Origin of the sequence: Nafulsella turpanensis ZLM-10, from assembly GCF_000346615.1 — a bacterium.
Lineage (GTDB): Bacteria > Bacteroidota > Bacteroidia > Cytophagales > Cyclobacteriaceae > Nafulsella > Nafulsella turpanensis.
This window is the reverse complement of record NZ_ANNU01000010.1, coordinates 1-115,343: the sequence shown is the minus strand read 5'-3', so window position 1 is coordinate 115,343 and position 115,343 is coordinate 1. Positions and strand designations below refer to the sequence as shown.

Genomic DNA, 115,343 nt, shown 5'->3' with positions numbered 1-115,343 from the left:
CCGGAAGTCCCGGTCAAATGCCAGAATACCGTCGATGCTGCTGTTTACAATGGAAGCGGCAAACTCTTTTTCTCTATTCAGCGCTTCATGTTGTATTTATACATAAGTCTGAAAAGCATATTCCTGCACGATGGAGTAAAACTCTTCCAGCTCATTTACAATTTGCTGAAATAAATGAACATCTTCTGTGTAGCGGTGCAGTACGGAAAGCATCACCTTTTTCCGGATGCTGTAGAGTTTGGTGAGATCGTTAATCTGGATATTCTCCCGTGGAATGCCCAGCAGGTTCCCCTTTTTCCATTCCTCAATTTGCCCGGTAATATCTTCCATGGCATTATCCTGCAGCGACTGCTCCAGAAAGTTCCTGATGCTCTGCTCTGCTACTCCCTGCAGTTCTTTTTCGGAAAGGTGCTGTAACAGCCTGAGCAGAGGAACATCGGCTGCCCTTGCCTCAGAGAGGTACTGTGCACATACATGGCTGAATATGCTGTTGTTTTCCAGTATAAAACGGGCGAAAGGTTTGAATGCTGAAAAACGGTAAGCTTGTACTGTCATTAATCAATTATATTCTTTGAATACAGCTTTATAAGAGTGGCCGTGGCTGCAAATTACTTACTTACGAAAAAAAAGGAGTTAAGTTGCCATTCCGGAAAATGAGCACAGGAATTTTTATACTTCTTTCAGGTATCGTCGTTTTTAATGCCATAACTGCCAGCCAGCTTATTTTTAAACCTGGCAGGGAGCAATAATCTAAAGCTGTTTGTGCTCTGCATACTTACGGAACAGGGAAGATTGTTTTACCTGGTGTTGCCATAGTGCCCAGCCATGCTTTCTTCCTTTTCAGTGGCGGTGTCCCTGTTCAGAAAGAAGGTACGGGTTGGGAAGGCAAACTCTATTCCTCTTCTGCTGAATTCCTCAAATATCCGCAGGTTAACCGTCTGGTGAACATCCCGGTAGAGCAGAAAGTCCGAATTATGAATATAGTAAACGACTTCAAACTCAAGGCTCAACTCTGCATAGTTTACAAAATGGGCCCTGTCGAACTGCGCCATTTCCTGCTCCTCAACTATCGGTTTAAAAATTTCGGATAGCTCTTTCAGGTGTTCGTAAGCGATCTGGTATACCACACCTAATTTTAAAGAACCCTCCGCTTCTCCATTCTCTTGTAGTTGTGGATGCGGAAGTTGGTAAGGCCGCTGCTGGAGAAGACGAGCGGATCGCCGGAGAGGGCTTTAACGCGGGTCGTTTTTACCCCAATCTTCTCTACAACGCCGCTTTTATCATCAATAATTAAAAAATCGCCTAACTCGAAGGGCCTGTCATAAATCGTACGCTAGCCGGAGTGCTGGACCTTTTATGGGGGGAGGAATGGAGTTAGCTGTATCCTCTCTCCGGCACTCCTTTTTATGTTCCTTATCCTTTCAAACTGAAGCGGGGGCATTTCTGCATTTCTTTCAGCTCCTCCATCAGGGCAAACACTCCCTAAGGTTATGGGCAGGAAGTTCCTTTGCTGGTGGCTTATCCCCTCGGAAAGTCAGGAATAAAGAGAGCGCCTGAGTGAGGATACTGCCTATCCTTCAGGTATGCCTCTTCTTCTTCATCACCAATCCCTACTTCTTCAGGGGTAACATCATCCAGTCCCTCTTCCGGCTCGTCAATAGAGGCGGAGGCCCACCACCAGATGAGACCCAGGACAATAAGGGTTCCGATTACCCAGTACCAAAAATTGTTGTTTCTTTTTCCTTCTGCCATTATTATTAAAGTTTAAATGAAAAAGTAACAGCTGTGCAGGGCCTGATGTTTACCGGCAACAGGTTTTGGACGTATATCTTTACTATTTCACGTATTTATTCCAAAGTCCGTAGCTTTCTGTAATCGGGCCACGCGGAATGGAAAGTGCCGCAACCGCCACACCTGCCAGGGCACTGCTAATGTTCAGGGCCAGCGTACTGTCCTCTGCGAACCATGGCCAGATGGCAACGGTTAAGCCAGTCAACACATTGAGGTAGCGACCTGCTCTTACCACCTCGCCCATACAAATGACCGCTACCACCACAATGAGGGCCCCGCCCATATGGTTAATATCGGCTGCCATGGCCTTAATGGGTATTCCAAAAACGCCGGGGGCAAACATGAGCCAGATGCCCAGGAGGGTAGAAACTGTGAGGGTCCAGGGGAAGCTCATGCCCCATATGGAAGCCTTGTACACCTCCATTGGTTTTTGAGGAAAATCCATGAGGGCAGGAGAGCGCTCATCTTTATTCTGTTCAAAAGGTTTGCCGCCTTTCCAGAACACCTTCCAGAGTGAATCGCCCCTCTTTTTTGCCTGCACCATGTGCTGACCCATGGCAATTACCTCATCCAGTTCAACAGGTATCATGGGCAGCATAATAATGGCGGTAAGGAGACATATAGTACACCAGGCGCCTACCGATAAGGGTTGGGAAATAACCAGGAAAATACTGACCAGCCCCAGGGGTACCACCAGTATTCCAAAGAAAAATACCATCCAGGGCATGGTGCGCCAGCGCGAAGGGCTTCCCATAAAGCCCATTAAAAATTCGAAGGTATAGGCCAGGGAGCCAAGGGCAGCATCGGATACGGGCCATGCATGCGACATTTTAGAGTTGAGCACCTGGCGGGTACTGTCTCCAAAGAAAGGATCCCATGCATGCTCGATATAGCCCAGCTGAAAAGCACCCAGGTAGCGGGAGGCCATCCAGCCTACAAAGCCCAGCACAATCATAATCCAGCGTTGCGGCCAGCTGGAAGGGTTGTAGCTCCAGCCCGGAGGCACTTCTGAGCCCATCTTCATATACATAATCATGTTGGGCATGCCCGGAACAAGAATGCTAAGCGCAATAACCAGTGCTCCTACCAGGGTGTCGTTCAGGTAAATAAGAGGCGTGGGTGCCCAGAAAAGGAGTGGAGCCATACTTAGCCAGATGCCAATAAAACAGCAAATCCAGCCACTGACTGGCCTGTTGGGTGTTAAGGAGCGCCAGCCGAAAAAGATAAGAGCCAGGCCACTGATAATGTCGCTCCACCTCATAAAGCTGATGCGCTCACTGAGACTTAGCCATACTTCACGGCCACCGCTTGGCTGAACGGTACCTATGCTATAGCTAAAGGTAAGCGGCGTCATCACCATCCAGAAGCCTAAAATAATCAGGGCCCAATAGATCCAGAGTGTTTGTTTATGGTGCATGTGCAGCATATTCATCCGCTGCTCACCGCTCATCATCATATGCCCGTCCTTATGTTTACTGTTGTCTTTCGTAGAATGGGAGTGCTGCTCCTTCTTTGCAGAGGTATCTTTTTTGTCCTCCATCATCTGCTGATGATGCTTTTTTACCTGCTTTTCGGCCATCGGCCTGCTTACGCCGCGCATTCCCATGCCTCCGCCCTGCATTTTCTTTTTATCCTGGTTATTGCCCTTTTGTTCCATATCTAAAGCGTTTAAAAAATGGTAAGGGGAAACTTCCTGTGATTGCCTCCCGCTAAAAACTTTTAAGTGCTGGAAGGTGAAAAAGCGCCTCAGGAAAGAGCCCCTTTAACTGCAATTTGTGCCGGGTACATTTATGGTATTGAGAGAAAGGTAAAAAGGACAGGATAAAACCTGTCCTTACTTCTATAACTTCTGCTTATTCTTTAGGCCAGGAAAGCTTTACAGGCATCTTCACATTCTTTGCAGGCTCTTGCGCACTCCTTACAGTGGTCGGCTTCCATTTTACTACACTCTTCACCACAGAGACGGCAGATTTCCAGGCATTCTTTTGCCACATGCTTGGCATGCGGAGAGTTGGAAGCCACAAAGCTGTGGGTGAGCATACATATTTTGGCGCAATCGCGGTCGAGCCGAATGCACTTCACCATCATTTTAATGTTGTCCTCATCTAAACAGGCATCGGCACAGTTTTCACAGGCAGCGGCACAATGGGCCAGCTTTTCTAAAAGTTGTTTGTTATTCATACTAAATAATGTTTTACGATTAAAAAAATACTGTACTCTTAGAACGGGCGGCAATGATAACTGTTTCGCCTGAACAGCCTCTCAGGGCAATGCAGATGTATGTAATTATGGCTTTCCTGTATGTTATTTTGCCATTGGCGCAGGAATGGAAGGGAGGACGCACAGTCATGCGCAGGAATCAGGAGAAGCGACAGAGGAGGCCGGGGTAATAGTCGGCCAGTCATTACAAAACTAAAGTGCTTTAATCCGGATGTTCCGGAACCAGACTTTATTGCCATGGTCCTGCAGGGCAATTCTGCCTTTTTTGAAGGTGCCAAAGCCCGGAAATTCACTGAACTTGCTGTTGGCAATCAGTTCGCGCCAGCTTTCATCCCAGAGACTGGTAGAAACAATTTTTTTTCCATTCAGGAAGAACTCCAGCTGTTCGTTTTGGCTGATAATTTCCACTTCGTTCCACTCTCCAACCGGTTTGGCCGCTTCTTCGGAGGCAGCGATGAGATCGTAGAGATCGCCGGCGCGGTGCTTGTGAATTTGCCCGTCGGGGTGACCTTCATTGTCTAAAATCTGCATTTCGGGACCCGATTGCCATGTTGCATCATAGCGGCTGCTGTCTTCCTGCGCATAAAACAAAATACCGCTATTCCCGCCCTCCGATATCTTCCAGTCCAGCTTCAGGTGGAAAGCACCAAAGCTTCGGTTGCTAACTAAATCACCGCCTTCATAACCGTCTTCCGAAGCATCCAGGAAGAGTACTCCCTCTTCGACTTTCCAGGCACTTCCGGCGCTGTCTTTACCCCAGGAATGCCAGCCTTCGAGGGAGTTGCCATTAAAAAGTGGGGTCCAGCCAGTAGGTACATTATCAGTTTCTTCCATTTCTATTGTATCTGTTTCGGAATTAGCCGCATCAGGCGCACTGCAGGCCATCAGCAGAAAGAGGAATAGGGGGAGAGAGTTAATTGTTTTCACTTGCTTTTTACTTTTACCTGGAGGTAATTTAACAAAAAAAGACAATTTTTGAGCAAAAAGGCCTTCTTAAGGTAGCTTGAGGAACAGTTGTTCAAATGTTTAGGTACAGACGTTATAATTTCATACAATTCTTTCATGATTGTGAAAAGAAAATTAATTTATGCTCCCTATCTTTGTGGAGTAATCATTTAGTTTGAAGCAGGTCCGTTCCATATCATCCTTATGTCTTGCGCTTTTAATGTTGTTTACAGCAGCAGGCTTTAGTGTGCAGGCACATTTATGTGCAGGCGAGTGGCAGGATTTTGCTTTTTACAGCCAGGCCGAAGAGTGCCCGATGAAGGCTCAGTTGCTTCCATCCTGCCATAGCAGTGAGCAGGCAGCAGAGGAGCCGGCCATGCCCTGCTGCGAAAACCATAGTTACCAGCTTGAACAGCACGATGAAACGGTGGGACAGGCAGCCGTAAAAATTGCCAAACCAGAGCTGAAGTTGATCGCACTGGCTTATACATTTATCCTTCCTCTTTTAGAGGAAGCGCCCCCTGCTGAGGTAATTCCGGAGGTCTATCAGCAACCTCCTATTGCGCGCGATATCCCCGTTTTCGTGCAATCTTTCCTTTTATAGCATTTCTTTTTCTTTGTCTGAACAGCTCCCGCAGAGCTGCACAGGTATTCTTTGTCTGGCCTGAGCAAAAATAAGCTTCTTAAGCTAAGCAGCTGCTCCGCCATACTTTCTATCCATTTTACTTTCATCAGATGATTGAGAAACTCATATCCTATTCCCTCCGGAACCGGGTAATGGTACTGATAATAGCCGCCGGCTTATTTGGCTGGGGCGTGTATTCCGTGCAAACCAATAAAATTGATGCCATTCCGGATTTGTCCGAAAACCAGGTCATCATCTTTACCGAGTGGATGGGGCGTAGCCCGCAAATTATCGAAGACCAGGTTACCTATCCACTGGTCACTAATTTGCAGGGCCTCCCCGAGGTAAAGTATGTACGGGCCTCCTCCATGTTCGGGATGAGCTTTATTTATGTCATTTTTGAAGATGATACCGACATCTACTGGGCTCGCCAGCGGGTGCTGGAGCGCCTGAGCTCGGTCGATGAGCTGCTGCCGGAAGGCGTCAGCCCTACGCTGGGCCCCGACGGAACCGGTGTGGGGCATATCCTGTGGTATACACTCGATGCTCCGGGGCTTGACCTGGGCGAGCAGCGGGCCATACAGGACTGGTATGTAAAATTCGCACTCCAGAATGTGCCTGGCGTGAGCGAGATAGCCTCTTTTGGTGGACAGGTGAAGCAGTATGAGATTTCGCTCGACCCTAATAAGCTCAGCTATTACCAGCTTTCCGTGCCGGAGGTAATTGCCGCCGTACGGGCCAATAATAATGAAGCAGGTGGCCGTAAGTTCGAAATGAGCGACATCGGCTATATCATTAAAACATCGGGTTATATCGAGAGTATGGAAGATATTGCCCTTATACCCGTAGCCATCCAGGGCGCTGTGCCTGTAAGGGTGCAGGATGTAGGGAGCGTGCAGCTATCGGGCGAGAGCCGCTTGGGTATATTCGACCTCAATGGCGAAGGCGAAGTGGTAGGCGGTATTGTGGTAATGCGCTACGGAGAAAATGCCGATGAGGTGATAGAGAATGTAAAGGAAAAAATGGAAGAGGTAGCTCTGGGACTGCCAAAAGGAGTAGAGTTCAATATCGTATACGACCGCAGCGGTCTTATCAATGAATCCATTGACTCTGTTAAGAAAACACTGATAGAGGAAATGATTGTCGCTTCGATTATTGTCATCATCTTCCTTTTCCACTGGCGCAGTGCCTTCATCATTCTTATTCAGCTGCCGCTATCCATTGCCATTGGTTTTATCCTGCTCAATGCCTTCGACATCTCTTCCAACATCATGTCCCTCACCGGCATCGCCCTCTCCATAGGCGTAATTGTCGACGATGCCATCGTAATGGTGGAGAATGCCTACAGGCGGTTAGCTGAAGTGTCACCAAATGAAGAATTAAGAATTAAAAATGAAGAATGATGGGCGAGGGAAAGGAAAATGTTATTGCAGAAAAATCTTTTGCTTTTGCAGTTCGGGTGGTTCAGCTATATAAATGGCTTAAAAAAGAAAAGCAGGAGTACGAACTGTCGAAACAGTTGCTCAGGAGCGGTACTTCTGTGGGAGCCAATATTGAAGAAGCCATAGGAGGGTTTTCAAAAAAAGACTTTACTGCCAAAATGGGCATTGCTTACAAAGAAATTAGAGAAACACTTTACTGGCTTCGCCTCCTGAAGGCCACCGGTATTCTGGATGAAAAGCAATTTCAATCTTTATACGCCGATGCGGAAGAACTAAAGAAGATTCTGATAGCCATTCTAAAGTCGGCAAGGGCCAACTAATTCTTCATTTTTCATTCTACATTCTTAATTGAGAGCTAATAAAATGGACAAAAATAAAAGGTTAAAAATCATAGAAAGTGCAGCACGACAAGTTGGCCCCTCGGTGTTTTGGAGCACGGTTATTATTATCGCCTCCTTTTTGCCGGTGTTTTTGCTCACAGGGCAGGAAGGAAAGCTGTTCAGCCCACTGGCCTGGACTAAAACCTTTATTATGATTGTCGATGCCATCGTGGCGGTTACCCTTACCCCGGTGCTGATCTCCTACCTGCTGAAGGGGAAGTTTAAGGGCGATACCAAAAACCCGGTGAATCGCTGGATGGAGCGGGTGTATGGGCCGGTGCTGCGCTGGTGTCTGAAATGGCGTAAAACTACTATCGGCCTGAATATTCTGGCGTTGGCCATCGCCATTCCCATGATGCTGAACCTGGGTACTGAATTTATGCCGCCGCTCGATGAAGGCTCTATCCTGTTTATGCCGGTAACGCTGCCCAGTGTATCTAATTCAGAGGTAAAGCGCATTTTACAGGTGCAGGACAAGATTATTGCCTCTGTGCCGGAAGTGGATCAGGTGCTTGGGAAGGCCGGCCGGGCCAGTACCGCTACCGATAATTCGCCCCTGAGCATGATCGAAACGATTATTATGCTCAAGCCAAAATCGGAGTGGCGGGAAGGCATGACCAAGGAAAGGATTATTCAGGAGCTGGATGCAAAGCTGCAGATTCCGGGTGTGGTCAATGGCTGGACGCAACCCATCATTAACCGCATCAATATGCTGGCCACCGGCATCCGTACTGATGTAGGGGTGAAGGTTTTTGGTCAGAACCTGGATACCATTGCGGCGGTTTCGGAGCAGGTAAAAGAGCAGCTCGAAGGGATTAGCGGTGTAAAAGATCTCTATGTAGAGCCAATTACCGGCGGTAAATACCTGGAGGTGGATATACGCCGGGACCAGATTGGTCGCTACGGGCTTAGCGTGGATGAAGTGAATATGGTGGTGGAAGCTGCGCTCGGAGGTGTACAGGCAACTCAAACCATCGAGGGGCGCGAGCGATTTGCCGTGAGCGTTCGACTTGCGCAGGATTACAGAAGCAGCATTGAGCGTATTAAGCGGATTCCCATTCAGACGCCGACCATGCAAACCATTCCGCTGTCGGAGGTGGCCGACATCTATTTTACCGATGGCCCGCCCATGATTACCTCCGACAATGCCATGCTTCGGGGAGCCGTGCTTTTTAACGTGCGCGACCGCGACCTGGGCAGCACGGTAGAGGAGGCCATTGAAAAGATGAATGCACTGGACGGGGAGCTGCCCGAAGGTTACTACCTGGAATGGAGCGGGCAATGGGAGAACCAGATACGGGCCACCCAAACCCTGCAGCTGATTATCCCGCTGGTGCTGCTGATTATTTTTGCCATTCTATACTTCACCTTCAATTCCCTGAAGGAGGCTTTTGTTAACCTGGTAACCATTCCCTTCGCCCTGGTGGGTGGGGTGTACCTGGTGTACTTCTGGGGTATTAACCTTTCGGTGGCGGTAGCAGTCGGTTTTATTGCCCTCTTTGGTCTGGCAATAGAAACGGCCATGGTAATGGTGGTATACCTGAATGAGGCGATGGAGCAGATGGTGAAGGAAAAAGGTAATTCAAAAGAAAGTATTACTCCTCAGGACCTGCGCGAGTGGGTGTTCAGAGGGGCAGCGAAGCGCCTGCGCCCGAAAATTATGACGGTTTCCGTAGCGCTCTTCGGTCTAATTCCGGTGCTGTGGGCAACGGGAGTGGGCACCGATGTAATGGTGCCCATTGTACTGCCTATGATTGGCGGTGTATTTACCTCTTCCATCCATATTCTGCTGGTAACCCCGGTGGTGTTTGAGATGGTAAAAGAGTGGGAACTAAAGAGAAAAGGAAAAATCGATATCTATGAAGTTAAGCATTAAAATACTGCCGGCAGTCCTTTTGCTTTTTGTCGGCTTGCCTGTCTTTGCACAGCAAAGGCTTTCGCTCGATAGCGTACTTCAGGTAATTCGTCGTCAGCATCCTCTCCTGCAGCAATTCGAGCGGCGGGTATCGGCCCTCGATGCTTATGCCGAAGGAGCGGATGCCTGGATGCCTCCTATGGCGGGAGCAGGTACTTTTATGACTCCCTATCCATTTCAGGAAGATATTATGCCCGATAATAAAGGCTCCTTAATGCTGGCAGTGGAACAGCAGATTCCGAATCCGGCTAAAACAGGAGCCAAAGAGAAGTGGCTGGGCTCTAAAGCTGCCGTGGAGGAGGCAAGAGCCCTGGCTGCTTATAATGAACTGCGGGCAGCGGCCAAAAAAGCCTACTATCAGTGGGCGGTACTGGAGAAGAAGCAGGCGGTGCTGCTGGAAATGCAGCGCATTATGATTACCATGAAAAAGCTGGCAAAGATTCGCTACCCTTACGGACAGGGAACACTCGGCAATATATACGAAGCCGAAGGGAGGCTTTATGAAGTGGAAAATATGCTATTGATGATAGCCGGCGAAAAGGAGCAGAAAAATATCCTGCTAAACAAGCTCATGGATATTCCGCCTACCGTCGACTACCTCATCGACACAGGTGTTATTACTACTTTGCCTGCCCGTTTAGTGCCTGTAGTGGATACCCTGGAGCTGGCAGAAGTGCGTAGCGATATTCTGGCGCTTGAAACCGGCATTGAAAGCATGCGGCTGAACCAGGAGCTGGCACGTACCGAAGCTAAGCCGGATTTTGGTCTGCGCTTCGAGCATATGTCGTCCTATAGTGGCATGATGCCGCAGCAGTTTACCCTTATGGGCATGGTGAGCATTCCTGTTGCGCCCTGGTCTTCCCGTGGGTATAAGGCAGAGGTAAAAGGGATGGGCTTTGAAATACAGGCCATGGAAAAGGAGCGGGAAGTAATGCTGAATGAAGCAGTGGCAGAGCTGGCCGCCATGCATATCGAGCTGGAAGTACTGGCGCAACAGCTGCAGAATTATCAGCAAAAGATTATTCCGGCCCTCGAAAAGAATTTTGAGGTGGTAATGCTGGCCTACGAAGAAAATAACGGAGAGCTGCCCATGGTAATTGATGCCTGGGAAGATTTGAGCAGCACCCGTTTGGATTACCTGGACCGGCTTGAAAGCTATTATGTTACCCTGGCTGCCTATGAAAAGGAGCTTGAGCGCTAGAGGCAGCAGTAGCCGTAGTATATCATTGTAAATTTGAAGAAGATGATTCAGCATAAAACAATAAAGAGGAGAAATAGCCTGCCGGAAGCGGGAAGATGTATTTCTTTCTTTGGATGGCTCCTTATCCTGTTGCTCTCCTTTACTGCCTGCAGTAGAGCGGGGGAGCACGAGCAGGCCGAAATAGCAGAGGAGGTGACCTATACCTGCCCGATGCACCCCCAGGTGGTAGCGCCCGAGCCGGGTGCCTGTCCTATCTGCGGAATGGACCTGGTACCGCAGCAGAGTACCGCAGAAGCTCCCCTTGAGCTGACAGAAGAACTGGATTTCCTGCTGAAGCCGGTTACCGGCACTATCGTATCCAGGATTGAAACCGTTCAGCCTGTATGGGAGCGGAAATCTGTTACCACCACCATTCCAGGAAAGATTAGCTACGATACCCGGAATGAGTACACCATTCCGGCCCGCTTTGGTGGCCGAATAGAAGAGCTGTATGTGGAGTACAATTTCCAGCCTGTCCGGAAAGGGCAGAAGCTAATGGAGATATACAGCCCGGAGCTGCTTACCAGCCAGCGGGAGCTGCTTTTTCTGCTGCGCGAAGACCCCGATAATGAACAACTTATTGCCGCTGCCATACGGCAACTGCGCCTCCTGGGCCTGAGTGATGGGCAGATAGAGCAGCTGGTACAAAACAGGGAGGTACAGAATTCAGTGGCTGTTTACAGCCCTTACGATGGTTACGTGCTGGAGTCTACCGCTCCTCCGGGAAGGCCATCGGCCAATAAAAGAGCTGCTGCCGGTGGTGGTATGGGTGGAATGCAGGCATCGGCCGGGGCCGCTCCTTCCGTTCAGGATGTTCCGCAGGAACTCACCATTCGCGAAGGAATGTATGTAGAAAAAGGCCAGCCGCTCTTTCGGGTGGTTGATCCCTCCCGGCTGTGGGCGGAGTTTAATGTGTATGCAGATGGAGCCTCGCAAATTGAGGCGGGTGCACCTGTCGAAATATCCTGGGGGCCGCAGGAAAGCCAGCAGCTAGCCGCAAGAGTCGATTTTGTGCAGCCCTTCTTCAATGAAGGAGAGCGCTTTGTGAAAGTACGAGCCTATGTGGCCGGAGCTGAGCTTCCGGTCCGGGTAGGGCAGCTGGTAGAAGGGGAGATTACTGCCACCACTGAACGCAGCCTCTGGGTGCCGGAACTTGCTGTGCTCGACCTGGGTAACCACCGGCTGGTGTTTGTGGAGGTAGCGGAGAATGTATTCAGGCCAAAAGAAGTGGAGGCTGGTATTCAAACAGAAGGAATGGTTCAGGTACTGGAAGGGCTTTCGGCCGATGAAGCCATTGCCTATAACGCCCAGTTTATGGTCGACAGCGAAAGTTTTGTAAAGGTGGAGGATTAGGAAAGGTGCCCTGCCTGCTATTTACTTTTGAACCTCTTGAAAATAAGATACAGATGAATTGGAATAGAAAAATAAGTATACAAATAGCCTGGAGGATACGGGCATTCCTGAGGAAGTCTGCCTCTTCTGGCTGGCTAATTACTTTACTGCTCCTAACCCTTGCTGCCTGCAGCAACCCGGAAGAGCATGATAAGGCCGGGGTGGTGGCGGATGTTGCCTATACCTGCCCCATGCATCCGCAGGTGGTGCAGCCAGATCCGGGAATTTGCCCTATTTGCGCAATGGACCTGGTGCCTTTTTCCAGGGGCGATGAGGCCTCGCCGGAAATTATGCTGAGCGAACGCCAAAAACTGCTGGGGAATATTGTGAGCAAGCCTGTTGGTTTAGGTAGCATCGACAATAGAGTACGGCTGAATGCCGAAATAACGGAAAACAAAGAAGAGAAAGAAATAGTGGCTACCCGGGTTCCCGGCCGGATCGAGCGTCTGTATGTGAAGGAAACCGGCCAGCGCATACAGGCAGGCCAGCCCCTGTATGAGATTTACAGTGAGGAGCTGCTTACCTATCAGCAGGAGTATCTGCTGGCGCTGGAACAAAACCTTCAGCTGGGAACGGAGGAGCCACGCTTTGCCGGTTTTCTTGAATCGGCCCGGCGAAAACTGAAGCTTTATGGCATGACAGACGCACAAATAGCGCGGCTGGAGGCGCAGAAGGAGCCAAAAGCCAGCTTTACATTTGTAGCGCCCGTATCGGGCATAGTTACTGAAATTGCGGCCACCGAAGGTATTTACCTGCCCGAAGGAGCAAAGCTTTATACAATTGGCCGGCTCGACACCTTATGGGTAGAGGCGGAGCTTTATCCGGAAGAAAGCAACATGGTAGAAATTGGCGAGGAGGTAAAAGTAAGTGTAGCGGGTTTTGAAAAGTCGCCGGTTACAGGTATTGTAAGCTTTATCAGTCCTGAATTGAGAGGGACCAGCCAGATTGTAAGCATGCGGGTAGAGATTCCTAACCCTGCGGAAAGATTTTTCCCGGGAATGCAGGCGAGTGTGTGGCTGGAAAGCGGAGAGGCCGAAGGGGTAAGCGTGCCCACGCAGGCCGTTATTCGCGATGCCAGCGGTGCTCATGTGTGGTTGCAGACCAGCGACAGCACTTACCTGGCCCGGCCTGTAGAGACGGGTATGGAAGAGCCGGACCGTATTGCGCTCCTGAGCGGAGTGGAGCCGGGCGAGCGGGTGGTGGTAAATGGCGCTTACCTGCTTTACAGCGAGTTTGTGCTGAAAAAAGGCGGCGATCCGCTGGCCGGTGCCGTGGAGCCGGAAGGAAAGGCGCTGCTCGATGCCCACGACCCTATTGCAGGGCCACCGGTTTTTGCAGAAGAGGCTTTTGGCCCGGCCTATGAGGTGTACCTGCTGCTTAAAAATGCCCTGGTCGCCTCAGATAAGGAGGCTGCGCAGGAACAGGCCGCTGTTTTAGCAGAAAGGCTGCAGGCGGTGGAAGATGCTGAAAAGGCACAGGCCTATGCACTTCGCCTTGCCAAAGCCCCCACACTCGAAGCGCAGCGCGAAACCTTCTTTTTCCTGAGTAACCACATGATTGAGCTCGCACAACAGAAAGAGCTGGTGTCAGGGGGGATGTATGTACAGTTTTGCCCTATGGCGAATAATGACCAGGGGGCCTTCTGGCTATCAAATGAAGAGGAGATACTGAATCCTTATTACGGCGAAAGCATGCTGCACTGCGGCGAAGTGAGTGAGGTGCTGGAGTAAAAGGAGCGGTACAATGGCGGGAGAAGAGGAACCAGTCTGCACTTCCGGTCTTTTGGAGAAGGAAGAAGTGGTTTCCTGTACAAAATATCTTTTATTTGTAGCCTGTTCCTGTATAGCTTTACCTGAAGAATAAAAAAATTTTTGAACATACAATTAAACAAACAACCTATGACAAATCAACTGAACAAATGGATCTCAATGGCAGCTATCGCGCTGCTGGTTTTTGGCTCTGCCTGTGGTGGCGAAAAAGTAGAGAGTGGTGAGGAACCACTCGATGTAGTAGCAACAGAAGAAGAGGGTGCCGATGGTGAGGCTGCCGTAGAGGAAATTGGCGCAGAGCTGCCCGCTTTTCTGGTAGATTATATTGCACTGAAGGATGCACTTTATAACGGGGACTTTGAAAGTGCGGAAGCAGCGGTAGCAGAGCTGCAAAACAGCCTGGGCGAAAGCGGACTAGAAGAAGCAAAACTGAAGGAATTTAGCGTGTTGGTGGAGAAGATGGCAGCTGCTAATGATCTTAAATCCTTGCGTGTGGCATTTAAACCGCTCTCGCAGCAGTTATACCAACTGCTAAGTACAGAGGAGTTAACAGCCGAAACGCTTTACTGGCAGCATTGCCCTATGGCGATGGGAGGAGAAGGTGCAAGCTGGTTAGCCATGGAGAAAGAAATTAATAATCCTTATATGGCTGAAACAATGCCTCATTGCGGAAGCGTAAAAGAGGTTTTGGATTAATTCCTTCTAAAGAAATAACAGGGCCGGGGTTTAAATGCTTCGGCTTTTTTTGTTTTGAATGGTAAGGGAAGGGCTGGTCTGTGAGATCCTTAATTCCTTATCACCTCACACAGCCACCGAGGTTTAGGCGGTTTTGCTTTGGAGGATGCCGTAGCGTTTATGAATACGCAGGTCGTTGAACTGCTGGCTTAAGAATGCACGCATTCTGGCTTCGGCCAGCTGGCCTTTTCTGTCTTTCGGATAGAAGACGCTCACTTCTAACACAGCTTTAATAAAACCAGGTTTCTGACAGAACTGGCGGTACCATTCGGTAAAAATGGAGCACCACTCCTGCTGGTATTTTTCGAAATGCGAAGCACCATCGAATAAAAGCTCCAGCTGGTTAGAGCCATGCCTGTAGCGGTAAATACCTGCTAAAATATGGTAAAAGTCGTGCAGCTGCCTGGTGCTCGGCTCCTCTGCCTGCTGTATGGTGCGGACGGTATCGTCGATAAGCCCCAGCGGGTTGGACTGTCGCAAATACTCCTCCTTTACGAAAGCGACCATTTGCTGTAGCAACTCCTGCCGGACAGACTGCTGGGCTTCTTTGAGGATGTAGTTCTTGTCTAACTTAAAAAAACGCTGCACCATAGCCTGTAAAAATACAGCAAAATGCTTACCAGCCAAATGATAAGTTTGTTTTTCTTTATACCTTATTATTCAGCCGGCGCTTCATCCTCCTCCTTCAGGGCATCCCCTTCCTCAACAGGTTCTTCATCCTCCTCAGGGAGCTCTCCCTCTTCTTCCTCCTCTTCTGGTGGTAAATCTATTTGAATGGCACCCTCAGATTCCAGCAACTTCTGCCGTAGTGGTACAGCTCTTCCAATAAATTCTCCAAACTCGTTGAATGCCTTCTGATAGGAGAGGGAAACGCCTGTTTGCTGTACTAACTTATCGGTAAAAAGGGTACGCTCGTTTCTCTGAAATATTTTCAGGTTCAGGTTTCCGTTTTCAGTGATGTGGTAAAGAATTGTAAAGTTACCTGCGAAGTCAGGTCCGCCCTGCTCAGAAGCAACGGCTGTTCCATCTTCACCTACGGAGGTGGTACCACCTACCTTTACCTCTACCCGGTCGTCGAAAAAGGAGCGCCCAACCTGCAGATCAACATCTTTGGCCGTAAGGCTGGCATCCTGCCCCTCCATGTTTTGCCTGCTGTCAATATCCACATCTATCGAAACCCCCAGGTAATCCTGCGTGAGGGCATTTAGCTGCTCCGACAGGAAGGCGCTCAGGCTCTGATCTACACGGGAGTTAATGGCTGCCGTGGCCCCTCCTCCTCCGGCACCACCAATAGCGGGTGTATCGCCAATAAATCGATTTAGTACAATAAGCCCGAATACCTGCTTAAAAAGGCGGGTTTCATCCTGCCGAATCTGTGCCAGCTGTTGTTCTACAATGCTACTCATGTTGTAGTCCGATTCGGGCACAACAATGTTGAAGGTAAATTCAGGTTCTTCCAGTGTGCCCAGCATGTTCAGGAGCACATGTACAGGTTCGCGCCTTTTGGCAGCCGCTACTTCTGAACCCGTCATCCCTAAATCTTCGATTAGCGGATAGCGGCTTACCTCTGTTTCGTATATCGCTGTAATGTCCAGTTCGGCATCAAGGGGGTCTCCGTCAAAATCAACCGTACTGCCTTCCTTAATTTCGAAGCTTTTCTGAATCACCTCCAGAAAGCTCAGGTAATAGGCTCCTTCTTCTACCGTATAAGTTCCCTGCAGGTTAAGGCCGGAGAGAGGGTTCATTCTGATGAGAAGTTCTGCCGCACCGGCTACTTCGAGGTAATCGCCCGTATTGGGGTCTACAATAACGGTAAATCTCGAGGCGGGTGTTACTTCAACATTTGCACGCAGGGTAAAGCCTTCCACATCCACCAGGCGTTCTGTATCGCGCAGGGAATCTGGCGGAATGGAGACGGTATCATTTTCCAGGAAGGCATTGCGGTTGACAAAAGTAATATAATCGGGGGTGGCAATGGTTTGTTCTTCGGTGAGTAGAACCAGGCCCAGGTCTGTATTATCGTTTACCTTCAGGTTACCATCTATTACTACTTCTCCGATAGGTCCGGTTGCGCTGAGGCGGGTACTGACAAAGAGAGAACCGAAAATGGGATCCTCCAGTGAGCGAGCCTTGCCTACCAGCTGAAAATTGTCGGCCAGAATTTCCAGGTCCAGGATGTAGTCTGTAAAATACTGGTGATGAATAACTCCTTCTATAACCATTTCTTCCCGGAGGGAGTCGACAATGGTAAAGCGGTCGAAAACGATAGACTCGGCATTGATTTCAATATCTTCGTCGCCAACCTTGTAGCGCACCCCGGTGGCCGCCAGTTGAAGGGCGGCTTCTCTGCCAAAGCTGATAACTCCTTCTACGGCAGGTTCTGCTGCGGTACCCCTTACCATTATTTCGCCTTCGAGGCTGCCGGAAAGGCTTGTAATAAATTCCTGTACGAAGGGCTGCCAGGGGCTAAGCCTCAGCTGGTCAATATTAACATCGAGGGCAACGGCATTCGTACTGTCTTCGATATTATAGTAACCTTCCACCAGCAGCTGGTTGCCCGGGCCTTCCAGCGCAATGTCCATATTCAGGCGGCCGTTGTCCGCTACTTTGTTAATATCGATCGCAAGGTCCCCGGTACGAACGCTGTCGATAAGGATATCTTCCACTACCAGGTTGGCTTCTATGGCCGCCAGCCGGGCTACATCTGTAATGGTAATGATTCCGTCGAGCTCTGCTGCCAGACCGTAGGATTCCATGCCGGCCAGTGTGGCAAAGTCGGCAATTTCAAAATCGTTTATTTCGGTAATGAGCCTTGGTTCAGCGGTGCCGGCACCCTCGGTGTAGATGCTGAGCCTGGCTTCCTCGTGCTGGAGCACAAAGTCATCGACAAAAATATAATCCTCAGCATATTTAAAAATGGCATCGTCGGCCAGAAAATAATCCTGCCCGTACACTGCCAGGTCGGTATTGTCGAGCTCCAGGATAATGGTGTCGCTTACAAAAGTAACGGCGCCGCCTAAAGCCAGGTAAGTGGAGTCGGTAGGGGGTGCAAGGGCAAGATCGAAGTGAACACTATCTTGCTCCCATTGCCCTTCCAGCTGAAATTTGGGTATGTCGATTGCTTCGCCGGCTTGTATAAGCGAGGCATTAACATTATAAGAGAGTACCCGTTCCACGGTAGTGGCTTCAATATCCAGATCTTTTATGAGCAGAGAGTCGTACACAATGCTGGGTGCCTTTAAGTCGAGGTTAAAGGAGCGCCTGTCGTTTTCGAGTGAGGCAGTCATCACCAGCGGAGCGGTAAGCTCGAGCTCCGGCATAAAGGCTTTTAATATTGCCGGCTCATCTTTCATGGCAAACTCCAGCTCAATGGCCTGCTTGGGAGGTATAATGGTTTCATCTATTTTATAGGCAGAGCAGTAGTAGTTAACACACTGGTCGATGGCCAAGGGCAATTCTTCAAATAAATAGTTGCCCGTTACCCTTGCCTCCATAAATTCGGTAAGCAGTTCAATGGAGCGGTCGCCATTGGGCAGCTCTGTGGAGGTAAGCAGCAGGCTATCCATGGTATAAAGGTTAGCGCCCCGTATAATTTCTGTTTCTCTCATGCTCAGCATTCCCCGGATATCATCCAGGGTCTGGCCCTGCACTTTTGTATAGAGCTTGGTCGACAGAATAATACTATCGGCCATCAGGTTTAGCCGCAGCATATTTATCTTATCCAGATCCAGTTCGGCTTCTACCAGCGGCAGGGAATCTTTGAGGTCGGATACTGCTAAAACATCGAACACCAGGAAGGGATCTTCATAGGCGGCGGCTATTGTGAGCAGGCTGTCGATAAATTTCCCTTCCACTGCAAGTCCCTCGTAGGTATAGTTATTGAACTCCAGTTCGCTTACCAGCAGGGAAAGGTTGGGAATATCAAGTGAGCCGTTTTCTTCCTTCACCTTTACCTTGGATTTGAAGGAAACATTGCCAAAGCCGCTGCTGTCGCCCAGAAAGTTGCTAAGGTCGAATTCGGAGGCGCTGAAATTACCGGCCATCACATAGCCGTTTTCAGTTGGCTTTTTATAAAGTATATCGGTTTCAAACGTTCCAAGGCCTGATTTGAGCCTGGCGTCCAGGTCAACATCATCGAGGGTGCCCTCCGCCTGAGCCACAAGCGTAATATTGCCGGCTTTGCTGGCACCGGCAGGAATCATTTCGCCCAGCGACAGGGACTTTAAATAGTCGATGTTGGTAGTAAGCTCCCGGAGATTTACATCGAAGTGCATCTGCTCGAGATTATCTATGTTCTGTGCGGTTGCGGTGGCATTAAGGTATAAGCCTTCCTCCGCTTTTAGCTCGAGCTGGTCTACAACAGCCTCATCGCCTTCTACCGCCATCTCCAGTGTTAAAAGAAGGTCCTGCTCGCGCAGGTTGGGCAGCGTATCAAGGGCATCGGTAAAATAGGCTGCATCTTTCATACTGATGACGGCCTCCTCAATATTGGCCTTCACCTGGAGTTGCGCCAGCATATCGTCGCCCGCTTCCATATCGAAGCCTTCTATGGCTACGGCATCATTTAATTTCGAGTGCTCCGTTACCAGCCGCTCTAAAGTCGCTGCTACCAGCGATTCCTCTATAGAAATATTAAAAGCCACATCCTGCAGCTGAAAGCCACTAAGCTTTTCTGTAAAATGGAGGGTTTCGAGCTGTGCTGTTAAGGTGTCGCCAGCGAGGTAAAAGTCCTCCATCAGGAGGTTCATATCTGCCAGGGCTACGTTTTCAAAGTTAAGGGTGCCTTCTTCTGCTTCTTCGCTGGCTGAGTAGCGAATCTGACTGTCTTCAATGGCAAATGCACCTATGCTGTAGCGGAAACCACTGGGGTTGAGCCATGCGGAGTCAAGTTTAACACCTGCCTGGGTAGCAACAGTATCGATAGGCGGCACTCCGGGAGCGGGATCAAGAGGGTCAGTATCACCGGCAGAGGTGTCTGCAGCACTGGCAACCGCCAGGGGAGCCTGTCGGAAAAGAAGCTCCAGCTCCCTTATTTTTGAATTGTTTATGCGGATGTGGCCCTCTTCCAGACCGAGCGTTTCTATTTCGGTAAGCCAGTAAGGAACCCGGGCCCGTAACTCCGTTTTGGCCGAATCGTCGATAAAGTTAAAGCGTACGTCGACCAGGAGTAACTGTTCCAAATCGAATGTAAAGCCGCCGGAAGCGGTATCTACCGCTGCGGTATCGGGCGTGGCAAAGCTTTCTACTATATACTCATAGTTAAATCGGCTGCTGTCGACATGCTGGTAAAGATTAATGTAGGCATTCTCCAGTACAATTTCATTCAGGATTACACTCTGGTCGAAGAGGGCAAACAGGCCAATGTCGGCCTTCAGGTATTCGGCATATATTAAGGTGTCACCTGCCTGGTCTTCCAGGTAAATATCCTCTATCGTGGCTGTTTCGAAAAATTTAAGGTTAACGGAGCCTACGCTTACTTCCGTTCCCCATTGTTCTTCAAAGCCCTGCGTAACCTGTTTGGTAATGTAAGTTTGAACTGCAGGAACTTGTATCAGGACAATAACCAGCAGTAGCAGGCTAAATATTCCCAGTAGAATATAGGCCAGCACGCGTAGGGGCTTAGGAACCCGGTGCCATATATTTGAATCCTCTGCGATGACAGTTTTTTTAAGTTAGTAATTCGGGCCAGGCAATGCTTACTGATGATCTGCCTATCTTTTACACTACAGCTTTTTCAATGTCTGATGCTGATATGCGAGACAGCGGTTGTTTACATTATTAAGAAGACGTACTAGCATGAGCGTTAAAGCCTGACCTCCTCCTGATTAGAATAACCCTAAAGAGTAAAAAGAGTTACAATAAGTTACCGGAAAGGTAGCTGTTGGAACCGGTATTTCTCCTAACCTGCAGCGGTACATGACTGGGGACATCTTCTTTCAGATATATAAAATAAAATTTAATACGTACATCTTCACTGAACTGTTTCAGCAGAAGGCAGGGTAAACGCCCGAAGAGAGTTCAGGAGGGAGCGGTTACGTAGCTCGAAGGAGACTTTACTGGTCTGCTGCCTTTTTACGGCATACATCATACATACGGTTTGCCAACTGGCGAGGAGAGGTGCCAGACCTTCTAAAACAGTAGCTTTTCTTTTCTCCTGTTCTGCTGCCCGGACCCGGGTTCTCAAACATCCGGATGTCCTGCTACCTCCATGTTAAAGTAATGTTTGCTGCTGTTTTAAAAAAATATCCTTTTTACAGAAGAAAATCTCTTATGGAAATTAAGTATGATTTTTAATGGTTGAACTATAAATATTAAGCTAAAGATGAAAAAGTATTATTTGGCATTCCTGAATGGCAGCTGCATCAGGCGTAGGGAAGGAATAATCCATTTTAAGCATTGTTAAAAATATTTTAATACAATGATTTATTGAATATGTAATGTATAAAAATCCTTCTCTCTATTAGTTTCCGGAAATCCCTCTAGTATTGCAGTAGAAATTTTCTCATCCAAAAACCAAATATCCTTATGAAAAGAATTCTTGCTGTTGCCTTTCTACTGGGCTGTGGAATATTTATGTCCGGCGAGTTACAGGCTCAGGTGCGGAGTAATGTTGTAAAGTTTAATCCGCTTTCACTTGCTGTTGGAACCTTTAACTTCAGCTACGAAAGAGTCCTGAATGATTCTAAAGCCGTGCAGCTTGGTGTATATTTTACCAGCATAGGTACCGATGCTCTTAAGTACAGCGGGTACGGTATTACGCCTGAGTACAGACTGTATTTGTCTGAGTCGAAAGGTGCTCCGGAAGGCTGGCATGTAACTCCGTTCTTACGGTATTCGAGTTTTAACCTTTCAACCTCTGCTGAAGGAATGGAAGAATCTGCCACAATGACTACCTTTGGGGGTGGGGTGGTAGCAGGCCACCAGTGGCTATTCGGCCAGAGCGACCGGGTTACTCTTGATATGTATATAGGTCCGAAATATGACAAAGCCAGTTTCAAATACGAAGGTTCTGCCGGAGAAGAGGACTTTGATTTAAATGGTGGTCTGTCGGGCTTTTGGATTCGCGGCGGTTTAACGCTGGGCGTGGCATTTTAAAAGGATTATTCATGTACCATAGCAAGAGGCTGTCCTGATAAGTAGGGGCAGCCTCTTTTTTTTAACTAAATAAACCCATCAGGTTGTAATCAAACTGCTTTCTGCAAAGAAAACCTGGTAAGGGATTAAGCGGAAAGGGAAGAAGACAGCTAAGCCGGGAAGGCAGCAGGCTAGCGGAAGAATCTTTGGGAGTTCTGTGCCTGTTACAGTAGTGGTAGCGAAAGTAAATAGGAAAAGGAAAGGCTAAGGGTTTAAACCGGGCTAAGCTAAAATTATATTCAGGAATAAGATGCCGCCGGGAGGGCAATAATATTCTGTTATTCGGGGAGACGGAAGAAATTGTAAAGCGTATTTTTTAAATAAGCAAAATTGTTCTGTTGGTACTCCTTTTCTGTTGCTAATATAACCTTCCGGATACCTTTTTTTGCAACTGAAAAATAACACAAATCAATATTAATAAATTGTTACCAAAAAACTTTTGATTTATAAATTTGTTAACGACCTTTCCGGCGAAATTCAGAATCATCAATTTAGTTTTGTTCTCGATTTTCAATGCTAAGAATCAAACAATTAAATTAGAACTAAACCGCTGGAAATGAAAAAAATTTTACTAGCCTGCTTAGCGACCCTTCTATCCATAGCTGCATTTGCGCAAGGATCTATCAGAGGAAAGGTGGTTGATGCGGAAACAGGAGATGAAATCCCTGGTGCTAACGTAGTTTTGAAAGGAACTACAAAAGGAACAATGACTAACCTGGATGGGGTTTTTGTGATTAACAACATCGAACCCGGTACAAGGGAGTTCGTGATTTCATTTGTAGGGTACCTTCCGATTGAGTTTACTTCTGAGGTTGAAGAAGTAGGGGTGACTGAGGTAGGCGTTTTTGAGGTAGAGCCAGAAGCTATCGGCTTGAAAGAAGTTCAGGTAACAGCTGACATTGCCATTGAACGTCAAACTCCAGTAGCAGTGTCCACTATTAGGGGTGAGGAATTGACACAAAAAGTGGGCAACCAGGAGTTTGTTGAGGTTCTAAAAGTAACACCTTCTGTTTATACTACTAAAGGAGCTGGAGGGTTTGGAGACTCGCGAATCAATATCCGGGGTTTTGATATGCGGAATACAGCTGTAATGATTAACGGCGTTCCTGTAAATGATATGGAAAATGGATGGGTTTACTGGTCTAACTGGGCAGGTCTTTCCGATGTAACGAGTGCTATTCAGGTACAAAGAGGGCTTTCAGCGTCAAAGCTTGCTATATCTGCAGTAGGGGGTTCAATTAATATTATTACTAAAGCCACTGAAGCAAGACCCGGTGTGAAGGCGCTGGCAGGTGTTGGTAATGATGGGTACCAGAAGTATGGTGTATCAGCTTCTACAGGCCTTATGGATAATGGCTTTGCTGCCAGTGTTCTTGTTTCCCATACTTTTGGAGATGGCTATATTGATGGAACACAATTTAAAGCATACTCTTACTTTGCCTCTATTGCAAAGCAATTGGGAGAAAGACACTTGTTGCAGTTAACTGCAACAGGCGCTCCACAGTGGCACAACCAGAGAGCAATTAGCGGGTTTGATGAAGATATTAACGGTAACAACTTTACAATTAATTATCTTGACTCTATAGGGCACAGATTTAACCCTCAGTGGGGTTATAAGGATGGGGAGTTTTTTACATTTGAGAGAAACTTCTATCATAAGCCAATTGCTTTCCTGAACCACTACTTTACAGTAAATGATGATCTGGAAATATCCACTACGGCTTATGCATCATGGGGCCGTGGGGGAGGAACAGGAAGTACGGGTAGGTTTGCCAACTATACTTATCCAAATACCGGTGCTTTTAGAGATGAAAATCAGCAAATTGATTTTGATAAAATAGTTGCATTAAACAGCGGCCAGTCAGTTGACGGTATACCGGGTATCCAACCTACCAATGGCCAGCAGTTGGTAAATTCAAGCAATGGAGTAGTTCTTCGTTCTTCTATCAACTCGCATAACTGGTATGGTGTTATTTCATCGGCCAATGCAGACCTTTCGGATGAACTGAAGCTTACTGCAGGCGTGGACCTTCGTACTTATAAAGGACTTCACTATCGTAGGTTACATGACCTGCTTGGAGCAGATGGGTATGTTGAAAGGTATAATGTAAATAATCCGGACCTTATTGTTACTGAGCAAAACGCTGCAGGAGCAATAGTTTCTCTCAAAGATGATGTTCCAATCGCTTATAATAACGATGGGCTAGTACGCTGGGCTGGTTTATTCGGGCAGCTGGAATATATTACTGAGCCTTTTTCTGCTTTTGTTGCCATTTCCGGTTCCAATCAGGCATTTAAGAGAATTGACTACTTCCTTTATCCTATCGGAGAGAATGAATCTGACTGGGAATCTATGTTAGGTGCTAATATAAAAGGTGGTGCCAACTACAACTTCAACGATAAGCATAACGTTTTTGCTAATGCTGGTTATTACTCCCGCCAGCCAACCTTCAATGGTATATTCCTGAATAATACCAATGAGGTAAATCCTGATGCTAAGAATGAAGATGTGGTAGGATTTGAAGCAGGTTACGGTTTCCGCTCAAATCAACTTGCATTTAATCTGAACGCTTACCGCACTGCATGGTCAAACAGGGTTATTTCTCGTGGAGTAAGGCTTGATAACGGAGAGGATGGATCTGCTACTTTTGAGAACATAGCCCAAATACATAAGGGTATCGAGCTGGAAGGTTTTGCCCGTCTTTCCGAAAAGTTCACCATTGACTTTATGGGTTCAGTTGGAGACTGGAGATATGCAGAAACCGTTAATGCCACAGTGTTTAATGAGTCTCTGGTGGCGGTAGACGAACTGACACTCTACCTTGATAATGTGAAGGTTGGTAACGCTGCTCAAACGACCGCAAGCCTTGGTGCCAACTATACTTTCTTTGACCGCCTGAAAGTTTATGCTACTTATTTCTATGCCGCAGATCTCTATGCAGACTTTAATGTTGCAGAAGATGATATTTTCCTTTCAGAAGGAGGACAGGCAGTTAAAGTACCGGCATATGGCTTAGTAGATGCTGGTCTGAATTATTCATTCGAATTTTCAGGTATGGATTTCAGCTGGAGCGCAAACGTAAACAACGTGTTTAATACTGAGTACATTGCTGAACTTTCCACCAACTACCAGGGAGAAGGAGTGGAGATAGGAGATAATCTTGGATACTTTGGTTTTGGAAGAACCTGGAGTACAACTCTCCGGGTTGGGTTTTTAGGCAACTAATAACTGTTTCTTTCTCCTTATTCAGCTAGCAAAGGTGCTGATAATGGAGAACAGAATAACGTAAATATTATTTATCAGCATTGAAGCGATGTGGAGATTCTCTGCATCGCTTTTTTTCTTTCGAACAGCTTAAAGCAGATGATCCATTCTGAATGGATTAAGACCTGAATAGTCAATAAAGGACTTTGTTTATTGAATGTGAATTTGTTTATGTTATTAGTAGATTAGGTTTTTTTACCACCTGTTTTGCTGAAGGGAAATGATTATTCTCTAGCTCACCTGTATAATCCCATCTCCATTCTTTCGTTAAGAAAGCTGTTGGATCTACGGACGAACTAAGTGACAAGTGGTATTAATGTTAGACCATTGGTTTGGTTCCTTTATATTTTTAAGCGAATTTTGCAGGATAATCTGCAGCCATGGCTTTTCCTTATCATTTATAACAAAAAGCAGCAGCCCGGATGAGGCAGAGAGGAACTAACTGCGCCTTACTCCTATTGTGCTTACAGGGCTGGCTTGAGGGAAATATTGCTTTAGCTTCTGTCTTAGAAAATGTACTGTCACAGATAATCAATCATGAATAAGCTTACCAAAAGAATTCTTACCGTTGTTATTATACTGGTAGTGGCCTTTTTAATCATTTATCCGAAGCTGGATTTAGCGGGAAATGAGGGAGAGGAAGTGGCTGCCGCCGCAGCACCGGCCGCCACAGGTCCGCTGCAGGTAGAGGTGGTGGTGGCAGACCCTCAGCCGCTCGAAAATACGGTTACCATTACCGGTAGTATCCTGGCCAATGAAAGTGTGCAGCTCAGTCCTGAAATGGCCGGAAAAATAACCCGCATCAGCTTTGAAGAAGGGGAGTATGTAAAAAAAGGGCAGCCACTGATATACCTTAACGACGATGAGCTTCAGGCACAGCTGGAACGATTGAATTATACCCGTAAGCTGTACGAACAAAGTGAAGAGCGGCAGCGTAAATTGCTTGAGCGGGAGGCGATTAGCCAGGAAGAGTATGATATTGCCCTTAATGAGCTAAAAACCAATGTGGCAGATATTAAAGTGGTGGAAGCCCAACTGGAGAAATCTATTGTAAGAGCTCCGTTTAGCGGAACAATTGGTCTGCGGGAGGTTTCGGAAGGCAGCTATGTTACACCAGCCGACAATATTGCCACCCTGGTGAGTATCGACCCTGTAAAGGTGGAGTTTTCTGTACCGGAACGTTATGCCAATGAGGTAGGTGTCGGTGACCAGATTGCCTTTACCAGGAGTGAAAACTCTGATGTGGTAAGAACAGGAAAAGTATATGCGGTAGAGCCCCGAATCAATACCGAAACACGTACCCTAACCATGAGAGCCCTCAGCGAGAACGATGACCGAAAGTTGTTACCGGGAATGTTTGTACGGATAAAGCTGGTGCTGGATGTAAATGAAAATTCTATTATGGTGCCTGCCCAGGCCCTTATTCCGGAAATGAATGGATACAAAGTGTATGTGGTAGAGGAAGGGAAAGCAGTGGAAAAGCGCGTGGATACAGGCGTTAGAACTTCCAGCCAGGTAGAGGTAACCAGTGGGTTAGTGGCCGGCGATTCGGTATTGACCACGGGTATTTTGCAGGTAAAGAATGGTGCTCCTGTACAAGTAAAGGATGTAGTCCTGAAAAATTAAATCATGGCAAGTTTATCATCAGTAAGTATTAATCGCCCTGTATTGGCCATCGTGTTATCGCTGGTTATTATGCTGTTTGGGGCCATAGGTATTTCCTTCCTCGGCGTAAGGGAGTATCCGAGTGTCGATCCGCCGGTTATTAATGTGCGCACCAGCTATGTAGGTGCCAATGCCGATGTTATAGAAGCGCAGATAACCGAGCCGCTGGAGGAATCTATTAATGGGATTGCAGGCATTAAAACCCTTACCTCTACCAGCGCCGACGGTAGCAGCAATATAAGGGTGGAATTTGAGCTGGGTGCCGATCTGGAAGCAGCTGCCAATGACGTGCGCGATAAAGTGTCGCGGGCGCGCAGGAACCTGCCCGACGATGCCGAACCACCTATCGTTACCAAAGCCGATGCCGATTCTCAGCCAATTGTATTCCTGAACATTAGTAGCGACGAGCGCACCTTGCTGGAGCTGACGGATATCGCTGAAAATATTTTCAAAGAACGCCTCCAGACCATACCCGGGGTAAGTGAAGTACGCATTTGGGGAGAAAGGGAATATGCCATGCGTCTGCAAATGGACCCCTCCCGAATGGCCTCCTATGGTGTTACTCCAATGGATGTAATGAGCAGGCTTACGGCCAATAACGTGGAGCTGCCATCGGGTAAAATTGAAGGTGAAAATATTGAGCTTTCGGTACGTACCCTGGGAAACCTTCAAACGGTAGAGGATTTTAATGATATCATCATCAAGGAATCGGGCGATAATATTGTGCGTTTTCGCGATATAGGGGAGGCCCGGCTTGGAGCACTTAATGAGCGCTCTATTTTAAAACGCGATGGCGTGCCAATGGTGGGAGTGGTGTTAGTGCCGCTGCCAGGTTCAAACAGCATCGAAATTGCTGATGAATTTTACGACCGGCTCGAGGACCTGAAGAATGATGTGCCGGCAGATGTGGAGTTGGCCATTGGCTTTGATAATACGGAGTACATCCGTCAGTCAATATCCGAGGTGCAGGAGACGATTGTTCTGGCCTTTATTCTGGTGGTGCTTATCATCTTCCTCTTTCTGCGCGATTGGCGCACCACGGTAATTCCGGTGGTAACCATTCCTATCTCGCTGATTGGGGTTTTCTTTGTCATGTACCTGGCCGATTTTTCCATCAACATCCTTACCCTGCTGGCTGTGGTACTATCTATTGGTCTTGTTGTGGACGATGCCATTGTGGTGCTGGAGAATATTTACTCGAGGGTGGAAAAGGGCGAGAAGCCCCGGGAGGCTGCCGAAAAAGGCTCCAATGAAATTTTCTTTGCCGTTATTGCCACTACTGTATCACTGGTGGCGGTGTTCCTGCCCGTAATATTTCTGGAGGGAACAACCGGCCGCCTGTTCCGTGAGTTTGGCGTGGCAGTGGCAGGTGCCGTCGTAATTTCGTCTTTCGTGGCCCTTTCCATGACGCCCATGCTCAGCTCACGCCTGCTCAAAAAGCGCGCTAAACCCTCCTGGTTCTACCGAAAAACAGAGCCTTTTTTCGTAAAGCTGAACGACTGGTATGCCGATGCGCTGGATTCTTTTATGAAGGTTCGCTGGCTGGCTTTTGTCGCCATTGTAGTAATGGGCGGCGCAATTTACTGGCTCTTTAATGCCCTGCCCTCAGAACTGGCCCCGGTAGAGGACCGGGGGCAAATACGGGTGAATGCCGTAGGACCCGAGGGGGCCACCTTCAATTATATGGATCCCTACATCGACCACCTGACACACCAGTTCTTAACCGAAATTCCTGAAACGGAATCTACGATTTCAGTTACCTCACCAGGCTGGGGCTCCAACTCTGCCAACTCCGGTTTCGTGAACCTTATTTTAAGTGATGCACAGGACCGGGAGCGCTCGCAGGATGAAATATTCCAGCAGGTAACAGGTATACTAAAAGAATCGACCGCTGCCCGTGCCTTTGCTTCCCAGCCCCAGTCGATTGGTGGCGGTGGCGGAGGTCTTCCAATACAGTATGTGCTGCAGGCACCCACCATTGAAAAACTTAAAGAGGTGCTGCCAGAATTTCTGGAAGAGGTAAATGAAAGCGAAATATTTAGTTTCTCCGATATTAACCTGAAGTTTACCAAACCAGAGCTGCGGGTGGAAATTGACCGGGAGAAGGCCCGTAACCTCGGTATCTCTATCGAGAATATTGCCCGTAGCCTGCAGCTGGCATATGCCGAACAACGCTTCGACTATTTCTACCGAAATGGTAAGCAGTACCAGGTAATAGGCTTGATGCAGCGCGAAGACCGAAGCCGTCCGCTCGATCTTCGTTCGCTCTATGTCCGTACCGAAAGCGGCGCACTGGTGCAGCTCGATAACCTGGTGCGAACCAGTGAGCAGAGTACGCCGCCACAGTTATACCGCTTTAACCGCTATGTAAGTGCCACAGTATCGGCCGGGCTGGCCGGAGACTATAAAATTGGCGATGGTATTGCAGAGATGGACCGGATTGCCGAAGAAGTGCTGAGCGATGAGTATACAACCGACTTAACCGGTGTTTCGGCCGAATTCCGCGATAGCTCTTCGAGCCTCATATTTGCCTTTCTTTTTGCGCTTGTGCTGATATACCTGGTGCTCTCTGCCCAGTTCGAAAGCTTTGTGGATCCGCTCATTATAATGTTTACTGTTCCACTGGCTATTGCAGGTGCTTTAATTTCCCTCTGGTATTTCGACCAGACGCTCAATATTTTCAGCCAGATTGGGATTATTATGCTGATTGGCCTGGTAACCAAGAATGGTATCCTGATTGTGGAGTTCGCCAACCAGCGAAAAGCGCAGGGATTGTCGGTAGATGAGTCTATAACCGGCGCAGCGGTAGCTCGCTTTCGCCCTATCCTGATGACGAGCCTCTCCACTATTCTGGGCATTTTGCCTATTGCGCTTGCCCTGGGGGCAGGCTCAGAGAGCCGGGTGCCAATGGGCATTGCCGTAGTAGGAGGAATGGTGTTTGCAACCGTTTTAACCCTTTTTGTCATTCCGGCCATCTACTCCTATTTAACGAACAAACAAGCACGAGTTGCAAGAACTTAAAAACTGAGATTAGTGAGAAAATTAATCCTATGTCTGGCCTGTATGCTGGGCCTTTCTGAATATGCCTTTTCCCAGCGGGCGCTAACATTAGAGGAGGCCGTTGCTTTAGGCCTGGATAATAATTATGCTATCCGAATCGCAAAGAACCAGCAGGAAATGGCTGAAAACCTCTACCACCCCGGTGAAGCAGGTTTACTTCCTTTTGTAGATGCCAGTGCCGGAAAAAGCTGGAGTGTGCAGGATGTAGAGCAGCAGTTCAGAGATCAGCCCGCGGTAGAGGTGCAGGAAGAAGCGACATCTAACAGCACCAATGCTTCGCTGGAGGCAGGTTACCTGCTTAACCTGGGCTCGTTGTATACCTTTAAGCGCCTGGGTACACTTAGCGAGCTGAGTGAGCTGGAGGCCAAAGTAACCATCGAAAATACGGTTGCCGCCATTACCACTGCCTATTACCGGGTGGTGTTGGAACAGCAGCGGTATTCCAGGTTACAGGAAACCCTGGAACTGTCAGACGAGCGATTGCAAATTTCAAAAGATCGCTACGAGCTTGGCAAAGCTTCTAAGCAGGAATACCTGGCCGCGCAGGTAGATTATAATACAGACTTAAGTGAGCTGATTAACCAGGAAGAAGTCATTGCCGTAGCCCGTATTCAGCTTAACGAACTGCTCGGAAGTGCAGCCGGTGAACCCCTGGTAATAAAGGACACGATATTAATAGAAGATGACCTGGTGCTTGACAACCTTTTGGAAGCTGCGAATTTTAAGAACCCCCTGCTGATGGCTGCCCAGCGCGAAATTAATGTAGCCCATTTACAGATGCGCGAACTGCAGGCAGCGCGCCTGCCACAGCTTAGCCTTTTTGGGGCCTATGGCCGCGATATTTCAGAGTCAGAAGCAGGCTTTATCCTCATTAACCAGCGGACGGGCTTTAATTATGGGCTTACTGCCTCTGTTAATTTATTCAATGGTTTTGTGCTGCGTAACCGAATTCAGAACGCCAGAATTCAGCAGCATAACCAAAAGCTGGAGTATGAAGAACTTCTCCTGGCCCTGGAGAGCGATATAAGTGCCACCTATGCTGCTTACCAGAATAGCCTCCGCCTGTTAGAGGTAGCGCAGTCGAATTACGAGGTAGCCATTGAAAATGCCGATATTGCATTGGAACGATATAAGATGGGTATCACCAGCTCCCTTGAGTTCCGGGAAGCGCAGCAGAATGCATTAGTGGCCGAGTTGCGTTTGATTAATGCGGTTTATACCATTAAGGCTGCAGAAATTGAACTGAAGCGCCTGGCAGGCTCAGTCATGTCGGCTGTTTAGGCGCCACAGGCTGTATCGGAAGAAGCCCGGATGCGCTTCGGACATGGCAAATCAGCCTGGTTTACTTGTAGTAATTCTTCTCTGCAGTTTTTTCTGAAGGCTAAAGGCTTTACAGTGAAAAATCAGCTGGTGAGTTTTTCAATAGTTTCTGCTTTATCCGCACTGGAAACTTTTTGCCTCCGGCCCCTCTGAAAAAAAAAGCTACCGCTCTTATATGGCTGTTAATCAGTGGCATATGGGTCGATTGGGTAGCTGGTGTTCTGATCCACTTCATCGGAAAACAGCAGAGGCTGGAAAAGCCATTTCCGGCCCCTGATGTTAAACCCCAACCTTCTTTTAGTTACTCCGTATACTGCTGTAATTTTTGTCAGCTCTGGCATAATTTTTAACGGTAGAGCTATGTTATATTCTGAGAAGTGAACCATTTTTCAGGATAAGTGTTACCTTTGGTGTCAACCAAAGCCGAAAATTATTATTTATTTATAATTTTTTGCATATTGCTAACATCAGAATGATAAATATGCTTCTGATTGGTTACTTAAAATAACCAGAAAGCATTACTGCAGAACCGGCATATTAATTATGGTACTGAAAACGATTATTTTTTACAGGCAACAGATATCCCAAACGTTCAGGAAGATGTTTTTCTTGGGAAGTTTGTTACTTCCTGTGCTGGGGTGCCGGCCTTCAGGTTCGGAAGCGAATAAAGAGCAGCAGGCAGATTTATTAGGGCTGAGCTTTCTGGAAGAACCGGTAAAGCTGGATCTGGAAGAAATAAAAGAACGGGGGCGTTTAATTGCCATAGTCGATAACAGCTCTACCAGTTATTTCATCTACAAAGGCCAGCCAATGGGCTATGAGTATGAACTCCTCAGCCGCCTGGCCGATAACCTTAAAGTTGACCTGGAAATTATTATTACCTCCGATATTGAGGAGGCTTTCGCGAAACTTAACAGAGGCGAAGGCGATATTATCGCTCATAACCTAACGGTAACCAAAGAGCGACAGGAGCATATAGACTTTACCCTTCACCACAACGAAGTGCGACAGGTGCTGGTACAGCGGAAGCCGAAGAACTGGCGCAAAATGAAACTGCACCAGATTGAAGAATCCCTTATTCGGAACCCGCTGGAACTGGGAAATAAAACAGTTTATGTACGGAAAGCTTCTGCATTTTATAACCGCCTGCAGCACTTATCAGCCGAAATTGGAGAAGATATTAATATAGTGGAAGATACAGGCGATGCAGAAACGGAAGAAATGATCCGGAAAGTAGCCAACGGAGAAATTGACTATACCGTTGCCGATGAAGATGTGGCCCTCCTGAATGCTGCCTACTATCCTAACCTCGACGTGGAAACTGCCATTAGCTTTCCTCAGAAAATTGCCTGGGGAGTGCGCAAGAGCTCTCCTGAACTCCTGAAGGCGATTAATAGCTGGATTAGGGAGATGCGGAAGGAAACAGATTACTACGTGATCTATAATAAGTACTTCAAGAACCGGAGCGGGATGCGCCGCCTTGCCAGCAGCAGTTACTCTTCCATTAACGGAAACCAGATTTCCCCTTACGATACTTTTATAAAAGAAGCGGCAGCCGATATTGGGTGGGACTGGCGTTTAATGGCCGCCATTATTTACCAGGAGTCCAAGTTTAATCCTGAAGCGGAAAGCTGGATGGGTGCTACAGGCCTTATGCAGCTTATGCCCGAAACAGCCGAGATTTTCGGAGCAGAAGATCCGCTCAATCCACGCCAGAACATCAGGGCCGGTGCCAGTTACCTGAAGTGGCTGGACGACTTCTGGACCGATGAAATACAGGACCCTGAGGAGCGGAAAAAGTTTGTACTGGCTTCTTATAATGTTGGGCAGGGCCACGTACTGGATGCCCGCCGGCTGGCAGTAAAATATGGTAAAGATCCGCAGGTTTGGGAAGATAATGTGGAATACTTCCTTGAGCGGAAGGCTACCCCTAAATACTACACCGATGAGGTGGTGAAATATGGCTACTGCCGGGGCAGTGAACCCGTAAAATATGTAAATTCCATTATGCGCCGGACCGAGCGTTATAAGCAGCTCATTCAGGAAAGCCCGGGCGAAATACTCGCGAAAGCCACTAATTAAGCCTGGGGAAAAAAGTCTGCCGTTATTTTGGCAGAAAGCAGGCAGAGCGGTATGCCCCCTCCGGGATGGACACTCCCTCCACAGAAGTAAAGGTTCTGGATACGGCCGCTCTTATTGGCATGCCGTAAAAAAGCGGCGTAACGGCTGTTGCTGCTGTTCCCATACAAAGCTCCACGGGCCGAAGAGGTCTTTGATTCAATCAGGCGCGGGTCCAGCACCTGCTCGTAAATGATGTGAGACTCTACGGCTACCCCCAGCTGCCGGCTCAATTTGGCAATTATCCATTCTCTTGCCTGTTTTATTAACTTATCCCAGTCCTGTCCGCTGTTATTGGGTACATTTATCATGGTAAACCAGTTCTCACAGCCCTCCGGAGCATCGGAAGGCTTATATTTGGAGCTGATGTTGAGGTAGACAGTTGGATCGTGGTAAATCGCCTCCTTCTGAAAAATATGGGCAAACTCCTCCCGGTAATCTTCGCTAAAGAAAATATTGTGCAAGTCCAGCTCCGGGAACTGCCGGTTTATGCCCCAGTAAAAAATAAGGGCAGAGCTGCTTTTAGGCTGGCTAAGCAGCCGTCTGGGTGCTTTTTGGGAAGGGAGGAGCCTATGGTAGGTGCTTACCATATCTGCATTGCTGATAAGAGAATCAAACCTCAGAACTTCTCCTTTTAGCTGGAGCCCTATTGCTCTTTTATCTTCCACCACTATTTTCTCCACCGGGCTGTTCAGGTGAAACTGTACGCCTAAACGTTTAGCCAGTTCATACAGGCTCCTGCTTATGCTGTACATCCCCCCTTCAGGAAAATAAGCGCCCAGTCCCATTTCAAGGTAAGGAATGATATTAAGGGTGCCCGGTGCCTCATAAGGGTTAGAGCCATTGTAGGTGGCGTAGCGGTTAAAAAGTTGTACAGCTTTCTGGTTTTGCAGCAACTGTTCATTGGCCTTATTCATGCTGCGTAAAAAGTCCATCCGGTGCAGGTTTCCATAGGCCTTCAGAGAATCTCGGTTCAGGAAGGTTTTCCAGGAGTGCAGGGAGCGGCGCATAAAGAGGGGGTTGAGCAAATCGTACAACATTTTGCTGTTGCTGTAGGCTTTCAGTACCCGCTCACGGTCGGCCCCTGTCTTGGCCTGCAGCTCATCGGCAAAACGTTCCGGCTCGGCAAAAGCTTCTATCGTGGTTCCATCCTCATAAAAATACTTACATGATACCGGCAGCCGCCGATAACGAAAATGGGCTTCCGGAGCCTCACCGGCCAGGCGAAAGAGGGCATCTACCTCCTCGGGCAGGGTAAAAAGGGAAGGACCGGCATCGAATCGAAAGCCACTTTCCTGTATTTCAGAAAGTTTGCCACCCACGTAAGGGTTCGCTTCAAACACCTGAACCCGATAGCCTCTGCATGCCAGCCGGATGGAAAGAGCCATACCTGCAATGCCTGCGCCGATGATTCCGGCTGTTGGAGCTGCCTTTTTCATTAAAAAAATTAAATTAAAAAGTAAAAAAGTTAATTTTCATGGAAAGTGTTACATTAATTGCTGGCTAATTGTTAAAATTCCTACCTTGAGTAGAATTCTACTTTGTGTCAATTGCATGTCCATGCCTGAAGCAATCATCCTTAACCTTTACGAAAAATATAAGAAAAACCGCCGTACTTCTTTTAATCAGGAGCAGTTTACCTCTTTTCTGGCCTTTTTTCCTGCTTTACTTATGGCGGCTTCGGATGGTATAGTGGACCGGGAGGAATGGGACTACTGCCGAAAGCTGGCTTTTGGTTTAGGCGATTCTTTTCGCGAAACCGACGATCCGGAGCAGCATGAAGCACTGACCCAGGCTTACCGGAAGGAATTTGCCTACCTCCTTAGCCATCTTTCTGCCTGGGAAGAGGAGTTCCTTCAGGCGCTGGAGTGCTTTTTCTGGAATTATCCATATGCCAAAAAGTTTGTTACCCAAACAGCTTATCTGTTTGCCGATGCCTCCAATGGTATAAGCGTTGAGGAGCACAATAAGATGGCTTACCTCTGTCGCCGCCTGCAGCTCGATGTTGCCGACCTTCAGGCCTTCGACGAATTGTTGTAGTAAAATGTTGCCGGCTTTTTACTGTTCCTTTTCCAGCTGTTCTACAATACCTTCGAAATTCAGCGACTGCCAGTTCTCTTCAATATCCGGCTGCTGCATTACCTTTTCCATTATTTCTGCCTGCTTCAGTCCCTTCTCCTGTGCTTCGGAATAGCGCATGTCGGAGAAAGTTACCATGCTGTAAAGAGGTATCCATCGATCCGGGTAAAGTTCGTGCAGCCTGGCTTCAATTTTCTTTCGCAGTAAAAACTTAGGGTCGGCCACCAGGTCGCGCATTTCAATAAAGTTGGCCATGGCCAGCTCGGAGATGGCGTCATTATCAGGTTTTCGGACTTCTTCATAGGCCTTTAATACCGACTCCCAATTGGCATTGTGCTGGTCGAGCAGCTCGGTAAAAATGCGTACATCTTCAAAGCCGGCATTCATGCCCTGTCCGTAGAAAGGTACCATGGCATGGCAGGCATCTCCTACCAGCATGGCCCGGTGGTGGCGGGTCCAGGGGTAGCAGTTAATGGTAACAAGCGAGGCAGCAGGATTTTCCTGAAACTCATGTACGAGATCCGGCATAAGCGGAACGGCATCCGGAAACTGCTCTTTAAAGAAAGTGGTAATTTCTTCTTCGCTCTCCATTGTTTCGAAAGACTGTCGGCCCTCAAAGGGCAGAAAGAGGGTGCAGGTAAAGGTTTTATTAGCATTAGGCAGGGCGATGAGCATAAACTCTCTACGCGGCCATATATGCAGCGCATGCGGCTCCAGCGCCCAGCTACCATCGGCTTTAGCCGGTATGGTGAGCTCCTTATAGCCCCAGTCGAGGTAAAACTGACTGAAGTTATAACGATCGGTTCGCTGCATGGCTTTACGCACTGCAGAAAAGGCGCCATCGGCTCCTATAATCAGGTCGGAGTCGGCCTGCACCTCACTCAGCTCCTCGGCGGTAACCGTAAAGTAGGTAATGCCATGCTTTAGATCAACAAAGGTACATTTATGTCCAAAGTTCAGCTTTACGCCACTTTTATCTGCAATATCGAGCAAGAGCTGATTAAGGCGGCCACGCGAAACCGAAAAGATAGACTGCCCTTCTTTTCCGTAAGGCTGAAAGCTGAGCTGCCCTTCTTTACTGTGCATCATGCGGCCGTGCATCGGCACTACATGCTCCCGAACAATATCGGCGATACCCAGCGCTTCCATGGCTTTCCATCCACGGTTGCTTACTGCCAGGTTAATGGAGCGACCTTCTTTGAGCTTTAGCTTTCTGATATCGCCCCTTTGCTCATAAAGGTTTACATTAAAGCCTTTCCTGGCCATATAAATGGCCATGAGCGTTCCTACCAGTCCGGCTCCCAGAACCGTTATATCTCCTTTGTATTTTTTAGAAAAATCAATCATGAATTGAAGGCCCTCAGCAGGGCTTTTAATATATGCTACTGCTCTTTAATGGCCTTTTTCAGAAGCTGGGCAAACTGAAAAACATCGGTGAAGGTATTGTACAGCGGAGTAGGCGCAACACGAATAACGTTTGGTTCGCGCCAGTCGCCCACTACTCCGGCCTGGCTGATTTGCTCGAAGAGCTGCTTTCCGTTCTTTTCCACGAAGAGCGATAGCTGACAACCCCGCTCTTCGGGTTGCGATGGGGTAATAATCTGGAGGCGGTTGGCTTTGCTGCTTACCTCTTCGCGTATCAGGTACTCCAGATAGCCGGTTAACTGAATGCTTTTTTGCCGTAAATTATCCATGCCTGCCTGCTCAAATATTTCGAGGGAAGCGCGCTGTGCTGCCAGCGGTAGTATATTGCCGTTGCTGAGTTGCCACCCATCTGCTCCATACATGGGTTTAAAGCCTTTCTGCATCAGGAAGCGTTCTTTTTCATCATGCCCCCACCAGCCGGCAAAACGCGGAAGCTCTGCCTGATTGGCATAGCGCTCATGTACAAAAATACCGCTATTGCTGCCGGGGCCGCTGTTCAAATATTTGTAGCTACACCAGGCGGCAAAGTCTACTCCCCAGTCGTGGAGCTGCAGGGGCACGTTGCCGGCTGCATGGGCCAGGTCAAAACCTACTTTCGCTCCGGCAGCCTGCCCTGCTTTGGTGATTGCTGCCATGTCGAAAACCTGTCCGGTGTAGTACTGCAGGCCGGCAAAAAGCACAAGGGCCAGCTCGTCCTGGTGCTGCTCAATGGCCGCCAGTATATCCTCCGTGCGCAGAGTTTGCTCCCCTTCGCGGGGAAATACCTCTACAATGGCCTCTTCGGGCGTATACCCCCTGAACTTTACCTGCGATTCGACAGCATACTGGTCGGAGGGGAAAGCACCGCCCTCCATTAATACCTTATATCTTTTAGTGGTAGGCTGGTAAAAGCTTACCATTAAGAAATGAAGGTTGGAGCTGAGGTTATTCATCACCACCACCTCTTCGGGCTTAGCCCCTACAATGCGTGCCAGAGGTTCTTTTAACAGTCTGTGGTAATGTAACCAGGGCTCAGGAGCATGGAAATGGCCATCTACTGCATAAGTGGCCCATTTTTCCAGTTCTCTGTCAAGGTAGCTGCGGGTGTTTTTTGGCTGGAGGCCCAGTGAATTGCCACAAAAATAAATAGCCTCTCCACCGGACTTAGCCGGAGGGATTATAAACTGTTCGCGGAATTGTCTGAGCGGGTCCCGGGCATCCTGTTCCCGTGCATATGCTTGATTAGACTGGTACTGATTTATCATGTTTTAGCTCCTGCAGTCAGGGTTTAGCAGAATTTTTTTAGCACCATACTTGTTGTGGTAGGCTTCAATTGCGCAAGCAGGTGAATTTATGCTTAAAAAGAGGTTGTGTATTTATTTACTTTCAGGTTTTTCCATATAGTGGCCACAGTTGCTGCAGCTGCGGTTTTCTTTGCTATCCCAGAAATGCTCCATAATGGGAGGTAGCTGGCTAACGATATCAGTGACATAGGCATATTCTTCGTACAGCTTATTTCCGCAGTTTTCGCAGAACCACATAAAGCCATCTTCCTGCCCTTCTTCGCGATAGCGTTCCATGACAAGCCCTACCGAATTTGCCGGCCGTTGTGGCGAATGGGGCACCCCACCAGGCAGTAGAAAAATATCACCTTGCTTGATGGAGATATCTACCGGCTTCCCATCTTCAATAATCTTCAGAACGATATCTCCTTCCAGCTGGTAGTAAAACTCCTCAGTAGCATTATAATGATAGTCTTTACGCGCATTGGGGCCACCCACCACCATCACGATAAAATCATCATTGCCTTTGTACACCTGCTGGTTGCCCACCGGAGGCTTTAACAGGTGGCGATGCTCCTCTATCCAGTTCTTAAAGTTAAAAGGTCGTTGAATTGGCATAAAATTCGTTTTCCTGGTTCATTATGCGTGTTTAGCGGCTGAAATGTAAAGCTGAAGAAAGCGCCAGCTATATCCTTTATCATCTGTAATGTCTGTCTTTCCTGTCCTCTTACATTCCGGTGTGCCTTTACGAGGCCCAATTTACAAATTAAATCATCAATACGGAAAATTAGCCTGTAGTGCTTCTCAAACCAATAGTTTGTATATCAGCTTTGTTTAGTAAATTGGGCTGCAACTACAAGTGTGCGCTTGTTTTGCCAATAAAACTGTGCGGGGCTGCTAAATTTTGGCCTGGTTGTTTATTTGAATAATTTAAAATTACTGTTTATGAGATCTACTAAAAAATTTCCTGTATTTGACCTCCACTGCGATTTACTATCCTACCTGCAAAGTGCGCCCGGAGCAGATCCGGCAGGTGTAAATGATATTGGTGCTTCGCTTTTTTACCTGCAGAATGGCGGAGTGCAGTTACAGGTAATGGCCATATATTCTGATGTGCGGAAAGGGAGTACGGAGGGCGCAAGAGCCCAGGCTCAGGTGTATAAAAACCTGTTGAGTGATTATGCCGATTATTTAGTGCCTGTTTCGGATGCGCAGAGCGTGCAGGGATTAGTCCACAGCGAAAAAGTGGGCATGGTGGCTGCCATTGAAAATGCAGCGGGCTTTTGCGAGGAGGACGAGCCCCTGGAGAAGGGTTTTGAAAAGCTTGAGGAGATCATCAATACTACCGGTCCTATTCTTTACATAGGCATTACCCATCATACAGAGAACCGTTTTGGCGGAGGTAATTTTAGTGAGGCTGGCTTAAAACCCGATGGTGAAGCTTTGCTTGAGTACCTTGATGGAAGAAAAATCGCCATCGATCTTTCTCATACCAGCGATGCGCTGGCAGAAGGCATCTTTAACTATACAGCCAAACATGGGCTTGAAGTGCCGATTATTGCCAGTCACTCTAATTTTAGATCTGTAATGGAGCATAAACGAAATCTGCCCGATGAGTTTGTGCAGGAGATTATTGCACGCAAAGGCCTGATTGGTATGAACTTCCTGCGGGCATATGTAAATAATGAACGCCCGGAGGCCCTGGAGGAGCATATTCGCTATGGAATTGAAAAAGGAGCAGGTGATGTGTTATGCTTTGGGGCAGACTTCTTTTACACGAAAGATCATCCGGATAAAAGCCGGATTCCTTTCTATTTCCAGGAACACGAAAATGCCACTAAATATGCCGGAATATTAGAACGTCTGGGAGCTGAAGGAATGGACGAGGAGCAGCTTCGGAAAATATCCTATGAAAATGCCCAGTCTTTTATGATACGTTTGTGGGAGTAGGAAAATATTCCTCTCCTGCAGGTCTCTGATTTATTTTTCTGATATTCAGAGTCAGCATTAAAATATCACAGAAGGAAGTATTGAGGTTGAAAGCTGAAAAGGTGGCATATCACATTCTATGTCTATGGTAGCGAAAGCAGCTTCAAAGGGTGTTAAAAGAAATCTGAAAGAAGATTCTGAGCTTTATGGAAAGGTACAGACTTTTAAAAATGAAAAGAGGCTGTTTCCAAAGCGAAGAAAGGAGGGATGAAGTGCTTTAGAAACAGCCTCTGTTATCAGAGATGAGGAAAAGAGGGAGCGCTTAAACGCCTGCCATTGTGGTTTGGGAAGGGGCAAGCGGCTTGCTCATTTCTTTTTCCAGCGGAGCTACTTTAAATGGCTTCTTGGCCTTATGTCCGCAATAGGAACAGCTGTAAAACTTAACCAGTTCTCCTTCGGAGGTGCTGGTAGGAGCTGCAATAAGCTCTTCCTTTTTAACTTTAAAAGTTTGGTAATTACAGTCGGGACACTGCAGGGCGTGCAGGTGGCCGCTGTATTTTTCAATTTTAGTATAGCCGGTTGCTACGTCTATCCATACATCGTAGTCCACAGAGTGGAGGTTTTCTTCGGCCTGCATCCCATCGTCGAGGTGTACATCTTCTTCTTCTTCAGTCAGGAGCTTCATGAGGTTACCGTTATTAGGATTTACTCTCGGGGAGAAGCGAAGCTTTTTAAGCCTTTTTTCGATGTAGAATGGGTAGTAAAAACGAAGAACGTTCTGGGCAATAACTCCTAATATAAGGCCTACCATTACAGACACAAACAGCCGAACAAAAATCCAGACCGGTTCAGGTTCTGTGATGGTGATGGTGTTTACGTAAACAGCTACGGCAGTGATAAAGGCAATGGTAGCATACCAGAGGGAATCGATCTCATGGCGATTGATGTAGTCGTACTTGTCCTTCTTGTCCCCTACGGTAACAAGTTTTAGTACATGGAACAAAAGGATGGCCAATCCAACACCAGCGATAGCAAAGGCTGCTATCTGGCCGGCGTAATTCCAGCTTTGCAGCATTTCGTTAAATCCTTCCATAATCTTAAAATTTTATATTGTAAAAGTTGGTCAATAGTAGTGAGGTTTTTTGTTTGAAATACCTGGTAAAGGTTACTTAGGTAATATTTCATAGGTATATACCTGTTATGCAGAAAAAGTAACCTCTAAGAGTAAAAAAAATTAATCATTTTTTTTGAGGAATGCTATAATAGTGTAAAATGGAGCAGCGGGTTTAATGTAAGATTATGCTCGTTTAGTGCGATTTATGGTCTTTTGTTGTTTTTAGCCGTTTGTATTGCGCCAGGTTATAAAGGTAGATTAGTGGCAAAAAGACCTTATAGCTGCAGCTTTGCGGAAGCTGGTAATACTGGGCGGCATCCTTTCTGCTGCTCAGGTAAAAGAAACAGACGGAGCTGCCGGGGGGGGAGGACAAAAAAAAGAGGCCGGACTTTAAAGCCGACCTCTTACTATTTAAGGTAATAAATGAACAGAGACTCTTTTCCTGCTCAGGAAGGAAGACCTGCTGTTATAAGTTCTCCAGGATAAAGTCCGTCATCATGGTAAAGAGGTGCAGGCGGGTATTGCCTCCATAAATGCCATGGTTACGGTTCGGGTAATAAAAGGACTCGAACTGCTTTCCTTCAGCAATAAGGGCATCCTGTAGCTCTACGGCATTCTGGAAATGCACATTGTCGTCGCCTGTGCCATGGATGAGCAGGTAGGCTCCTTCCAGCTTATCAGCATGGGTAATAGGAGAATAGTCGTCGTAGCCGGAGGCATTCTCCTGTGGGGTTTTGAGGTAACGCTCAGTATAAATGGTGTCGTAGAAGCGCCAGTTGGTAACAGGCGCAACGGCAATGCCTGTATCGAATATGTCGCTCCCCAGGAACATGGCCAGTGATGTCATGTAACCACCGTAGCTCCAGCCCCAGATACCGATGCGATCCTCGTCGACATAGGGCTGGCTGGCCAGGTATTTGGCAGCGGCAATCTGGTCGGCTACTTCGTATTTGCCTAACTGTCCGTAAGTAAGGTGCTTAAACTCCTTGCCGCGGGCACCGGTACCCCGGTTATCGACCGATACTACAAGGTACCCCTGGTCGGCAAGGTAGCTGTGCCAGAATTCGCGGGCGCCGCTAAAGTTGTTTAGTACAGTTTGTGAGCCCGGGCCGCCATATACGTACATGAGTACAGGATATTCCTTGGTGGGGTCGAAATCGGCTGGCTTAATCATATAAGCATTCAGGCGAATGCTGTCTGCCACAGGAATGGTAAAAAATTCTTTGGTGTTGAGGTTTACATTCTCAAGCGTTTCGCGAAGCTCTGAATTATCTTCCAGTACTTTAACCAGCTCCCCGCTGGGCGCCTTATGAAGGGTAACAGTTAAAGGTTCTGTAGCAGAAGAGTGGTACTGTATATAATAGGTGAAGTCGGGATTCATATTTATATCATTTACCCCGTCTTTCTCACTCAGTCTTTCCTTCTTCTTTCCTTTTACATTAATGCGGTACAGGTGGCGCTCCAGTGGAGAATCTTCGGTGGAGATGTAGTATACCAGCTCGCGATCTTCGTCGTAGCCGATGAGTTCTTCTACATCATAATTGCCATTGGTAATCTGGCGCACCAGGTCGCCATCCATTTCATATAAATATACATGTTTGTAGCCATCCTGCTCACTGGTGCGAATAAACCCATCATTATCTTCCAGGTAGGTAAGGTTGTCATTATAATTGATGTCTACATACGTGTCGCTCTCTTCGGTAAGCACTACTTCGGTTTCGCCTGTGTCGATATTGGCATGTAAAATTTCGAGCTTGTTCTGGAGGCGGTTCATCCGGATGATGGACAGCAGGTCATCGTCATTAGTCCAGTAGATGCGGGGGATATAAATATCGGTTTCCTCGCCTATATCCATGGTAACCATTTCTTCGTCCGGTATATCATATACCATAACTTCTACCACTGAATTTTTTTCGCCGGCCTTTGGATATTTGAATTTATAGTCCTGTGGGTACAGTTCGCCCCACTGCTGCATATTGTATTCTTTAACCTCGCTTTCGTCGAACTTATAAAATGCCAGTTTTTCGCTGTCGGGCGACCAGAAAAAGGCTTTGGCAAAAGAAAATTCTTCTTCATACACCCAGTCGGCGCTACCATAAATAATCTTGTTGAACTCGCCATCGGTCGTTACCGCTACCTCTTCCATATCGTCGAGCTCCTTGTAGTAGAGGTTGTTGTCGCGGACATAGGCTACTTTGCTGCCATCGGGCGAAAGGGTGGCGTAGGATACCTTGCCGCCTTCGTTAAGGGCTTTAAGAGACTCTTCCTGCATGTCGTACACATAAAAGTTGGCCTTGGAAGAACGACGGTAAATAGCCTCCTCGTCGGTCACCAGCAGCACCTTATTTTCATCGGCACTAAGACTGTAGTCAGTAAAACGAATAGGCTCTGTCTGGCCTTCCGGTATCAGTTTGCTTCCTTCTACTAAAGTTTCTACAGGATTTCCGGTAGTGATGTCAAACTTAATAATATTAAATGAGTTTGAGTTCTGGTCCGGGACAAGGGAGGTGTAATACTGGCCGTCGCGCATCCAGTTAATTCCATAAACTGAATTTACCTGAAAGGTACGGTCTTTAAATAGGTCGTCGAGCGTCGGAGTCCTTTTTTCCTGTCCAAAAGTGGCATTAGAAAATAAAATTAAGTATATTAAAGTCAGCCATTTAAAGGGGTGATGATTTTTTCGCATGTTATTTTTTTATGTTTGAAAGTTCACATGAACTCAAATATAACGATCGGCGTTAAACTTTTTGTAAAATTTTTATTTGTTTAATTTTTTGGGTGTATGTCACGAAAATCATTTCAAAGCATGTTAATTAATAACGAAGCACCGGTGCTCGTTATGTTTTATGCTCCCTGGTGTACGTATTGCCAGGATTTCCTGCCAGTTCTGGAAGAGCTGGCAGAGGAGTATGAAGAGAAGTTGCAGATTATCAAGGTAAATGTTGATCGTAATGTGGCGGCAGCCCTTCGGTACAGCATTAGGGCCACGCCCTCCTTTATGTATTGCTACAGAGGTAAGGTTTTATGGAAAAAAGCCGGACAGCTAACAAAAAGTGAACTTTCCGGAAAATTATCAAACCTTTTGGCTGTAGAAGGGGTATACTAGACTTGTGGGAGCGCAATTTCATCTGTTAGATTTGCGTTCCCATTTTAATTGTTTTAACCCTAAATTTTTAAACAGTCTAGTATGAACACAAAAAGATTTTTGCACTACTTCCTGAGTATGACGATGATTGCATCGCTCCTAATGGCTTGTGGTGAAGACCCTGTTGAACCTATTGTAGAAGCACCTTCTCTCCTTATTACAGGCGTAGCTGCCGGTGAAGAAACCGAAACCACCGTGGAGGTAGGAGAAGAAGTAGCCTTTGATATTGATGTTACCGCACCCGGAGGTTTTAATACCTTTATTGTTGAGAGAACAGTTGGAGATGGAGCGACTGTTCGTGATACTGTGGTAAGCAGAGGAGATGATATCGTTGAATTGTTCTCTTATGAGTTTGTCTATGTTCCAACTGCTGAAGTAGCAGGGGAAGCAGTGATTTTTGACTTTACCGCGGTTGATGAAGCTGGCGAAGAAAGCACCATCACCTATACTGTTAATGTGCTTGAGCCTGAAGTAGTACCCTATAATGCAGTTTTGTTAGCTGCTCCAACTGAAAATCAGACGAATGAGGTTTGGTTTAGTTCTACCACGGGGGATACGTATTCAACTCAGGAGGTGAATAGTACTACTGAAGCTATTTCTGCCCTGATTGATTTTGGTTACCGTTACGGTCCAAATGCCAAAGCAACACTCGCTTCTCCATCGGAATACCCTGAAGAAGGAATGCAGAATATTGGCAACTGGACTGCCATGAATAATACGCTTCTTAAAAGAACGGAGGTAACTCCTTCTGAATTTATAGAGAATAATTCTGCAGCTTTTATAGCAGAAGCTTTTGAGAACGGAACAGCTGGAGCTAGTCCGGAAGTTTTAACTAACCTTCAGGAAGGTGATGTACTTGCGTTTATGACTGATCCTGAAAAAGAGGGAGGCAGCAAAGTAGGTCTTATTCATGTAGAGGAAATTTACCTGGGTGCTGATGGAACTGGTTTTGGGTCAGATGCCTATATTTCAATAAATGTAAAGGTAACTGAGTAAACCTAACCATCCGGAATAAACTAAAAAGGAGCTCCTGAAATGTCAGGAGCTCCTTTTTTTGTTATATACATAGTGCACAAAGGTTCGGAGAATACTTAAGGTTTCTTCCGGCTTCTCAAACGGGGCCATGTGGCCGGTTTTATTTAAAATGTGAAGCTCGTAATCAGAGAGCTTTTTTACCTGCTTCTGGCTATCGGCCAGGGGAATGTTGGTGTCTTCTTCGCCTGCTATATAGAGGATAGGCTTTTTGAAGTGCTGCAGCACCTGCAGACGGTCTTTCCGTTGCTGCATGGCGCGGGTGTAGGCAACAAGGGTTTCTTTGGGGGTGGTGCGTGCAATAGCCAGCAATTCCTCAATCTCTTTTCTTAGCTCATCTCTGCTTTCGCTGTAGAAAAGCTGCGGAACAAAAGAATCGATAAACTTCTCCACTCCATGTTTCTCTACAAACTGAATCACATTATCGCGGCTGCGCTTTTTCTCTTCCGTATCAGCATAAGCGGTAGAGTTAATCATGCCAATGCCTTCCACCACATCAGGATATTTTTCGAGCAGGGCCAGGCTCACATAGCCGCCCAGTGAATGGCCGGCAAGAATGCAGCGTTCAATTTTCATGTCGCGGAGCCATTCATGAACGGCCCCGGCTACTTCGCTCAAGCTAAAGCTGCCGGCCGGCAACGAGCTCTTGCCGAAGCCCGGCAGGTCAGGGCAGAGTACGCGGCAGCGATGGGCCAGTTCGCGCTCAAAACGCTCCCATATTTGGTATGTTTCGCAGAAGCCGTGCAGCAGGATGAGGGGAGGATGGGTATGTTGGACGCCGCTTTCGCTGTAAAAAAGTTTCATAATTTATAGGTAGTAGGGAGATTGGAGACCATAGATTTTAGACGATAGACAATGGATGTAGGACGTCAGGCATAGGACTCTGCCTCCGGATGCAGGAATCTTGAGCCAGTGGTCAGGAGTCATAGCGAAGCAGGCATTAAACTGCTGTCATTGCGAGCGGAGCGTGGCAATCTTTAGCGAATGGAAAAGGAGCCTCAAAGAGGAAGTCCTGAGTTAGTACCCATTGACGTAGGACCTACCTTTGGTAGCAGGGAGGTTGCCGCGCCGGCCGGTTACCAATGACAGTTTCCATGGAAGATATTGCCTTGCCTTAATACCTGATTCTATATTCTTGAAGCTCAATATCTCTTACCCATTGCCATTAATCACCAGGCATCAGCCACTAAAAACCATCAATAACAACGCGAACTCCTACTTCGCTACACTCACCCCTGCCAGCTGGATAACCGCCCTGGCGATGCCGGCCGGATCGAAGCCGCATTCGGCATGGAGTTCCAGCTGTTCGCCATGCTCAATAATGGAATCAGGTATACCCAGCCGCTTTACCTGTGCATGGTAGCCATGGTCCGCCATAAACTCAACGATGGCGCTGCCGAAGCCGCCCATCAGGCAACCATCTTCCACGGTAAGCACTTTATCGAACTTGCTGAAAATTTCGTGCAGTAGCTTTTCGTCAAGCGGCTTTACAAAGCGCATATCGTAATGAGCGGGTTGCAGACCTTCTACATCTAACAGCTTCTGGGCTTCCGCAACATAATTGCCGATATGGCCAATGGTCAAAACAGCAACCTCTTCTCCATCCTGCACCAGGCGGCCCGTGCCATCTTTAATTTCTTCCATAGGAGTTCGCCACTCGGGCATTACACCCTGGCCCCGGGGATAGCGAATGCAGTAGGCGCCCTCGCGTGGTAGTTGTGCGGTATACATCATATTCCGCAGTTCTGACTCATTCATAGGTGCCGCCACCACTATGTTAGGGATGCAGCGCATATAGGCAAGGTCGTAGGCGCCGTGGTGAGTAGGGCCATCAGCTCCGGCAAAGCCGGCACGGTCAAGGCAGAATACCACGTGCAGGTTCTGGATACATACATCATGGATTACCTGGTCGTAAGCCCGCTGCATAAAGGTGCTGTAAATATTGCAGAAAGGCACCATGCCCTGTGTAGCCAGTCCGGCAGAGAAAGTAACGGCATGTTGCTCGGCAATGCCTACATCAATAGCCCGATCGGGCATGGCTTCCATCATAATGTTGAGGGAAGAGCCTGAAGGCATGGCGGGTGTAATACCCATAATTTTATCATTCTTCCCGGCCAGCTCTACAATAGTGTGGCCAAATACATCCTGATACTTGGGAGGCTGAGGAGTATCATATACTTTTTTCTGGATTACGCCGGTCACCTTATCGAATTTACCCGGTGCATGCCAGCGGGTCTGGTCCTTTTCGGCAAGGGCAAAGCCTTTGCCCTTAGTGGTAACGCAGTGCAGTATCTTCGGACCGGGAATGTCGCGGAGGTCGTTGAAAATACTTACGAGGTGGTTAACATCGTGCCCGTCGACCGGACCAAAATAGCGCAGGTTAAGTGATTCGAATAGGTTGCTATGCTGCAGCAGAAAGGTCTTCATGCTGGTTTCCACCTTGGAGGCAATATCTTTTGCGCTGGTGCCGAACTTGCTGAGTTTACCCAGCACTTTCCATATTTCGTCCTTTGCCTTATTGTAAGTGTGGGAGGTGGTAATGTCGGTAAGGTAATCTTTAAGCGCTCCCACATTTGGGTCAATCGACATATTATTGTCGTTGAGCACAATCAGGAGGTTAGAGTTGGTGAAGCCCGCATGGTTCATGGCTTCGAAAGCCATGCCGCCTGTCATGGCGCCATCCCCAATTACCGCAATGTGGTGCCGGTCTTTTTCATTCTTATATTCCGATGCAATGGCCATACCCAGTGCGGCAGAAATGGAGGTAGAGGAGTGGCCCACACCAAAAGCATCATAAGGGCTTTCTTTGCGTTTAGGAAAACCCGATATGCCTTTATACTTTCTGTTGGTATGAAATTGACTGCGTCGCCCGGTAAGAATTTTATGGCCGTAGGCCTGGTGCCCTACATCCCACACCAGCTGGTCAAAAGGAGTCTGGAAGGCATAGTGTAAAGCTACAGTTAGCTCCACAACGCCAAGGCTGGCGCCAAAATGCCCGCCGTATACCGAAACAGTATCGATGATATACTGCCGGAGCTCATGTGACAATTGGACTAGTTGACCCTGGTTGAGTTTTCGTAAATCAGCCGGATTGTCAATGGTAGCGAGCAGTTTCCCTGGTTGAATCAGCATAGACCTTCAATAAAGGATGTAAAGATTAGAAACACGCAAAAATAGCAAAAGTTTATGGAACTTACAGCTTCTTTCTGTCCGGCAGAAGCCCTTCGGTTCGAGGCTATTTATTTGAAGCCATGTCTGGTTAGTGACTGTTTTTTGTATAAGGTTAAACAAAGTAAAGATATTTACCTGTGCCGTGCCTGTTTTGTTTAACAATATAAGTAAATAATCTAGAATGCTGATGGCAGCTGTCTCTCTTTGTTCACTAAAGTTCAGCTACTGGTAAAATGATGGTGCTACAATAATCATGCTGATGAGCCTTATTACTGGATGATATTATTTAATTTTAAGGGCTTACTAAAACCGAAGTTGCCGAATCTGTGAGTTTTGAAATTAAATTACCCTTGTTTGAAGGTCCGTTCGACCTCCTGCTGTTTTTTATTGAGCGCGATGAGCTGGATATATACGATATTCCTATCGCCCATATTACGCGCGATTTTCTCGAGTACCTCCGGCAGCTGGAGCAGTTAAACATAGAGGTGGCCAGCGAGTTTATTCTGGTGGCTGCCACTCTTATGCGCATTAAAGCGAAAATGCTCTTGCCAAGGCCCCAGCTAAACGAGCAGGGCGAGGAAATTGATCCGCGGGAGGAGCTGGTAAAGCACCTGCTGGAGTATAAAAAGTACAAATCTGTTGTACAGGAGCTGTCGCAGATGGAAGCGGCACAAATGCAGCGTGAGAAAAGGGGAAATGTAGAGAAGGAATACAAACAGCTGGCCGAGGTGCATAATGTGGAAGAAGAGCTGCAGAACCTTGATTTGTATAAGCTGATGCAGGTATTTCAGCGGGTAATGCGGCGCTTCGAACAGAGTAGTCAGCAGCCTGTGCACCAGGTGGTGCCTTACCCCTATACCATTGGAGAGCAGAAAAAAATGATTTTAAACTGGCTGGGTATACAGGCACGCCTTTCTTTTGAGGAAATTATTCAGTATAAACCGGAAAAGATAGCCGTTATTTATAATTTCCTGGCTATACTGGAGCTGCTCCAGCTGAACCAGGTGCGCTTACAGATAGGGCAGGGGTTCAACAACTTCTGGATAATCCAGAAAGAGGTTCCGGTGCCGGAAAGCATAGAGAATAAATGAGTATTGATTCAGATAAAGTATTAAAAACACTCAACCCCCGGAAAGTATGGGTGCCGCTTCTGCTTGGTATTGGCATAGTGGTGGCCATGATTCTGACCGATGATGAACTAACAGTCGATAAGTTATTGCTGATTTCGCATGCCGGGGGTGGCGCCTTACTACTTTCTTTACTGATTATTTTTTGCCGCGATGCCGGCTATGTATACCGCATCAGGCTGTTAACCGGCAAACAGCTCAGCTGGCTCAGTAGTGTTTATGTTATTGTGCTGTGGGAGTTTGCTTCGGCAGTAACCCCTTCGGTGGTGGGAGGAACGGCAGTAGCAATTTTTATCCTGTACAAGGAGGGGATAAAAATGGGGCAGGCCGTTGCCTATGCCATGGTGTCGGCCATACTCGATAATATGTTTTTTGTGGTGGCGGCACCTATTGCCATTCTGTTGTCCAAAGGGCAGGCATTCCCTGCCATCGAGGCTATTGATATTGAGCTGGGAGGGAGTCTGGAGGCGCTGTTTTACATCAGTTATGGCCTTATTGCCCTTTACACCTTTGTAATGGGCTTTGCGCTTTTTGTAAAACCAAGAGCCTTTAAGTGGATTCTCATAAAGCTGACCTCCTTTGGCTTTTTGCGCCGCTGGCGACATGGTGCTATAAATCGCGGAAATGAAATTGTGCTGGCCTCCCGCCAGTTTAAAGGCAAGAACTTTAAATACTGGCTGAGCTTAAGTGTGGCAACTGCCTTTGTGTGGGTGGCTCGCTATTTTACCCTCAATGCGGTAATGAGCTCTTTTACCGACCTGAACTTCGACCAGCATATGCTGGTATTTGGGCGGCAAATTGTCATGTGGATTACCATGCTAATTTCGCCTACGCCAGGGAGTACCGGCGTAGCCGACCTGCTGTTCCCTCAGTTCTTCGGAATATTTTTGGCGGAGTATACCCTCATTGCAGGAATGCTCTGGCGGATGGTTACTTATTACCCTTACCTTATTTTAGGTGCACTGGTACTGCCACGCTGGCTGCAGAGGGTGTTTGTGAAGAGGAAAAAAGTTAGAAAGGAGATGTGAGACGTGGGACATGAGATTTTTTCAAGCTACTTATATTGCTTATCTCTTGTCTCATGTCTCCCATCTCAGGTCTGATTAAGCAAACTGCTCAGTTCCGGCAAAAAAGAAGCTGCCTTCGATTTGGGCGTTCTCATCGGAGTCGGAACCATGAACGGCATTGGCTTCGATGGATTTGGCAAATTTCTTACGGATAGTACCTTCTTCTGCCTGCTCAGGATTGGTGGCACCAATCAGCTTACGGAAGTCTGCTACTGCATTGTCTTTTTCAAGAATAGCGGCTACAATTTTGCCGGATGACATATATTTCTTCAGGTCGTTGTAGAAAGGGCGTTCTTTATGTACTTCGTAGAACTGGCCGGCGCGCTCGTCGCTCAGCAGAGTCAGCTTCATGGCTACAATTTTAAAGCCTGCTTCTTCAATCATTTTCAGGATTGCACCTGTATTTCCATCCGCCACGGCATCGGGCTTAATCATGGTAAATGTTCTGTTTGTTGCCATTGTACTAGTAGTTAAAGGTTAACGATAGTTTTTCTGCTATTATAAGGCGCAAAAGTAAGATAATAATTCGGAAATTGCCCTTCCGGCTGTAAAGGAATTGTTAAACCCTTTATTTGATACAGCCAAAGACTAACATTTTTGCTTTTCATCCAATTTATACGCAGTTTTGTAGCTTGACCAGATAACTTTCTGCATGGCAGTTAGGTATAATTCATTGATGCAAGATTTAAAGGCCTTACAAAAAGCACTTAGCAAAGCCCGCAAGGTGGTAATTACCACCCATCACAAGCCCGATGCCGATGCATTAGGTTCCTCTTTAGGGCTGGCAGGCTATCTGCAAAAAAAAGGGCATGAGGTGGCAGTAATTACGCCGACTGATTATCCGGCTTTTTTGAGCTGGATGCGGGGTAATGATAATGTGATTGTTTTCAATGAAGGCAATGAGGAAAAATCGGCCGCCCTGGTTGCGGAAGCAGATTTAATCTTTTGCCTCGACTTCTCTGCCCTGGGTCGTATAAACGAACTGGGTGAGCTCGTAAGGGCTGCTAAAGCCGAAAAGGTGCTGATTGACCACCACCTCGAGCCCGAAGACTTTGCCACCTATACCTTCTGGAGTACCGAAGCAGCCTCTACGGCAGAGCTGGTTTTTCAGCTTATTGTTGAACTGGGCGACCGCCAGGTGGTAGGCAAGGATATTGCCGAGGCCCTTTATGCGGGTGTCATGACGGACACCGGCTCTTTTAAGCACCCCAGCACTACGGAATATACCCACCGTGTAGTGGCCGACCTTATTCATTTAGGGGCCGATGTGCACCGGGTAAGTAAACTGGTGTACGATAATAATACCCTCGATAAGCTGCGCTTTATAGGCTATGCCCTGAGCGAAAAGCTGCAGTTTTTGCCTGAATATAATACAGCTTATATTGCCATTACCGCCGAAGAGCTGGAGCGTTATAAGTCCCGTACCGGCGATACTGAAGGTTTGGTCAATTATGCCCTGTCTATTGAAGGGGTAGTAATGGCGGCCTTGCTGATTGACAGGACCGAGGCGGTTAAAATCTCTTTTCGCTCGGTAGGGGAGTTTTCAGTCAACACCTTTGCCCGCGAAAACTTTGAAGGGGGCGGTCATAAAAATGCTGCAGGAGGAAAGTCCAACCTCAGTCTGGACGAAACAGTGGATAAATTTCTAGGTTTACTTCCAAAATATAAAGAACAGCTTCAGGCTAAAGTTTTAATCTATCAGTAAAATTATGTCGACATTCAAGAATTTTTTATTGCTTTCATTTTTAGGTGCTGTGTCATTACAGGCCTGCAACGATAAGGATGGAGTTGGTGAGGTGCAAACTACCGAATCGGGCCTGCAATATGTATACCTGGAGAGAGGGGAAGAAGTAGCTCCTGATTCGAACCAGATTCTTACGCTCCATATGGTGTATACCACGGCCGATGATTCGGTAATTTTCGATAGCCGCGAGCAGGATATGCCTCTCGGGTTAAAGGTTAATGATCCGAATATGAAGGGAATGCTGGCAGAGGGCTTAAATATGCTGCATGTGGGCGATAGCGTGAAATTTATCGTGCCCGCCCAGGACTTCTATTTCCAGACGGCCCGAATGCCTGTTCCTGCAGGAATTGAGCCGACGGACAGCCTTATATTTAATATTGGGGTGCAGGAAGCATTGTCGGAAGAAGCCTTCCGCGAAAGGCAGATGGAGGAATACAAAAAACAGCAGGAACTGGCCATAGCACAGCAGCAGGAGCAGCTTGCCACAGATGTAAGTGCAATTGAAGCCTTTCTGGCAGAAAATAATATAGAGGCAGAGAAAACAGAATCCGGCCTGTATTATAATATAACCGAAAAAGGAAATGGTCCTGAAATTGATGCAGGTGACAAAGTAACGGTACACTACAAAGGCATGCTGCTGGATGGAACTGTTTTTGACTCTTCTTACGACAGAGGAGAGCCGTTTTCTCTTAATGTAGGTCAGGGTATGGTTATCCGCGGATGGGACGAGGCCCTGCAACTGCTACGCGAAGGAAGCGAGGCCACCTTGTACATTCCTTCTCCACTTGGCTATGGTGCCCGGGGTGCCGGCAATGCCATTGCACCAAATTCCATTCTGGTGTTTGAAGTGGAAGTTCTTGACGTAGAAGAGTAAATTACACAATAAATAAAGTCTTTATCCGATACATATATTATTGTATCGGATTTTTTTTGACATTCAATTTATCACTACTTCATCATAATATGAAAAAGTTACTCCTTTTGTTTGCCTTTTTTGCGGCTGTGGCGCAATCCTGCGATGAGCCGGAAGATCCTTATGCTGAACAAAGAGACCTGCTCGAAAAGCAGGACTTCAAAATCAGCCAGCACTTAGAGGAAAATAATATTACAGCAGTAAAGGATGATTACGGCATCTATCGGGTAGCCCTGGAGGAAAACCCTGAGGGAGAAGAGATAGCATTTGGCGATGTGGCCCTGGTAAATTATACCATTTCCCAGCTCGACGGAACCCTTATAGGAGAAAATGAGGTGGAAAGTATGCGTCTTGGTTATCTCGATCCCAACCAAAACAATATTCAGCAGCGCTATTTGCCTACTGCCCTTTTCGTTGCCCTTGGCCATATGCGCGAAGGAGAAACCTACCGTTTTTATGTGCCTTTTAATACTGCCTATGGCAATTTTGACCTTACGGGCGTTGTTCCTAACCAGAGCATAATTGTTATTGAAATGGAAGTAGAGGAGGTGTACCAGACAAAAGAAGAGCTTTTTGCCGCGGATTTGGCGGCTATAGATAGTGCTGTAGTTGCGCGGGAAGATACAGTTACCGATACCCTCAGTACTGGTATTCGTAAAGTGTTGCTGGAAGAAGGAGAAGGGGAAATGGTAGATGCCAATGATGTGGTGTCGGTGGAATATACCGGCTATTTACTCAATGGTAAAGAATTTGATTCCAATACCAGTGCCGGAGACCCGCTTTTTGAGTTTGTAGTGGGAGCAGGAAAAACCATCCCTGGCTTTGAAACAGCTGTTAAAAGTATGAAAAAAGGCGAAAAGGCGGTATTTTATATACCCTCCACGCAGGCTTATGGCAGTGATGGGGTTTTTATTGGTCCTGAGCTGGTGCGCAGTAAGTTTAATGCTGCTATCCCTCCGCATAGCCCTCTTATTTTTGAAATTGAGCTGGTAGAGCTGGTCAAAAAGTAATTCAATGAACATTTGCTTTGCCACCAATAATGCAAAAAAGCTGCTGGAAATCCGCCAGTTGCTGGAGCCTGCTTACCGGGTAAAAAGTCTGGAGGAAATTGGTTGCCGGGAGGAGCTGCCGGAGACGGGATCCACCCTTGAGGCAAATTCCTTGCAAAAGGCGCAGTATGTGTGGGACCATTACGGAATTGCCTGCTTTGCCGACGATACCGGCCTTGAAATAGAAGCCCTGGGCGGAGAGCCCGGGGTTTACTCTGCCCGCTATGCCGGACCGGAGCGGGATAATGAAGCCAATATCGCCCTGGTGCTGCAAAAGCTGGAGGGGCAGCCGAACCGGAAAGCTCGTTTCCGTACCCTTATTACCTGGATAGATGTTCATGGCTACCGGCAGTTCGAAGGAAAAGTGGAGGGAGAAATTCTGGAGCAAAAAAGCGGGGAGAAGGGCTTTGGCTACGATCCTGTTTTTCGCCCCGAGGGCAGGGAGTGCAGCTTTGCAGAAATGAGCATGGAAGAGAAAAATGCCATCAGTCACCGGGGGCGCGCCCTGAAAAAGTTAACAGATTTCCTGAGAGAGGCAGCGAATTAGCATAAATTCTGTTATTTTTGCCCCGATGGAAAAGCCTTACATTGTTGGAATTACCGGCGGAAGCGCCTCAGGAAAAACTTTCTTTTTAAAAAGCCTGCTGGGTGCCTTTACTCCTGAAGAAATCTGCCTGGTTTCGCAGGACAACTACTACCGCCCGCGGGAGATGCAGCCTAAGGATGAAAATGGCGTCTATAATTTTGACACCCCACATTCCATCGATTTCGACCAGTACGCGCAGGACATTGAATCGCTGAAGGAGGGGAAAACTGTGCTTCGGCAGGAATACACCTTTAACAATCCTGATGCACAGCCTGCTATGCTGGAGTTTAAGCCCGCGCCGGTTGTGGTGGTAGAAGGTATCTTTGTCTTTTATTTTCCTGAGCTTACAAAGCACCTCGACTTAAAGGTATTTATAGAAGCAGAAGAACACATAAAGCTTAAAAGGCGGATAATCCGCGACCGTGATGAGCGGGGCTACGATCTGGAAGATGTCCTTTATCGCTACGAGCGCCATGTAGCGCCTACCTATAACAAATATATTAAACCGTTTAAAGGCGATGCCGATATTGTAATTCCGAATAATCACGGATTCCGACAGGCGCTGGATGTATTAATTGCCTTCCTCAAAACGAAAGTAAAATAGCTTTTAGCCACTAAACACCTGACCCACCAGCTACTAGCCACCAGGCACCCGGTACCAACCACCAAACGCTCATGACTCAAGACTCACGACTCACGACTAACCATGATTAATCGCTTTGCTGTAATTGGACTGGGGCAGTTTGGCATGTCCATTGCCCGAACCCTTGCGGCCCGTGGGGCCGAAGTGCTGGCCATCGACCTGTTAATCGATAAGGTAGAAAATGTAAAAGGAGTGGTCGCTCATTCCGTAGCACTGGATACGACAGATATCAGAGCCCTGCAGGCACAGAATATTCAGGATATGGATGCGGTAGTAGTGGCGATAGGTGAAAACTTTGAAGGACTGCTGCTAACCACCGTTCTCCTGCAGGAGCTAAAGGTGAAAAGAATAATTGCCCGTGCCGCTTCGCCGCAACAGCGAATGATTCTTGAAAAGATGGGCGTTTCTGAAATTCTCTCGCCCGAAGAAACCGTTGGTAAAACCGTGGCCGAAACCCTGCTGCACCCGAATATGAAGTCATTTCTGCCGCTGGCCGACGATTATGAAATCGTGGAGATTCAAACTCCTAAGCGGGTGGTCGATAAAAGTGTACGCGAAATTGAGCTCCGGCAAAAATATAACCTCAACCTCATTACCATTAAACGGATTTATGAAGAGGAGCGCGGCGGAAAGGTATCGCAGGTAGAGCATATTATTGGTGTGCCCAAAGGCGATACGGTACTCTATGATTCCGACATCATGATTTTACTTGGAAAAGAGCAGGATGTCAATAAGTTTATGGAGGTGAATAAATAGATTCGCCAAAGAGTATTGGTTTATTTCTTCCTTTATTATTACTTTTGTATTTGTAATTTATAAAATACTGGTTTCCATTTGTTTATGAGGAAAACCCAAACAGTCGGTCATGTATTCAGGAAAACCTTCCTTATGGTGGCTATGCTGGCTGCCTGTGTGTTTTCGGCTGGAAATGGGTTACACCCTCTTCTTACCGCCGGTCCTCAGCTGGCTGTGGAGCTTCAGGAGGAACAGGGAGAGGAAAATGAGCGTCCGGTTTCTTATGTAAGCTATGCCTCCAGCGCCCTGCTGCCGGTAGCAACTGTTTCTTTTCTGCATCAGCCAAATTTTAAAGTAGTGGTTCCACCGCTTCATGTAAGAGAAGTGAAACCGCAAATACTTCCCCCGCTTCGGGTCGATAGTTACTTTCGTACCCTTTTTCGCCTCATTATATCTCCCAATGCTCCCTAGCGGATGCCGTACTCTTTAACCGGAAGGAGAATTACGGCCTGTTTATAAAAGCTGTATAAGAATTTCCCTCCATTTGCTTTTGCATGGCTGTTATAAAAAGCTGAGCAGGAGCTTTACCCTATACTGTACAAATAATTTCTATCCATATAATTACTTAATAAAATGCGCAATAAAGGCATTATTGTATTTCTGACGGTAGTAGTCACGCTGCTTTGCCTCTACTATCTGTCCTTTACGTTTGTTTCGCGGGAGGTGCAGGAAGATGCAACCGCTTATGCTACCCAGGCCGACGGGACTGTAGATTTTAGTGCACGCAGAGCCTACCTCGATTCCATCTGGCATGAGCCTGTGTACAACTTATTAGGTATGGAATATACCTATCAGGAAGTAAAGGAAAATGAGCTGAGCCTGGGTCTCGACCTGCAGGGTGGCATGCACGTTACGCTGGAAGTTTCTCCTGTAGAAATTATCAAGGGCGTTTCCGGAAACAGCCAGGATCCCGAGTTCCTGAAAGCGATTGAACTGGCGAAAGAAAGAAGAGCGGACAGCCAGGATCGCTTCCTGGAGCTGTTTTATGAAGCTTTTGTTGAACTGGAAGGAGAAGGGCAACTGGCCGACGTTTTCGCCAATGCTGCCAACCGTGAGCGCATCAGCCTTACTTCTACCGACGATCAGGTACTGAGTGTGTTAAATGAGGAAATTGAAGGTGCCATTGACCGTTCTTTCCAGATTCTCCGTACCCGTATTGACCGTTTTGGTACTTCCCAGCCTAACATTCAGCGCCTGCAGGGTACCGGCCGTATTCAGGTAGAACTCCCTGGTGTGGACAATGAAGAACGTGTAAGAAAACTATTACAGGGAACTGCCAAGCTGGAGTTTTTAGATGTAGTAGAGCTGAATAATATCTCTCAAATACTTGAGAATATTAATACCCGCTTAGTAAATGAAAAGCGTGCACAGGCAGCTACCGCTACACCGGAGACAGAAGTCGCTGAAGAAGACGCTGTAGTGACGGAGGGCGATTCCCTGGCCAATGCACTGAGCCAGGACGATACAACGGCTGACGGTGACCTTGCTTCTCAGCTTGCTGAAGAAGGTGGTGCTTCAGATTCTCTTGACCTTGAGGTTTCTCCGCTCTTCAGCCTTATTAAAATGCGCGGCGGCTTAATCTATAGCGTACAGGATACTGCAAAGATTAACAATATTCTGGAGCGTGAAGATGTGCAGGATATGCTTCCTGCTAACCTTGCTTTCCTTTGGTCAGTAAAACCTTTTTCTCCTGAAGGAAGCGATGAGCAGCTGCTGGAACTGCATGCCGTGCAGTATGATCGTGGCGGTGTGGCTCCTCTGGGTGGCGAAGTAATCAGCGATGCTCGTCAGGAGTTCGATGAGCGGGGAATGCCTGCCGTTTCCATGACCATGGATGCCGAAGGTGCCCGTGCCTGGAAGCGTTTAACAGCCAACAACATTGGTGAGCGCATTGCCATTGTGCTCGATGATTATGTTTATTCTGCCCCGGTTGTGCAGGGTGAAATTGCCGGAGGTACTTCTTCAATTACCGGTAAATTTACTGTTGAAGAAGCCAAAGACCTTGCGAATATCCTGAAAGCAGGTGCACTGCCTGCTCCGGCCAATATTGTGGAAGAAGGCATTGTAGGTCCTACCTTAGGTAAGCAGGCCCAGGCCCAGGGAATTCTTTCCATGGTGGCCGGTCTGGCTATTGTGGTGTTGTTTATCATTATTTACTATGCTAAAGGTGGTTTGGTAGCCAACATAGCCCTGCTTTTCAATATCTTCTTTGTGTTTGGTATACTGGCGCAGCTCGATGCAGCGCTTACCCTGCCGGGTATTGCAGGTATTGTGCTTACCATTGGTATGTCTATCGATGCCAACGTACTGATATTTGAACGTATCCGTGAAGAGCTCCGGAATGGCAGCGGAATGGCAAATGCCATTAAATCGGGTTACAATAAAGCATACAGCTCTATTATCGATGCCAACGTAACTACCTTGCTGGTATCTATTATCCTGTATGTATTCGGACAGGGCCCGGTGAAAGGGTTTGCCATTACCCTGATTATCGGTATCCTTTGCTCCCTGTTTACCGCTATCCTCATTACCCGTGTAATCATTGACTGGATGACGAAAAAGGGAGATAAGAGCAATATGTCATTTGCGACTCCTTTCTCTAAAAACCTGTTTGCAGGAATGAACATCAATTTCATCGGGCGCAGAAAAATAGCTTATGTTGTTTCTGCGGTGGTAATTGCTGTTGGGGTAACGGTTATGGTGCTGCAGGGGGGGCTTAACCTGGGCGTAGACTTTACCGGTGGCCGTTCTTATGTAGTTACCTTTACGGAGCCTGTGGTGCCTTCGAAGCTTAAAGTGGCGCTTGCCGATGAGTTTGGAAATGCCGGTACGGAAGTAAAAACCTATGGAGCCAATAACGTACTAAAAATTACTACCAGTTACCTGATTAATGAAGAAGCGGAGGAGACTGACGGGATGGTAGAGCAGGCACTTGTTGGAGGTATAGAAGAGTTTACCGGCGATCAGTTTGTAGATGAAGCAGCCACACTTGAAGAAGGGCAGTTTACTATTTCCAGCTCATCAAAGGTGGGTGCAACCATTGCCGACGACATTGTGAATTCTTCATGGCAGTCTTCTTTATTTGCACTGGTGATTATCTTCCTGTACATCCTTATTCGTTTTAATAAGTGGCAGTACAGTGCAGGTGCCATTGTAGCTCTGGCGCACGACGTGCTTATTACCCTTTCGGCTTTTGCAATTGCCGGTGCATTGGGTATGACTTACGAGGTAGACCAGGTCTTTATTGCGGCTATTCTTACTATTATCGGTTACTCCATTAACGATACCGTGGTAGTGTTTGACCGTATAAGGGAAGAGCTTTCGCTGGCAACCCGTGGTTCGGTAGCTACAATATTCAACAACGCTATCAATACTACCCTTAACAGAACTATGATTACCTCGCTTACCACACTTATTGTGGTGCTTATCCTGTTCCTGTTTGGTGGTGAAGTGCTGAAAGGTTTCTCTTTCGCTCTTTTAGTGGGTATTATAGTGGGTACTTACTCTTCTATCTTTGTGGCAACACCTGTGGTGGTGGACCTGGTAGAGAAAGAAGTGGCAAATACCCCCTCACAGCCGGTAAAACAAAAGGCTTAAATTTAGTAAACTACAATATTACAAAAAGCTGCCCCTGGAGAGAGGCAGCTTTTTGTTTTTTATACAGCGGCTTTATTACTCTAATTATCACTAAATTAGTAGCCGCTTTTAAGTGGAATATTAAGTATGATGCAGCAGAAATTAGCAGTACTGGAAGGCAAGCTTCAGGGAAAGCTTCATTACAATGATACCATGCGTCGGTTGTATGCCACGGATGCTTCGGCCTACCGGGAGTTGCCACTGGCAGTCGCCTTTCCGGAGACCGCCACGGATATACGCACACTGATTGATTTTGCCCGTTCAGAAGGAACCTCACTGATTCCCCGCACGGCCGGTACCTCGCTGGCCGGGCAGGTGGTAGGGAACGGGATTGTGGTTGATGTATCGCTGCACTTCCGGCAGATAATAGAGCTGAATGAAGAGGAAGGATGGGTACGCGTACAGCCGGGGGTTAACCGCGATGAGCTGAATATGTACCTGGCCCCCTATGGCCTTTATTTCGGTCCGGAAACCTCCACTTCTAACCGCTGTATGGTAGGAGGGATGGTAGGCAATAACAGCTGCGGCTCTAATTCAATTGTTTATGGCAGTACCCGGGAACATTTACTGGAGCTGAAAGGATTTTTGTCTGATGGCGCAGAAGTAGCCTTCGGGCCGCTGAGTAGAAGCGAATTTCACCGGAAGGTAAAAGGAGAAGGGGTAAAAAGCCCGCTGGAGCAGGAGCTTTATGGTCAGATCCATGAAATGCTCTCTAACGAGCAAAATGCACTGGAAATAAGGAAGGAGTTTCCCAAGCCTTCCATTCCCCGGCGTAATACCGGCTATGCCCTTGACCTTCTGTTGGATACTGCTCCTTTTACTCCCGGTGGCGAAGATTTTAATTTCTGCAAGCTCATTGCCGGCTCAGAAGGTACGCTTTGCTTTATTACCGAACTCAAGCTCCGGTTGGTGGCTGTGCCTCCTGCTCATACAGGGCTGGTTTGTATTCATTTTAATACTGTCGATGAAGCATTGCGTGCCAACATTGTGGCGCTCGCTTACCAGCCTCGTGCCTGTGAGCTCATGGATAACTATATACTCGAATGTACCAAAGCGAATATCGAGCAGCGGCAAAACCGCTTTTTTGTAAAAGACAATCCGGGAGCGATACTGGTGGTGGAGTTTGGGGAAGCAAGCGAAGAGGCTGTAAAGCAGAAAGCTGCGGACCTGCAGGCAGCCCTGCTGGAGCAGGAATTGGGCTACCATTTTCCCCTGGTAGTGGGGGAGGACACCAAAAGAGTATGGGCACTGCGGAAAGCCGGCCTTGGCCTTCTCTCCAATGTAAAGGGCGATTCCAAGCCCGTACCCGTTATTGAAGATACCGCCGTAGATGTACTGGAGCTACCTGCCTTTATCCGCGAATTTAACGAGACGCTCAAAAAATATAACCTCTTCTGTGTGCATTATGCCCATGCCGGTAGTGGAGAGCTGCACCTGCGCCCTATCCTGAACCTGAAAACAGAAGAAGGAAACCAGCTGTTCAGAACGATTGCAACTGAAATTGCCCACCTGGTAAAAAAATATAAAGGTTCGCTGAGTGGCGAGCATGGCGATGGACGCCTGCGGGCTGAATTCATTGAGTTTATGATTGGGGGGCATAATTATAAACTGCTGAAACAACTCAAGCAGGGCTGGGATCCGCAGGGTATCTTTAACCCGGGTAAAATAGTGAATGCCCCGCCGATGAACGAAAGCCTCCGGTATACCCCAGGTCAGGAAGTGCCGGTATTCGATACTGTTTTTGACTGGAGCGAAACCGATGGCATTATCCGGGCGGCGGAACTTTGCAACGGTTCCGGCGACTGCCGTAAAAGTCACCTGATTGGTGGCACCATGTGCCCCAGTTATATGGCCACCCGCAATGAGCGCGACACTACCCGTGGCAGGGCCAATATGATGCGCGAAATGCTGCAGAATTCTACCAAAGCCAATCGCTTCGACCACGAAGAAATTAAGGAGGTTATGGACCTTTGTATCAGCTGCAAAGGCTGTAAGGCAGAGTGCCCCAGTAATGTCGATGTTGCCAAATTAAAGACAGAGTGGCAGCAGCAGTATAATGATGCCAATGGTGTACCCTTACGGTCGCGCCTGGTAGCAGGATTTGGGAAAGGAAATGCCGTGGCCTCTAAGGTGCCCTGGCTATACAATGCGCTCATGAAGGGAGGAATAACCGCTGCGCTTGCGAAAAAAGCCGTGGGCTTTGCACCGGAGCGGAGTATGCCACTGCTGCACTCCACCACCTTTAGACAATGGTTCCAGAAAAACAGGCAGGCGCTCAACAGCACGCTCAATGGCAACCGAAAAGGGAAAGTACTGCTCTTCTGCGATGAGTTTACTAATTATAACGATGTGCCGCTGGGCATTACCACCGCTAAATTACTGAGCCGCCTGGGTTATGAGCTGGATATGCCGGAGCACCTGGAAAGCGGGCGAACCTATCTGAGCAAAGGATTTCTGCGCGAAGCAAAGAAAATTGCACAGCAGAATATTGACCGGCTGGCCCCGCTGGTAAGCCCGCAGGTGCCGATTATTGGCATAGAACCCTCTGCTATTTTAACACTGCGCGATGAATACCTGAGCCTGTGCCGCCCCGACCAAAAGGAACAAGCCGTAAGTCTGGGCGAAAATGCACTGCTGGTCGATGAATTTATTGCACGCGAACGCGACGAGGGCCGGCTGTCTTCCGAGCTGTTTACGGCCGAGGCAAGGGTCGTAAAATTGCATGGTCATTGCCATCAAAAGGCGCTGTCGTCCTTAGTTTTTACAAAAAAAATGCTCAGCCTGCCTGCTAACTACCAGGTACAGCTCATCCCGAGCGGCTGCTGTGGAATGGCCGGCTCTTTCGGTTATGAAAAGGAGCATTATAAGGTTAGTATGCAGATTGGTGAGCTGGTATTGTTCCCGACGGTGCGCCGGCAGCCGGAAGAAGTGCTGATTGCCGCCCCTGGCACCAGCTGCCGGCATCAGATAAAGGATGGGACCGGTCGTGTGGCAAAGCACCCTGTAGAAATTTTGTGGGAGTCGCTTAAACAATAGTTGCTGTAATTGGTAGAATAATTAATCTAATGAAGTAAAGAACGTAATAGTATGAAGAAGTATTTTTTAATGCTGCTGGGCGGCGCAGCCCTCTTAACAGCCTGCGATGGCCAGCGGGATGCAAATAAAAACTGGACCTCCGGCGGAGAAGTAACCGACGAAATTATAGCCCAGCCGGAAGTGTCGCTCGAGCAGGTTTGGGCCACAGATGCTGTACTCGAAGTGCCTGAGTCTGTACTGTATAACCCTGAAGAAGAAGTGCTTTATGTGAGCAATATAGTAGGAGAGCCTACCGTAGAAGACGGAGCAGGCTACATCTCTAAAATTTCGCTCGACGGGGAAATTATAGAGAAAGAGTGGGTGAGTGGCCTCGATGCCCCTAAAGGGATGGCCATACTCGATGGTAAACTGTACGTAAGCGATATTAATGAGCTGGTAGAAATTGATATAGCCGCCGGCGAAATTCTGAACCGCTATGCAGTGGAAGACGCCAGCTTCCTGAACGATGTTATTGCCACGGCCGACCAGAAAATCCTGTTTACCGACTCGGATAGAGGAACAGTACACCAGTTTGCCGATGGGGTTATTGACCTCTGGTATGGACCTGAGGCAGATGAGCGTCCGAATGGTTTGTATGCAGAAGAAGACCGGGTGTTAATGGCTACCAGTGGAACGGGAGTTTTTAAGGAAGTAACAGAGCGTGGAGAAGGCGAAGTACTGGCCGAAGGTATTGGTGCCGGCGATGGGATTGCCGCTGTAAATGAAAATGCCTACCTGGTATCGAACTGGCAGGGTGAGGTATATTATGTAGTGGAAGGGATAGAAGGCGTTGAGAAGATACTCGACACAAAAGAGCAGAAAATTAATGCCGCCGATATTGAATTTGTAAGAGAAAGAGACCTGCTGCTGGTGCCAACTTTCTTCGATAATCGTGTGGTAGCTTATAAACTTATCATGGGGGAGGCCGCCGAAGAGGAAGCAGAAGTAGTAGAATAAGCATTCTTTTGCCACAAAATGTAGAGAGGCTGCCGGATTAAATATTATCCGACAGCCTCTCTTTTTAGTTAATATGAATCTATTCCTGTGCCGCCTCCTGAAGGATGCGTCGAAGCTGTGCTTTTGGAATCACTCCCTGGTAGAGTCGGTTCCCGATCTGAAAAGTAGGAACGGCCCTGATTCCATTCCTTTGCGCCTCCTGTAGTGCCTGCCGGTGCTGCTCTTTATACTTGCGGCTCTCCACTGCCTGCCGGTACGCCTGGGGCTCAAGTCCCACTTCTCTGGCCAGCTCACTCAGTACTTCCATATCACCAATATCCTTATCTTCCTTAAAAAAGGCTTCGAACAGCCGGTGGGTATAAGCTTCGCCCTTCCCTTGTTCCTTTGCAAACTGATAGCCTTCGAATGCCAGGTGAGTGTAGGGCTGAGGGGAGATAGTAGGAAGTTTTATCTTCACACCTATATCTTCTGCCATGGGGTAGACGGATGATTCCCACACCCGGGGCAGGTATTCATCTTCAGGCTTTAAGGTTGGGGTAGGAAAAGGACGGAGCTCAAAAGGCATCCATTCTGTTTCTACTTTTAGCCCTGGCTCCTCTGCCAGCACCTCTTTCAGCTGCTGCTCTCCTAAATAGCAGAAAGGGCATACGTAATCTGAATATATCTTTATTTTCATTTTGTTCCTCTTGTTTCCTGATAAAACAAAAAAATCCCCGGCCAGTTCAGCCGGGGATTTTTCTTGCGTCCTATTGTCTAACGTCTAAAATCTGACGTTTCTTACTTCTTATTTTTGTCGTCTACTTCTTCGTATTCAACATCCGATACGTCGTCGGCTGTACCGCCGGCCTGTGCACCGCCACCGGCAGCTCCTGCTCCGGCATCAGCTCCCGGGGCTCCCTGAGGGCCTCCTTCAGCGCCACCGGCTGCATACATCTCCTGGGCAGCACCCTGCCATACGGTGTTCAGCTCATTCATGGCGGCGTCGATACCTTCAACATTCTGCTCGCTGTGTGCCTTCTTAAGGCTTTCCAGTGCGCTGTTAATTTTGTTGCGGTTATCTTCGCTCAGCTTATCACCATACTCTTTCAGCTGCTTCTCGGTCTGGAAGATGAGAGAGTCGGCCTGGTTGATCTTTTCGATCTTTTCCTTCTCCTTTTTATCGGTTTCGGCATTGGCCTCGGCTTCTTTCTTCATGCGCTCGATTTCCGCGTCGCTCAGTCCGCTGGAAGCTTCGATACGGATTTTCTGCTCTTTACCGGTGCCTTTGTCTTTGGCCGATACGTGCAGGATACCGTTGGCGTCGATGTCGAAGGTTACTTCAATCTGAGGTACACCACGTGGGGCTGGTGGAAGTCCGTCGAGGTGGAACTTACCAATGGTACGGTTATCTCTCGCCATTGGGCGCTCACCCTGCAGTACGTGAATTTCCACACTTGGCTGGTTATCCGAAGCAGTCGAGAAAGTCTCAGACTTCTTGGTAGGGATAGTAGTGTTCGCATCAATCAGCTTGGTCATTACTCCACCCATGGTTTCGATACCCAGTGAAAGCGGCGTTACATCCAGCAGAAGAACATCCTTCACTTCTCCGGTTAATACACCACCCTGGATGGCAGCACCAATCGCTACTACTTCGTCAGGGTTAACACCTTTAGAAGGTTTTCTGCCGAAGAACTTCTCTACCTCTTCCTGAATACGTGGAATACGGGTTGAACCACCCACAAGGATTACCTCGTCGATATCGGAAGCGCTGTAGCCCGAATCTTTCAGGGCCTGGCGAACAGGTTCCATGCTGCGCTTGATAAGGCTATCGGCCAGCTGCTCAAATTTAGCACGGCTCAGGCTCTTTACAAGGTGCTTTGGAATACCATCTACCGGCATGATATAAGGCAGGTTGATTTCGGTCTGCGATGAAGAAGAAAGTTCAATTTTTGCTTTCTCGGCAGCTTCTTTCAAACGCTGCAGTGCCATCGGGTCTTTACGAAGGTCAATGCCCTCATCTTTCTGGAACTCATCGGCCAGCCAGTTGATGATTACCTGGTCAAAGTCATCACCACCAAGGTGCACATCACCGTTGGTCGATTTTACTTCAAACACGCCGTCGCCCAGCTCCAGGATAGAGATGTCGAATGTACCACCACCAAGGTCGTACACGGCAATTTTCATGTCTTTGTCCTTCTTATCAAGACCATAGGCCAGGGAGGCGGCAGTAGGTTCGTTGATAATACGCTTTACATCGAGGCCTGCAATTTGTCCGGCTTCTTTGGTGGCCTGGCGCTCGGCATCGTTAAAGTAAGCAGGAACGGTAATAACCGCTTCTTTTACTTCGGTGCCCAGGTAATCTTCGGCAGTGGCTTTCATCTTTTGCAGAATCATGGCCGAGATTTCCTGAGGAGTATACAGGCGGTCGCCTATGCGTACTCTTACAGTATCGTTCGATCCTTTTTCCAGCTGGTAAGAAACGTTTTTACGCTCTTCCGATACGCCGGAATAATTTTTACCCATAAAGCGCTTTACAGAGCTTACGGTATTCTGTGGATTGGTAATCGCCTGGCGCTTGGCCGGATCACCTACTTTTCTTTCACCTTTGCCACCGTCCAAAAATGCAACGATGGAGGGAGTCGTGCGGCGTCCTTCACTATTTGGGATCACCACCGGCTCGTTACCTTCCATTACGGCAACGCAGGAGTTGGTAGTACCTAAGTCAATTCCTATAATTTTTCCCATGATACGTTTTATGCTATGATTTAAAAATTAAGTTCTTTTCTGTTTCCCTTATGTTTTAACAAGGCTTATGCCAAGCCCTTTATGGAATGAAATGTGTGACAGATTGACAGAAAGACCCGGCTGATATTTTTGAAAGTGTCATAAAAGCACAGTTTTTAGCCGAAGCTTTTTTGCGCCTGCCTCTTTCTGTCATGATCTTACTTCTGCTTCCCGGAATCCTTTTTCCTTCTGTGCATATGGAGCAGGTAAAAACGCACAAATCCTGGTGTCCTGGGCAAAATGTCTTTCATTATCACCCGAAGAGACAGTAAATAAAGGATGTCAGGGGAATAGCAGCTTTACTCTTTCTCTGGAGCAGAGGCTGTTGTGGCCATCCAGGAAGCAGGTGAGAATAAATTTTCTGGCAGCCTAAAATTTCCGTAATTTTGCAGGACTGTTTCAAGAACAGTCTTTTAATGAAATATGAGTATAGTAAAAGAAATTAATAAACGCCGGACCTTCGGAATCATCAGTCACCCGGATGCCGGAAAAACCACCCTTACTGAAAAGCTGCTCCTGTTTGGTGGCGCCATTAAAACGGCAGGCGCTGTAAAATCGAACAAAATTAAGGACCATGCCAAGTCCGACTTTATGGAGATTGAGAAGCAGAGGGGTATATCGGTGGCTACTTCTGTAATGGGCTTTGAGTATGAGGGGCGTAAAATTAACCTGCTCGACACGCCCGGTCACCAGGACTTTGCCGAAGATACCTACCGTACCCTAACAGCGGTCGACAGCGTAGTGCTGGTGATTGACTGTGTAAAAGGAGTAGAGATACAGACTGAAAAGCTGATGGAGGTTTGCCGGATGCGTAATACACCGGTAATTGTGTTCATTAATAAGCTCGACCGCGAAGGGCAGGACCCTTATGATTTGCTGGATGAGATTGAGGAAAAGCTGAATATAAAGGTAAAGCCGCTGAGCTGGCCCATTAGTATGGGTAAAACCTTTAAAGGTGTTTATAATATCTATAAAAATAACCTCCTCCTCTTCCAGGCCAGCCGCCGCGAACTGAAGGGCGATGTGGTGGAGATCAAAAATATTAATGATCCACTGGTTGACCAGTATGTAGGGGAAAGCTATGCAAAGCAGCTCCGCGAAGATGTAAACCTGATTGAAGGCGTATATCCTGCTTTTGAAGAGAAGGATTACCTCTCCGGCGAAGTGGCCCCGGTATTCTTTGGCAGTGCCGTGAATAACTTCGGGGTTAAAGAGCTGCTCGACTGCTTTATCGAAATAGCACCTGTGCCCCGCGAGCGAGAAACGGAAGAAAGAGTAGTAAAACCCGATGAAGAGGCTTTCAGTGGTTTTATCTTTAAGATACACGCCAATATGGATCCTAAGCACCGGAACCGGATTGCTTTTTTACGGGTATGCAGCGGCCGCTTTGAGCGTAATGCACCTTACCACCATGTGCGCCTTGGCAAGAATATTAAATTCTCCAACACCACCGCCTTTATGGCGCAGGATAAGGAGATTATCGACGAGGCCTTTCCGGGCGATATTGTAGGCCTGTACGATACCGGAAACCTTAAAATTGGCGATACCCTTTCGCAGGGAGAGGGCGGTATGTACAAAGGAATTCCCAGCTTTTCGCCGGAAATTTTCCGTGAGGTAGTAAACCGCGACGCCATGAAGACCAAGCAGCTCGAAAAGGGGCTGGTGCAGCTGATGGAAGAAGGAGTGGCGCAGCTATTCACCTACGAAATGGGCGCCAGAAAAGTGATTGGAACGGTAGGTGCCCTGCAGTTTGAAGTAATTCAGCACCGCTTAAAGCATGAGTATGGGGCAACCTGCGATTTCCTGAACATGAACCTATATAAAGCCTGCTGGATAAGCTCAAAAGATAAGAAGAAGCTGGATGAGTTTGTAAAATCCAAATACCGCCATATTGCCCAGGATAAAGATGGCCGGCTGGTGTTTATGGCAGAGACTAAGGCATGGCTCCAGATGGTGCAGGATAACTTTCCGGAAATCGAATTCCACTTCACCTCTGAATTTTAAAGATACTTTCTAAAAAGAAAGCCCCCTGATTCTTTAGAATCAGGGGGCTTTTTACTTGAAATCTTCCTGTTTAAGATCTTCCATCATCTACGAGTCCACCCTGGCGGTCGAACTGCAGTTCAAACAGCTGATTATTACTCCGGATGTCCAGCTCGTAGCGACTGCCCTTCTGGTTGTCCAGACGATAGCCTTCTACATACTCATAGTCCTTAAAAGTATCTGTTATGTATTTACGGGCCGGTTCGGGCCACTCTTCCTGGCGAACGGCTGTTCGGCTGCTAATCCATTCTCCATTTTCATTAAATTCTGTTCTTACCTCCTGGCCATTTTGCTGAAAGGTAGCGATGTATCCATTCGCGGTACGTTCCCACTTTGCCTGTTCGGCATAGTCAGGATATTTGGCGGTAAAAATTGCTTTTACTTTCAGCGGCGGAGTACCTTCTCCTCCTTGCTGGGCCATTAAAAAGCCGGTGAAGAGGAAGAGGAAACTTATGCTTAATAATATCCTTCTCATGTTTCAATTAGTTGGTACATAAATGATATATAAGCAAATGAGCCTGAAAAGTTGCGTTTTGGCAGCTATTTCTCTTAGTAGCACAGTAGCCGGAGCCATTCCTGCCGCGAATAAGATTCTTTAAAAATGGTTTCGCCTTCCCTGTTAATATACATCACTTCATATAGGTCGGCTCCTTCTATCTTTTTTTCAGCATAAAAGAGCGGGTTGTTTGAAGTGCCCAGATTTTCTATCACATTAAAAACAGGTTCTACCAATTGCCCGTATTCGCTGCTGAGAACGCCATAGCCATTTTCGGTATAAATAATAGCGAGACTGCCTTCCGGTGATTGGGTAATGAGCTGGTAATCCCTGAAGGGAGTAAAAAGCGCTTCACCTGATTTGATGTTAATGAGCTGCCACTGCTTGTCTTTTCTGGCTAAAGCAACCGAATCGCTCCAGTACTGAAGTTCCTCCCATTCGAAGGGAAGCAGGGGATTGTTTTGTCGGTCAATAATTCCCCAGCGCTTGTTTTTACTGGCCAGCAGCAGGCTATCGCTGTAGGGGCGGAGGGCAACGCTGTACTGTGGCGGGATTTGAATGTTTAAGTAAGGATTATAAAGACCAAAGCGCGATTTTTGAAGGGTAGCAAAATTCCCATCCTGATAATTGCCAATGGCATCGTAGGTCGATTTGAGCAGAACCTGTCCGCTGCTGTCGACAACATGGGCACCGCCGGAGGTTTTAAGCAGGAGCAGGCGGTTGTCCGGTGCCTGTACTTCGCTGTAGCGCCCTTCTGCCAGTAAATTTCCCTGCAGGTTATACACCATTTTTGCATTTCCGTTATTTACGAGCAGGTACACCTGTTCTGCTTCATCTCTGCCGGGGTAGCGGGTAGCCCGGAGAAGCCGGTAGCTGTCAGTCCCGCTCAGGTCGGTAATAAGCGTATCGTGCTCGCTTATGAAGAGAGCTGAACGTTCTCCCTCTTTTTCTGCTATAATGAGTTGCGGGTGCAGGAGTGTAAGGCTATCGTACAAATCGAAAGTGGCTATCTGGCGGTCGATGTGGTAGAGCCCCCACAGGCTGTCGGTTTTATAGGCGATCCATGGTTCACGGATGGATACCTGCTGGAGGCTGGCATTTAAAACATTATCACCTTCCTTATTCAGCACCTCATAGCGGCCATCTTTTTCCACCAGCCAGCCCCCGTGGAAGGGCTTTATTTTGCCGGGTGCGGGAGGAAGCGCCTGCTGTAGCCTGTTATTAATTACCAGTTGTTTGCCGTTGGGCATGCTCACCAGCAAATGTTGCGGATCGGCTAAAACCGCGCCGGTATACAAGTAGTCTATTTGAGGTGGGCGGCTGTTTTGCAGGTCTTCAATTAGCTGACCAGTGGTGGTAACGGCAAAAAGTGTGTCCTGGTAGAGCATGATAAAGTCTTCAAGCCGGGCGAGGGAATCATAGGCAGGCTCCAGCAGCCATTGTCCATGGTGGGTGAGCAGGCCATACTGGTCTGCTTCTTTAACCAGTAAAAAGCGGGAGCCGAAATTTTCTATCTTTTCATATGCCGGCGGGAGGAGGCGTTTTCCGTTTTTAAAATAAAGGCCCTGCAGGTTGTTTTGCTGTATTCGTAAAAGCCCGCTGCCCAGGTCGCGGAGGGCCTGGTAATCCTGCGCTATAATTTCCTCTCCGTTCCTGGCCAGTACCAGGGGCTGCATCCCCCGTATCACTTCCAGGTAATCGGCAATGGCTGTTTCGCAAAGGTAGTCTGGGTGAATGTCGTCCAGGCCATGGAGTACCACCTCTCCTTCGGTATTAATAAACTGCCACTGCTGGTCTTTCAGTACTGCCAGCAGATCCTGTCCGTCGAGCCGGATTAGCTGCCGGAGCGAGTCCTGCAGGGGTAGCTGTGGGTAAGCCTCCGGAAAGGTCGCCGGCTCCTCCTTTTCTTTGTGCAGGTGGTACAGCTGCTCAATAGCCTGTCGGTTGTAGGGGCTCTTCGGGTATTGGCGGATATAAGCCTGGTACTGGGCAGGCAGGTGTCCTGCTGTGCTCAGGAGGTAAATATTTTTGAGCAGCCTATCACGATAGGGCGTTTCCGGATACTCTTTCAGGAAGCGGACATAAGCATCGAGCGTCCCCGTGCGGGTATTTTCGATAAACAGTAATTCTTCGTAGCGCTCCCTGGCTTCAGGAACCTCTGCCGCCTGGGGGTACGTCCGGAAAAACTGCTGATAAGCCTGATAAGTATTTATTTCCTCGGCCGCCTGGAAAGCCAGTGCGTTGCGGCGGGAGGTAGCTTCTTCTACCTGCAGGGCATCAGGAAAATGGACCAAAAAGTAATCGTAGGCGCTGATAGTATTTGCCTGTAGCGCCAGTTGAAATGCCGCACTATCCACTTTTGCATGCTGTTGAAGGAGACTGGCGGAGTCGGCCTTTATTTTGCGCAGCCGCCGGAGGTCTTTCTTCTCGGCCAGGGGTAGTTCGGCAATCGCTTCCAGTATATAGTAATGTGCGGTGTCGACCCGCTGGCGGATGGTGCCTGCCTGGTAGGCGGTGTCGAGGTAAAGCTTCGAGAAAAGGTAATTGGCGGCAGGGTTAAGGCTGTCTTTCCGCAGCGACTTCTGGAGCAGGGTAGAGGCTTTGTCAAACTTTTCTTTCCGCAGTTTTCTTTGTGCCCGTTTTTGGGGGCTTTGGAAAATGCAGGAGGCCATTAAGCTGCTCAGGAAGATGAAAAAAAGAAGCTTTTTAAAGGATATCATAAGTGTGCAACACAAAATGTAACGGTAAGGATATCTTCCCGCTCAATTTTTTGTTACAAATGTACGGCTATCTGTAAAAAGGTGGAAAGGCTGGGGAATTTTTTAAAAATTTGCTATAATTGCACTCACAACAGAAGGGGTGGTGCAAGCCTCTTCCTCATCTGAAAGAATAAATTCGGGGTGTAGCGCAGCCTGGTAGCGTACTTGCATGGGGTGCAAGGGGTCGGAAGTTCGAATCTTCTCACCCCGACTTTGAGGACATCAAATGTCGGTAAAACCTTCTAAATTTAATATTTAGAAGGTTTTTTTATTTTCAGGCCTTCCATAATATCTAAATATTTTCAGTCTGCAGGTGAGTTATTAGGTGAGTCTTTTTATCTTGTGAAAAGACTCACCTAATACCGTGTAAATCACTGTTATTCAGTAATTTATATTGATTTGTTTTGAGGCTGTTTGTGCAGGGAACTGGTGAGTAATGAAACTATAAAGTGAGTCATTTAAAACCAATTGCCATGAACACCTACAGTACCACCTTTATCCTCAGAAATGTTAAGGCCCGTAAAGAGGAAGGCCTCATCTACTGCCGCATTACAGTGAACCAGCAGCGGGCAGAATTTTCTGTTAAAAAAAAGATCCGGAAATCCATCTGGCAGAACGGCCAGGCCAAGTCCACCAGCGAGGAAGGCAGGAGCGTGAATGCTTATCTCAAGCAGGTGGAAGCCACTATTTTTCAGTATTACCAGGAAATGAAAGCTGGCAGAATGGAGGTTACGGCTGAAGGTCTGAAAAATGCTTACCTGGGGATAAAGGAAGAAGCGGCCGAGCACACGCTGCTGGAGATCGTTCACTATCACAACACCCAGATGAAAAGCAGTCTTGCGCCAGGGACGATGAAGAACTACTTTACCACCCAGAAATACCTGCAGCGATTCCTTCTGGATGTTTGCCATCAAAAAGATATTTACCTCTCTAAGCTGAACTACCGTTTCATCTGTGATTTTGAGTACTTTCTGCGTACATATGAACCGGAGGATCACCATAAGCCGCTTGGCAATAATGGAGTGATGAAGCACCTGGAGCGATTCCGGAAGATGGTGAACCTGGCCCTGAGGATGGAATGGCTGGAGAAGAATCCCTTTGCCAGTTTTAAGCTGAAGTTTGACAAGGTCGAGCGGGAGTGTCTGACAAAAGAAGAATTAGCAGCGGTTGAGAAAAAGGTTTTTGAGATTCCGCGCCTGCAGATGGTGCGGGACTTCTTCATCTTTAGCTGCTATACAGGACTAGCTTATATTGACCTGATGCAGTTAGAGGCCAGCAATATCGTAACAGGTGTTGATGGAGATAAGTGGTTGATACTGGACCGGCAGAAGACCGGCAGTTTGGTGCGTGTCCCGCTACTGCCCAAAGCCCTGGAAATTCTTGAGCAGTATAAAAACCATAAGCGTGCTATAGTGGCAGGCAGGGTTTTTCCTCCCATTTCCAACCAGAAGCTTAACAGCTATTTAAAAGAAGTTGCGGATGTTTGCGGTATTGAAAAACACCTGACTTTCCACCTGGCCCGGCATACCTTTGCCACTACTATTACTCTTTCCAATGGAGTGCCCATCGAATCAGTGAGTAAGATGCTGGGCCACTCCATGATCAGCACCACCCAGATTTATGCTAAAGTGGTGGAGCGGAAGCTGAGTGAGGATATGGGCAAGCTAAAGAAAAAGCTACAGGAGGCATCTTTTTGAGGTACTTCTTAAGATCTTTTCCTCTTTTTTAGGGTATGGCTGAAGCAGAAGGGGATTAAGAACCTGAGCCTCAATATTATTTAGCTCTAATCCTTCTTGTGTTGGATATTAGGCTGGAAGGAAAAAAGCGTTAGTGGATATAGCCTAAACGATCATACTCCTGCGTTTAGCTGAAGAAAGCTATATCGGACAGGCCGCTATCCATAAATTGGTACCTTTAATAAGAAATGTAGCAGTTGCTATCTTGGGTTAAAGGTTAAGTATGCGTTTGCTACATTTCCTCTGTTGGAGGGGGAGTATTATTATCATCGCCAGCATGGTCTAAGGGTGAATTGTCTTCAACTTTTAATGCTCTCTTTATTCGTTCTATATTAGGAGGCATTACAAATCCGTCATCACCAATTTTCAAAACTGTATCAAAAAAGAAAGTGCTTATTGCAGATTGCGGAAGGGTATTATGGCTTCTCCAAGATCCTTTGATGTTGTACTGGTTTGCAATGGCCCTATCGGCATATTTTTGAGAATTTCCAATTATAGAGTTGGCGGCATGTTTAGCATAAACTCCCTGTTCGGTCATCCACCGTAACGCATAGGTAGTTCTGCTATAAAAAATGTAGAATATTTGTGAGACAGAGAAGTTTTTCAGCATCTCTTTAATTGTCCACACAGTTTTATCACCTATTTGAATTTCGTGATTTAAAGTTACCTGAACATTGTATTTTAAAGATTCTATACATTCATGTAAAGCAATTTCCTCCCACAGTCCAAAGGCCTCCTCGGTATTAATGTTTAGGTTTGGACTCATGACCTCATCTAATAGGGGGACTTTATTAAGGCCTTCTTCTTCAATATTTAATTCGTAATGAACCTGAAGCATCCTATAGCTAAAACTGCCATCGCTATCAAGAGAAAAGTGATCCGGATCTGAAATGATGCTGGGTAATATAATATTTCTATTTGCAAGAGTTTTAATACACTCTATGGTATATTCAGGGGTTGGTGAAAAGTTTATATTACCTGTTAATACTGGCTTTAGATAGGTTAAGTCGTCAGAAAGGCAGAGTCTCGAATATGCACCTAGTGCAGTCCTTTCCTTTAAGGTTAATTCCTGTAAAGAAACAGCTTCTAAGTTTTTAAGAAATTCAAATGCACCAGACAACTTTTCTTGTTCTTTCTGGCGATTCTCAAGGTCAATACGTTCTTTTTCCTGCTGCTGTTGGATTCTCGTCTTTGTACACCCTTCGCAATAACAGGTTCTCCAGGTGTTTTCTGTATGCTCACATATTCTACAATATTTTTTGTCATTGCCATAGCCGCCACGAGGTTGATAAGGCTGATACAAATTTAAAGAGCAGTAAGGACAGTTCTCATCAAGTTGCTTTGCAGGGAAATGGTTTACTAACTGGTTGTTCTTCAAGTTGAGATTAAAATCTTCTGCAAGATCTTTAACTTTCTCACCAGCATAATACCGCTCGATGAGTTGGTTCATTTCACTCTCAGAAAGGTGTGACAAAGGGTTGGTTTCAGTGCTCATATAATAAATATTCTGGCAATCACTCTTGCCGCCAAGAGGCTCCTTTTTTGGAAAAATGGTTTTCGTAGAACGAATACTTCGATTTAAATCTATGAAATTGAAAATTATTATCCTACTTTCGTATAGAATTTACTAAGAAATTTAATGAAAAAGTTAAAGCACATTTGTAGATTGATGGCTGGCCGGCACTTCCGGACGCATCCTGAGGGAACGGCCTTTTATCTTAAAGTTACCGACTTCGATCAGGATTTCCAGCTAAAGGGTGATATCGAACCATCTATTTTGGAAGAGAAGCAGTATATGAAATTTTGGCTGGGGACGGGTGATATGATGGTGGTGATTAAAGGGCCTAATTATTTTGCCCATGTATATAAAAACGCTGTTCATCCGGCCATTGCCTCTAGCGCTTTCGCAACTCTAAAAGAATTAGATGTTGCTGTACTGCTGCCGGAGTATCTTGCATGGTTCATAAATCATTCAAGAACACAGGCACAGCTGAAAGCTTCTGCCGTAGGGACTAATATTCCTTCTATCAGCCTTAAAACACTCGGTGAGCTGGAAATTCCGCTTCCACCTATGGAACGCCAAAAGAATATTGTTAACTTAGACAGTCTGTTCCGAAAAGAACGCAGGCTTAGGGGCCAACTGTCTTCTCTAAAAGAAACGCTTTTCAAAGAACAACTTTACAAGACCCTATGAGCACACCTATAAAACAGCAGGATATTAATCGCATTGTCTGGAATGCCTGCGATACCTTTCGAGGCGTTATTGACCCGAGCCAGTACAAAGACTACATTCTAACCATGCTTTTCCTGAAGTATGTAAGTGATGTAAATCAGGAAAAGCGGCGCGAGTACCTTGAGAAGTACGAAGGCGATGAAGCGCGGGCCGAGCGTGCCATGCGCATGGAGCGCTTTGTGGTGCCGGCCAACAGCCAGTTCAGTTACCTGTACGAGCACCGGAATGAGCCGAACATTGGCGAACTTATAGACATAGCGTTATCGGATCTGGAAGAAGCCAACCGTGAAAAGCTGACGAGTGAAGATGGCTCCGGTATTTTCCGCAATATTTCCTTCAACAGCAGCAATCTGGGCGATGCCAAAGGAAAAAATAGCCGCCTGAAGAATCTGCTGATTGATTTTAGTGCGCTCGACCTGATGCCTTCTCATCTGGCCGGTAGTGATATTATTGGGGATGCTTATGAATACCTGATTGCCAACTTTGCCAGCGATGCCGGTAAAAAGGCGGGTGAATTTTACACACCAGCCGAGGTCTCGGAGCTAATTGCCCGACTGACCAAAAGCGAACCCGGGGCGCGCATTTACGACCCTACCTGTGGTTCGGGCTCCCTGCTCATCCGTGCGGGTAAGGTCGTAGGTAGCAACAACTTCAGGCTGTACGGGCAGGAGGCAAACGGAAGTACCTGGGCGCTGGCAGTAATGAACATGTTCCTGCATGGCTTCGATAATGCGGCCATCCGCTGGGGCGATACCATCCGTAACCCCAAGCATAAAGAAGGCGATAGCCTGATGAAATTCGATACTGTAGTAGCTAACCCGCCCTTCTCCCTTGATAAATGGGGTGCCGACGAAGCGGCTGCCGATACCTATAACCGTTTCTGGCGCGGGGTGCCGCCAAAAAGCAAAGGCGACTGGGCCTTTATCACTCACATGCTCGAATCGGCTTATGAGGGACATGGTAAGGTAGGGGTAGTGGTACCCCATGGTGTGCTTTTCCGCGGCAGTAGCGAAGGCAAAATACGCCAGAAGACGATTGAAGAAAACCTGTTGGAGGCAGTAATTGGTCTGCCGGTCAACCTTTTCTTTGGTACGGGAATACCGGCGGCTATCCTGATTTTTAATAAGGGTAAAGCAGCAAACAAGAACGTACTCTTTATCGATGCCAGCCAGCAGTATCATGCAGGGAAGAACCAGAATAAGCTACGCGAAGAAGACCTGCAAAAGATTGTAAGCACCTACGAGCACTTTGCCAAGGGCGAGTTGGCGGCTGGCGTAGCGGAAGAAAAGTACAGTTATGTAGTTACACCGGAAGAGCTGCAGGAAAACGAGTACAACCTCAACATCCCGCGCTATGTCGATACCTTCGAGGAAGAAGAGGAGGTAGATATTCCAGCCGTGCAGGGCGAGATCGATCGCCTGGAAGCAGAGCTAACGGAAGTACAGGGTGAAATGAAAGTGTACTTGCAAAAAATGGGGCTGTAAAATGGAAATAATGACAAAAACAAAAGCAGGCTACAAGCCAACCAAGCTAGGATTAATTCCTGAAGATTGGGGCGCTTTGAAATTTGGTGACATTGTTTCCTTGTCGCAGTATGGCTTATCTATACCTTCAAATGAGGATGGAACTATTCCCATGTTCAAGATGAACAATTTTCTTAACGGGAAAATGAATCCTGACAAGGTCGATTTAGTCTCAATTAATGAAAATGACTTATTAACCTATCAGCTTCAAATTGGAGATTTACTGTTCAATAGGACCAATAGTTATGATTTGGTAGGTAAAACAGGAATTTTTGATTTAGATGGCACGTATACTTTTGCCTCTTATCTAGTAAGATTTAGAATTAGGAAAGATGCGGCTAACCCTGAATTTGTTAACTATTTTTTTAATAGTTCTAGGACTCAAACTAAGCTAAAGGCTTTAGCAACCGTTGGGGTAAGTCAGTGTAATATTAATCCAACCAACCTTAAAAAGTGGTTAGTTGTACCAACTCCACCTCTTCCAGAGCAAAAAGCCATTGCGGCCTGCTTAGGCACCTGGGATAAAGCCATCGATACGCTTAGCCAGCTGATTGCGCAGAAAGAGCAGCGCAAAAAAGGCTTGATGGAACAGCTCCTTACCGGTAAGAAACGCCTGCCTGGGTTTAGTGGGGAGTGGAGGGAGGTTGAATACGGCAAAGTGCTTAAGGAGGTTAAGCGACCTGTGGACTGGAATGATGATGAGCTCTATGATTTGATTAGTGTGAAAAGGCGGTCTGGAGGACTCTTCCATCGAGAGAGCTTGAACGGAAGCCAAATTCTTACCAAAAACCTCAGAACGGCTAAAGCTGGTGATTTCTTAATCTCTAAGATGCAGATTGTTCATGGCGCATCAGGCCTGACCACTGAGGCGTTTGATGGTATGAAGATTTCTGGCTCTTACATCGCTGCAGTAGCGAAAGACCCAAATAAACTGAATGTTGAATTTTTGGATTGGATATCGAAGCTGCCTAAATTCTACCACCAAACTTATCGGTCAAGTTATGGGGTACATATCGAAAAAATGACTTTTGACTTTAAGCTTTTTCTTAAGGAGAAGATGCAGTTGCCTCCACTTGAGGAGCAGCAGGCTATTGTAATGGTGCTTAAAGCTTCAGAAGCCGAAATCACCCTTCTCAAGCAAAAGATGAATCAGCTAAAGCAGCAGAAGAAGGGCCTGATGCAGCAATTGCTTACAGGAAAGAAACGCTTGGTTTAATAATATAGACTACTCACTATGAATACTAACCAGCTTGCAACGGTACAAAACTTGTTAAACCAGCTTGAAAAACTTGATGTGGAAAAGAAGATAGCAGATGCTTATCCTTCAGAACCAGATCCTGCTAAAATCAATCTGGGGCAGAATAATGCTGAGTGGTTTATAGCTACTTGGAATCGAGTGGTCAGGCAGTTTAAGGCGGAGCTAACAGAAGCTGGCTTAGGTCACATTTTACCATTTCAATACAATTTTCAAAATGAATATGGTAGTAGCAATTTGCAACAAGACCTTCAGTACTTAATCAACTATATAACTGGTAATAATCTCCCTGCTGCAGAAGGCTTTCTAAATAGGTTAATATATTATCAATATATCCACGGGTTTTGGGATAAATCGTCAGTGCACTCTCATAACCTCAGGGGAATAAATGCCTCTAAGTTAGAGGGAAGGTTGAAGGCGATTGAAAGCAGCTTAGAGGCAGGCATTAAAAGTAATAAAGAGTTTGAGAAAGGCTTGAAAAAGCAAAAGGGCGAGCTTGATACATTGGTGGACGAGAAGAAGCAACAGTTTTCAGAAATAACCGCAGCTTTTTCTTCAGCTCAGTCTAACAATCAGCAAATCGCAAACCTTTTAAATACCAGTACAACACAGGCTGGTCAGATAGACGCTATCAAGGCTAAACAAGAAACAAACCTTACGAAAGTAGAAGAAACCATTTTAGCTAATGAAAAAGAATTTAAGGCTGTAAAGGCTGAGGTGGAGGAAACGGTAGCTACTTTGGAGGAGTTTTTTAAAAAGATTGAAGCTAATCTCACCTTTACCGAAGAGAATCAGCAGTTCATTGAAGAGAAGAAGCAAGAAATTATCAAGCTAACAGGGAAGGCGGCCGATGGTGCCTTAGGGCATACGTTTAAAACAAGACAGGAAGGACTGAATTATAGTACATGGGCTTGGCTTGTTGTGATGATATTAATTGTGATTGGAGGCGGCTTCTGGATTCACTTTGTCTTTACCTCCATTCCAGCTCAAACAGATACACAATGGGTGAACCTGGTAATTAATGCACTAAAGGCCTCTCCTGCACTTATTCTGATTGGTTTTGCTATCAACCAGTATTCCAAAGAAAGAAGCTTAAAGGAAGAGTATGCCTTCAAAGCTGCAGTAGCTATGACCATCAACGCCTATGCTGATGAAATCTCGGAAGCTTTTAAAAACAAGGATACAAGTAGGGAAAAAATGATCATGGAAACGATTCAGAAGGTATATCTACCCCCACGTTTTTACCCAGAAAATAATGGTAGTTTATTTTCCAATGGCTCAGCAGAGTTGCGCGAAACCTTAAACTCACTTAAGGAAGCTGTTCAGGAGATAAAAAAGTAAGTTATGAGCGAGGTGAAGGATTCCGATATTATTTGGCGTTTTATGTCACTTTCTAGCTTTGAGCGTATGCTAAATGACAAGGCTATTTATTTTCATAATATTCCTGGTTATGCTGGTTCAGATCCTTTTGAAGGAAGCTACAGTTGGGGGAATGGATCTAAAGATTTTATGGATTTCCATAAAAGCGAGTGTTCAAAAAAAGGAGGTGGTTTGCCATGGCAATCCTGGATGTTAACCCAATTTTTAGATCATGAACTATACAGAAGAAGATCATATGTTTCCTGTTGGTATAGGAGTGAACATGAGTCAGAGGCAATGTGGCGCTTGTATTGTAATCAAGAACTTGATAATGCGGTAACAATTAAAACCACAGTTAAAAAACTTAAAGAAGAATTAAGAAGGAATACTCAATATTCGCTTCTTTTTAATGAAGTACAGTATCAACGAGATTATCATTGGAAGTCTCGTCATATGGATACTGATTTAATGTTTGCAAAGCGCAAAAGCTTCGAGCATGAAAAAGAATTTAGGGCGTTGCTTCAAATACCGGATTCCGATGATGTTTACCTTGGGAATCAGCCAAAGGGGCAGCATGTTAAAGTTGACTTTGGGAACCTCATTGAAGAGGTTAGGTTATCACCAACGTTTAACTACCAAAAATATAAGCTGCGTTTTGATGAATTAACCCAGCAATATGATTTTCAAATATTCAAATCTGAAATAGAGCCTGAGTCTCCTTATTCTGGTGATATAAAGATTGCGTACCAAGGTGCGCCAAGGAACCTCAAGGAAGTACAGGAGTTCCTTAAGAATAAAAAATTGGGTAGAGAAGCTGAAGTAATTGAGCCTGTTAACCCAAGAAAAGTGAAGGTAATTAGGTATTCATCTACATCGGTTACAGAGTTTATTATAGAATTAAAGACGCGAAAATAATTTTTTATGCAAACTCCCTCCTTTAAAGAAGACCACATCAGTCAGCTACCGGCTTTGCAGTTTCTAATTCAATTGGGCTATACCTACCTGAATGCTTCGGAAGCATTGGAAGCCAGGGGCGAGAGGAAGAATCAGGTATTGCTGGAGGGAGTGTTACGTGATCAACTCAGGAGGATTAACCAGATTAGACTTTCCTCGAATAAAACAGCCGCATTTAACGAGGCCAATATCGAGGCTGGTATTCGAGCCCTGAAAGAAGTCTCCCTGGTAGAGGGCTATATTACCGCCTGCCAGAGGGTATATGAGCTGCTTACGCTGGGTAAGGCCCTGGAGCAAAGCATTGTCGGCGATAAGAAAAGCTATACGCTGCAGTACATCGACTGGAAGCACCCGGAAAATAATGTTTTTCACGTAACGGAAGAATATGCCGTCATGCGCAGTAGCAGCAAGAAGGAGTATATTCCGGATATTGTGCTTTTTGTAAACGGCATTCCGCTTTGCATTATCGAATGTAAACGGCCCGATATGAAGGCTCCCATCGATCAGGCTATTTCGCAGCATCTGCGCAACCAACATGAAGATGGCATCCGGCCATTGTACTTGTTTGCACAAACATTGATAGCATTATCGACTAACGAAGGACGTTATGCGACAAATGGCACACCTCCCAAATTCTGGGCACATTGGGAAGAGAAGTTCAGGAATAAGGAAGAAGAAGCTGCTTGTGAGGAGGAGCTAAAAACGCTTAAAAACAAGGCAGTAACAGGGTGGATAAAGCAGCAATTATACGCCGACCGTTATCCTTCGGAAAAAAGGAACTTTGAAGCGCTGGAACAGAGCCAGCGGATGGTGACCGAGCAGGACCGTTACCTGTATGGGCTCTGCCGTCCGGATCGTTTACTCGACTTCACCTATAATTTTGTTGTCTTTGATGATGGGCAAAAAAAAATAGCCCGTTATCAGCAATACTTTGCCATCAAGAAAGCCATTGTACAGGTACGTGAGCTGAAAAAGGGCAAGCGCACCGGTGGGGTAATCTGGCATACGCAGGGCAGTGGCAAGTCGCTTACCATGGTCATGCTGGCGCAGGCCATTGCCATGGAAAAACAAATCCGGAACCCTAAGATAATCCTGGTTACTGACCGGGACGATTTGGATAAGCAGATTACCGGAACTTTCCAAAAGTGTAATATGCCTGTGCTGAATGCCGGTACAGGAACACACCTTGTGGAGCTGTTGCACAGCAAAAGCGATGCGGTTATTACCACCATTATCAATAAGTTCGAGACTGCAGTAAAGAAAATCCGCAACCTCGATAGCCCTAATATTTTTGTTTTGGTGGATGAGGGGCACCGTACGCAGTACGGCACCTTCAATATAGAAATGCAGAAGGCGCTACCGAATGCCTGTTATATTGCCCTTACCGGCACGCCATTGTTTAAAAAGGACAAGAATACTCTGGCCAAATTTGGTACGCTAATAGACCACTATACGGTAGATAAAGCGGTAAAAGATAAGGCCGTAGTGCCCCTACTGTATGAAGGAAGACATGCCTTTCAGAAGGTAAATGAAGCGCCCCTGGACAATTACTTCAGCCTGGTTAGCGAACCCTTAAATACCTACGAAAAGACCGACCTGAAGAAGAAATTTAGCCGGGCCGATCAGCTGAACATAGCCGACCAGAAAATCATGGCTATCTGCTGGGATATCAGCCTGCATTACCAGCAAAACTTTCAGGGAAGAACCGATTTTAAAGGGCAGCTGGTATGTCCATCGAAACCCGTGGCCATTAAGTACAAGCAATATCTCGATGAAATTGGCAGGGTAAGCTCAGAGCTGCTAATCTCACCCCCTGACATGCGGGAAGGAGAAGAAAGTGCTTATGGAAACACTACCGATGCAGTGAATGCTTTCTGGAAATGGATGATGGATGAGCATGGTACGAAGGATAAGTATGAAGCCAATATCATTAACCGCTATAAGTATTCCGAGCATCCTGAACTCATTATTGTGGTAGATAAGCTACTTACTGGTTTCGATGCGCCCCGTAATTCCGTGCTGTACCTTACCCGCAAATTACAGGGGCATAGTCTGCTGCAGGCGATTGCCCGTGTCAACCGGGTACATAAGGATAAAGACTACGGCTACATCATTGACTATTACGGGGTAATTGAAGAGCTGGGCGATGCATTGGATGTGTACTCAGCCTTTGAGGACTTCGATCCGGGCGATATTCAAAATACCCTAACCGACATTAATGATGAGGTGCAGAAACTACCCCAGCGCCATTCAGCGGTTTGGGAGCTATTTAAGGAAGTGAAAAACAAGCGTGACGCCGAAGCCTATGCGCAATTATTGCGCGACGAAGCCATACGCACTCACTTTTATGAGCGGCTGTCGGCTTATGCACGGATCTTAAAAATGGCGCTCTCGTCTATAGAATTTCACCGAAAAACAGGCGAAGAGAAAATAACTTCTTACAAAGATGACCTCAAGTTCTTTATAGGCCTGCGCAAGGATGTGGTACAGCGTTATTCCGATGCCGTTGATTTTAAGCAGTACGAAGGGCAGATCCAGAAGCTGATCGATACGCACGTAAGCACTGAAAAGGTTGAGCCTATCACAGACCTGGTAAATATTTTCGATAAAGATGCCTTTGAGGAGGAAATCGAAAAAACGGTTGGTACTACTGCCAAAGCCGATAAGATTGCTTCGCGTACTGCCAAACATATCTCGGAAAAGATGGAGGAGGACCCGGCTTTTTACAAAAAGTTCTCCGAGATGCTGAAAGAAACTATTAAAGCCTTTGAAGAGAACCGGATCAGTGAGGTAGAGTACCTGAAGCGTTCTAAGGAAATTCGTGACAAGGTGCTATCCCGGACCGATTCGGATATTCCTGCTGAGCTAAACCGCCATGAGGTAGCCCGGGCTTTTTACGGCATTTCGCTGGAAGAAATAAAGGAAAAGGTGGCTGATAAGGAACAGCTTAAAGGTATTGCAGCAGCTATTGCACTGGCTACTGATGCAATTATTCAAAAGCATTTGGTGGTAGACTGGCATCGTCAGGGCAGTGATGTGCCGAAGAAAATGATGCTCTATATAGGTGATTACCTGATTGATGAGGTAAGAGATAAATATCAGCTTAAGCTTAGCTTTGAGGAGATAGACCGGATTGCCGAGCAGTTGGTAGAAGTAGCGAAGATCAGGTACGCAGGATGAAAGATACTATTCAGTTTGGCTCGGCTACCATTGAATACCTGCTGTCCTTTTCTGAGCGTAAGTCGCTAGGAATTACCGTAACGCCAGAGCTGGAGGTATTCGTAAAAGCGCCAGAAGGAACGGCAATGGAGGCAATTAGGGCACGGGTTAAAAAGAAAGCTCCATGGATATTAAAGCAACAAAGCTTTTTCCTGAGCTTTCACCCGAAGATGCCGGCCCGCCGGTATGTAAGCGGGGAAACACATTTATATATGGGCCGCCAGTACCGACTTAAGGTCACCCAAGGAAAGAAGGAGGCTGTACATTACAGGGGGCGCTTCATAGAGGTAACCACTGCCAGAAAGGAAAAGGTGGAAACCCTGATGAAACAATGGTACCGTGAGAAGGCTAAATCAAAGTTTGCCGAGTTGGCTGAGCCACTGATTCAGCGCTTTAAAAAATATGGTGTGGAGCCTACTGCTTTATATCTTCAGGATATGCCTAGGCGGTGGGGAAGCTGCACCCCTAAGGGAAAAATCATCCTGAATCCGGAGCTGATAAAAGCTCCCAAGCCCTGCATTGAGTACGTGATTGTGCATGAGCTTTGCCACCTGGTGCACCACGACCACACCCAAAAGTTTTTCGACCTTCAAACCAAAGAAATGCCCGACTGGCCCAAATGGAAAGACAAGCTGGAAAGGCTGTTGGCTTAGCTTTTTTTAGGCAATCTCTTAAATATAAGGAGCAATAAACATGATTTATCAACTTGACGAACCAATGCGCTTTGGTAAATACAATGGCTACACTATACGACAAATATACCAGGGAACTTTGTGCATTGACAGAGGACTATTATCCAATTATCTGAATCACATTCTAAATGCAGATAAAAGGGGCAGGGAGTTTTATGGCCCTTCTATGTACTTCGCAGAGGAATTTGAGGTTACGGGATCTACTATTAGAACAATTGGCGAAATATTTGACCCGGAAAAGCCTTTATCTGATTCAAATAGAGTCCACCTTGGTAATATAGAAAGAGACTTATCTGCCTTTATTGAGTGTCATTTTAAAGGTTCTTTTTTAGGTGTCCTTGATGATATAGATGCGTACATGAGGAAATACGAAGACCAGGGTGTTCCTCTGGGTGAAGGACCATCTTATCTAAGGTGGTGTGAGTCTAATGTCGATGGATTTCAGCTTAGTAAATCCTGTAAAGAACTGCTTGAAAAGATGCCTAGGACTTATTTACGGGGGATTAATATTATGTATATAGGAAATGAAACATACGAGTATATGCCAGATATTGAGATTATGGATGCAAAGGAGGATTAAGTCGTTTAATAATTTTGCTTATAAAAAAAAACCTGCATTAAACCCGAGGCAGGCTTGTTTTATGTATTTGGCCCAAGCCCAAAAATTTTATTATAAATAAAGGAAAAGGCTAGCCTATGTGGATAAATTAAGCCTGAAAGGCTGTTGGCTCAAAAGGTTTATTAGGTTTCCGCTCTTAGGCAAAATATGAGGCAGTTAAGAATATCTCAATATGTTGAAAGTATTTACTCCTCAGCTTCTTTTTTCATCGCCTCCTCCACCTGCCGGAAGAACTGGATGAGCCAGTACATGTTTTCGGCAATGCGGTCGAAGTTCAGGGGCGGGGCTTCCTGGGCAAAAATGATGTAGGTCAGGTAGACTTCCAGCAGGTTTTCCCGCAGCTCCAGGGGAGGGGAAAAGCTGATGAGCTGGTTGAATTTCTCCACCGCCTCTTGTGTCAGGGGAGAGTCTTTGGGCAGGTGCAGGACTTTCTGCTCTTTGGTGTCTTTTTCCATGGCGATACCTATTTGTGGTGAAGGGGACTCACTTCTTTTCTTCTCATCTTGTAGTACCACTTGCGGTACCAGTACCTGTGGTACATCTTCCGCCAGCGGGTATGTTTATCTACTACTTTTCTGCCGGCTCCCTCAGGCCAGAGGGTGCCGATCGCCTGGAGCTCTTCCAGCATCTTTCTGGTGTCTTCTTCCGTGTAATGCTGCTGGCCATAGCCGCAGCGGATAAAGTAGTCCTGCAGCAGCTCCCGGGCCTCTCCCTTTTTTCCGAAGCTTTCTGCTGCCAGGGTGGAGAGAAAGTCGTAAATGAGCTTATCTGGCTCTACTTCCAATATTTTGCAGAGCATCATCAGCTGGCTGGGCAGCTTGAGCCGTGCCTCGGCTATTTGCATGCCTTCCCAGGGTTTTTGTTGGTATAGCATTTTCATGGCAGTAGTGGTTCAGGGGTAAAAGATTGATGCGTTTTTCGTAGAGAAAGAATTTGTCTTTGACAAATGCAGCGGGCCATGAGCAGTAGTTTTCTGCTCCTGCTTAAAAGGATGTGGCACTCCCTTTCGGTGATGGGGAATTCAGCGGCATAACGGCCCTGGCAGTAGGCCTGCTTCAGTAGCTGGAAGAGGTGCACTTCTTCCGGAGTATGGCGGGGGAAGACACTTGCCAGGGCACCAGAAAAGCGGCTGGTATAGCGTCTCATCTTGTCCAGGTTGTGGGTGGTGGGGCGGTAGCCGGTAAAGACCAGGTGAATGGCCGTATAGCTATGCTCCAGGCTCTGGTGAAGCAGAAAGGCAGAGAGGCGAAGCTCCTTGCGGAAAAGGGAAAACTGGGCGCTCCTGAGGAAAGCCCTACTCAGGGAAAACCATCGAATGAAATGCTGCCGGGCCATGGTAGCAGCAGGTAGGGGGCAGGAGACAGATTCTTCTAAAGAAGTGGTGCCACTGTCATAAAGTAGGATGCCTTCTTTTTGCAGTTCGGGAAAGAGGTAAGGGTTGAGCTGGCGCATTTGGCGAAACTGAGCAGTGGTATGCACCAGGGCATTGATGGGGATGCCTGCTCTGCGGCAGCTTTCTTCCAGCTTTTCCTGCAGTTCTTTTCGCTGCTGGTTTTGAGCATCAGGAAGGAGGATTAAAAAGTTCAGCCGGTCAAGGTAGGGCTGGGGCGATTCAGAAGTGTCCTTTAAGGAAGAGGGCAGGGAAAGCAGCAGGATTTTCTCTGCCTGCGTTTGTGCCTGCATCAGCTGCAGGGCCTGCCGAAGCTTCTGCTGAAGTGCAGCAGGCAGATGATGAGTGGAGGTGTACATAATCTTTTGAATTTAAAGGGGTGTAGCATCTTATATTCATTTTTTCTTATCTTGCCATCGGACTGTTGTTATGGCTGTTGTTGTAAAGGAAGTGTGTTGATGGCTGGTATCCCACCAGCAGCCCTTGTAGCTTACAGGCACCTGCTTGTTTTATACCATAAAAACTTAATCTAAACTTGTCGTTATGAAAGCCGCCACCATGCCAGAGAAAGTACATGAAGGAAAAAATGTAAAGCGCATCCGGGAAATCCTCGGCATTAAACAGGATGCTTTAGCCTTTGAACTGGGCCTTTCCCAGCAGGCCGTATCACAGATGGAACAGAAAGAAAAACTAGAACCCGAGCTCCTGGAAAAAGTAGCCCAACAGTTAGGTGTACCCGCTGAGGCTATCAGAAGCTTTAGTGAAGAGGCTGCTATAAATATCATTGCAAGCACTTTTACCAACAATGATAATTCAGCTACTAATTTTAACTATCACTGTACCTTCAATCCTATGGAGAAGATTGTAGAGCTGTATGATGCCCTTTTGAAGGCGGAAAGAGAGAAGATTGCCCTGCTGGAAAAGATGATGGAGCAGAAGGGGTGAACTTCTGCCGGATGTTTGAAATTTTGCTCATGATGAATCAGCTAAGGAGGAAAATCGTTACCTTTAAAAGAGAACCGTATGAACATGGATATACAAGCAGAGAAACTGGAGTTGATTGAGCGACTGACGCGGATTCAGGATGTTGAAATCATCCGCAGGATTAAGGAAATTCTCAGCAGCCAGTCGGGGCCTGTGGCAGGTTATGACCCAAATGGGAATTCTATTTCGCAATCCGCCTTGCTGGAAAGGGCTGAAGCTTCTAATAGGGCCATACAGGAAGGAAGGGTAAGTAGCATCGAAGACCTGGAGAAGGAATCTGAAAACTGGTAGCGAATGAAGGTTTTCATTACTGAACCGGCCAAGGTTTCATTAAGGGAAATATGCAAGTATTACAGGTCCAAAGGATTCGGGGCCTATGCTAAAAGATTGAGAATAGCTGTTATCAGTAGTGCCAAAAATCTGGCAGCGAATCCCTTTAAGGGTCAAGAGGAGGAATTGCTTCGCCCTCTCCATCAGGGCCACCGCTATCTGATTATAGAAGAGCATTATAAGCTTATCTATTTACCAGAAGCGGAAAATATTTATGTAACTGATATTTTTGATACCCGCCAACATCCTGATAAAATGCTGAAAAGGCATCAATGATAGAAGGCAGCAGGAGGAGTCAGCCTAGAGTAAGATACTGAAAATGGAAACTTCTTTAACCATGGCTCCTCTTTTAACCCATCCCGCCGCACAGTCCATGTGGAAGAAGCCTGTTCATTCCGCTCGTTCCTCTCTCTATTCACAAGCTTTTTCCACCCCACGCAAGCATCGCCCGCCTTTCCGTTCCGCCCCGCTGCACTACAAGCCGCACGACCCTTGCCTAATAGCTAACCATTTTTATTTACTTGTAGGTTTTCTGCTGAACAACCATTCAGGTGAAAGAAAAGAAAAAAGTATTAAACGTCATTCGGCCTAAATAAATTAGAAGGATTCTCTTTCCATTGGAAAATGTTTTGTGCAGGCTATTTCACTTTTTTGTATAGACAAAACGTTTAAAATATTCAAATTCATTATATTAGCAGGTAAAGGTGTGGGGATTTACATGATGAAGTTAACAACTATCATTAATTTGTTTATGCTACTTTTCCTGTTTTCCTGTAGCCAAGGGCAGGAGGAGAAGCAGTTGGTCATTGGCTTTGCCCAGTGTACAGGGGGAGATGCTTGGAGGAAAGCCATGCATAGTGAGATGAAACGGGAACTATCATTTTACCCCGAACTGGAGCTTGTAATAAAAGATGCCCGAAATAGCACCAGCCTTCAGCAGCAGCATATTAGGGAGTTTATAGATCAGAAGGTAGATTTACTTATCGTTTCCCCTAATGAAGCTGCCCCCATTACACCATTGGTCGAAGAGGCCTTTGAAAAGGGTATTCCAGTGATTATTGTGGATAGGAGAACCTCTTCCTCCTTGTACACTGCCTACGTTGGGGCCAATAACTTTGAGATTGGTCGACTGGCAGGGAATTATGTAGGGGAATTGTTAAAGGGGAAAGGGCGTATTCTGGAGGTATGGGGTCTTAAAGGCTCTTCTCCCGCTGTAGACAGGCATAATGGCTTTACCAGTGCGTTAAAGGATTTTAAAGATATTAAGATCGTGGCGGAAGTACCAGGAGAATGGGAAAAAGATATCGCCAAGGAAAAGTTTCCAGACTTTTACCATCAAAATAAACAGATTGATCTAGTTTTCGCCCACAATGATGTGATGGCCTTAGGCACCTTCGAATATTTAAAGAGCATCCAGCAGGAAGATGAAATGATTTTTGTTGGGGTGGACGGTCTTAGTGGGCCTAATGGTGGTTTGCAATTTGTGGAGGATGGTATTCTGGACGCCACCTTCTTATACCCGACCGGCGGGGAAGAAGTGATTCGGTTGGCCCGTAAAATCCTGTACCATGAACCTTACGAAAAGGAAAATATGCTGAGTAGTACGTTGATTGATGGACGGAACGTGCACATTATGAAGCAGCAAACAGATAAAATCCTGAGTCAGCAAAGCAGCATTGAAAGACAACAGGGGAAAATTCAGAAGCAGATAGAAGTTTACCAGAACCAGCGTATCCTGTTGTACTTTTTGTCTGCAGCCTTGCTAGTCATTATCGTACTGGGTGCCTTAGCCTTACTTTCGCTTAAGGAGAAGCAGGAAATGAATAAAGAACTCAGTGCCAAAAATAAGGAAGTGATTCATCAGCGGAATGAATTAGCCCGTATGGCCAGGAAGGCGGATAAAGCGACGGAGGCCAAATTTAAGTTTTTTACGAATATTTCGCATGAATTCCGCACTCCTTTGACCCTGATTATCGGGCCGGTAGATGATATGCTCAGAGGCAGTGTTTCAGCGGAAATGAAAAAGGATTTGCAGCTGGTAAAAAGTAATGCCCTCCGACTGCTGAATCTCGTAAATCAGCTGATGGATTTCCGTAAGATTGAAAATCAGAAGATGAAACTGCAGGTTGCTGAAAAGGATGTTGTTGGTTTTATTAAAGAGATTAGCGCCTCTTTTAGCAGGGAAAGCCGAAAGCGCAAGATAGATTTTTCCGTTAACAGCCAGGTGGAGTCCCTGAAGGTGTATTTTGATTCAGATAAACTGGACAAGATTCTCTTTAACCTGTTGTCAAATGCCTTTAAGTATACCAAAGATGGAGGAAAGGTGTCTGTCACTATTGAATTGTCCGATACGTATGATAAAGTGATAATTATGGTAGAGGATAATGGAAGGGGCATGAGTGAGGAACATGTGAAAAATGCTTTCGACCGTTTTTATACCGGAGAAGTTTATAGTAACCTGAGTACTGGCTTAGGCCTGGCTTTATCAAAAGAGTTGGTAGACCTGCACAAAGGGGAAATTGCTGTGGTGAGTGAGAAGTGGAAGGGGACAAAATTTATTGTTTCGCTTCCATTGGGTAAAGAACATCTCCGGGAGGAAGAAATTATTCTACCTGCTTCCGAAACACTGGAGCCTATGCTCGATGCTTTACTTTCCAGCGGAAACGAAGAGCCTGATGATCTCTTAGAATCTGAAGAATTAAGCACCAAAGCTCTTCACAGGAAAGATAAAACTATTCTCCTTGTTGAAGATAATGTAGAATTGAGGGCTTTCCTGAAGAAGCGCTTGCAAAAGGAGTTTAATGTGGTAGATGCCGCTGATGGCACGCTTGGCCTTAGCATGGCTTTTGATACTGTACCAGATCTAATTATTTCTGATGTAATGATGCCGGGTATGGATGGACTGCAACTAACATCCGAATTAAAGAATGACAAAAGAACTTCGCATATACCTGTGATTCTGCTTACGGCAAAGGATTCTGTAGAGCAAAAGATAGAAGGAGTGCAGTCTGGAGCCGATATGTATGTAACGAAACCTTTTAGCTTTGCCTATCTTTATGAAAGAATAAAAGGCTTGATTAAAAGCAGGGAAATGCTTCGGGACCATTACAGCTGCGAAATTCCAGCAGAAGCGAAGCAGGCCGTGGTTCCAAAACAGCTGGACAAAAAGTTTGTGAATGAATTCCTGGCGGTGGTTGAAAAGAATTTGTCCAATACTGCCCTGAATGCCAATGACATTGCGGAAAGCTTAGGCATGTCAAAGGTACAAGTGTACCGAAAGGTGAAGGCTCTGCTTGGATATCCGGTAAATGAGTATGTGGTAAAGGTAAGATTAAAAAAGGCCAAACACTTCCTGCTGAACAGTGAAATGAATATTTCAGAGATTGCCTATGAAGTAGGGTTCTCCTCACCGGCTTATTTTTCCACTGCTTTTAAAAATCACTTTCAGATAAGCCCTTCTGAATACAGGGCGACCCATCTGGTGAAGGATTAGTGGGTAGGTAGGTTTGCCAGCCATTCTCCTCACTAAAAAATAAAGGATTTCTTTCTGTTTTCTGTCTAGCCTGATTGCATGACAGCTGTGCTTGGAACACAGTCTGGTTCCTACTTTTTGTCCATGGATCGGGAAGAAAGATCAAAAGAGAGAGGAAGAAGGTAAGGCTACTTTGTCTTCTCCTTCTTTTTTATTGTTTCTCCTCCTGTGGCTTCTACCCTCCTCTATTTTTAGCCTTCCAATAATCAAGCTTGCCCCTTAGAGATGGTGGTTTTCAAATGCCTAACGCTCCCTTCCACCCCAGGGATACCTGCCATAACCACCTTAGAAGGTAATAATGAAACGATTTCGAAAGAATGGTACAAAAGTGAAAGCCTTCCTTTATCATTTTTGAGGATAAATCGCTGCAATCGTTTGCAGCAGTTGGGATTTGTCGTCCATTTCATGAAATGATAAGATTTTAAATTATTTAGAAATATTCCTGCAACACATTTTTCAGGCTTTGATATACCTTGGATGTAAAATAAAGCGAATATAAAATGAAGAATGGTAAAATTTTATTTTGGTCAATAACGGTGGCGCTGGGAGGCTTCCTCTTCGGATTTGATACAGCTGTTATCTCAGGAGCGGAACAGGCAATCCAGGAAGTGTGGAACCTGAGTGTTTTTGAACATGGTTTTACAGTAAGTATAGCCTTAATAGGTACAGTGGTAGGTGCGCTTTTCGGGGGTATTCCTTCAGATGCGATAGGAAGGAAGAAAACCCTCTTTTGGATAGGGGTTTTATACTTAGCTTCTGCCATAGGCTCTGCCATTGCTTTTGATTGGTACTCTTTTTTATTCTTCCGCTTTATCGGAGGTTTAGGGGTGGGAGCATCTTCTGTAGCCGCTCCTATGTATATCAGCGAAATTGCACCGGCAAAGTCCAGAGGTAAAATGGTGGCTATGTTCCAGTTCAATATAGTACTAGGTATTCTGGTTGCCTATTTGTCGAACTACCTGCTGAAGGATGCAGGGCAAGCTCCCTGGCGCTGGATGCTGGGTGTGGAGGCCTTCCCGGCAGCCATATTTGTCGGACTGATGCTTTTGGTGCCCCGAAGCCCACGTTGGCTGGTGGTTAAAAGAAGAGCGATGGAAGAAGCAAGAAGTGTCCTTGCCCAAATCAATCCGGCTACCGCTGATGCAGAACTGAAGGCCATCGTGGCTGCAGACCATCAGCAGCAGGCCAGCGTAACCAAATCCAGGCTTTTTACCAAACAGTACCGTCTGCCAGTGACCCTGGCCATTCTCTTTGCGCTCTTTAACCAGCTGTCAGGTATTAATGCTATCATCTATTATGCGCCCCGGATTTTTGAGATGACCGGTCTTGGAAAAGAATCGGCTCTTCTATCTTCAGCTGGAATCGGATTGGTAAACCTTGTCTTCACCATGGTGGGTTTATACCTGATTGACCGTGCCGGCCGCCGGAAGCTGATGCTAATCGGTTCCTTTGGTCTTATCCTTACCCTTGGACTTGTTGCCCAGGCTTTTTATGCAGAGAACTTTAACGGCATCTTTGTTCCTATTTGCCTATTCGTTTACATTGCCTTTTTTGCCATGTCACAGGGAGCAGTAATCTGGGTGTTTATTTCTGAAATTTTTCCGAATAGCGTCAGAGCCAGCGGCCAGGCCCTTGGAAGTTTTACCCACTGGCTGATGGCAGCGGTCATTGCATTTACGTTCCCTTACATTGCGGCGACGCTTGGCGGGGGGAATACCTTCATGATATTTAGTCTAATGATGATATTGCAGCTGGTGTTTGTCTGGAAGATGATGCCTGAAACGAAAGGTACGTCTCTTGAAGAAATTGGAAGGATGGAGCTCAAAACGGTACAGGAGAAAAAGGTGCAAAAGGTGGGAAATGCTGTGACTTGATGGGTGCTCACGAAGGTTTAAAGATGAGCAGCCTGATTTACTGGCTGTAAATAGGGTAGAATATGAATCTGTAAAAAAAATGCTATGAAAACACGAATACTCATTTTGCTAATGTTCATACTAGGGTCCCCCCTCATGGCACAGGAGTCAAGAATCAGCGGGACGGTAACGGATGCTGAAACAGGAGAGCCCCTGCCTGGTGCCACAGTAAGAGTAGAAGGCACAAGAACGGGTACAGTTACTGATGTAGAAGGAAATTTTATTCTTCAGGCAGAACCCGGAAAAGCTTTGGTGATATCTTTTATAGGCTTTAAACCGCAAAGGGTAGAGATCGGGAGCCAATCTAAACTGAATATTGCTCTGGTGCCATCTACCGCCTCTCTAGAGGAAGTGGTGGTAATGGGATACACTACCCAAAAGAAGAAAGACGTAACCGGGGCGGTGTCGGTGGTAGATGTGGAAGAAATGGGCACTGTTCCTTATGCCAATGTTTTGCAGGGATTACAAGGCAGGGTTGCGGGTGTTACTGTTTCCCAAGACGGGCAACCTGGCTCCGGGAGGACCCAGTTACGTATCAGGGGTATTACGACTTTAAATAATAATACCCCACTTTATGTAGTGGATGGAATTCCGACCGCTGAGCCATTGGACAACCTGAATCCTAACGATATTGAAAGTATTCAGGTACTGAAGGATGCCGCTGCCGCCTCTATTTATGGCTCCCGCTCTGCAGCTGGTGTTGTAGTTATCACCACCAAAAAAGGAAGAGGAGAAAGTTTAAACATTGATGCCGGGGTGGTGAGAGGCCTTCAGACACTGGCTAATACGGTAGAAGTACTGAATGCACAGGAGTGGGGGGAGTTGTATTGGCTTGCTGCACAAAATAGCAACAGGACGCCCAATATTGGTATTTACGGAGGACGAGTTGAAAGCCCTGAGGTGGTAATCACTCCTTTTGAAGTGCCAGGCACAGATCAGTTTTATCAGTTTAGCCCGGAAGGCACCAATTGGGCTGATGCTGTTTATCAGGTAGCCCAGAATAATCAATATTTTGTGAATGTAAACTCAGGTACAGAGAAGGGTAATTACAGCCTGGGATTTTCTTACTTTGATCAGGAGGGGGTAATCAGTACCACGTACTATGACCGTTTAACCGGCAGAATTAACTCATCTTACCATTTACAGCCATGGCTTCGGATGGGGGAGAATCTTTCCCTAAGCTGGACAGACCAGGTGCAAACAGGAACCCAGGATACTCAGGGTGGGATTCCATATCAGGTGATTCGCCAGCACCCTGCCTTACCGGTTTATGATACTGATGGAAATTTTGCAGGGGGCAACACCTTTGTGGGTGGCTTGGCTTTCCCAAATGCCATTAATCCGGTAGCTGAATTAGATAGAAATAAAAACAATAATTCAACAAGCTGGCGCATATTTGGAAATGCCTACCTTGAGGCAGATGTGCTGGAGCTCATTGCCGGCGAAAATGATTTTCATGATCTTTTACTAAAGACCAACCTAGGAATAGATTATTCCAACTTCTTTGCCCGACATTTTGCACCCACTTTCCAGGAGGGGGGCTTTATGCGGGAAGAAGCTATTTACAACAATAATTTTGGAGAGGGGCTCACCAGTACATGGATTAATACTGCTGAATATTCTTTTAATACGATGCGTCATAGCTTCAAAGCCTTGTTAGGACATGAGGCAGTCCGGTACAACTTTCGGGACCTGGGAGCCGGAAGGAGTGGATATACCATTGAAGATCCCAATTTTGTTCAAATCGGATCCGGTAATGCCGAAAGCAGTACTAATAGAGGGGGCGAATTAGACTGGGCTTTACTGTCTTATTTTGGCAAACTGGACTATACTTTAAATGGAAAATATCTGGTGTCAGCGACCCTGCGACACGATCAGTCCTCCCGCCTGAAAACCTCCGGCCTTTTTCCAGCCTTTTCTGCAGGGTGGATACTTGATGAGGAGGAATTTGCCAGTGCCCTGTTTGAGTCGGACTGGATCAACCGATTTAAGTTAAGAGGCAGCTGGGGGCAGCAGGGAAATCAGAATATTGCTCCATACGCTATTTACTCTACTTTTGGGTTAAATCCGGACAGGGCAGATTATGATCTGAACGGGGACAATACAACGGTTTCACCAGGTCTGATTGTCGTTCAGCGGGGTAATCTTGACCTTAGATGGGAAACCACCACGCAGGCCAATGTCGGCTTTGATGCCACTTTCTTCGAAAATAGCGTTGAAGTAGGTTTTGATTATTATATCAAACGGACTGACGACATTTTAACCCACCCTCCAGTTATTGCCGCGGAAGGAGAGGGAGGGGCACCTCCGAAAAATACCGCCTCAGTAGAGAATAACGGGATTGACCTGAACATCACACACTTTTATACTGGTAATGGTGATGACTTCAGTCTTACCAATCAGCTACAGTTTTCCAGGTATACTAATACAGTGGTAAGCCTGGGGCCAGGCGTAGGGGCAACAGGCATTTACGGTGAGCAGTATTTCAATCTTGATGGAGATTCCAGGGCAGCTACAGGTTATCCGTTTGCCTCTTTTTACGGATGGGTGGCTGATGGCATCTTTCAGGATGAAACGCAGGTTGAACAGCATGCTGAGCAGCCAGGAAAAGCGCCGGGAAGAATCAGGTATGCAGATCTGAATGAAGATGGAGTGATTGATGATTTGGATCGTACTTATTTAGGAAGTCCAAATCCTGATTTTACCATTGGTCTGAACTCCAGCCTGAATTATAAAAGATTAAATTTCTCTTTCTTCCTGTATGCATCCAAAGGAAATGAAGTTTATAATTATACCCGCCAGAACACGGATTTCTTTGAACCGAACTTCAATGTTGGAAGGAGGATCCTTGACGCCTGGAGCCCGCAAAACACCTCTTCTGCCATTCCTGCGCCTCAACTGAGCGCTACCAACAATGAAAGGCGGCCTTCTTCTTATTTCGTGGAGGATGCTTCCTTCATTCGCCTGAGAAGCGTTCGTTTAGGTTATAACCTTCCGGTAGGCCTTTCTGAAAAATCCACTCTTCAGCTTTATGGGGAAGTTCAGAATGTATTTACCCTTACCGGCTACTCTGGCCTGGATCCGGAAGTCCCTTTTGCGGGTGATGCGAATGTCTTTGGGGTAGACAGAGGGTTCTATCCCCTTCCAAGGACTTTTATGGTAGGCTTAACGGTAAGTTTATAATGAACAGGAAAATGATAGATAGTTTTAATATGCGGAAATTTATAAAATCAATCGGAATCCTTACTGCCATTGCCATTCTGGGTACGGGCTGTGAGAAAATAATAGAGGAGCCGGCTCCTAAAGGTGTACTGGCCGAAGGTTTAAGCTCCCCTGAAATAACGGAAGGACTGGTGACAGCTGCTTACCATGCCTTGTCGGCCAATGTAATAAACCCAGCAAATGCCTTTACCGGACCGGTAACGAATTGGGTCATGGATGTGCGAAGCGACGATGCTTATACCGGCGGAGAAGGAGCTGCTGCAGTGGAGTACTCAGGAGTACCCCAAATGGAAAGAGGTGTTATTTTTCCCTCTGATCCGGAAAGTGACGGGCTTCATGTTCCATTAAGTAAGTGGAGAAATAATGTCATTGGCATTGCACGGGTCAACAGGGCCATTAGTAGTATAAAAGCCCTGGAGGCAGAGGACTATCCTAAGCAGACTCGACTTGGGGAGATGCATTTATTGCGGGGCCACTTTCATTTTCTTCTTAAAAGAGATTTCAATAGGATTCCTTTTCTAACCGAAGAGGATAACCCATCAGAAGTAAGCAATACAGAATATACTTCTGAGGAGCTATGGGGGTTGATTGAAGAAGACCTGTTGTTTGCATATGAGAATTTACCTGGTCCGGGTGAAATTGAAGATGGAAGGGTAAATAAGTATACCGCTGCAGCTTACTTAACCAAACTTTATGTGCAGACGGAGCAGTGGCAGAAGGCCATTGAAATGGCCAATGTGGTAATGTCAGGCCCTTATTCACTTTTACCTGAATTTGAAGATCTCGCGACTATTGAGGGAGAAAATGGACCGGAAGTGCTTTTTGCCATCCAGTTCTCGAGAGGAAATGCACAGCTGAATGGAGCAGTGTTTCCAAACCACAACTGGAGCAACCTTTTAAACGGCCCTCGTGGGCCTTATACCGGTGACGGTTTTTATCTGGCCAGCCAGAACCTGGCGAATGTTTTTAGAACCAGCGAAGAAGGCCTACCGCTTTTTGATACCTTCAACAATGACATCGTAACAGGTGCGGATTATACAGAGCCATTGGATCCCAGAATTGATTTTACTTTTGGTAGAATAGGCATTCCATGGAAAGATGCAGGCGTTTTTGATGAAACCTGGATTAGAAACTCCACCTTTTTCCCTGAAGGAAGGTCAGGGAAAAAGCATATCCTTTCGCCGAACGATCCGGCTATAAACGCACCGGGTACGGGCCCGCATGCTGCCTCTGGTCTTAACTACATTTACATTCGTTATGCCGATGTACTACTATGGAAAGCCGAAGCGCTCATCGAGTCAGGAGGTAGTTTGGAAGAAGCCAGAGATTTGATTAACCAGGTTCGGTCAAGAGCCATTAACAGCACCTATGTGCAGAAACTGGATGGCTCAGGCGATGCGGCCAACTATGTTATCAGCACCTACGATACACCATTCCCTAACCAGCAATATGCACGTGAAGCCCTACGAACTGAGCGCAGGCTGGAGTTCGCTATGGAAGGACACCGCTACTATGATCTGGTGCGCTGGGGAATTGTCGAGGAAGTAATGGACAGGTACTTTGAGGTAGAGGTAGAGAGGGCACCACACCTCGAAGGAGAGGTGCTTGACTTTAACGGCAATCAGATTTACCTGCCCATTCCACAGGAGGAGATTGACCTGGCTCCGGAGCTTTACTCCCAGATTGATGGCTATTAAAAGAATCACTTAACCAAATTAATATTTTATGAGAAATCTTATGAAAAAGTCATTTTTATTGAACGTCCTGCTTTCAGCTATTATGCTGTTGGTAGTCTCCTGTGGGGAAGATGATGCACCTGCAGTCGATAAGACGGTAAATGCGGAGATTAGCTCTTTCCGAATAGTCTCTCCGGTGGAGGCCAGCGGCACCATTAACAATACGGATAAGACCATTGTAATAGAAGTGCCGGGCGATGTGGATGTCACCACTGCAGAGGTGGCCATTGAGGTGCCGGAAGGGGCCACCGTTTCACCTGCTTCAGGAACTGAAGTGGATTTTACCTCCCCGGTGGAATTTACGGTGACTGGTTCAGATGCAGAGGGTAATCCTATTACAGAGGTGTACACTGTGAGTGTTGAAAAAACAGCAGTAGTCGCTTTCGTTGGAAGCGCACCGACCATCGAAGAGCTGGAAGATGACGCCCAGGCAGCGGCTACATGGATGCAGGCCACCTACGGTGACGAGTTTGTGTATCTTTCTGCTGATGAAATCACGCCGGATGCTGTAAGCAACTTAAAGGTGATTTTCTATTATAAACTGGAGGCCACAGCGCCGGTTGATTTAGGTGCCATGGCGAGTGAAGAGGTGGCGAGTACCATTTCTAACTATGTACGCGATGGCGGACAACTGCTATTGGCAGGAGATGCCGCCCAATATATCTTTAACATTGATCGCGTCCCGGAGGCCTATGCCTTTAATGAGGTGAATGAAGAGATTGGTGTAGAAGAAAATAAGGCAGCCGATGATTTCTGGGGACTCAGTGCCGTTCCTACAACTACCTCAGCAGACAGAACGGCTCATCCGCTGTTTGAAGGGCTGTTGAATGCTGAAAATCGCCTGTACCTGAATAATGCTCCTACCCGTGAGGTACGCCTGGTATGGTGGAATGTTGGCCCTGCTGGAGGTGCCTGCTGTGGTGAAGTGGAAATGATTACCAACTTTGAAGAACAACTGAAAGCCGTCAAACTTGCCTCTCTTCAGCATGTGACCGATTATTTTGGCTTTGCGGCCGTTGAGTTCGGCAGAACAGATTTGGATACCCATGCCAATTTCAGTGCTGATGTACCGAAAGATTTCCGGGGAACGGTGCTGATGTTAGCAAATAGTATCATCGGCTATGAGTGGGAAACCAATGATGGTTCTGTTAATGAATATGAAGAAAACATTGAGCTGCTTACAGCCAATGCCATTGAGTACCTACGTGCACAGTATGATGCTCAGTAATTAATATAATAAATGAGCCGGGTTTACTGCCCGGCTCTATTTAAGTTTGTCTATGATACGTCCTTTCCTTCTTTTGATTACAGCCTTGTTTGTTTCTTTCCTGAAGGTAACAGCCGCTGAAATTGATACTCTTCTGCACTTTCCCTTTAATGAGGCTTCAGGGACTCCTTACATTACGGAAGAAGTCAATAATATTTCTTTTCCCCTTCAGAATATTTTTGATTTTCCGGAAAGAATACCGGCCGTTCAGGGAAGTGCCCTTCGGCTCGATGGCTATTCCACCTATGCCGAAAAAGATTATGCAATCACCGGGATAAATAACCAAATGACTATCGAAGCCTGGTATGCCACAGAGGCGTTCCCTCCTTCCACGGATGCGGACCGGAAACCGATTGAAGGCGGTGCTATTATCAGCCAGATTAATAATGAAAGCGGATTTGCCCTTGAAGTAGGTCCGTACGGGAATATCTCTCTTGACTTTTTTGCTGATGGGCAGAAATATGAAGTTAGCACCCCCCAAAGTATTGAAAAGTATGTGTGGAACCATATTGTGGCCACCATTGATCTCTCTGCCCAGCAGGCAAAAATTTTTGTGAATGGTAAGTTGTGGAAAACAGCTTCCTTGGCAGCTCATAATGTAATAAACCTAGCCAATGCTCCAATGTACATTGGCAGGCACAATGCCACCGCTCTTTTTTCCGACTTTAACCTTACCACCCTGAATGGTGCCCTTGATGATTTAAAAGTGTATAATGTCGCCTTAAGGGCAGAAGAAGTAAGCGAACGCTATACTGCCTTTGCACCCCCTGCAGTTACAGAAACGCTATTCGAAGACTTTGAAGGAACAGATTATGCGCCCTGGACGATTGCAGGCGCAGCTTTTGGAACTCAGCCGGCAGCAGGAGCCATAGGGGGGCAGCACCCGGTAACAGGCTATCGTGACAACCGGTTAGCAAACTCCTTTCATGATGGAGATGTCTCCCAGGGCACCCTTCGTTCTCCTGCTTTTACCATTGAGCAGGACTTGATAAACTTCCTGATTGGGGGAGGAAACCACCCGGGTAAAACAGAAATTCGCCTGTTGGTGGATGGAAAGGTGGTTCGCTCGGCTACCGGAAAAAACTCCGAAACATTAGTTGCAGAAAGCTGGAATGTCGGGGAGTTTTTAGGCGCTACGGCGCATATTGAAATAGTAGACTCTGTAAGTGGGGGGTGGGGGCATATTCTGGCTGACCACATCACCTTTAGTAATCAGCAGGAACTGTTAGAGGCAGACTTGTTCATCGATCCGGCTATTCGCCATGCCGGCGATGAGCTCAGGCCCCAGTTTCATGCCATGCCCAATACCAGCTGGACAAATGAACCCTATGGCCTTATCTATTACAAAGGAAAGTATCATCTCTTTTTTCAGAAGAATCCCAGTGGCCCATATTTGTTTTTTATGCATTGGGGTCATTTAAGTAGTCCTGATTTAGTTCATTGGCAGGAAGAAAAGGTGGTTATGGGACCTTCTCCGGGGTTTGATGATTTCGGAACATGGTCGGGTACGACCATTATGGGGCCTAATAATGAGCCTGTTATTGTTTATACAGGAGTGGATGAGGCAAAAGCAGGGATTGGGCTTGCTTATCCACAGGACGAGGAATTAATTGAATGGGAAAAGTACCAGGGGAACCCGGTAATAGCCAGCAGTCCTTCAGGCTATCTCGATTTTCGGGATCCTTTTATCTGGAAGGATAAGGATACCTACTATATGATAGTAGGGGCTGGGCTGGCGAATAATGGCGGTGGAGCTCTTCCTACCTATAAAAGTCAAGATTTAATCAACTGGACCCGCATCAACACCCTGTTTAGTAATTCAGATCTGGAGGAGTCAGGCTTTTTTTGGGAGATGCCCTTATTCTATCCCCTTAATGATCAGGGAGATTATATTTTAGCAGTTACTCCCTTATATAATGGAAAGCCTGCCAATGTAGTCTACTGGACCGGGAAATGGGAAAATGAAAAGTTTACACCTTACTTTGATGCCCCTAAAATTCTGGATGCCTCTATCAATAATACCCTGGCTCCAGCCATTGGAAGGGATGCGGAAGGGCGAATTACCTATATCGGCATTATTCCTGAAACCCGAAATGTAGCGGATCAGATTGAGGCCGGCTGGCGGCATGCGTTTTCCCTGCCGCGGGTCATTCGTATTTTGGAAGACTCTACCATCGGTCAATATCCACACCCAAACCTTTGCAGGCTCAGGACTAATGAAGTAGTAGTAAATGACCGCTTAATTGAAAAGGGTTCTGGTGGTAACCTGCCGGAGTTCGGCGGCAATCAGCTTAACCTGTCTTTTAGCCTTCAGGCGGATTCTGCTTCCAGATTTTCCTTACAGCTTCTTAAAAGTGTGGATGGTAGTCAGTTTACTTCCTTTATTTTCGACCTGGAGAAAAACCTTGTGGCACTGGATACCCGCTATGCGCATGAACAGGCAGCACAAGAGGAATATACGGCCTCGGAGTATGTTTTTGACTTTACAGAAAAAATTGATGTAGAAGTATTTGTCGATCACTCTATTGTAGAGGTTTTTATTGATAATCTGCTGGTTTTATCTACCAGGGCCTATCCGGCCGAAACAAGCAAGCAGGTAGACCTGGTAGTGACCCAGGGAGCGGTGAAATTACTGGAAGCCAAACAATGGACCATGAAGCCCATGGGAAGCGCAACGGGCACAACTGTTTGTGAGCCTGATTTTTTACCGACTGCCTTTCGGACAGTACAGGAAGATTCACCGGTTACAGGCGTAAAAAAAAACGATAAGCTGAGGGCGTCTATTAAGCTGTACCCGAACCCTGCACAGGATGTGCTGAATCTTGAAATTCCTAGTCAGGAAGAGGTAGAAGTGGCGGTTCTTTCAATGAATGGCAGAGTGATTAAAGCCGAAAAAGTCCGTTCCTCGAAACACCAAATCCAGACAGCCGGCTTGCCCGAAGGATTGTACCTGATTCGGGTAAAGGGGCGAACGTTCTCTGAATATTTTAAAATAATCATTCAAGTAAAATGAAAAATATACTTATAGCATCAGGCTTGCTTTTTTCCATGGTGGCCTGCAGTGATAAAGTAGTGGAACAAACGGTTCAGGAGAACAGGGAACAGCATCGCTTGCAGTTCCATTTTACGCCTCCGTCTGCATGGATGAATGACCCTAATGGTATGGTATATCATGAGGGGGAATATCACCTTTTTTACCAGCACAATCCCGACAGCACCGTATGGGGGCCCATGCACTGGGGGCATGCCGTAAGTAAAGACCTGGTGCATTGGGAGCACCTGCCGATTGGCTTGTACCCTGATAGCCTGGGTACAATTTTCTCAGGAAGTGCAGTCGCAGACCTGAATAATACCTCCGGCCTGGGAACGACCGAGAATCCGCCGCTGGTGGCTATTTTCACCTATCACAATGCCGAAGCAGAGCGGGCAGGCAGGAACGATTTCCAAACCCAGGGAATCGCCTTTAGCCTCGATAAAGGCCGCACTTGGACTAAATACGAGCAAAACCCGGTACTGCCAAACCCGGGAATCCGCGATTTCCGCGACCCGAAAGTAATGTGGTACGAAGCCGGTCAAAAGTGGGTAATGGCTTTAGCCGTAGCTGACCGTATCAGTTTTTACTCTTCCAAGGACCTGAAGAGCTGGGAGCATGAAAGCGACTTCGGGCAGGATATTGGCGCGCATGGTGGGGTATGGGAATGTCCGGATTTATTTCCGCTACAGGTGAAAGGCAGCGGGGAAGAGAAATGGGTGCTCCTGGTGAGTATTAACCCTGGCGGGCCTAATGGCGGATCCGCCACACAGTATTTTGTCGGCCACTTTAACGGAGAAGAGTTCGTACTGGATGAACAGTTCCGTCAGGACCTAAGCCAGGAAGCAGTAGTGCCGCAAGGAAAGCTGTTTGCTGATTTTGAAGGAGAAAATTACAAGGGCTGGGAGGTTGAAGGAGATGCTTTTGGCGAAGGTCCTGTGCCCGGTACCTTAGATAGACAAGGAAAGGTGGCAGGCTTTGCAGGTACCAAACTGGTAAACAGCTTTCGCCAGGGCGACGAGAGTATGGGGCGACTCCTTTCTCCTGCTTTTATGATTAACACCAATTATATTAATTTCCTTGCCGGGGGCGGAAAACATCCGGAAGGAACGGCTGTAAATCTCTTGGTGGATGGCGAGCGGGTACGGAATGCGACCGGAAACAACAGCGAATCACTCAACTGGGTGGCATGGAATGTAGAGGAGCTGAAAGGAAAAGAAGCCCGGCTCGAAATTGTCGACCAGGTGCAGGGGGGCTGGGGCCATATCCTGGTCGACCAGCTAATTTTTGCTGATGCCCCTGCAGAAAATGCGCAGGAGGGTATCTGGATTGATTACGGCCGCGATAACTACGCCGGGGTTAGCTGGTCGAACGTTCCCGAAGAAGATGGTCGTCGCCTGTTTATGGGCTGGATGAGCAACTGGGATTATGCCAATGTTGTGCCAACGGAAACCTGGCGCAGTGCCATGACGGTGGCCCGTAGTCTGAACCTGGAAAACACAGCCGAAGGATTGCGCCTGGTGTCTAAACCGGTGGAGGAACTGGAAAAATTGTATGCAGCTACCGTGCAGCTTGATGAGCAGCTGGTGGAAGACTCTTTGTTGATTTCGCAAAAGCTACCATCCTCAACAGCCACCTTCGACCTGAGTATGGAGCTGGAAGCTCTGAATCCGACAGCAGGTTATGCCTTTGAGCTGTCTAATGAGCTGGGGCAGAAAGTAATTATTGGCTACGACCCGGAGCGGAAAGCATACTTTGTAGATAGGAGGCAGGCCGGCAAAAATGATTTTTCAGACAATTTCGGTGATATCCATTACGGGCCAAGAATAGCTCAGGGGCCTGTACATGATTTGCGTCTGCTGATAGATGTAGCTTCACTTGAGCTTTTTGCCGATGGTGGAAAAACCGTCATGACGGACATATTCTTTCCTGATGAAGCTTTTACCGAGCTGAAACTGCTAACGAAGAATGGGGCAGTAAAAGTGAATGCAGGAGCCATTCGGGAGCTTCGCTCTATCTGGAATACGGATATTTAGGTCCGTATTCCAGAAAGATAATAGAGGTGAAAATGTAGGCCTACTAATCCCTAAGCAGGGGAATGGTCTCTCACAAACTATCACAAGGGGTGTAGTAGGCATCTGGCAGCTAAAGGCCTTAGTGCTCACCCAACCCGGGTGGGAACCATTCAATGGAGGAAGATGATATGATGATAAGGCGCAGTATTTTGTTTTTTTTTGTATTTGCAGGATTATGGCTTCCCGCTTTCGGGCAGGAATACCACGAAAATTACCGCCTGCAGTATCACTTTTCCCCCCTTAAAAACTGGATCAATGATCCCTGTGGAATGGTGTACCTGGACGGGGAATATCACTTGATGTACCAGTACAATCCCTACGGTACGCAATGGGGCAATATGTCGTGGGGGCATGCAGTTTCCAAAGACCTGGTGCACTGGGAAGAGCTGCCGGTAGCCCTGGAGCCCGATGCGCTGGGAGCAATATTTTCGGGTGGTGCCGTAATTGACTACCACAATACCGCCGGCTTTGGCGATTCGGCCATGATAGCGATGTATACCAGCGCCGGCACCACCCAACAACAAAGCATTGCCTACAGTCTCGATAAAGGAAGAAGCTGGCAGAAATATGCCGGCAACCCGGTACTCACTAACCAGGGAACGCCCGACTTCCGTGACCCGATGGTTTTCTGGCATGAAGAAACCGCTAAGTGGATTATGGCCCTGGCCGTACTGGACCGTATTGAGTTTTATTCCTCTCCGGATTTAAAAAGCTGGACGTTTGAAAGTGAATTTGGAAGTGAAACCGGCGCACATGGCGGGGTGTGGGAATGCCCAGATTTGTTTCCGCTGAAGGTGGAAGGGCAGCCGGATTCCCTTTGGGTATTAATGGTAAGCCTCAATCCCGGCTCTCCTTCAGGTGGTTCGGGTACACAGTATTTTCTGGGTAATTTCGATGGCACTGCCTTTACTCTAACAGAGGAGTTTGATTCTTTACTGAATAGCGAAAAGATACTGCCGAATGGGGTACTGTTCGAAGATTTCGAAGGCGCGGATTATGGAGCCTGGGAAGTTAGCGGAGCCGCCTTTGGCAGTGGTCCTGTAGAGGGAACTCTTCCAGATCAGCAGACAGTTTCGGGCTACCTGGGAGAGCGCTTGGTGAACTCCTACCTACAGGGTGATGGCTCTGAGGGTAAATTGGTTTCCCCTGCTTTCACTATCGGCCATCATTACATAAACTTCTTAATCGGAGGAGGAAATCTACCCGGTCTGGCGGAAGTCAACCTGATAATAAACGGCCAAAAAGTAGCGACTGCCACTGGAAGAAACGAGGAAAAGCTACGCTGGCATGCCTGGGATGTTCGTTCCTATGTCGGTGCCGAAGCCCAAATCGAGATTGTTGATGCGGCAACAGGAGGCTGGGGGCATATAAACGCAGATCATATTTACTTTTCTGATGAAGCTATTCTGAATGATCAGGTAGAGGCTTTGTGGGCAGATTATGGACCTGATTTTTATGCAGGGCGTTCCTGGGAGAACCAGCCGGCTGCCAGCCCTTACCAACGGGTTTGGCTGGCCTGGATGAATAACTGGGCCTATGCCGGAAATCTGCCAACCACCAGCTGGAGAGGTAGCCTTTCGCTGCCCCGCTCACTTGAGCTGCGAGAGAATGAAAGTGGGCATATACGCTTGTTTCAGCATCCTGTTCATGCCTTCGATTCACTAAGAACGGAGCATGTTACCTACACAGAATTGGGTATAGAGGCTATTAATCAGCAGCTGGAGCAGGATAAGATACGAGGAACACGTTACGAAATGAGCTTTACTCTTGTGCCGGGTACTACCACCAGTCCTGCAGGTGTGGAGCTACGAAAAGGGATTTCGGCCAAAACAGTGGTAGGCTACGATCCGGCGCGTAAAGCTGTTTACCTCGACAGGAGTAGGGCGGGTCATCGGGTATCAGATACCTATGAGCGTGTGTTTTATGCACCTCTTGAAGGGGAACCTACTGAGCTGCGTTTCCGCATCTTTGTGGATGAGTCTTCTGTAGAGGTTTTCGTTAATGAGGGCGCACTGGTGCAAACGGCCAGGATATTTCCTAGGGAGACATGGGATGGGCTTCGCTTTTTTGGTTCTGAAGAAATCACTGTTGCTTCCTTTGACTTCTGGAAAATGAAGTCTATCTGGCCTGAAGAAGAGGAGGTGCTGGGATTTCATCCTGAAAGGAACGGTTCTTTAAGTGTATTCCCTAACCCAAACCATGGCCTTTTCAGTATCCGAAGCACGGAAGAAATTGCGGCAGTTGCTGTATTTGACCTTCGTGGAGCACAACTACCTGCTCAGGTACGAAAATATGCTGACTATACTCGTGTTGCTATTTCGGAGGAAAGCCAGACAGGCATTCACTTTGTAAAAGTTTATTTCAAAAACGGGCAGGTGGCAGTAGAAAAAGTAGTGATAAAATAAACGAAAGGGGGCAAAGCATAAGCCTCAGGTTTATTCAATAAGTAGATAAAGGTTAAGAGAAGAAAAGAGATGAAACATGGTTTGTTAATTGATATGGATGGTGTGATTTATGGTGGAGACCACCTCATCCCAGGGGCGGACAACTTTATTGGCACCCTTCTAAAGCAGGATATCCCGTTCATGTTCATGACCAACAATAGCCAGCGAACGCCACTGGAGGTTGTTCGTAAGCTGAAAAAGCTAGGAATTGTTGTGAGCCCGGAGCATGTATATACCAGTGCCATGGCTACCGGTAAATTTCTGGCCGGCCAGGAGCCAAACGGTACGGCCTATGTGCTGGGAGAGGGTGGCTTGTTAACCAGCCTGCACGAGAATGGCCTTACGCTGGTAGAAACAGATCCGGACTTCGTAGTCCTGGGAGAAGGAAGAAACTTTACTCTTGAAATGGTGCAGCGGGCGGTTGATATGATTTTGGAGGGAGCCAAATTTATTACCACCAACCGTGATCCTTCGCCTAAGAAGAAGGGTTGGGCCAATTTAGGCATAGCCGCCACGACTGCCATGATAGAAGAAGCCACAGGAATTAAAGCATTTGAGGTAGGAAAACCAAGCCCGGTAATGATGCGCTCGGCACGAAAGGCACTGGGGCTGGAAACCGCTAACACCACCATTATTGGAGATACTATGTCGACAGATATCCAGGGTGGGGTGCAGGTAGGATACAAGACAATACTGGTGCTTTCGGGGGTTGCCCGGAAGGAGAACCTGAGCAAGTTTGCTTTCAAACCGGACCTGATTGTAAATTCTGTGAACGATATAAAACTACCCCTCAAGTGGTGGGATCTTAAAACAGAAAAAGTATGAGAGTTTTATCTTTTGGCGAAATACTGTTCGATATAATTGAGGGAGAAAATTATCTGGGGGGTGCTCCCCTCAATTTTGCGGCCCACCTGGCACAGCTAGGGGTGGAATCCTATATTTTTTCAAGAGTGGGAGATGATGAGCTAGGAAAAGCGGCTTTGGAACAGATCCGTAAGATTAGGATAAAGACAGACTTTATTCAAAAGGACAATCAGCACCCTACAGGTACAGTGCCTGTTGAGTTTAAGGATGGGCAGCCGGACTATACCATCACCAAAAATGTAGCGTATGACTACATCAATTTTAGAGCAAGTAAGCAAGCGATAGATCCGATGAGTTTTGATGTGCTTTATTTCGGGACCCTTGCCCAGCGGAATCTGGAGTCAGAAAGTGCACTGAAGCAGCTCTTACAGCGAAAAGCCTTTAAACACATATTCTATGACATCAACCTGCGGAAGGACTGTTTCACAGCCGAAATTATTAAACAGTCTTTAAGAGCCTGTACTATTTTTAAGTTAAATGATGAGGAGGTAAGGGTGGTATCTGCTCTCCTGTATCAGCAGGAGCTGAGCCTGGAGGAATTTGTAAAGCAGGCTTCTAAGGATAACAACATTGAGCTTATACTGATAACTGCCGGGGCTGAAGGGTGCTATATTTATGAAAAGCAGACGCTGAAGTTTGTGAAAGGATATCCTGCTAATGTTGTAGATACGGTTGGGGCGGGCGATTCATTCAGCGCCGCTTTTGTACATCATTATTTGAGAGAGAAAAATGCTTTGCAGGCGGCAGATGTTTCCAACCGTTTGGGGGCATTTGTTGCTTCTTCTAGAGGACCACTGCCAACATACTCTTCTGAAATAAAAAGAATATTAGGAATAGTAGAGCCCTGAAAGATGACAAAGCAGCGGCAAATTACCCTGAAAGATATAGCCCAAAAGCTGGATATATCTGTTTCCACCGTCTCACGGGCCTTAAGGAATGATTCGGCTGTTAATGCTCATACAAAGAAGGCTATTTCGAGGATGGCAAAGCAGCTCAATTTTGAAATAAACCAAGTTGCGCAGAGTCTACACAAGAAAAAGACCAAAGCCTTAGGTGTTATAGTGCCAAACCTTACGAATAATTACTTTGCTGCTAGCATCAGTGGAATACAGGATATGGCAGCTAAGAAGGGGTACAATGTTATCATTTGCCAGTCAAATGAATCGTATGAAAAAGAAGTCAATATCCTCAGAACATTGGCTAATGGTAGGGTAGATGGTTTGCTTATCTCGCTTTCTCGCGAAACTAATAACTATGATCATCTTCAAAAAGTGCTTTATAGAGGTATCCCGTTGGTGCTGTTTGATAGAATTTGTAATGAGATTCCTGTTTCTAAGATAGTTGTAAATGATTATGATGGTGCTTTTAAAGCTACAGAACACCTAATTCAACTTGGTCGTAGCCGAATTGCCCATATTGCAGGCCCTGAGCATCTTTCCATTTCTAAAGACAGGCTGAACGGCTATCGTGATGCATTGCAAAAATATGGAATGAATGTAGAACAGGAATTGATACGGTATAGCAGTTCGTATGAACAAGGTGCTGTAGAACAAACAAATGAACTATTGAACTTGCCTTCACCACCTGATGCTATTTTTGCAGTAGATGATCCTGCAGCTATTCAGGCAATGATGGTGATGAAGGAAAGAGGTATAAAAATACCTGAAGAGGTAGCTATTATAGGTTTCTCAAATGACCCGAATTCAGCTCACACTCAGCCCACTTTGTCTACTGTTGCTCAGCCGGCATATGAAATAGGGCAAATTGCTACCAAACATATCTTAGATCAAATTCACCAGCCTGAGAATTCTATTTCACAGACTATAACCCTAAATACGGAATTGGTTCTGAGGAACTCTTCAAAATAACTTAAGAATAGAATTTTTCAGAAATTGGAAAGACTTCAAGGTCAGAGGTCACCCAGATTTATTGTAGTTGAGCTTTTTGACAGTTCTATTCTTCTTTTTATGAAAAAGAATGCCCTCACTATGATTCCTTCTATTTCCCTGCTGCCTCCTCCACCTGCCGGAAGAACGGGATAAGCCAGTACATATTTTCCGCAATCCGGTCGAAGTTCAGGGGCGGGACTTCCTGTGCAAAAATGATACAGGTCAGGTAGGCTTCCAGCAGGTTCTCCCGCAGCTCAAGGGGAGGGGAAAAGCTGATGAGCTGGTTGAATTTCTCCCCGGCTTCCTGCGTCAGGGAGAAAATAAGAGAGAAAATCTGGACACACTACAGGGATGCGTTCAATTTGTAGGGAATTTTGAACATGTGTGCTTGCTCTGTTCAGAGATTGGACATATATTTACATTATGTCCAAAAAACACGTAAAAATGAACATATAGAGATGAGCAGCTCCCAATATGACAGAAATGAACCCTTCAACCAGCTTCCTTTACTTCCCCCTCCTGAAGAGATAGAAAACGATCCGGTGGTGTTGAAGAAACTGGTAGCCTCTTCCAGGGCACTGGCCTCTGTCAACACCAATATTCTGAGGCTGCCCAATCCTTATATGCTGGTCAATACCATTGCGTTACAGGAGGCTAAAACTTCCACAGCAATTGAAAATATATTTACTACTGAGGATGAGTTATACAAAGCGGCTTCAGAAACGGCTCAGGAAGAAAAGACGGACACCGCAACTAAAGAGGTATTAAGATACCGGGAAGCTCTGTGGGCGGGCTATGACAATCTAAAGAAAAAAGAGGTGGTCGACCTGCCAATGATGCTCCGGGTGTTTCAGAATATTAAGAATACCACTACAGGCTTGCGGCCACCCCATGCAATGGTGGTTATAAAAAGAGGAGAAAGTGAGTTCAGGGCCGGAGAGATTATTTATACCCCCCCCAGAGGGAAGGGAGTCATTGAGCAGCTGATTCAAAATCTGGTGGAATATCTGAATGATGATGAAAAATACCCGACCGATCCTTTATTGAAAATGTGCATCGCGCATTATCAGTTTGAGGCGATACACCCCTTTCAGGATGGCAATGGCAGAACCGGGCGTATCTTAAATTTACTCTACCTGATTAGTAAAGGATTACTCTCCCAGCCAACGCTCTATTTATCGAAATATATCATCCAGTATAAAGATGATTATTACTATAAACTGGGAACCGTAACCCAGAGAGGGGAATGGAAAGACTGGATTCTTTTCATGCTGGATGCTGTTGAAAAAACCGCTCATTTAACCAACAGCATGATAGATGAAATATTGCGGCAGATGGAAATGAGCCTGGAGTATGGAAAGGCCCATCTGAAATGGTATAACAAGGAAATCAATGAAACTATCTATACCCAGCCTTATATAAAGCCTCAGTTTATCGCCTCTACGCTGGGAAAGACTTCTCGTACTACGCTTACCAAATACATGGCAGAGCTGGTAGAGACAAGGATGCTGAGCGCTAAAAAAGTAGGGAGAGAGGTTTATTATATCAATGACAACCTGATGCGCATACTCGGAGGTTGAAATGATAAAACTGTCGCATCCAGGGCAATGGGTGCTGGTTTATGCATAGCATAGGGGGGTACAAAGAAAAGCCAGCCCTGTCATACGAAGGATGGGATATGTGGGGCCACTGTAATCCCCCTCCCGCCGCACAGGCCCTGTGGGAAAAGCCTGTTCATTCCGCTCGTGCCTCTTTCCATTCACAAGCTTATCCCAGCCCACGCAAGCCTCGCACGACTTTTCGTTCCGCCCCGCTGCACTACAAGCCGCACGACCCCTGCCTTTCCAGCGCACAACCTCCCTGAAATAGTCTCTCCCATAGTCCGGTAACTGGCGACAGCATGTCTACAAGAAGCCCTGCAATAACAGGAGGAGGCTCTTTTTTGTCGACAGCCAGTCTACTTTCTAAATGGGAGCCTACCAGTAGTAGCCTTCTTCCACCTAAGCATTCCTTTTCCTGAGGGTTTGGAAGAATAGATGCTTGCTGTTTCCAGCAGAGTGGCAGAACAGTACCTGTGCCCCATCCATACAAACATACAGGAGTTAGAGAGGACCAGTCACATAATGTCTGTAGAGGTCCTTAAAAAGCATTATAAGATTTAGCTGTTGTTTCTATCATTAAAAGGTTAATCTTGTGAGAACCGGAAGAAAAGTCTGCTGGTAAAAAGAGCTTATAGTCAAAATGTCGACTACCTATGGTGCTTTCTTTAGCTTTAGCTTTCTTTAGCAAGAAAGCATTGCAAAAGGGGCTGTCGACAGCCTTTTTGGCTATGCAGGGGCCTCAACAGGGTTGAGGGGGTAGACAAGGTACCCTTGAAGGGGTGCTGAGGGTATAAAACTGTAGACAGGGGGGTGTCGACAGGTGCTCAAAAGAAGGGAAACAGCAGCAGCAGGGAAGGAGGAAGGGAAATGATAGTGAGAGCGAATTCAGCCTTTCCGCTTATCAGCAAAGATAGGCCTGCATCCGAAGCAGTCAAGGGTATATAAACAGCCTGCGGCTGCCCCTGACAGCATCTCCTTCCGACCTGAAAAAGGCTACTAAGCCGTAAAGGCTGGGGGAGGGGGCAGTTGATAGGAAAAAGGTCGAGTGAAATTTCATTTATCTCCACCAGGGGAGGTTGGAACGTTTCTCTGCGAGAATTAATTCTACCTGTTCATATAAGGCTGCCAGGTGACCAGAAGGTATTTTTCCTTATCACCTTCTTTCAGGGACAGGAAGCCGTACTCATAACAGAACAGGTAAACCTGCCCTTTGCTGTTCTTCCAGTAGTTGGTGAAGAAGGAAGGGTCGAAGCCCTCTGCCAGCAGCACTTCTTTTCGAAGCGTAGTTTTGCCAACTTTATTGTAGCGCTTTAAGATGGTGCGGTTCTTTTTCAATTGCCGGTCTACCTTGTAGAAGTGTGCCTCCTGCTCCTGGCGCTGCTCATACTGCTGGGCAGACTTACAGCTTAGTGAGCAGTAGATTTTATCCTTACGACCTACTATCTCTTTCTGGCAGACGGGGCACTTCTTCATTTATAGCAGAATGTTAGTCGCATAATATACGAATAATCTTCTTTTCAGACTAGTGGACTTGCGTATCTTTCTGAAAAAGAAACACTATGCTGCCCGTTATCTACTTACATCCGCTCTTGCACGACGGCAAAACCTTTGTCAGGCTTGGCTTTGCTCAGGACAAACAGCTGTTCTGGTACTTATGCCAGCAGCAGGAAATTATTAAGTACAGTAAAACATATAAATGCCTGGTAACTCATTACCGCAAAGAGCCGATACTGAAGCTGGAAGAAGCGATAAAGGGAAAAGCCACGCTCGATATCAGCGCCCTTGAACGCTTTGCCCTGCAGACAAAAGCAGCAGAGAGAAAAAAGGCTGAAGGGAAAGTGATTGTATTGCCACTGGTGCACCTGCTTCCCGGGCTTCTTGATGATAAAAAGATTCTCATGCTGCAGTTCCGCTATCGAAGAGAGCTAAGCGAGTTTTTAAGGCAGCAGCCATTTATCCATTACTATGGTCAGGGGAAATGCTGGTACATAGAGCAGGAAAAGACCTCTCTTTCAGAAGTTGTTGCCCTGCTGCAGCCGCATGCCCGTTTAAGAATTGACCCAGGCCTGGAGCCACTGGATTGGGAAACCCAGAAGCTTCTGATTACAGGAAACAACAAAGATTGGGGGAGTCTGAATCCTGAGCCTTTCCTGGATGCCCTTATTGCCAGGGATTACAGCCCCAACACCCTGAGCAGCTATTTCAGCCTGTTGGGCAGGTTTATAAAGCACATGGCTATTCGGCAGGCAAAGGATTTTGAAGTGCTGAATGCAAACAGCGTGAATGTTTACCACAGCCGCTGGATGGCCGAAGAAGAAGTATGTGCCGGAACCATTAATCAATCGGTAAGCGCCCTTAAATTTTACATGCAAAAGGTAGTAGGAGTGCCTGCGGAAGGGTTTGAGCTGGTAAGAGCAAAGAAAGATAAAAAACTGCCTAAGGTAATCAGTCTGGAGGAAGTCGCAGCTATTCTGTCCTCCCCGGCTAATTTGAAGCACCGTTGTTTGCTGGCCTTTTTGTACAGTGGAGGGTTACGCGTGGAGGAGGTACTGGGTTTGAAGGTAGCAGATATAGCCTGGGAGCGAAAGCAGTTATGGATTAGAAAGGGGAAAGGAAAAAAAGACCGGGTGACCATGCTATCTGACAGCCTGGCTGTCCAGTTGAAGGAATACCTCCGGAATTATAAGCCAAAGAGCTACCTGTTTGAAGGACAATTTGGAGGAAGATACACTTCTACCAGCATAAGGAAGGTATTAAATATTGCGATGAAAGCAGCAGGAATAGAGAAGGGGTACACCCCCCACTGCCTGCGCCACAGTTTTGCCACACACCTATTGGAGGGGGGGACGGACCTGCGCTACATCCAGAGTTTGCTGGGCCATGAAAGCTCAAAGACTACGGAGATTTACACACATGTAAGCCAAAAATCGCTTCAAAATATCCAGAGCCCGCTGGATAAGTTGGAATTATGGAAGAATGATGCTAAGTTAGGCACAAAACAACCCAATACATATGAGGGAAAATGACACCTGTAAGGTGCCATTTTCCCGAAGTTAGGTACCATTACAAATGATGAACTTCAATTTCATAGCAAGTGACAAATTTGAGTTGGCTAATTTCCAGGACGTTGGAAAATTCGTTGACACTTATCCGGATTTCCAAACTGTTACACTAAGCGATGAAAATGAACTTAAATTACTGTTAAAATTAATGGGGATTAATGAATTGAATGACCATGAACTCTCTGATTCAGAATTCTCCAAATTTTGGGATTTATCGGCTTTTAAACTACCAGAACTTAGTGCAGAGCAATTTGACCAATTCTACAAAAACTGGATTGGCAAATCAAAAAGAGAAAATAATATGGACGAGTACGGCAATCTGATTTTTCTCCAAGGACTAAGTTCAAAATGGAATAAATTACATTACCGACTGATTATAAAAGAAAAATAAAACGGTACCTAACAAAGCAAACAGGTTATTGGGCATATACTTGTTACTTTTGGCATCTCGGCCATTTACAAATTATGCAATAGGCGGATTCTAAACCGCTATAAAATGCCCAACACCCAGTTTGCGGGCCGTTGGTGTGCCACGAGGTGGTGATAATCCAGTAGGTGCGAATCCTACCAGGGCAATTGTCTGTTCA

At 46.7% G+C, this 115,343-nt stretch carries 89 protein-coding genes and 1 tRNA gene (1 of these 90 running past the window's edge); 60 read left to right on the top strand and 30 right to left on the bottom strand.

Annotated elements, in window-relative coordinates:
• The 8 genes from F752_RS25210 to F752_RS0105220 form a co-directional block, all read right to left on the bottom strand.
• Positions 1–81, bottom strand: the start of a protein-coding gene (locus F752_RS25210) for a PAS domain-containing sensor histidine kinase (RefSeq protein ID WP_262491825.1). Its footprint begins 2,016 nt before the window's first position; only the first 81 of its 2,097 coding nucleotides appear in the window; its start codon is at positions 79–81; its stop codon lies off the left edge, out of view.
• Positions 82–96: 15 nt separating this feature from the next.
• Positions 97–555 (bottom strand): hypothetical protein, encoded by a 459-nt coding sequence (locus F752_RS0105260; RefSeq protein WP_017730687.1) that lies wholly within the window; start codon positions 553–555, stop codon positions 97–99.
• Positions 556–797: 242 nt separating this feature from the next.
• Complete coding sequence (locus tag F752_RS25205; protein WP_017730685.1) at positions 798–1,127, bottom strand: mechanosensitive ion channel family protein; 330 nt, start codon at positions 1,125–1,127, stop codon at positions 798–800.
• An 8-nt stretch (positions 1,128–1,135) separates the two neighbouring features.
• Positions 1,136–1,288: a mechanosensitive ion channel domain-containing protein gene (locus F752_RS26950; RefSeq protein WP_407635418.1), complete on the bottom strand. Its 153-nt coding sequence runs from the start codon at positions 1,286–1,288 to the stop codon at positions 1,136–1,138.
• A 230-nt stretch (positions 1,289–1,518) separates the two neighbouring features.
• A complete protein-coding gene (locus tag F752_RS0105240) occupies positions 1,519–1,752 on the bottom strand; it encodes a hypothetical protein (RefSeq protein WP_017730683.1) in 234 nt (77 codons plus the stop codon).
• An 82-nt stretch (positions 1,753–1,834) separates the two neighbouring features.
• The gene (locus F752_RS0105235; protein WP_017730682.1) at positions 1,835–3,448 is read right to left on the bottom strand and encodes a vitamin K epoxide reductase family protein; all 1,614 of its coding nucleotides are present in this window, start codon (positions 3,446–3,448) and stop codon (positions 1,835–1,837) included.
• A gap of 203 nt (positions 3,449–3,651) precedes the next feature.
• Positions 3,652–3,972, bottom strand: a complete 321-nt coding sequence (locus F752_RS0105230) for a four-helix bundle copper-binding protein (RefSeq protein WP_017730681.1) — start codon at positions 3,970–3,972, stop codon at positions 3,652–3,654.
• Between the two features lie 231 nt (positions 3,973–4,203).
• A complete protein-coding gene (locus F752_RS0105220) occupies positions 4,204–4,938 on the bottom strand; it encodes a 3-keto-disaccharide hydrolase (RefSeq protein WP_040664341.1) in 735 nt (244 codons plus the stop codon).
• A 193-nt stretch (positions 4,939–5,131) separates the two neighbouring features.
• Between F752_RS0105220 and F752_RS0105215 the strand changes: the two genes are divergently transcribed.
• The 8 genes from F752_RS0105215 (at position 5,132) to F752_RS23520 (ending at position 14,415) form a co-directional block, all read left to right on the top strand.
• Complete coding sequence (locus F752_RS0105215; protein ID WP_407635417.1) at positions 5,132–5,560, top strand: HYC_CC_PP family protein; 429 nt, start codon at positions 5,132–5,134, stop codon at positions 5,558–5,560.
• A 131-nt stretch (positions 5,561–5,691) separates the two neighbouring features.
• The gene (locus tag F752_RS0105210) at positions 5,692–6,984 is read left to right on the top strand and encodes an efflux RND transporter permease subunit (protein ID WP_017730677.1); all 1,293 of its coding nucleotides are present in this window, start codon (positions 5,692–5,694) and stop codon (positions 6,982–6,984) included.
• On the top strand, positions 6,981–7,343 hold the full coding sequence (locus F752_RS0105205; RefSeq protein WP_152425039.1) for a four helix bundle protein: 363 nt from the start codon (positions 6,981–6,983) through the stop codon (positions 7,341–7,343). The genes F752_RS0105210 and F752_RS0105205 overlap by 4 nt, the downstream gene beginning before the upstream one ends.
• Positions 7,344–7,386: 43 nt before the next feature.
• Positions 7,387–9,279 (top strand): efflux RND transporter permease subunit, encoded by a 1,893-nt coding sequence (locus F752_RS0105200; protein WP_017730675.1) that lies wholly within the window; start codon positions 7,387–7,389, stop codon positions 9,277–9,279.
• Positions 9,263–10,519 (top strand): TolC family protein, encoded by a 1,257-nt coding sequence (locus F752_RS0105195; protein WP_017730674.1) that lies wholly within the window; start codon positions 9,263–9,265, stop codon positions 10,517–10,519. The genes F752_RS0105200 and F752_RS0105195 overlap by 17 nt, the downstream gene beginning before the upstream one ends.
• Before the next feature lie 42 nt (positions 10,520–10,561).
• The gene (locus F752_RS0105190; protein ID WP_017730673.1) at positions 10,562–11,911 is read left to right on the top strand and encodes an efflux RND transporter periplasmic adaptor subunit; all 1,350 of its coding nucleotides are present in this window, start codon (positions 10,562–10,564) and stop codon (positions 11,909–11,911) included.
• A gap of 53 nt (positions 11,912–11,964) precedes the next feature.
• Entirely contained in the window at positions 11,965–13,680 is a 1,716-nt protein-coding gene (locus F752_RS0105185) for an efflux RND transporter periplasmic adaptor subunit (RefSeq protein WP_017730672.1), read from the top strand.
• Between the two features lie 168 nt (positions 13,681–13,848).
• Positions 13,849–14,415 carry a DUF3347 domain-containing protein gene (locus F752_RS23520; protein ID WP_081604513.1) on the top strand — a complete coding sequence of 189 codons (567 nt, stop codon included), beginning with the start codon at positions 13,849–13,851 and terminating at the stop codon, positions 14,413–14,415.
• A 123-nt stretch (positions 14,416–14,538) separates the two neighbouring features.
• Here the strand turns inward: F752_RS23520 and F752_RS0105175 are convergent, their stop codons facing one another.
• The 3 genes from F752_RS0105175 to F752_RS0105165 all read right to left on the bottom strand — a co-directional run bounded on the left by F752_RS0105175 (position 14,539) and on the right by F752_RS0105165 (position 20,638).
• A complete protein-coding gene (locus tag F752_RS0105175; RefSeq protein ID WP_026135533.1) occupies positions 14,539–15,045 on the bottom strand; it encodes a hypothetical protein in 507 nt (168 codons plus the stop codon).
• 65 nt (positions 15,046–15,110) lie between these two features.
• On the bottom strand, positions 15,111–20,093 hold the full coding sequence (locus F752_RS0105170; RefSeq protein WP_456093666.1) for a translocation/assembly module TamB domain-containing protein: 4,983 nt from the start codon (positions 20,091–20,093) through the stop codon (positions 15,111–15,113).
• A 332-nt stretch (positions 20,094–20,425) separates the two neighbouring features.
• Positions 20,426–20,638: a hypothetical protein gene (locus F752_RS0105165; protein ID WP_017730668.1), complete on the bottom strand. Its 213-nt coding sequence runs from the start codon at positions 20,636–20,638 to the stop codon at positions 20,426–20,428.
• Between the two features lie 341 nt (positions 20,639–20,979).
• Here F752_RS0105165 and F752_RS0105155 point away from each other — a divergent pair, with 341 nt between their 5' ends.
• The 5 genes from F752_RS0105155 (at position 20,980) to F752_RS0105120 (ending at position 30,859) form a co-directional block, all read left to right on the top strand.
• Entirely contained in the window at positions 20,980–21,549 is a 570-nt protein-coding gene (locus tag F752_RS0105155) for a DUF3575 domain-containing protein (RefSeq protein ID WP_017730666.1), read from the top strand.
• 595 nt (positions 21,550–22,144) lie between these two features.
• Positions 22,145–24,814 carry a TonB-dependent receptor gene (locus F752_RS0105140; RefSeq protein ID WP_017730663.1) on the top strand — a complete coding sequence of 890 codons (2,670 nt, stop codon included), beginning with the start codon at positions 22,145–22,147 and terminating at the stop codon, positions 24,812–24,814.
• 576 nt (positions 24,815–25,390) lie between these two features.
• Positions 25,391–26,479 (top strand): efflux RND transporter periplasmic adaptor subunit, encoded by a 1,089-nt coding sequence (locus tag F752_RS0105130; RefSeq protein ID WP_017730661.1) that lies wholly within the window; start codon positions 25,391–25,393, stop codon positions 26,477–26,479.
• Positions 26,480–26,482: 3 nt separating this feature from the next.
• Positions 26,483–29,539, top strand: a complete 3,057-nt coding sequence (locus F752_RS0105125) for an efflux RND transporter permease subunit (protein ID WP_017730660.1) — start codon at positions 26,483–26,485, stop codon at positions 29,537–29,539.
• Between the two features lie 12 nt (positions 29,540–29,551).
• Positions 29,552–30,859: a TolC family protein gene (locus F752_RS0105120; protein ID WP_026135532.1), complete on the top strand. Its 1,308-nt coding sequence runs from the start codon at positions 29,552–29,554 to the stop codon at positions 30,857–30,859.
• A 221-nt stretch (positions 30,860–31,080) separates the two neighbouring features.
• Here the strand turns inward: F752_RS0105120 and F752_RS26200 are convergent, their stop codons facing one another.
• Positions 31,081–31,239: a hypothetical protein gene (locus F752_RS26200; RefSeq protein WP_017730657.1), complete on the bottom strand. Its 159-nt coding sequence runs from the start codon at positions 31,237–31,239 to the stop codon at positions 31,081–31,083.
• A 259-nt stretch (positions 31,240–31,498) separates the two neighbouring features.
• On the opposite strand from F752_RS26200, the gene F752_RS0105105 reads away from it, so the two are divergent.
• The gene (locus F752_RS0105105) at positions 31,499–32,980 is read left to right on the top strand and encodes an MltF family protein (RefSeq protein ID WP_017730656.1); all 1,482 of its coding nucleotides are present in this window, start codon (positions 31,499–31,501) and stop codon (positions 32,978–32,980) included.
• On the opposite strand, the gene crtD is transcribed toward F752_RS0105105, so the two are convergent.
• Positions 32,977–34,455 (bottom strand): 1-hydroxycarotenoid 3,4-desaturase CrtD, encoded by a 1,479-nt coding sequence (crtD, locus tag F752_RS0105100; protein ID WP_017730655.1) that lies wholly within the window; start codon positions 34,453–34,455, stop codon positions 32,977–32,979. The genes F752_RS0105105 and crtD overlap by 4 nt on opposite strands.
• Positions 34,456–34,576: 121 nt before the next feature.
• Between crtD and F752_RS23515 the strand changes: the two genes are divergently transcribed.
• Complete coding sequence (locus tag F752_RS23515) at positions 34,577–35,056, top strand: hypothetical protein (RefSeq protein ID WP_236613980.1); 480 nt, start codon at positions 34,577–34,579, stop codon at positions 35,054–35,056.
• 18 nt (positions 35,057–35,074) lie between these two features.
• On the opposite strand, the gene F752_RS0105090 is transcribed toward F752_RS23515, so the two are convergent.
• From F752_RS0105090 to F752_RS0105080, 3 genes are all read right to left on the bottom strand, one after another.
• Complete coding sequence (locus F752_RS0105090; protein ID WP_017730653.1) at positions 35,075–36,442, bottom strand: FAD-dependent oxidoreductase; 1,368 nt, start codon at positions 36,440–36,442, stop codon at positions 35,075–35,077.
• Positions 36,443–36,477: 35 nt separating this feature from the next.
• The gene (gene kynU, locus F752_RS0105085; RefSeq protein ID WP_017730652.1) at positions 36,478–37,764 is read right to left on the bottom strand and encodes a kynureninase; all 1,287 of its coding nucleotides are present in this window, start codon (positions 37,762–37,764) and stop codon (positions 36,478–36,480) included.
• Between the two features lie 111 nt (positions 37,765–37,875).
• The gene (locus F752_RS0105080) at positions 37,876–38,400 is read right to left on the bottom strand and encodes a 3-hydroxyanthranilate 3,4-dioxygenase (protein WP_017730651.1); all 525 of its coding nucleotides are present in this window, start codon (positions 38,398–38,400) and stop codon (positions 37,876–37,878) included.
• A 327-nt stretch (positions 38,401–38,727) separates the two neighbouring features.
• Here F752_RS0105080 and F752_RS0105075 point away from each other — a divergent pair, with 327 nt between their 5' ends.
• Positions 38,728–39,732: a dipeptidase gene (locus F752_RS0105075; protein ID WP_017730650.1), complete on the top strand. Its 1,005-nt coding sequence runs from the start codon at positions 38,728–38,730 to the stop codon at positions 39,730–39,732.
• A 301-nt stretch (positions 39,733–40,033) separates the two neighbouring features.
• Here the strand turns inward: F752_RS0105075 and F752_RS0105065 are convergent, their stop codons facing one another.
• The gene (locus F752_RS0105065) at positions 40,034–40,804 is read right to left on the bottom strand and encodes a hypothetical protein (protein WP_017730648.1); all 771 of its coding nucleotides are present in this window, start codon (positions 40,802–40,804) and stop codon (positions 40,034–40,036) included.
• 487 nt (positions 40,805–41,291) lie between these two features.
• A complete protein-coding gene (locus tag F752_RS0105055; protein WP_017730646.1) occupies positions 41,292–43,511 on the bottom strand; it encodes a S9 family peptidase in 2,220 nt (739 codons plus the stop codon).
• Between the two features lie 96 nt (positions 43,512–43,607).
• On the opposite strand from F752_RS0105055, the gene F752_RS0105050 reads away from it, so the two are divergent.
• Together F752_RS0105050 and F752_RS0105045 are read left to right on the top strand one after the other, a co-directional pair.
• Positions 43,608–43,931, top strand: a complete 324-nt coding sequence (locus F752_RS0105050; protein ID WP_026135531.1) for a thioredoxin family protein — start codon at positions 43,608–43,610, stop codon at positions 43,929–43,931.
• 81 nt (positions 43,932–44,012) lie between these two features.
• Positions 44,013–44,966: a hypothetical protein gene (locus F752_RS0105045; protein ID WP_152425037.1), complete on the top strand. Its 954-nt coding sequence runs from the start codon at positions 44,013–44,015 to the stop codon at positions 44,964–44,966.
• A 42-nt stretch (positions 44,967–45,008) separates the two neighbouring features.
• On the opposite strand, the gene F752_RS0105040 is transcribed toward F752_RS0105045, so the two are convergent.
• Both F752_RS0105040 and dxs read right to left on the bottom strand, forming a co-directional pair.
• Positions 45,009–45,806, bottom strand: coding sequence for an alpha/beta fold hydrolase (locus F752_RS0105040; protein WP_017730643.1), 798 nt, complete (start codon positions 45,804–45,806; stop codon positions 45,009–45,011).
• A 411-nt stretch (positions 45,807–46,217) separates the two neighbouring features.
• Complete coding sequence (dxs, locus tag F752_RS0105035) at positions 46,218–48,134, bottom strand: 1-deoxy-D-xylulose-5-phosphate synthase (RefSeq protein ID WP_026135530.1); 1,917 nt, start codon at positions 48,132–48,134, stop codon at positions 46,218–46,220.
• A gap of 365 nt (positions 48,135–48,499) precedes the next feature.
• Between dxs and F752_RS0105030 the strand changes: the two genes are divergently transcribed.
• Both F752_RS0105030 and F752_RS0105025 read left to right on the top strand, forming a co-directional pair.
• The gene (locus F752_RS0105030; protein ID WP_017730641.1) at positions 48,500–49,264 is read left to right on the top strand and encodes a segregation and condensation protein A; all 765 of its coding nucleotides are present in this window, start codon (positions 48,500–48,502) and stop codon (positions 49,262–49,264) included.
• Positions 49,261–50,328, top strand: a complete 1,068-nt coding sequence (locus tag F752_RS0105025) for a lysylphosphatidylglycerol synthase transmembrane domain-containing protein (RefSeq protein ID WP_017730640.1) — start codon at positions 49,261–49,263, stop codon at positions 50,326–50,328. Before F752_RS0105030 ends, F752_RS0105025 begins: the two co-directional genes overlap by 4 nt.
• 75 nt (positions 50,329–50,403) lie before the next feature.
• Here the strand turns inward: F752_RS0105025 and F752_RS0105020 are convergent, their stop codons facing one another.
• Positions 50,404–50,826: a nucleoside-diphosphate kinase gene (locus F752_RS0105020; protein WP_017730639.1), complete on the bottom strand. Its 423-nt coding sequence runs from the start codon at positions 50,824–50,826 to the stop codon at positions 50,404–50,406.
• Positions 50,827–51,043: 217 nt separating this feature from the next.
• Between F752_RS0105020 and F752_RS0105015 the strand changes: the two genes are divergently transcribed.
• From F752_RS0105015 to F752_RS23500, 10 genes are all read left to right on the top strand, one after another.
• Positions 51,044–52,072: a DHH family phosphoesterase gene (locus F752_RS0105015; RefSeq protein ID WP_017730638.1), complete on the top strand. Its 1,029-nt coding sequence runs from the start codon at positions 51,044–51,046 to the stop codon at positions 52,070–52,072.
• Between the two features lie 4 nt (positions 52,073–52,076).
• Positions 52,077–52,985, top strand: coding sequence for an FKBP-type peptidyl-prolyl cis-trans isomerase (locus tag F752_RS23510; RefSeq protein ID WP_051049870.1), 909 nt, complete (start codon positions 52,077–52,079; stop codon positions 52,983–52,985).
• 89 nt (positions 52,986–53,074) lie between these two features.
• Entirely contained in the window at positions 53,075–54,034 is a 960-nt protein-coding gene (locus F752_RS25200; protein ID WP_026135528.1) for an FKBP-type peptidyl-prolyl cis-trans isomerase, read from the top strand.
• Between the two features lie 4 nt (positions 54,035–54,038).
• Entirely contained in the window at positions 54,039–54,620 is a 582-nt protein-coding gene (gene rdgB / locus F752_RS0105000) for an RdgB/HAM1 family non-canonical purine NTP pyrophosphatase (protein ID WP_017730635.1), read from the top strand.
• Positions 54,621–54,645: 25 nt separating this feature from the next.
• A complete protein-coding gene (locus F752_RS0104995; protein ID WP_017730634.1) occupies positions 54,646–55,263 on the top strand; it encodes a uridine kinase family protein in 618 nt (205 codons plus the stop codon).
• Between the two features lie 102 nt (positions 55,264–55,365).
• A complete protein-coding gene (locus tag F752_RS0104990; RefSeq protein WP_017730633.1) occupies positions 55,366–56,058 on the top strand; it encodes a potassium channel family protein in 693 nt (230 codons plus the stop codon).
• Between the two features lie 84 nt (positions 56,059–56,142).
• Entirely contained in the window at positions 56,143–56,508 is a 366-nt protein-coding gene (locus F752_RS0104985) for a hypothetical protein (RefSeq protein ID WP_026135527.1), read from the top strand.
• Between the two features lie 162 nt (positions 56,509–56,670).
• Complete coding sequence (gene secDF, locus F752_RS0104980; protein ID WP_017730631.1) at positions 56,671–59,694, top strand: protein translocase subunit SecDF; 3,024 nt, start codon at positions 56,671–56,673, stop codon at positions 59,692–59,694.
• A 126-nt stretch (positions 59,695–59,820) separates the two neighbouring features.
• A complete protein-coding gene (locus F752_RS0104975; RefSeq protein ID WP_017730630.1) occupies positions 59,821–62,769 on the top strand; it encodes an FAD-binding and (Fe-S)-binding domain-containing protein in 2,949 nt (982 codons plus the stop codon).
• A 51-nt stretch (positions 62,770–62,820) separates the two neighbouring features.
• Positions 62,821–63,765 (top strand): SMP-30/gluconolactonase/LRE family protein, encoded by a 945-nt coding sequence (locus F752_RS23500; RefSeq protein WP_017730629.1) that lies wholly within the window; start codon positions 62,821–62,823, stop codon positions 63,763–63,765.
• Positions 63,766–63,844: 79 nt separating this feature from the next.
• On the opposite strand, the gene F752_RS0104965 is transcribed toward F752_RS23500, so the two are convergent.
• Together F752_RS0104965 and dnaK are read right to left on the bottom strand one after the other, a co-directional pair.
• Positions 63,845–64,441, bottom strand: a complete 597-nt coding sequence (locus tag F752_RS0104965) for a DsbA family oxidoreductase (protein ID WP_017730628.1) — start codon at positions 64,439–64,441, stop codon at positions 63,845–63,847.
• Positions 64,442–64,542: 101 nt separating this feature from the next.
• A complete protein-coding gene (gene dnaK, locus F752_RS0104960) occupies positions 64,543–66,489 on the bottom strand; it encodes a molecular chaperone DnaK (RefSeq protein ID WP_017730627.1) in 1,947 nt (648 codons plus the stop codon).
• Positions 66,490–66,951: 462 nt separating this feature from the next.
• Here dnaK and F752_RS0104955 point away from each other — a divergent pair, with 462 nt between their 5' ends.
• Complete coding sequence (locus tag F752_RS0104955; protein ID WP_017730626.1) at positions 66,952–68,532, top strand: peptide chain release factor 3; 1,581 nt, start codon at positions 66,952–66,954, stop codon at positions 68,530–68,532.
• A 70-nt stretch (positions 68,533–68,602) separates the two neighbouring features.
• Here F752_RS0104955 and F752_RS25195 read toward each other — a convergent pair whose 3' ends face one another.
• The gene (locus F752_RS25195) at positions 68,603–69,046 is read right to left on the bottom strand and encodes a PepSY-like domain-containing protein (RefSeq protein WP_026135525.1); all 444 of its coding nucleotides are present in this window, start codon (positions 69,044–69,046) and stop codon (positions 68,603–68,605) included.
• A 74-nt stretch (positions 69,047–69,120) separates the two neighbouring features.
• Positions 69,121–71,787, bottom strand: coding sequence for a WG repeat-containing protein (locus F752_RS0104945; RefSeq protein WP_017730624.1), 2,667 nt, complete (start codon positions 71,785–71,787; stop codon positions 69,121–69,123).
• 176 nt (positions 71,788–71,963) lie between these two features.
• Here F752_RS0104945 and F752_RS0104940 point away from each other — a divergent pair.
• Together F752_RS0104940 and F752_RS0104935 are read left to right on the top strand one after the other, a co-directional pair.
• Positions 71,964–72,037, top strand: a tRNA-Pro gene (locus tag F752_RS0104940).
• A gap of 262 nt (positions 72,038–72,299) precedes the next feature.
• Entirely contained in the window at positions 72,300–73,523 is a 1,224-nt protein-coding gene (locus tag F752_RS0104935; protein ID WP_017730623.1) for a site-specific integrase, read from the top strand.
• A 271-nt stretch (positions 73,524–73,794) separates the two neighbouring features.
• On the opposite strand, the gene F752_RS0104930 is transcribed toward F752_RS0104935, so the two are convergent.
• Positions 73,795–75,057: a hypothetical protein gene (locus F752_RS0104930; RefSeq protein WP_017730622.1), complete on the bottom strand. Its 1,263-nt coding sequence runs from the start codon at positions 75,055–75,057 to the stop codon at positions 73,795–73,797.
• Positions 75,058–75,201: 144 nt separating this feature from the next.
• Here F752_RS0104930 and F752_RS0104925 point away from each other — a divergent pair, with 144 nt between their 5' ends.
• The 8 genes from F752_RS0104925 to F752_RS0104885 are packed head-to-tail and all read left to right on the top strand — an operon-like array spanning position 75,202 to position 85,377.
• The gene (locus F752_RS0104925) at positions 75,202–75,756 is read left to right on the top strand and encodes a restriction endonuclease subunit S (RefSeq protein WP_081604512.1); all 555 of its coding nucleotides are present in this window, start codon (positions 75,202–75,204) and stop codon (positions 75,754–75,756) included.
• The gene (locus F752_RS0104920; RefSeq protein WP_017730620.1) at positions 75,753–77,279 is read left to right on the top strand and encodes a type I restriction-modification system subunit M; all 1,527 of its coding nucleotides are present in this window, start codon (positions 75,753–75,755) and stop codon (positions 77,277–77,279) included. The genes F752_RS0104925 and F752_RS0104920 overlap by 4 nt, the downstream gene beginning before the upstream one ends.
• Before the next feature lie 10 nt (positions 77,280–77,289).
• Positions 77,290–78,534 carry a restriction endonuclease subunit S gene (locus F752_RS25190; protein WP_160164085.1) on the top strand — a complete coding sequence of 415 codons (1,245 nt, stop codon included), beginning with the start codon at positions 77,290–77,292 and terminating at the stop codon, positions 78,532–78,534.
• Between the two features lie 18 nt (positions 78,535–78,552).
• Complete coding sequence (locus F752_RS0104905; RefSeq protein WP_017730618.1) at positions 78,553–79,914, top strand: coiled-coil domain-containing protein; 1,362 nt, start codon at positions 78,553–78,555, stop codon at positions 79,912–79,914.
• Positions 79,915–79,917: 3 nt separating this feature from the next.
• The gene (locus F752_RS0104900; RefSeq protein WP_017730617.1) at positions 79,918–80,847 is read left to right on the top strand and encodes a hypothetical protein; all 930 of its coding nucleotides are present in this window, start codon (positions 79,918–79,920) and stop codon (positions 80,845–80,847) included.
• 6 nt (positions 80,848–80,853) lie between these two features.
• A complete protein-coding gene (locus F752_RS0104895) occupies positions 80,854–84,066 on the top strand; it encodes a type I restriction endonuclease subunit R (RefSeq protein ID WP_017730616.1) in 3,213 nt (1,070 codons plus the stop codon).
• The gene (locus F752_RS0104890) at positions 84,063–84,758 is read left to right on the top strand and encodes a M48 family metallopeptidase (protein ID WP_017730615.1); all 696 of its coding nucleotides are present in this window, start codon (positions 84,063–84,065) and stop codon (positions 84,756–84,758) included. The genes F752_RS0104895 and F752_RS0104890 overlap by 4 nt, the downstream gene beginning before the upstream one ends.
• A gap of 40 nt (positions 84,759–84,798) precedes the next feature.
• Positions 84,799–85,377, top strand: a complete 579-nt coding sequence (locus F752_RS0104885; protein ID WP_017730614.1) for a hypothetical protein — start codon at positions 84,799–84,801, stop codon at positions 85,375–85,377.
• 224 nt (positions 85,378–85,601) lie between these two features.
• On the opposite strand, the gene F752_RS0104880 is transcribed toward F752_RS0104885, so the two are convergent.
• The 3 genes from F752_RS0104880 to F752_RS0104870 are packed head-to-tail and all read right to left on the bottom strand — an operon-like array spanning position 85,602 to position 87,165.
• The gene (locus F752_RS0104880; RefSeq protein ID WP_017730613.1) at positions 85,602–85,871 is read right to left on the bottom strand and encodes a hypothetical protein; all 270 of its coding nucleotides are present in this window, start codon (positions 85,869–85,871) and stop codon (positions 85,602–85,604) included.
• A gap of 8 nt (positions 85,872–85,879) precedes the next feature.
• Positions 85,880–86,296 carry a hypothetical protein gene (locus F752_RS0104875; RefSeq protein ID WP_017730612.1) on the bottom strand — a complete coding sequence of 139 codons (417 nt, stop codon included), beginning with the start codon at positions 86,294–86,296 and terminating at the stop codon, positions 85,880–85,882.
• On the bottom strand, positions 86,293–87,165 hold the full coding sequence (locus tag F752_RS0104870; RefSeq protein ID WP_017730611.1) for a HEPN domain-containing protein: 873 nt from the start codon (positions 87,163–87,165) through the stop codon (positions 86,293–86,295). The genes F752_RS0104875 and F752_RS0104870 overlap by 4 nt, the downstream gene beginning before the upstream one ends.
• A 184-nt stretch (positions 87,166–87,349) precedes the next feature.
• Here F752_RS0104870 and F752_RS0104865 point away from each other — a divergent pair, with 184 nt between their 5' ends.
• From F752_RS0104865 to F752_RS26000, 17 genes are all read left to right on the top strand, one after another.
• On the top strand, positions 87,350–87,751 hold the full coding sequence (locus tag F752_RS0104865) for a helix-turn-helix domain-containing protein (protein WP_017730610.1): 402 nt from the start codon (positions 87,350–87,352) through the stop codon (positions 87,749–87,751).
• 84 nt (positions 87,752–87,835) lie between these two features.
• Positions 87,836–88,081, top strand: a complete 246-nt coding sequence (locus F752_RS0104860; RefSeq protein ID WP_236613979.1) for a hypothetical protein — start codon at positions 87,836–87,838, stop codon at positions 88,079–88,081.
• 3 nt (positions 88,082–88,084) lie between these two features.
• Positions 88,085–88,396 carry a type II toxin-antitoxin system RelE/ParE family toxin gene (locus F752_RS0104855; RefSeq protein WP_017730608.1) on the top strand — a complete coding sequence of 104 codons (312 nt, stop codon included), beginning with the start codon at positions 88,085–88,087 and terminating at the stop codon, positions 88,394–88,396.
• Between the two features lie 43 nt (positions 88,397–88,439).
• Complete coding sequence (locus F752_RS0104850) at positions 88,440–88,712, top strand: hypothetical protein (RefSeq protein ID WP_017730607.1); 273 nt, start codon at positions 88,440–88,442, stop codon at positions 88,710–88,712.
• Positions 88,713–88,838: 126 nt separating this feature from the next.
• Positions 88,839–91,613, top strand: coding sequence for a hybrid sensor histidine kinase/response regulator transcription factor (locus F752_RS0104845; protein ID WP_152425036.1), 2,775 nt, complete (start codon positions 88,839–88,841; stop codon positions 91,611–91,613).
• Positions 91,614–92,152: 539 nt separating this feature from the next.
• Positions 92,153–93,526 (top strand): sugar porter family MFS transporter, encoded by a 1,374-nt coding sequence (locus F752_RS0104840; protein ID WP_017730605.1) that lies wholly within the window; start codon positions 92,153–92,155, stop codon positions 93,524–93,526.
• A 135-nt stretch (positions 93,527–93,661) separates the two neighbouring features.
• Positions 93,662–96,748, top strand: a complete 3,087-nt coding sequence (locus F752_RS23480) for a SusC/RagA family TonB-linked outer membrane protein (RefSeq protein ID WP_160164084.1) — start codon at positions 93,662–93,664, stop codon at positions 96,746–96,748.
• Positions 96,749–96,759: 11 nt separating this feature from the next.
• Positions 96,760–98,484 (top strand): RagB/SusD family nutrient uptake outer membrane protein, encoded by a 1,725-nt coding sequence (locus F752_RS23475; protein WP_160164083.1) that lies wholly within the window; start codon positions 96,760–96,762, stop codon positions 98,482–98,484.
• 40 nt (positions 98,485–98,524) lie between these two features.
• A complete protein-coding gene (locus tag F752_RS0104825; RefSeq protein ID WP_236613978.1) occupies positions 98,525–99,751 on the top strand; it encodes a DUF4960 domain-containing protein in 1,227 nt (408 codons plus the stop codon).
• Between the two features lie 52 nt (positions 99,752–99,803).
• A complete protein-coding gene (locus F752_RS0104820) occupies positions 99,804–102,803 on the top strand; it encodes a LamG-like jellyroll fold domain-containing protein (protein WP_017730601.1) in 3,000 nt (999 codons plus the stop codon).
• Entirely contained in the window at positions 102,800–104,857 is a 2,058-nt protein-coding gene (locus F752_RS0104815) for a glycoside hydrolase family 32 protein (RefSeq protein ID WP_017730600.1), read from the top strand. The genes F752_RS0104820 and F752_RS0104815 overlap by 4 nt, the downstream gene beginning before the upstream one ends.
• A 152-nt stretch (positions 104,858–105,009) precedes the next feature.
• A complete protein-coding gene (locus F752_RS26885) occupies positions 105,010–107,301 on the top strand; it encodes a GH32 C-terminal domain-containing protein (protein ID WP_017730599.1) in 2,292 nt (763 codons plus the stop codon).
• A 69-nt stretch (positions 107,302–107,370) separates the two neighbouring features.
• Positions 107,371–108,165: an HAD-IIA family hydrolase gene (locus tag F752_RS0104805; RefSeq protein WP_017730598.1), complete on the top strand. Its 795-nt coding sequence runs from the start codon at positions 107,371–107,373 to the stop codon at positions 108,163–108,165.
• Positions 108,162–109,052, top strand: coding sequence for a carbohydrate kinase family protein (locus tag F752_RS0104800; protein WP_017730597.1), 891 nt, complete (start codon positions 108,162–108,164; stop codon positions 109,050–109,052). Before F752_RS0104805 ends, F752_RS0104800 begins: the two co-directional genes overlap by 4 nt.
• Before the next feature lie 3 nt (positions 109,053–109,055).
• Complete coding sequence (locus tag F752_RS0104795; RefSeq protein ID WP_017730596.1) at positions 109,056–110,072, top strand: LacI family DNA-binding transcriptional regulator; 1,017 nt, start codon at positions 109,056–109,058, stop codon at positions 110,070–110,072.
• 479 nt (positions 110,073–110,551) lie between these two features.
• Positions 110,552–111,673 (top strand): Fic family protein, encoded by a 1,122-nt coding sequence (locus F752_RS0104790; RefSeq protein WP_017730595.1) that lies wholly within the window; start codon positions 110,552–110,554, stop codon positions 111,671–111,673.
• Between the two features lie 41 nt (positions 111,674–111,714).
• Positions 111,715–111,957, top strand: coding sequence for a hypothetical protein (locus tag F752_RS26000; RefSeq protein WP_152425035.1), 243 nt, complete (start codon positions 111,715–111,717; stop codon positions 111,955–111,957).
• Between the two features lie 841 nt (positions 111,958–112,798).
• On the opposite strand, the gene F752_RS0104780 is transcribed toward F752_RS26000, so the two are convergent.
• Positions 112,799–113,167: a hypothetical protein gene (locus F752_RS0104780; protein ID WP_017730593.1), complete on the bottom strand. Its 369-nt coding sequence runs from the start codon at positions 113,165–113,167 to the stop codon at positions 112,799–112,801.
• A gap of 86 nt (positions 113,168–113,253) precedes the next feature.
• Between F752_RS0104780 and F752_RS0104775 the strand changes: the two genes are divergently transcribed.
• Together F752_RS0104775 and F752_RS0104770 are read left to right on the top strand one after the other, a co-directional pair.
• Positions 113,254–114,720 carry a tyrosine-type recombinase/integrase gene (locus F752_RS0104775; protein WP_017730592.1) on the top strand — a complete coding sequence of 489 codons (1,467 nt, stop codon included), beginning with the start codon at positions 113,254–113,256 and terminating at the stop codon, positions 114,718–114,720.
• Positions 114,721–114,763: 43 nt separating this feature from the next.
• Positions 114,764–115,147 (top strand): hypothetical protein, encoded by a 384-nt coding sequence (locus F752_RS0104770; protein WP_017730591.1) that lies wholly within the window; start codon positions 114,764–114,766, stop codon positions 115,145–115,147.
• Positions 115,148–115,343: the final 196 nt, after the last annotated feature.

Coding starts and splice junctions, on each gene's coding strand:
- F752_RS0104905 (WP_017730618.1), top strand. CDS start 78,553: ATGAATACTAACCAGCTTGCAACGGTACAAAACTTGTTAAACCAGCTT.
- F752_RS23475 (WP_160164083.1), top strand. CDS start 96,760: ATGATAGATAGTTTTAATATGCGGAAATTTATAAAATCAATCGGAATC.
- F752_RS0104800 (WP_017730597.1), top strand. CDS start 108,162: ATGAGAGTTTTATCTTTTGGCGAAATACTGTTCGATATAATTGAGGGA.
- F752_RS0105155 (WP_017730666.1), top strand. CDS start 20,980: ATGAAAAGAATTCTTGCTGTTGCCTTTCTACTGGGCTGTGGAATATTT.
- F752_RS26200 (WP_017730657.1), bottom strand. CDS start 31,239: ATGCCAGAGCTGACAAAAATTACAGCAGTATACGGAGTAACTAAAAGA.
- F752_RS0105125 (WP_017730660.1), top strand. CDS start 26,483: ATGGCAAGTTTATCATCAGTAAGTATTAATCGCCCTGTATTGGCCATC.
- F752_RS0104790 (WP_017730595.1), top strand. CDS start 110,552: ATGAGCAGCTCCCAATATGACAGAAATGAACCCTTCAACCAGCTTCCT.
- secDF (WP_017730631.1), top strand. CDS start 56,671: ATGCGCAATAAAGGCATTATTGTATTTCTGACGGTAGTAGTCACGCTG.
- F752_RS0104900 (WP_017730617.1), top strand. CDS start 79,918: ATGAGCGAGGTGAAGGATTCCGATATTATTTGGCGTTTTATGTCACTT.
- F752_RS23515 (WP_236613980.1), top strand. CDS start 34,577: ATGCCTGAAGCAATCATCCTTAACCTTTACGAAAAATATAAGAAAAAC.
- F752_RS0104925 (WP_081604512.1), top strand. CDS start 75,202: ATGAAAAAGTTAAAGCACATTTGTAGATTGATGGCTGGCCGGCACTTC.
- F752_RS0104825 (WP_236613978.1), top strand. CDS start 98,525: ATGAAAAAGTCATTTTTATTGAACGTCCTGCTTTCAGCTATTATGCTG.
- F752_RS0104820 (WP_017730601.1), top strand. CDS start 99,804: ATGATACGTCCTTTCCTTCTTTTGATTACAGCCTTGTTTGTTTCTTTC.
- F752_RS0105105 (WP_017730656.1), top strand. CDS start 31,499: ATGTTTTTCTTGGGAAGTTTGTTACTTCCTGTGCTGGGGTGCCGGCCT.
- F752_RS23520 (WP_081604513.1), top strand. CDS start 13,849: ATGACAAATCAACTGAACAAATGGATCTCAATGGCAGCTATCGCGCTG.
- F752_RS0104990 (WP_017730633.1), top strand. CDS start 55,366: ATGATTAATCGCTTTGCTGTAATTGGACTGGGGCAGTTTGGCATGTCC.
- F752_RS0105195 (WP_017730674.1), top strand. CDS start 9,263: ATGAAGTTAAGCATTAAAATACTGCCGGCAGTCCTTTTGCTTTTTGTC.
- F752_RS0105140 (WP_017730663.1), top strand. CDS start 22,145: ATGAAAAAAATTTTACTAGCCTGCTTAGCGACCCTTCTATCCATAGCT.
- F752_RS0104885 (WP_017730614.1), top strand. CDS start 84,799: ATGATTTATCAACTTGACGAACCAATGCGCTTTGGTAAATACAATGGC.
- F752_RS0105015 (WP_017730638.1), top strand. CDS start 51,044: ATGCAAGATTTAAAGGCCTTACAAAAAGCACTTAGCAAAGCCCGCAAG.
- F752_RS0104955 (WP_017730626.1), top strand. CDS start 66,952: ATGAGTATAGTAAAAGAAATTAATAAACGCCGGACCTTCGGAATCATC.
- F752_RS23500 (WP_017730629.1), top strand. CDS start 62,821: ATGAAGAAGTATTTTTTAATGCTGCTGGGCGGCGCAGCCCTCTTAACA.
- F752_RS0105240 (WP_017730683.1), bottom strand. CDS start 1,752: ATGGCAGAAGGAAAAAGAAACAACAATTTTTGGTACTGGGTAATCGGA.
- dnaK (WP_017730627.1), bottom strand. CDS start 66,489: ATGGGAAAAATTATAGGAATTGACTTAGGTACTACCAACTCCTGCGTT.
- F752_RS0104975 (WP_017730630.1), top strand. CDS start 59,821: ATGATGCAGCAGAAATTAGCAGTACTGGAAGGCAAGCTTCAGGGAAAG.
- F752_RS0105025 (WP_017730640.1), top strand. CDS start 49,261: ATGAGTATTGATTCAGATAAAGTATTAAAAACACTCAACCCCCGGAAA.
- F752_RS0104845 (WP_152425036.1), top strand. CDS start 88,839: ATGATGAAGTTAACAACTATCATTAATTTGTTTATGCTACTTTTCCTG.
- F752_RS0105205 (WP_152425039.1), top strand. CDS start 6,981: ATGATGGGCGAGGGAAAGGAAAATGTTATTGCAGAAAAATCTTTTGCT.
- F752_RS0104805 (WP_017730598.1), top strand. CDS start 107,371: ATGAAACATGGTTTGTTAATTGATATGGATGGTGTGATTTATGGTGGA.
- F752_RS0104860 (WP_236613979.1), top strand. CDS start 87,836: ATGGATATACAAGCAGAGAAACTGGAGTTGATTGAGCGACTGACGCGG.
- F752_RS0104870 (WP_017730611.1), bottom strand. CDS start 87,165: ATGTACACCTCCACTCATCATCTGCCTGCTGCACTTCAGCAGAAGCTT.
- F752_RS0104895 (WP_017730616.1), top strand. CDS start 80,854: ATGCAAACTCCCTCCTTTAAAGAAGACCACATCAGTCAGCTACCGGCT.
- F752_RS0105175 (WP_026135533.1), bottom strand. CDS start 15,045: ATGGTGCAGCGTTTTTTTAAGTTAGACAAGAACTACATCCTCAAAGAA.
- F752_RS0104935 (WP_017730623.1), top strand. CDS start 72,300: ATGAACACCTACAGTACCACCTTTATCCTCAGAAATGTTAAGGCCCGT.
- F752_RS0104880 (WP_017730613.1), bottom strand. CDS start 85,871: ATGGAAAAAGACACCAAAGAGCAGAAAGTCCTGCACCTGCCCAAAGAC.
- F752_RS0105190 (WP_017730673.1), top strand. CDS start 10,562: ATGATTCAGCATAAAACAATAAAGAGGAGAAATAGCCTGCCGGAAGCG.
- F752_RS0105230 (WP_017730681.1), bottom strand. CDS start 3,972: ATGAATAACAAACAACTTTTAGAAAAGCTGGCCCATTGTGCCGCTGCC.
- F752_RS0104995 (WP_017730634.1), top strand. CDS start 54,646: ATGGAAAAGCCTTACATTGTTGGAATTACCGGCGGAAGCGCCTCAGGA.
- kynU (WP_017730652.1), bottom strand. CDS start 37,764: ATGATAAATCAGTACCAGTCTAATCAAGCATATGCACGGGAACAGGAT.
- F752_RS0104945 (WP_017730624.1), bottom strand. CDS start 71,787: ATGATATCCTTTAAAAAGCTTCTTTTTTTCATCTTCCTGAGCAGCTTA.
- F752_RS0104890 (WP_017730615.1), top strand. CDS start 84,063: ATGAAAGATACTATTCAGTTTGGCTCGGCTACCATTGAATACCTGCTG.
- F752_RS0104965 (WP_017730628.1), bottom strand. CDS start 64,441: ATGAAAATAAAGATATATTCAGATTACGTATGCCCTTTCTGCTATTTA.
- F752_RS0104985 (WP_026135527.1), top strand. CDS start 56,143: ATGAGGAAAACCCAAACAGTCGGTCATGTATTCAGGAAAACCTTCCTT.
- F752_RS0104770 (WP_017730591.1), top strand. CDS start 114,764: ATGATGAACTTCAATTTCATAGCAAGTGACAAATTTGAGTTGGCTAAT.
- F752_RS0105080 (WP_017730651.1), bottom strand. CDS start 38,400: ATGCCAATTCAACGACCTTTTAACTTTAAGAACTGGATAGAGGAGCAT.
- F752_RS0105045 (WP_152425037.1), top strand. CDS start 44,013: ATGAACACAAAAAGATTTTTGCACTACTTCCTGAGTATGACGATGATT.
- F752_RS25200 (WP_026135528.1), top strand. CDS start 53,075: ATGAAAAAGTTACTCCTTTTGTTTGCCTTTTTTGCGGCTGTGGCGCAA.
- dxs (WP_026135530.1), bottom strand. CDS start 48,134: ATGCTGATTCAACCAGGGAAACTGCTCGCTACCATTGACAATCCGGCT.
- F752_RS0105260 (WP_017730687.1), bottom strand. CDS start 555: ATGACAGTACAAGCTTACCGTTTTTCAGCATTCAAACCTTTCGCCCGT.
- F752_RS0105090 (WP_017730653.1), bottom strand. CDS start 36,442: ATGATTGATTTTTCTAAAAAATACAAAGGAGATATAACGGTTCTGGGA.
- F752_RS0105020 (WP_017730639.1), bottom strand. CDS start 50,826: ATGGCAACAAACAGAACATTTACCATGATTAAGCCCGATGCCGTGGCG.
- F752_RS25195 (WP_026135525.1), bottom strand. CDS start 69,046: ATGAGAAGGATATTATTAAGCATAAGTTTCCTCTTCCTCTTCACCGGC.
- F752_RS25190 (WP_160164085.1), top strand. CDS start 77,290: ATGACAAAAACAAAAGCAGGCTACAAGCCAACCAAGCTAGGATTAATT.
- F752_RS0105210 (WP_017730677.1), top strand. CDS start 5,692: ATGATTGAGAAACTCATATCCTATTCCCTCCGGAACCGGGTAATGGTA.
- F752_RS26000 (WP_152425035.1), top strand. CDS start 111,715: ATGCATAGCATAGGGGGGTACAAAGAAAAGCCAGCCCTGTCATACGAA.
- F752_RS0104855 (WP_017730608.1), top strand. CDS start 88,085: ATGAAGGTTTTCATTACTGAACCGGCCAAGGTTTCATTAAGGGAAATA.
- F752_RS0105235 (WP_017730682.1), bottom strand. CDS start 3,448: ATGGAACAAAAGGGCAATAACCAGGATAAAAAGAAAATGCAGGGCGGA.
- F752_RS0104780 (WP_017730593.1), bottom strand. CDS start 113,167: ATGAAGAAGTGCCCCGTCTGCCAGAAAGAGATAGTAGGTCGTAAGGAT.
- F752_RS23480 (WP_160164084.1), top strand. CDS start 93,662: ATGGCACAGGAGTCAAGAATCAGCGGGACGGTAACGGATGCTGAAACA.
- F752_RS0104775 (WP_017730592.1), top strand. CDS start 113,254: ATGCTGCCCGTTATCTACTTACATCCGCTCTTGCACGACGGCAAAACC.
- crtD (WP_017730655.1), bottom strand. CDS start 34,455: ATGAAAAAGGCAGCTCCAACAGCCGGAATCATCGGCGCAGGCATTGCA.
- F752_RS0105130 (WP_017730661.1), top strand. CDS start 25,391: ATGAATAAGCTTACCAAAAGAATTCTTACCGTTGTTATTATACTGGTA.
- F752_RS0104850 (WP_017730607.1), top strand. CDS start 88,440: ATGGAAACTTCTTTAACCATGGCTCCTCTTTTAACCCATCCCGCCGCA.
- F752_RS0104865 (WP_017730610.1), top strand. CDS start 87,350: ATGAAAGCCGCCACCATGCCAGAGAAAGTACATGAAGGAAAAAATGTA.
- F752_RS0104795 (WP_017730596.1), top strand. CDS start 109,056: ATGACAAAGCAGCGGCAAATTACCCTGAAAGATATAGCCCAAAAGCTG.
- F752_RS0105185 (WP_017730672.1), top strand. CDS start 11,965: ATGAATTGGAATAGAAAAATAAGTATACAAATAGCCTGGAGGATACGG.
- F752_RS0105055 (WP_017730646.1), bottom strand. CDS start 43,511: ATGCGAAAAAATCATCACCCCTTTAAATGGCTGACTTTAATATACTTA.
- F752_RS0104930 (WP_017730622.1), bottom strand. CDS start 75,057: ATGAGCACTGAAACCAACCCTTTGTCACACCTTTCTGAGAGTGAAATG.
- F752_RS0104920 (WP_017730620.1), top strand. CDS start 75,753: ATGAGCACACCTATAAAACAGCAGGATATTAATCGCATTGTCTGGAAT.
- F752_RS0105200 (WP_017730675.1), top strand. CDS start 7,387: ATGGACAAAAATAAAAGGTTAAAAATCATAGAAAGTGCAGCACGACAA.
- F752_RS0104815 (WP_017730600.1), top strand. CDS start 102,800: ATGAAAAATATACTTATAGCATCAGGCTTGCTTTTTTCCATGGTGGCC.
- F752_RS0105040 (WP_017730643.1), bottom strand. CDS start 45,806: ATGAAACTTTTTTACAGCGAAAGCGGCGTCCAACATACCCATCCTCCC.
- F752_RS23510 (WP_051049870.1), top strand. CDS start 52,077: ATGTCGACATTCAAGAATTTTTTATTGCTTTCATTTTTAGGTGCTGTG.
- rdgB (WP_017730635.1), top strand. CDS start 54,039: ATGAACATTTGCTTTGCCACCAATAATGCAAAAAAGCTGCTGGAAATC.
- F752_RS26885 (WP_017730599.1), top strand. CDS start 105,010: ATGGAGGAAGATGATATGATGATAAGGCGCAGTATTTTGTTTTTTTTT.
- F752_RS0104840 (WP_017730605.1), top strand. CDS start 92,153: ATGAAGAATGGTAAAATTTTATTTTGGTCAATAACGGTGGCGCTGGGA.
- F752_RS0105075 (WP_017730650.1), top strand. CDS start 38,728: ATGAGATCTACTAAAAAATTTCCTGTATTTGACCTCCACTGCGATTTA.
- F752_RS0105050 (WP_026135531.1), top strand. CDS start 43,608: ATGTCACGAAAATCATTTCAAAGCATGTTAATTAATAACGAAGCACCG.
- F752_RS0105065 (WP_017730648.1), bottom strand. CDS start 40,804: ATGGAAGGATTTAACGAAATGCTGCAAAGCTGGAATTACGCCGGCCAG.
- F752_RS0104875 (WP_017730612.1), bottom strand. CDS start 86,296: ATGAAAATGCTATACCAACAAAAACCCTGGGAAGGCATGCAAATAGCC.